This window comes from Paenarthrobacter sp. AR 02 (assembly GCF_021538675.1).
Classification (GTDB): domain Bacteria; phylum Actinomycetota; class Actinomycetes; order Actinomycetales; family Micrococcaceae; genus Arthrobacter.
The window spans coordinates 164,890-263,537 of sequence record NZ_JAJUKH010000004.1 but is presented as its reverse complement, the minus strand read 5'-3'; the positions used below and the strand labels follow the sequence as shown (position 1 = coordinate 263,537).

The 98,648-nt window shown below is 62.4% G+C and carries 100 protein-coding genes and 1 tRNA gene (1 of these 101 running past the window's edge); 61 read left to right on the top strand and 40 right to left on the bottom strand.

Features of this window, described 5'->3' with window-relative positions; translation table 11 throughout:
* Positions 1–182 precede the first annotated feature (182 nt).
* The 3 genes from LRQ04_RS11930 to LRQ04_RS11920 all read right to left on the bottom strand — a co-directional run bounded on the left by LRQ04_RS11930 (position 183) and on the right by LRQ04_RS11920 (position 2,839).
* Entirely contained in the window at positions 183–1,016 is an 834-nt protein-coding gene (locus tag LRQ04_RS11930) for an alpha/beta fold hydrolase (protein ID WP_235520372.1), read from the bottom strand.
* Between the two features lie 62 nt (positions 1,017–1,078).
* Entirely contained in the window at positions 1,079–1,933 is an 855-nt protein-coding gene (locus tag LRQ04_RS11925; RefSeq protein ID WP_235520371.1) for an alpha/beta fold hydrolase, read from the bottom strand.
* A 9-nt stretch (positions 1,934–1,942) separates the two neighbouring features.
* A complete protein-coding gene (locus LRQ04_RS11920; protein ID WP_235520370.1) occupies positions 1,943–2,839 on the bottom strand; it encodes an alpha/beta fold hydrolase in 897 nt (298 codons plus the stop codon).
* A gap of 75 nt (positions 2,840–2,914) precedes the next feature.
* Between LRQ04_RS11920 and lysS the strand changes: the two genes are divergently transcribed.
* The 26 genes from lysS to LRQ04_RS11795 all read left to right on the top strand — a co-directional run bounded on the left by lysS (position 2,915) and on the right by LRQ04_RS11795 (position 26,962).
* Positions 2,915–4,444: a lysine--tRNA ligase gene (gene lysS / locus LRQ04_RS11915; protein ID WP_235520369.1), complete on the top strand. Its 1,530-nt coding sequence runs from the start codon at positions 2,915–2,917 to the stop codon at positions 4,442–4,444.
* A 2-nt stretch (positions 4,445–4,446) separates the two neighbouring features.
* The gene (locus tag LRQ04_RS11910) at positions 4,447–4,620 is read left to right on the top strand and encodes a hypothetical protein (protein WP_235520368.1); all 174 of its coding nucleotides are present in this window, start codon (positions 4,447–4,449) and stop codon (positions 4,618–4,620) included.
* Between the two features lie 129 nt (positions 4,621–4,749).
* Positions 4,750–5,076 (top strand): Lsr2 family protein, encoded by a 327-nt coding sequence (locus LRQ04_RS11905; protein WP_211711044.1) that lies wholly within the window; start codon positions 4,750–4,752, stop codon positions 5,074–5,076.
* A gap of 370 nt (positions 5,077–5,446) precedes the next feature.
* On the top strand, positions 5,447–7,939 hold the full coding sequence (locus LRQ04_RS11900; protein ID WP_235520367.1) for an ATP-dependent Clp protease ATP-binding subunit: 2,493 nt from the start codon (positions 5,447–5,449) through the stop codon (positions 7,937–7,939).
* Positions 7,940–8,086: 147 nt separating this feature from the next.
* A complete protein-coding gene (locus LRQ04_RS11895) occupies positions 8,087–9,307 on the top strand; it encodes a glycosyltransferase (protein WP_235520366.1) in 1,221 nt (406 codons plus the stop codon).
* Between the two features lie 103 nt (positions 9,308–9,410).
* Positions 9,411–9,731, top strand: a complete 321-nt coding sequence (locus LRQ04_RS11890; protein ID WP_235520380.1) for a hypothetical protein — start codon at positions 9,411–9,413, stop codon at positions 9,729–9,731.
* The gene (gene aepX, locus LRQ04_RS11885; RefSeq protein ID WP_235520379.1) at positions 9,668–10,543 is read left to right on the top strand and encodes a phosphoenolpyruvate mutase; all 876 of its coding nucleotides are present in this window, start codon (positions 9,668–9,670) and stop codon (positions 10,541–10,543) included. The genes LRQ04_RS11890 and aepX overlap by 64 nt, the downstream gene beginning before the upstream one ends.
* A 53-nt stretch (positions 10,544–10,596) precedes the next feature.
* Positions 10,597–11,907: an LLM class flavin-dependent oxidoreductase gene (locus LRQ04_RS11880; protein WP_235520365.1), complete on the top strand. Its 1,311-nt coding sequence runs from the start codon at positions 10,597–10,599 to the stop codon at positions 11,905–11,907.
* Between the two features lie 75 nt (positions 11,908–11,982).
* Complete coding sequence (locus LRQ04_RS11875; RefSeq protein WP_235520364.1) at positions 11,983–13,128, top strand: hypothetical protein; 1,146 nt, start codon at positions 11,983–11,985, stop codon at positions 13,126–13,128.
* Positions 13,115–14,347, top strand: coding sequence for an aconitase/3-isopropylmalate dehydratase large subunit family protein (locus LRQ04_RS11870; RefSeq protein ID WP_235520363.1), 1,233 nt, complete (start codon positions 13,115–13,117; stop codon positions 14,345–14,347). Before LRQ04_RS11875 ends, LRQ04_RS11870 begins: the two co-directional genes overlap by 14 nt.
* Positions 14,344–14,850 carry a hypothetical protein gene (locus LRQ04_RS11865; protein WP_235520362.1) on the top strand — a complete coding sequence of 169 codons (507 nt, stop codon included), beginning with the start codon at positions 14,344–14,346 and terminating at the stop codon, positions 14,848–14,850. The genes LRQ04_RS11870 and LRQ04_RS11865 overlap by 4 nt, the downstream gene beginning before the upstream one ends.
* Positions 14,847–15,656: a trans-aconitate 2-methyltransferase gene (locus LRQ04_RS11860; protein WP_235520361.1), complete on the top strand. Its 810-nt coding sequence runs from the start codon at positions 14,847–14,849 to the stop codon at positions 15,654–15,656. The genes LRQ04_RS11865 and LRQ04_RS11860 overlap by 4 nt, the downstream gene beginning before the upstream one ends.
* Before the next feature lies 1 nt (position 15,657).
* Positions 15,658–16,122: a GNAT family N-acetyltransferase gene (locus tag LRQ04_RS20755; RefSeq protein ID WP_374198933.1), complete on the top strand. Its 465-nt coding sequence runs from the start codon at positions 15,658–15,660 to the stop codon at positions 16,120–16,122.
* A complete protein-coding gene (locus LRQ04_RS11855; RefSeq protein ID WP_235520360.1) occupies positions 16,119–17,282 on the top strand; it encodes an acetyl-CoA carboxylase biotin carboxylase subunit family protein in 1,164 nt (387 codons plus the stop codon). The genes LRQ04_RS20755 and LRQ04_RS11855 overlap by 4 nt, the downstream gene beginning before the upstream one ends.
* 13 nt (positions 17,283–17,295) lie before the next feature.
* The gene (locus LRQ04_RS11850) at positions 17,296–18,387 is read left to right on the top strand and encodes an acetyl-CoA carboxylase biotin carboxylase subunit family protein (protein ID WP_235520359.1); all 1,092 of its coding nucleotides are present in this window, start codon (positions 17,296–17,298) and stop codon (positions 18,385–18,387) included.
* A complete protein-coding gene (locus LRQ04_RS11845; protein WP_235520358.1) occupies positions 18,384–19,649 on the top strand; it encodes an MFS transporter in 1,266 nt (421 codons plus the stop codon). Before LRQ04_RS11850 ends, LRQ04_RS11845 begins: the two co-directional genes overlap by 4 nt.
* A 1,020-nt stretch (positions 19,650–20,669) precedes the next feature.
* Positions 20,670–21,020, top strand: coding sequence for a nuclear transport factor 2 family protein (locus tag LRQ04_RS11840; protein WP_235520357.1), 351 nt, complete (start codon positions 20,670–20,672; stop codon positions 21,018–21,020).
* Between the two features lie 148 nt (positions 21,021–21,168).
* Positions 21,169–21,678 (top strand): amino-acid N-acetyltransferase, encoded by a 510-nt coding sequence (locus LRQ04_RS11835; RefSeq protein WP_235520356.1) that lies wholly within the window; start codon positions 21,169–21,171, stop codon positions 21,676–21,678.
* A gap of 161 nt (positions 21,679–21,839) precedes the next feature.
* A complete protein-coding gene (locus LRQ04_RS11830; RefSeq protein ID WP_235520355.1) occupies positions 21,840–23,288 on the top strand; it encodes an FAD-binding oxidoreductase in 1,449 nt (482 codons plus the stop codon).
* Between the two features lie 25 nt (positions 23,289–23,313).
* Positions 23,314–23,490, top strand: coding sequence for a hypothetical protein (locus LRQ04_RS11825; protein ID WP_235520354.1), 177 nt, complete (start codon positions 23,314–23,316; stop codon positions 23,488–23,490).
* Positions 23,491–23,638: 148 nt separating this feature from the next.
* Positions 23,639–24,640, top strand: coding sequence for a dihydroxyacetone kinase subunit DhaK (dhaK, locus tag LRQ04_RS11820; RefSeq protein WP_235520353.1), 1,002 nt, complete (start codon positions 23,639–23,641; stop codon positions 24,638–24,640).
* A 2-nt stretch (positions 24,641–24,642) separates the two neighbouring features.
* Positions 24,643–25,296, top strand: a complete 654-nt coding sequence (dhaL, locus tag LRQ04_RS11815; RefSeq protein ID WP_235520352.1) for a dihydroxyacetone kinase subunit DhaL — start codon at positions 24,643–24,645, stop codon at positions 25,294–25,296.
* Positions 25,293–25,982 carry a dihydroxyacetone kinase phosphoryl donor subunit DhaM gene (dhaM, locus tag LRQ04_RS11810; protein WP_235520351.1) on the top strand — a complete coding sequence of 230 codons (690 nt, stop codon included), beginning with the start codon at positions 25,293–25,295 and terminating at the stop codon, positions 25,980–25,982. Before dhaL ends, dhaM begins: the two co-directional genes overlap by 4 nt.
* A gap of 89 nt (positions 25,983–26,071) precedes the next feature.
* The gene (locus tag LRQ04_RS11805) at positions 26,072–26,248 is read left to right on the top strand and encodes a CsbD family protein (protein WP_235520350.1); all 177 of its coding nucleotides are present in this window, start codon (positions 26,072–26,074) and stop codon (positions 26,246–26,248) included.
* An 87-nt stretch (positions 26,249–26,335) separates the two neighbouring features.
* Entirely contained in the window at positions 26,336–26,596 is a 261-nt protein-coding gene (locus LRQ04_RS11800) for a DUF4235 domain-containing protein (RefSeq protein WP_235520349.1), read from the top strand.
* Positions 26,597–26,599: 3 nt separating this feature from the next.
* A complete protein-coding gene (locus LRQ04_RS11795; protein ID WP_235520348.1) occupies positions 26,600–26,962 on the top strand; it encodes a VOC family protein in 363 nt (120 codons plus the stop codon).
* An 18-nt stretch (positions 26,963–26,980) separates the two neighbouring features.
* Here the strand turns inward: LRQ04_RS11795 and LRQ04_RS11790 are convergent, their stop codons facing one another.
* Complete coding sequence (locus LRQ04_RS11790; protein WP_235520347.1) at positions 26,981–27,493, bottom strand: glyoxalase/bleomycin resistance/extradiol dioxygenase family protein; 513 nt, start codon at positions 27,491–27,493, stop codon at positions 26,981–26,983.
* An 85-nt stretch (positions 27,494–27,578) separates the two neighbouring features.
* Here LRQ04_RS11790 and LRQ04_RS11785 point away from each other — a divergent pair, with 85 nt between their 5' ends.
* Positions 27,579–28,373 carry a helix-turn-helix domain-containing protein gene (locus LRQ04_RS11785; RefSeq protein ID WP_235520346.1) on the top strand — a complete coding sequence of 265 codons (795 nt, stop codon included), beginning with the start codon at positions 27,579–27,581 and terminating at the stop codon, positions 28,371–28,373.
* On the opposite strand, the gene LRQ04_RS11780 is transcribed toward LRQ04_RS11785, so the two are convergent.
* From LRQ04_RS11780 to LRQ04_RS11770, 3 genes are all read right to left on the bottom strand, one after another.
* Positions 28,327–29,718 carry a cation:dicarboxylate symporter family transporter gene (locus tag LRQ04_RS11780; RefSeq protein ID WP_235520345.1) on the bottom strand — a complete coding sequence of 464 codons (1,392 nt, stop codon included), beginning with the start codon at positions 29,716–29,718 and terminating at the stop codon, positions 28,327–28,329. The two genes, LRQ04_RS11785 and LRQ04_RS11780, sit on opposite strands and share 47 nt — an antisense overlap.
* Positions 29,719–30,125: 407 nt before the next feature.
* Positions 30,126–30,608 (bottom strand): hypothetical protein, encoded by a 483-nt coding sequence (locus tag LRQ04_RS11775; RefSeq protein WP_235520344.1) that lies wholly within the window; start codon positions 30,606–30,608, stop codon positions 30,126–30,128.
* Positions 30,609–30,631: 23 nt separating this feature from the next.
* A complete protein-coding gene (locus LRQ04_RS11770) occupies positions 30,632–31,582 on the bottom strand; it encodes an A/G-specific adenine glycosylase (protein WP_235520343.1) in 951 nt (316 codons plus the stop codon).
* 136 nt (positions 31,583–31,718) lie between these two features.
* Here LRQ04_RS11770 and LRQ04_RS11765 point away from each other — a divergent pair, with 136 nt between their 5' ends.
* Positions 31,719–32,426, top strand: a complete 708-nt coding sequence (locus tag LRQ04_RS11765) for a hypothetical protein (protein ID WP_235520342.1) — start codon at positions 31,719–31,721, stop codon at positions 32,424–32,426.
* 41 nt (positions 32,427–32,467) lie between these two features.
* On the opposite strand, the gene disA is transcribed toward LRQ04_RS11765, so the two are convergent.
* The 5 genes from disA to LRQ04_RS11740 form a co-directional block, all read right to left on the bottom strand.
* Positions 32,468–33,544 (bottom strand): DNA integrity scanning diadenylate cyclase DisA, encoded by a 1,077-nt coding sequence (gene disA / locus LRQ04_RS11760; protein WP_235520341.1) that lies wholly within the window; start codon positions 33,542–33,544, stop codon positions 32,468–32,470.
* A 282-nt stretch (positions 33,545–33,826) separates the two neighbouring features.
* Entirely contained in the window at positions 33,827–34,450 is a 624-nt protein-coding gene (locus tag LRQ04_RS11755; RefSeq protein WP_235520340.1) for a Pr6Pr family membrane protein, read from the bottom strand.
* Complete coding sequence (locus LRQ04_RS11750) at positions 34,447–35,691, bottom strand: glycosyl hydrolase (RefSeq protein ID WP_235520339.1); 1,245 nt, start codon at positions 35,689–35,691, stop codon at positions 34,447–34,449. Before LRQ04_RS11750 ends, LRQ04_RS11755 begins: the two co-directional genes overlap by 4 nt.
* Before the next feature lie 83 nt (positions 35,692–35,774).
* Positions 35,775–37,157, bottom strand: a complete 1,383-nt coding sequence (gene radA / locus LRQ04_RS11745) for a DNA repair protein RadA (RefSeq protein WP_235520338.1) — start codon at positions 37,155–37,157, stop codon at positions 35,775–35,777.
* A gap of 48 nt (positions 37,158–37,205) precedes the next feature.
* Positions 37,206–38,333: an aromatic acid exporter family protein gene (locus LRQ04_RS11740; protein WP_235520337.1), complete on the bottom strand. Its 1,128-nt coding sequence runs from the start codon at positions 38,331–38,333 to the stop codon at positions 37,206–37,208.
* A 236-nt stretch (positions 38,334–38,569) separates the two neighbouring features.
* On the opposite strand from LRQ04_RS11740, the gene pstS reads away from it, so the two are divergent.
* The 4 genes from pstS to pstB all read left to right on the top strand — a co-directional run bounded on the left by pstS (position 38,570) and on the right by pstB (position 42,709).
* Positions 38,570–39,691 carry a phosphate ABC transporter substrate-binding protein PstS gene (pstS, locus tag LRQ04_RS11735; protein WP_235520336.1) on the top strand — a complete coding sequence of 374 codons (1,122 nt, stop codon included), beginning with the start codon at positions 38,570–38,572 and terminating at the stop codon, positions 39,689–39,691.
* Between the two features lie 138 nt (positions 39,692–39,829).
* Positions 39,830–40,762 carry a phosphate ABC transporter permease subunit PstC gene (pstC, locus tag LRQ04_RS11730; RefSeq protein ID WP_235520335.1) on the top strand — a complete coding sequence of 311 codons (933 nt, stop codon included), beginning with the start codon at positions 39,830–39,832 and terminating at the stop codon, positions 40,760–40,762.
* Positions 40,763–41,866: a phosphate ABC transporter permease PstA gene (gene pstA, locus LRQ04_RS11725; RefSeq protein WP_235520334.1), complete on the top strand. Its 1,104-nt coding sequence runs from the start codon at positions 40,763–40,765 to the stop codon at positions 41,864–41,866.
* 63 nt (positions 41,867–41,929) lie between these two features.
* Complete coding sequence (gene pstB / locus LRQ04_RS11720; protein WP_235520333.1) at positions 41,930–42,709, top strand: phosphate ABC transporter ATP-binding protein PstB; 780 nt, start codon at positions 41,930–41,932, stop codon at positions 42,707–42,709.
* A 95-nt stretch (positions 42,710–42,804) separates the two neighbouring features.
* Here pstB and LRQ04_RS11715 read toward each other — a convergent pair whose 3' ends face one another.
* The 3 genes from LRQ04_RS11715 to LRQ04_RS11705 form a co-directional block, all read right to left on the bottom strand.
* Positions 42,805–43,827, bottom strand: coding sequence for an inorganic phosphate transporter (locus LRQ04_RS11715; RefSeq protein WP_235520332.1), 1,023 nt, complete (start codon positions 43,825–43,827; stop codon positions 42,805–42,807).
* A 1-nt stretch (position 43,828) separates the two neighbouring features.
* Positions 43,829–44,446, bottom strand: coding sequence for a DUF47 domain-containing protein (locus LRQ04_RS11710; protein WP_235520331.1), 618 nt, complete (start codon positions 44,444–44,446; stop codon positions 43,829–43,831).
* 175 nt (positions 44,447–44,621) lie between these two features.
* Positions 44,622–44,906: a hypothetical protein gene (locus tag LRQ04_RS11705; RefSeq protein WP_235520330.1), complete on the bottom strand. Its 285-nt coding sequence runs from the start codon at positions 44,904–44,906 to the stop codon at positions 44,622–44,624.
* Between LRQ04_RS11705 and LRQ04_RS11700 the strand changes: the two genes are divergently transcribed.
* The gene (locus LRQ04_RS11700; protein ID WP_235520329.1) at positions 44,905–45,375 is read left to right on the top strand and encodes a hypothetical protein; all 471 of its coding nucleotides are present in this window, start codon (positions 44,905–44,907) and stop codon (positions 45,373–45,375) included. The genes LRQ04_RS11705 and LRQ04_RS11700 overlap by 2 nt on opposite strands.
* A 232-nt stretch (positions 45,376–45,607) precedes the next feature.
* Here LRQ04_RS11700 and LRQ04_RS11695 read toward each other — a convergent pair whose 3' ends face one another.
* Positions 45,608–46,267: a hypothetical protein gene (locus tag LRQ04_RS11695; protein ID WP_235520328.1), complete on the bottom strand. Its 660-nt coding sequence runs from the start codon at positions 46,265–46,267 to the stop codon at positions 45,608–45,610.
* A 134-nt stretch (positions 46,268–46,401) separates the two neighbouring features.
* Between LRQ04_RS11695 and LRQ04_RS11690 the strand changes: the two genes are divergently transcribed.
* A tRNA-Lys gene (locus LRQ04_RS11690) sits at positions 46,402–46,474 on the top strand.
* A 95-nt stretch (positions 46,475–46,569) separates the two neighbouring features.
* Here the strand turns inward: LRQ04_RS11690 and LRQ04_RS11685 are convergent.
* Together LRQ04_RS11685 and LRQ04_RS11680 are read right to left on the bottom strand one after the other, a co-directional pair.
* Positions 46,570–47,190 (bottom strand): class I SAM-dependent methyltransferase, encoded by a 621-nt coding sequence (locus LRQ04_RS11685; RefSeq protein ID WP_235520327.1) that lies wholly within the window; start codon positions 47,188–47,190, stop codon positions 46,570–46,572.
* A gap of 59 nt (positions 47,191–47,249) precedes the next feature.
* Positions 47,250–47,624 (bottom strand): hypothetical protein, encoded by a 375-nt coding sequence (locus LRQ04_RS11680; protein WP_235520326.1) that lies wholly within the window; start codon positions 47,622–47,624, stop codon positions 47,250–47,252.
* 169 nt (positions 47,625–47,793) lie between these two features.
* On the opposite strand from LRQ04_RS11680, the gene LRQ04_RS11675 reads away from it, so the two are divergent.
* A complete protein-coding gene (locus tag LRQ04_RS11675; RefSeq protein ID WP_235520325.1) occupies positions 47,794–48,894 on the top strand; it encodes a D-TA family PLP-dependent enzyme in 1,101 nt (366 codons plus the stop codon).
* Here LRQ04_RS11675 and LRQ04_RS11670 read toward each other — a convergent pair.
* A complete protein-coding gene (locus LRQ04_RS11670) occupies positions 48,891–49,412 on the bottom strand; it encodes a flavin reductase family protein (RefSeq protein WP_235520324.1) in 522 nt (173 codons plus the stop codon). The two genes, LRQ04_RS11675 and LRQ04_RS11670, sit on opposite strands and share 4 nt — an antisense overlap.
* 198 nt (positions 49,413–49,610) lie before the next feature.
* Here LRQ04_RS11670 and LRQ04_RS11665 point away from each other — a divergent pair, with 198 nt between their 5' ends.
* The 8 genes from LRQ04_RS11665 (at position 49,611) to LRQ04_RS11630 (ending at position 55,828) form a co-directional block, all read left to right on the top strand.
* Complete coding sequence (locus LRQ04_RS11665; protein WP_235520323.1) at positions 49,611–49,913, top strand: urease subunit gamma; 303 nt, start codon at positions 49,611–49,613, stop codon at positions 49,911–49,913.
* A 9-nt stretch (positions 49,914–49,922) separates the two neighbouring features.
* Positions 49,923–50,291: an urease subunit beta gene (locus tag LRQ04_RS11660; RefSeq protein WP_235520322.1), complete on the top strand. Its 369-nt coding sequence runs from the start codon at positions 49,923–49,925 to the stop codon at positions 50,289–50,291.
* Entirely contained in the window at positions 50,288–52,018 is a 1,731-nt protein-coding gene (gene ureC, locus LRQ04_RS11655; RefSeq protein WP_235520321.1) for an urease subunit alpha, read from the top strand. Before LRQ04_RS11660 ends, ureC begins: the two co-directional genes overlap by 4 nt.
* A gap of 7 nt (positions 52,019–52,025) precedes the next feature.
* The gene (gene ureE / locus LRQ04_RS11650; RefSeq protein WP_235520320.1) at positions 52,026–52,502 is read left to right on the top strand and encodes an urease accessory protein UreE; all 477 of its coding nucleotides are present in this window, start codon (positions 52,026–52,028) and stop codon (positions 52,500–52,502) included.
* Positions 52,483–53,163 (top strand): urease accessory protein UreF, encoded by a 681-nt coding sequence (locus LRQ04_RS11645; protein WP_235520319.1) that lies wholly within the window; start codon positions 52,483–52,485, stop codon positions 53,161–53,163. Before ureE ends, LRQ04_RS11645 begins: the two co-directional genes overlap by 20 nt.
* A 21-nt stretch (positions 53,164–53,184) precedes the next feature.
* A complete protein-coding gene (gene ureG / locus LRQ04_RS11640; RefSeq protein ID WP_235520318.1) occupies positions 53,185–53,802 on the top strand; it encodes an urease accessory protein UreG in 618 nt (205 codons plus the stop codon).
* A 134-nt stretch (positions 53,803–53,936) separates the two neighbouring features.
* The gene (locus LRQ04_RS11635) at positions 53,937–54,785 is read left to right on the top strand and encodes an urease accessory protein UreD (RefSeq protein WP_235520378.1); all 849 of its coding nucleotides are present in this window, start codon (positions 53,937–53,939) and stop codon (positions 54,783–54,785) included.
* On the top strand, positions 54,785–55,828 hold the full coding sequence (locus LRQ04_RS11630) for a HoxN/HupN/NixA family nickel/cobalt transporter (RefSeq protein ID WP_235520317.1): 1,044 nt from the start codon (positions 54,785–54,787) through the stop codon (positions 55,826–55,828). Before LRQ04_RS11635 ends, LRQ04_RS11630 begins: the two co-directional genes overlap by 1 nt.
* Here the strand turns inward: LRQ04_RS11630 and LRQ04_RS11625 are convergent.
* The gene (locus tag LRQ04_RS11625; RefSeq protein ID WP_235520316.1) at positions 55,825–56,802 is read right to left on the bottom strand and encodes a serine hydrolase; all 978 of its coding nucleotides are present in this window, start codon (positions 56,800–56,802) and stop codon (positions 55,825–55,827) included. The two genes, LRQ04_RS11630 and LRQ04_RS11625, sit on opposite strands and share 4 nt — an antisense overlap.
* Before the next feature lie 119 nt (positions 56,803–56,921).
* Between LRQ04_RS11625 and LRQ04_RS11620 the strand changes: the two genes are divergently transcribed.
* The 4 genes from LRQ04_RS11620 to LRQ04_RS11605 all read left to right on the top strand — a co-directional run bounded on the left by LRQ04_RS11620 (position 56,922) and on the right by LRQ04_RS11605 (position 59,038).
* Positions 56,922–57,431 (top strand): RNA polymerase sigma factor, encoded by a 510-nt coding sequence (locus LRQ04_RS11620; protein ID WP_235520315.1) that lies wholly within the window; start codon positions 56,922–56,924, stop codon positions 57,429–57,431.
* A 59-nt stretch (positions 57,432–57,490) separates the two neighbouring features.
* Positions 57,491–58,465, top strand: a complete 975-nt coding sequence (locus tag LRQ04_RS11615; protein ID WP_235520314.1) for a hypothetical protein — start codon at positions 57,491–57,493, stop codon at positions 58,463–58,465.
* Positions 58,466–58,613: 148 nt separating this feature from the next.
* Complete coding sequence (locus LRQ04_RS11610) at positions 58,614–58,811, top strand: hypothetical protein (RefSeq protein ID WP_235520313.1); 198 nt, start codon at positions 58,614–58,616, stop codon at positions 58,809–58,811.
* A complete protein-coding gene (locus LRQ04_RS11605) occupies positions 58,808–59,038 on the top strand; it encodes a hypothetical protein (RefSeq protein WP_235520312.1) in 231 nt (76 codons plus the stop codon). The genes LRQ04_RS11610 and LRQ04_RS11605 overlap by 4 nt, the downstream gene beginning before the upstream one ends.
* Positions 59,039–59,110: 72 nt before the next feature.
* Here LRQ04_RS11605 and LRQ04_RS11600 read toward each other — a convergent pair whose 3' ends face one another.
* From LRQ04_RS11600 to LRQ04_RS11580, 5 genes are read right to left on the bottom strand one after another with little or no spacing between them, the layout of a single operon-like run.
* Positions 59,111–60,154, bottom strand: a complete 1,044-nt coding sequence (locus LRQ04_RS11600; protein WP_235520311.1) for a beta-propeller fold lactonase family protein — start codon at positions 60,152–60,154, stop codon at positions 59,111–59,113.
* A 2-nt stretch (positions 60,155–60,156) separates the two neighbouring features.
* Positions 60,157–60,987, bottom strand: a complete 831-nt coding sequence (locus tag LRQ04_RS11595; RefSeq protein ID WP_235520310.1) for an aldo/keto reductase — start codon at positions 60,985–60,987, stop codon at positions 60,157–60,159.
* A gap of 15 nt (positions 60,988–61,002) precedes the next feature.
* Positions 61,003–62,034 (bottom strand): NAD-dependent epimerase/dehydratase family protein, encoded by a 1,032-nt coding sequence (locus tag LRQ04_RS11590; protein WP_235520309.1) that lies wholly within the window; start codon positions 62,032–62,034, stop codon positions 61,003–61,005.
* Positions 62,031–63,002 carry an aldo/keto reductase gene (locus tag LRQ04_RS11585; RefSeq protein WP_235520308.1) on the bottom strand — a complete coding sequence of 324 codons (972 nt, stop codon included), beginning with the start codon at positions 63,000–63,002 and terminating at the stop codon, positions 62,031–62,033. The genes LRQ04_RS11590 and LRQ04_RS11585 overlap by 4 nt, the downstream gene beginning before the upstream one ends.
* Positions 63,003–63,033: 31 nt before the next feature.
* The gene (locus tag LRQ04_RS11580; RefSeq protein ID WP_235520307.1) at positions 63,034–63,855 is read right to left on the bottom strand and encodes an aldo/keto reductase; all 822 of its coding nucleotides are present in this window, start codon (positions 63,853–63,855) and stop codon (positions 63,034–63,036) included.
* Positions 63,856–64,040: 185 nt separating this feature from the next.
* Between LRQ04_RS11580 and LRQ04_RS11575 the strand changes: the two genes are divergently transcribed.
* Positions 64,041–64,919, top strand: coding sequence for a helix-turn-helix transcriptional regulator (locus tag LRQ04_RS11575; RefSeq protein WP_235520306.1), 879 nt, complete (start codon positions 64,041–64,043; stop codon positions 64,917–64,919).
* Between the two features lie 50 nt (positions 64,920–64,969).
* On the opposite strand, the gene LRQ04_RS11570 is transcribed toward LRQ04_RS11575, so the two are convergent.
* Together LRQ04_RS11570 and LRQ04_RS11565 are read right to left on the bottom strand one after the other, a co-directional pair.
* On the bottom strand, positions 64,970–65,179 hold the full coding sequence (locus LRQ04_RS11570; RefSeq protein ID WP_211710990.1) for a dodecin: 210 nt from the start codon (positions 65,177–65,179) through the stop codon (positions 64,970–64,972).
* A gap of 112 nt (positions 65,180–65,291) precedes the next feature.
* On the bottom strand, positions 65,292–66,098 hold the full coding sequence (locus LRQ04_RS11565; protein WP_235520305.1) for an SDR family oxidoreductase: 807 nt from the start codon (positions 66,096–66,098) through the stop codon (positions 65,292–65,294).
* A 158-nt stretch (positions 66,099–66,256) separates the two neighbouring features.
* Between LRQ04_RS11565 and LRQ04_RS11560 the strand changes: the two genes are divergently transcribed.
* Complete coding sequence (locus LRQ04_RS11560; protein ID WP_235520304.1) at positions 66,257–66,688, top strand: universal stress protein; 432 nt, start codon at positions 66,257–66,259, stop codon at positions 66,686–66,688.
* A 66-nt stretch (positions 66,689–66,754) separates the two neighbouring features.
* Here LRQ04_RS11560 and LRQ04_RS11555 read toward each other — a convergent pair whose 3' ends face one another.
* From LRQ04_RS11555 to LRQ04_RS11530, 6 genes are read right to left on the bottom strand one after another with little or no spacing between them, the layout of a single operon-like run.
* On the bottom strand, positions 66,755–68,431 hold the full coding sequence (locus tag LRQ04_RS11555) for a thiamine pyrophosphate-binding protein (RefSeq protein ID WP_235520303.1): 1,677 nt from the start codon (positions 68,429–68,431) through the stop codon (positions 66,755–66,757).
* Positions 68,428–69,204 (bottom strand): cyclase family protein, encoded by a 777-nt coding sequence (locus tag LRQ04_RS11550; RefSeq protein ID WP_235520302.1) that lies wholly within the window; start codon positions 69,202–69,204, stop codon positions 68,428–68,430. Before LRQ04_RS11550 ends, LRQ04_RS11555 begins: the two co-directional genes overlap by 4 nt.
* A 7-nt stretch (positions 69,205–69,211) precedes the next feature.
* Positions 69,212–70,816 carry an NAD(P)/FAD-dependent oxidoreductase gene (locus LRQ04_RS11545; RefSeq protein WP_235520301.1) on the bottom strand — a complete coding sequence of 535 codons (1,605 nt, stop codon included), beginning with the start codon at positions 70,814–70,816 and terminating at the stop codon, positions 69,212–69,214.
* Positions 70,817–70,841: 25 nt separating this feature from the next.
* On the bottom strand, positions 70,842–72,569 hold the full coding sequence (locus LRQ04_RS11540; RefSeq protein ID WP_235520300.1) for a flavin reductase: 1,728 nt from the start codon (positions 72,567–72,569) through the stop codon (positions 70,842–70,844).
* 27 nt (positions 72,570–72,596) lie between these two features.
* Positions 72,597–73,835, bottom strand: a complete 1,239-nt coding sequence (locus LRQ04_RS11535; RefSeq protein WP_235520299.1) for a styrene monooxygenase/indole monooxygenase family protein — start codon at positions 73,833–73,835, stop codon at positions 72,597–72,599.
* A gap of 36 nt (positions 73,836–73,871) precedes the next feature.
* A complete protein-coding gene (locus tag LRQ04_RS11530; protein WP_235520298.1) occupies positions 73,872–74,660 on the bottom strand; it encodes an SDR family oxidoreductase in 789 nt (262 codons plus the stop codon).
* 353 nt (positions 74,661–75,013) lie between these two features.
* Here LRQ04_RS11530 and LRQ04_RS11525 point away from each other — a divergent pair, with 353 nt between their 5' ends.
* Positions 75,014–75,937, top strand: coding sequence for an AraC family transcriptional regulator (locus LRQ04_RS11525; RefSeq protein WP_235520297.1), 924 nt, complete (start codon positions 75,014–75,016; stop codon positions 75,935–75,937).
* A 65-nt stretch (positions 75,938–76,002) separates the two neighbouring features.
* Here the strand turns inward: LRQ04_RS11525 and LRQ04_RS11520 are convergent, their stop codons facing one another.
* The 3 genes from LRQ04_RS11520 to LRQ04_RS11510 all read right to left on the bottom strand — a co-directional run bounded on the left by LRQ04_RS11520 (position 76,003) and on the right by LRQ04_RS11510 (position 78,863).
* Complete coding sequence (locus tag LRQ04_RS11520; RefSeq protein ID WP_235520296.1) at positions 76,003–76,995, bottom strand: Fic family protein; 993 nt, start codon at positions 76,993–76,995, stop codon at positions 76,003–76,005.
* A gap of 291 nt (positions 76,996–77,286) precedes the next feature.
* Positions 77,287–77,988, bottom strand: a complete 702-nt coding sequence (locus tag LRQ04_RS11515; protein ID WP_235520295.1) for a FadR/GntR family transcriptional regulator — start codon at positions 77,986–77,988, stop codon at positions 77,287–77,289.
* A gap of 77 nt (positions 77,989–78,065) precedes the next feature.
* Complete coding sequence (locus LRQ04_RS11510; protein WP_235520294.1) at positions 78,066–78,863, bottom strand: alpha/beta fold hydrolase; 798 nt, start codon at positions 78,861–78,863, stop codon at positions 78,066–78,068.
* Positions 78,864–78,994: 131 nt separating this feature from the next.
* On the opposite strand from LRQ04_RS11510, the gene LRQ04_RS11505 reads away from it, so the two are divergent.
* From LRQ04_RS11505 to LRQ04_RS11485, 5 genes are all read left to right on the top strand, one after another.
* Positions 78,995–80,476 carry a four-carbon acid sugar kinase family protein gene (locus tag LRQ04_RS11505; RefSeq protein WP_235520293.1) on the top strand — a complete coding sequence of 494 codons (1,482 nt, stop codon included), beginning with the start codon at positions 78,995–78,997 and terminating at the stop codon, positions 80,474–80,476.
* A gap of 28 nt (positions 80,477–80,504) precedes the next feature.
* Positions 80,505–81,407: an NAD(P)-dependent oxidoreductase gene (locus tag LRQ04_RS11500; protein ID WP_235520292.1), complete on the top strand. Its 903-nt coding sequence runs from the start codon at positions 80,505–80,507 to the stop codon at positions 81,405–81,407.
* A 103-nt stretch (positions 81,408–81,510) separates the two neighbouring features.
* Complete coding sequence (locus tag LRQ04_RS11495) at positions 81,511–82,977, top strand: GntP family transporter (protein WP_235520291.1); 1,467 nt, start codon at positions 81,511–81,513, stop codon at positions 82,975–82,977.
* On the top strand, positions 82,977–83,852 hold the full coding sequence (locus LRQ04_RS11490; protein WP_235520290.1) for a class II fructose-bisphosphate aldolase: 876 nt from the start codon (positions 82,977–82,979) through the stop codon (positions 83,850–83,852). The genes LRQ04_RS11495 and LRQ04_RS11490 overlap by 1 nt, the downstream gene beginning before the upstream one ends.
* A 39-nt stretch (positions 83,853–83,891) precedes the next feature.
* Complete coding sequence (locus tag LRQ04_RS11485) at positions 83,892–84,284, top strand: DUF1304 domain-containing protein (RefSeq protein WP_235520289.1); 393 nt, start codon at positions 83,892–83,894, stop codon at positions 84,282–84,284.
* A 70-nt stretch (positions 84,285–84,354) separates the two neighbouring features.
* On the opposite strand, the gene LRQ04_RS11480 is transcribed toward LRQ04_RS11485, so the two are convergent.
* Positions 84,355–84,774 carry a VOC family protein gene (locus LRQ04_RS11480; RefSeq protein ID WP_235520288.1) on the bottom strand — a complete coding sequence of 140 codons (420 nt, stop codon included), beginning with the start codon at positions 84,772–84,774 and terminating at the stop codon, positions 84,355–84,357.
* 2 nt (positions 84,775–84,776) lie between these two features.
* The gene (locus LRQ04_RS11475; protein ID WP_235520287.1) at positions 84,777–85,826 is read right to left on the bottom strand and encodes an Lrp/AsnC family transcriptional regulator; all 1,050 of its coding nucleotides are present in this window, start codon (positions 85,824–85,826) and stop codon (positions 84,777–84,779) included.
* A 112-nt stretch (positions 85,827–85,938) separates the two neighbouring features.
* Between LRQ04_RS11475 and LRQ04_RS11470 the strand changes: the two genes are divergently transcribed.
* From LRQ04_RS11470 to LRQ04_RS11455, 4 genes are all read left to right on the top strand, one after another.
* Complete coding sequence (locus LRQ04_RS11470; protein WP_235520286.1) at positions 85,939–87,354, top strand: MFS transporter; 1,416 nt, start codon at positions 85,939–85,941, stop codon at positions 87,352–87,354.
* Entirely contained in the window at positions 87,351–88,559 is a 1,209-nt protein-coding gene (locus LRQ04_RS11465) for an amidohydrolase (RefSeq protein ID WP_235520285.1), read from the top strand. Before LRQ04_RS11470 ends, LRQ04_RS11465 begins: the two co-directional genes overlap by 4 nt.
* An 83-nt stretch (positions 88,560–88,642) precedes the next feature.
* Entirely contained in the window at positions 88,643–90,004 is a 1,362-nt protein-coding gene (locus LRQ04_RS11460; protein WP_235520284.1) for an acyltransferase, read from the top strand.
* Complete coding sequence (locus tag LRQ04_RS11455) at positions 90,001–90,357, top strand: GNAT family N-acetyltransferase (protein WP_235520283.1); 357 nt, start codon at positions 90,001–90,003, stop codon at positions 90,355–90,357. Before LRQ04_RS11460 ends, LRQ04_RS11455 begins: the two co-directional genes overlap by 4 nt.
* A gap of 4 nt (positions 90,358–90,361) precedes the next feature.
* Here the strand turns inward: LRQ04_RS11455 and LRQ04_RS11450 are convergent, their stop codons facing one another.
* Both LRQ04_RS11450 and LRQ04_RS11445 read right to left on the bottom strand, forming a co-directional pair.
* Positions 90,362–90,961, bottom strand: coding sequence for a hypothetical protein (locus LRQ04_RS11450; RefSeq protein ID WP_235520282.1), 600 nt, complete (start codon positions 90,959–90,961; stop codon positions 90,362–90,364).
* A 64-nt stretch (positions 90,962–91,025) separates the two neighbouring features.
* Positions 91,026–91,577, bottom strand: coding sequence for a hypothetical protein (locus tag LRQ04_RS11445; RefSeq protein WP_235520281.1), 552 nt, complete (start codon positions 91,575–91,577; stop codon positions 91,026–91,028).
* 181 nt (positions 91,578–91,758) lie between these two features.
* On the opposite strand from LRQ04_RS11445, the gene LRQ04_RS11440 reads away from it, so the two are divergent.
* Both LRQ04_RS11440 and LRQ04_RS11435 read left to right on the top strand, forming a co-directional pair.
* A complete protein-coding gene (locus LRQ04_RS11440) occupies positions 91,759–93,396 on the top strand; it encodes a sigma-70 family RNA polymerase sigma factor (RefSeq protein WP_235520280.1) in 1,638 nt (545 codons plus the stop codon).
* A gap of 253 nt (positions 93,397–93,649) precedes the next feature.
* Positions 93,650–98,648 carry the 5' portion of a DUF11 domain-containing protein gene (locus tag LRQ04_RS11435; protein ID WP_235520279.1) on the top strand. 3,086 nt of this gene lie beyond the right edge of the window, so the window shows 4,999 of its 8,085 coding nt (coding positions 1–4,999); its start codon is at positions 93,650–93,652; its stop codon lies off the right edge, out of view.

Here is a 98,648-nt window from a genome sequence, read left to right as displayed (position 1 = left end):
CTAAGACCCACAGCGCCGATGGTACTGCACCCGGGAGGGTGTGGGAGAGTAGGACACCGCCGGACAACCATTAAGGTCGAGACCCCCCAACCCACACGGGTCGGGGGGTCTCCCACATTTAACAACCAAACACCCCAGCACCAGCCGCGAAGGTTGTCCGAGCCGGCAGCAGGGGGTGAGGGTTAGCCGGAGAAGAACTCCGACAACTCCGAGATCAGCTTGTCCGGCGCCTTATTAGGGCCATCGTGCCCGAAGCCGGCGAGTATGGTGTAACTCGACCCTGACAAGACGTCGTGGATTTGGCCGCAGGCAACACCGAAGTAGGCAGGGCTCTTTTCGCCCACTACGATCAGCGTTTCCAAGGGGAGTTCCAGGAACGGCTCAGCGGGCATGTCCGCAGCGATGACGGCTTTGATTTCCCGCACGCCGCTGGTCATGAGCTCGCGCATCTGTTTGCCCATCGGCGTGCCTGCAGTCAGCTTGTTGGCCAGGGTCAGCATGGACAGGGGCATGCGCCCGAGGGCGCCTTCCGTTTCCACTCCCTTGATCAGTACGGCGAGGGCGCGATCGTAGTCCCCGGCCGCCGCTGCGCGTTCATATTCCGGTGCCCATTCGGCCTTGACGCTGTGGTTGACGGACACAGCCGGGTCATAGACAGCCAACCGTTCCACCGGAAGCGTCCGCGCCGCGTGGAGTGCTACGGCTCCACCGAAGCTGTGTCCAAAGACGTCCGTGCTGGAGGTGTGTTTCATGACCGCCTCCAGGTCCCGGATGTCGGCTTCCAATGTGTAGTCATCGGCTTGCGGTGACGAGTCACCGCGTCCGCGACGGTTGAACGTGTGCACGGGCCTGCCCAGGGCTTCGCTCAATTTCTGGGCAAACCGGGTGTAATCGGAAGCGGTAACCATGGAAGCCGGAACAACTACCACGCCGGATCCTGCCGAAGTCAGCTCACCACCGGTGGTGAGTACTTCGAGGTGTCCGCCGTCTGGGGTCATGATGATGTCGCGCGTCATGACTCGAGCCTAACCGAGCCACCTGAAAGCAGGCACTACGCCTGTCCGTATGTGGAAAACCGTCAGCGCGTGAAGTACGCGGAGATATCCGAGACAAGTTCCTTGACCGCTGCCGGAACAGAGCCGTGGAATCCTGTCGGCGAAACTTCCAAAGTGCTGCCCGGCACCGCCCTGTTCAAGCGTGACGCGGCGACCTTGTAGAACTTCGGACTCTTCTTTCCCACCATGAAGTGAGTCGTGGATGGCAACACGGAGAAGTCCCGGGGTGTGTCGGCGGCTTCGAACGCTGCCTTCAGTTCGCCGACGCCTGATGGCATGAGGTCACGGAACAGCTGGTTGACTTTGGTGTGCGAGACGATGGCCATCAACCCCGCCAGGACTGGCTCAGGGACCTTCGCAAGGGCGGTTCCCTGGTTCATTCCACGCTTCATCCGGGCCAGCGCCCGGCCTACCTCGCCTTTGTCGACGGCATCAGCGAATCCGTCCAGCCAGTCTGTGTCCATGCTCCCGTCGATGTTCACGGCGGCGTCGTAGACCGCCAGTTTGTCCGGTTCGTGACGGGTGCCGGCGAAAGCCTGGGCAGCGTTGAGGGCAACGGATCCGCCCAGGCTGTGGCCCAGGATATTGCGCGCGCCAGTGGCGTCCATGATGGTGCGGACATCGGCAATTTCGGTGGCCATGGAGTAGTCCTGGGGTTGCTCTGTCGACTTGCCCCGGCCGCGTCGGTCGTAGACGTCCACGGCCCAGCCAGGACCTAGTCCTTTGGCCAGGGCGATCGAAAAGGGCCGGTAGATCAGGGCTGTGAGGAACGCTCCGCCGATAACAATCACCCGGCGTTCACCGGGCGCGTCTTCCGCGCCGTACGTGTACAAGGCGAGTTCGCCGCCGTCGTGCGTCCTGATGCTCTGTTCCCTCACCGAAACATCCTAGGGCGCGACAGTGCGCTGGCCGACACTATGGGTTGCCGCCAGGAACCGGGCGACGCGGGCGGCGAGCCGACGGCCCGGACGCAGGGGACCTTCATGAAATTGCAGCGGGACTATGGCGAACTCGATGGCCGGCACGGCGCCACTGAGCATGCGCCCGGTCTCGGCGAAGTACGCGGGGCTCCAGCCGCCGCTGAGCATGAGTGTTGGGGTGGAGAGCTTCATGAAGTCATGAAGGTGCGCATCGGCGTCCAGTACCGCGCGCATCTCGGTAACAGCAGTGGGTAGCAGGGAACGCATTTCCAGCCCCAACCGGGTTCGTGCGGACAATACGCTGAGCGTCCGCAGCGCCCCCATGGGCAGGTACGAGATGGGCCCGGCCGTTCCAAGGCCCTGCACCAGGTGCGCCCAGGCATGATCCAGCTGCCCGGCCGTTACTGCTTCCTCGAGCTCCGGCCGCCATCTGCTGCTGAGATTGCCGGACAGGGATACCGCGGCGTCGTAGGTCACCAGGCGGTGGATCCCGAAGCGTCGGGCAGCTTGCAGTGCCACGAATCCGCCATAGCTGTGCGCCACGACATCGTCGGAACCACTCTTCTCCATGACCGCCTGGAGGTCCGCGATCTCCGTCTCCACCGAATAGTCCGGTGGCTGTGGAGCGGAATGCCCGCGGCCACGGCGGTTGTAAACGTGGACAGGGCGCCCGAGCATCACGCTAAGAGTCCGCGCGAACGGCCAGTAAAGGGAATCGGTCACCAAAGTGCCATGGATAAGTACGACGCCGGCCGGTTCAGCAGGTGCCTTCGACCCCGGAATCGCCGCAGCCGACGCTGGCCGGAAGGTGTGCACCTCAAGCTGCCCACCGCCGTCGTTCGTTTCAACCGTCCATGTCTCCACAGCCTGAGTCTATGCGTTGGGCGGATCCCAGGGCCCGGAAGTGAAGAGCCGTAATCAACGGTAAACTTAAGGACTGTGACTTCCGCAAACACCCCAGCCCCGAACACCTCCGCAGAACCCGTCGATGCCAGCGAGCAAATGCGCATCCGCATGGAGAAGCGCGCCAAGCTGATCGAGCGCGGCACGGAGGCCTATCCGGTGGGTGTTGAGCGAACCCACTCCCTCAGCGAAATCCGCGAAAAATATGCGCACCTCCAGGCCGACGAGACCACGGGCGACACCGTGGGCGTCACCGGTCGTGTCGTGTTCATCCGCAACACCGGCAAGTTGTGCTTCGCCACGATCCAGGAAGGCGGCGTGGACGGCAAGGGCGTCCGGCTGCAGGCGATGCTCAGCCTGGCCAACGTCGGCGAGGAAGCGCTTGCCGACTGGAAGGCCCTGGTTGACCTGGGCGACCACGTCTTCATCAAGGGTGAGGTTATTTCCTCACGCCGCGGCGAACTTTCTGTGATGGCAGATTCCTGGTCGATGGCCTCAAAGGCGCTGCGACCGCTCCCGGTCCTGCACGCGGAACTCAACGAGGAAACCCGGGTTCGCCAACGCTACGTGGACCTCATGGTGCGCGATGAAGCCCGTGAAATGGTCTACAAGAGGGCTGCCATCACCCGCTCGGTCCGGGACACGCTGGACCGTCACGGCTATGTGGAGGTGGAGACCCCCATCCTGCAGCTGGTCCATGGTGGCGCCACAGCCCGTCCGTTCGAAACGCACATGAACGCGTTCGACCAGAAGATGACCCTGCGCATTGCCACCGAGCTGTTCCTGAAGCGGGCTGTCGTTGGCGGCATTGACCGCGTCTACGACATGGGGCGCGTCTTCCGCAACGAAGGCGTGGACTCCACCCACAGCCCCGAATTCACCACGCTTGAATGCTACGAAGCCTGGGCAGACCAGTTCGTCATGGCCGAGCGCATGAAGGAAATCATCCTCAACGTCGCCGACGTCGTTGGCACGCGCACCATCCAGACCGACGCCGGCGAGATCAACCTCGACGGCGAATGGGCTTGGATTTCGGTGTACCCGGGTATCTCCGAAGCAGTGGGCGTTGAGATTACGCCGGACACCACTGTGGATGAGCTGCTTGCCATCGCAGCAAAGCACGAGGTCAAGGTGGACCCCAAGTGGGACGCCGAGAAGATCGTGGTTGAGTTGTTCGGCGAGATCGTTGAACCCACCTTGCTGAACCCCACGTTCGTGTACGACTACCCGCCCTCCGCGCAGCCGCTGGCCCGTCCGCACCGCGAAGACGGCCGGCTCATCGAGGCCTGGGACCTGATCATTGGCGGCATGGAACGCGGAACGGCATTCTCGGAACTCATTGACCCTGTCATCCAGCGTGAGCGGCTGACGGAGCAGTCACGGCGTTCGGCTGCGGGCGATGACGAAGCGATGCAACTGGACGAGGACTTCCTCCGCGCGCTCGAATACGGCGCCCCGCCGATGGGTGGCATCGGACTCGGCATTGACCGCCTGGTGATGCTGTTCACCGGTGCCGGCATCCGCGAGACCATCCTGTTCCCCCTGTTGAAGCCTGAAGGACACTGATCATGGAGTACATCGCAGTCCTGGCGCCGTCGGTTGTTGTTGGATTGATCTTTTGGTTTGCCATGAAGTCAATCTTCAATGCGGACAAATCGGAGCGTCAGGCGGAAGCCCGCGCCCAGGCGGAAGCGAATTCGAAGAATATTGGCCCGGCATCCGAAGGCCCTGCCACTAAATAGCCCCCTAAATGGGTTCCCATCATGGATGAATCCATTTGTGCTTTGACGTGCGTGCTTGCGGTGAACGATAATCAACAAAGGAATCCGGGGAATTTCTGATTATCCAACCCTCCAAAAGAGAGGCAACTCATGGCACAGAAAGTAAAAATCATCCTCGTCGATGACCTGGATGAAGGGGCCGCGGACGAAACTGTCCGCTTCGGCCTTGATGGGGTCAGTTACGAGATGGACTTGTCCACCGCAAACGCTGCTTCGCTTCGGAAGGCCCTGGAACCATACGTGGCCAAGGCCAGGAAGACGTCGTCCGGCCGCGCCACCCGCGGGCGTGCAACAGCGGCACGCAGCCAGGATTCCGCACAGATCAGGCAGTGGGCCCGTGATAACGGTTACACGGTGAACAGTCGCGGACGTATTCAGGCTGAAATTCAGGAAGCTTACCAAAAGGCCAATTCCTGATTCATCGCTTCAACGCCCCGGCAGCTACTGCCGGGGCATTGATGTTTTAAGAGGCAGTATGTGCAAGTGCCGGGTGGTCCGAACCATGGAATATTCTGTGAATCACGCGCCGGCCGAGTGACCGGGGATTTGAGCGGCTAATCCGCCTGGCAACGCGGTGCCTGATACTGCTAATGAATACCGTGCGGCCCTGGTGACAGGCAGGATCGGGAAGCGGTTTGGCAGCATCCCACCGCAGGACGCCCCAGGTCAAGGGGAAGTGCCTGTTTTATTCCGCAACCCCGTCATGTTTCCCCTGTGGCGAACACGCCCCAAAAGTGTTGCTCCGGCACGTAGCATCAAAGTACGTCGTAGCTAGGAGTGTGGCGAAATGTTTGAGAGATTTACGGACCGTGCCCGTCGCGTGGTCGTCCTTGCCCAAGAAGAGGCAAGGATGCTCAACCACAATTACATCGGTACCGAGCACATCCTCTTGGGTCTGATCCACGAGGGTGAAGGCGTCGCAGCCAAAGCGCTCGAGTCCCTGAGCATTTCGCTCGATGGTGTTCGCGAGCAGGTGCAGGAGATCATCGGTCAGGGCCAGCAGGCCCCATCCGGTCACATCCCCTTCACGCCGCGTGCCAAGAAGGTGCTTGAGCTCTCGCTCCGCGAAGCACTGCAGCTCGGCCACAACTACATCGGTACTGAGCACATCCTGCTCGGCCTCATTCGCGAAGGCGAAGGCGTGGCCGCACAGGTGCTGGTGAAGCTCGGCGCAGACCTCAACAGGGTCCGCCAGCAGGTCATCCAGCTGCTCTCCGGCTACCAGGGCAAGGAAACCGCCGGCAGCGGTTCCGGCCAGGGCCAGCCGGAAGGTACCCCCGCCGGTTCGGTGGTGCTTGACCAGTTCGGACGCAACCTGACCCAGGCTGCCCGCGAGAACAAGCTCGATCCCGTGATCGGCCGCGAGCAGGAGATGGAACGCGTCATGCAGGTCCTCTCCCGCCGTACCAAGAACAACCCGGTCCTGATCGGTGAGCCCGGCGTTGGTAAGACCGCCGTCGTCGAAGGCCTCGCCCAGGCGATCGTCCGAGGCGATGTCCCCGAAACCATCAAGGACAAGCAGCTGTACACGCTTGACCTCGGTTCGCTGGTTGCCGGTTCCCGCTACCGCGGTGACTTCGAAGAGCGCCTGAAGAAGGTCCTCAAGGAAATCCGCACCCGCGGCGACATCATCCTCTTCATTGACGAGATCCACACCCTCGTCGGAGCAGGTGCTGCTGAAGGCGCCATCGATGCTGCGTCCATCCTCAAGCCCATGCTTGCCCGTGGTGAACTCCAGACCATCGGTGCCACCACGCTGGACGAGTACCGCAAGCACATCGAGAAGGACGCTGCCCTCGAGCGTCGTTTCCAGCCGATCCAGGTCAAGGAACCTTCCGTTGCGCACGCGATCGAGATCCTCAAGGGCCTCCGCGACCGGTACGAGGCACACCACCGCGTAACGATCACCGACGGCGCCCTGGCGTCCGCCGCGCAGCTGGCCGAACGCTACATCTCGGACCGCTTCCTGCCGGACAAGGCGATTGACCTTATCGATGAAGCCGGCGCCCGCCTGCGCATCCGCCGCATGACCGCTCCGCCGGAGCTCAAGGCCATGGACGAGCGCATTGCAGACGTGAAGATGGAGAAGGAATCCGCCATCGACGCCCAGGACTTCGAGGGTGCTGCCTCGCTGCGTGACAAGGAGCAGAAGCTCATTGCCGAACGCGCGGAGAAGGAGCGCAACTGGAAGTCCGGTGGCATGGATGACATTTCCGAGGTTGACGAGGACCTGATCGCCGAAGTTCTTGCGAACTCCACCGGCATCCCGGTCTTCAAGCTCACCGAGGAAGAGTCCTCGCGCCTGCTCAAGATGGAAGACGAGCTTCACAAGCGCGTTGTGGGCCAGGACGAGGCCATCAAGGCCCTGTCGCAGGCTATCCGCCGTACCCGCGCAGGCCTGAAGGACCCCAAGCGTCCCGGTGGCTCGTTCATCTTCGCTGGCCCCACGGGCGTCGGAAAGACCGAGCTCGCCAAGGCACTTGCCGAGTTCCTGTTCGGTGAAGAAGACGCGCTCATCACGCTGGACATGTCCGAGTACTCCGAGAAGCACACGGTTTCGCGTCTCTTCGGTGCTCCTCCGGGCTACGTCGGCTACGAAGAGGGTGGCCAGCTGACCGAGAAGGTCCGCAGGCGTCCGTTCTCCGTGGTCCTGTTCGATGAAGTTGAGAAGGCCCACGCGGACCTGTTCAACTCGCTCCTGCAGATTCTGGAAGACGGCCGTTTGACCGACTCCCAGGGCCGCGTGGTGGACTTCAAGAACACCGTAATCATCATGACCACCAACCTTGGTACCCGCGACATCTCCAAGAGCGTGGCCACGGGCTTCCAGTCCGGCACGGACACCCAGACCGGCTACAACCGGATGCGCGCCCGGGTTACGGAAGAGCTGAAGCAGCACTTCCGCCCCGAGTTCCTCAACCGTGTTGACGACGTCGTGGTGTTCCCGCAGCTGACGCAGGACGAGATCATCGAGATCGTGGACCTGTTCGTGACCCGCCTGGAGCGTCGCCTCAAGGACAAGGACATGGGCATCGAGCTCACGCCCGCCGCCAAGGTTCTCCTGGCCACGCGTGGTTACGATCCCGCGATGGGTGCCCGGCCGCTGCGCCGCACCATCCAGCGCGAGATCGAGGACCAGCTGTCCGAGAAGATCCTGTTCGGCGACATCCACCCCGGCGACATCGTTGTGGTTGACGTCGAGGGCGAAGGCGACGACGCGAAGTTCACGTTTGAAGGCAACGCCAAGCCGCGCATTCCGGAGATCGCTCCGACCGCGTAAGGCAGAGGCAACGACGCAAAGGACCCCGTCCATTCCGAAAGGAGTGGGCGGGGTTCTGTTGTCCGCCGTCCTCCGGGTTTTTGCACACATGTTGGCCCTAAGGTGGTTTCAGGCTCATTCGATGGAAAAGACTCCAGGGGGACAAACATGCGCGTACTCATGGTGGCGCCAGGCACGCGAGGAGACGTGGTTCCGATGGCCGGCCTCGGGCATCGCCTGCAGGGCGTAGGCTACGAGGTCGCCATAGCCGCCAACCCGGCCTACGCGCCTTTGGTGGTGGAATCAGGGTGCGAGTTCACGCCACTGCCGGGAAACCTTGCTGAGCTGATCAAGCATCCCGCGCCTGGTGCCAAGGCATCAGCCGGAAATGTGGTCTCCTTCTGGAAGAAGCTCGGCGAGTACATGGACAATGCGGCGACAGGGACGTTGGCTGCAGCGGAGGCCGGCGCGGACGTGATCCTGGCCAATTCGGTGGCGCCGTACGCCTACGACGTCGCTGAGGCCCTCGGCATTCCGGCGATCGGTGCCCATCTGCAGCCCACTGAGCCAAGCGCGGCCTACCCTCCTGTCCTGATGAACTCGGCCCGGAGCCTCGGCCCCGTGGGAAACAGGATCATAGGGGAGCGTGCTTCTGCTGGGCCAGCTCCATATGACGGTCCCAGCGCCCGCTTGCGCAGGGAACTGGGCCTGCGCAAGGAAAGCCGTGCGGCCGGGGAGCGTCGCCGAAGGAAAGCTCACGCAACAGTGCTTTACGGCATCAGCCCATCGGTACTGCCCAGGCCGGACGATTGGCACCCAGGCTTGGTGATGGCAGGGTACTGGTGGCCGGCTGAAAACCCTGGCTGGCAACCAGCCGCAGACCTCGTGGACTTCCTGGCAGATGGCCCGCCTCCCGTTTTCGTGGGATTCGGCAGCAGCGCCGACATCGATCCTGGCTTTATCCTGGACGCTACCCGTCGCGCCGGCACAAGGGCCGTCGTCCAAGGCGTTGAGGGTTACCTGGGGGATGACGCAATCGGCGTCGGGAGTGTTCCACATGAGTGGCTTTTTCCCCGTATGTCAGTTGTGGTTCACCATGCGGGCGCTGGAACCACCGCTGCCGGTCTGCGGGCTGGCGTTCCGACGGTGGCTGTTCCTGTATACACGGACCAACCGTTGTGGGCGTCCAAAGTTGCATCGCTTGGAGCCGGGCCGGAGCCGGTGCCCTATAAGAAGCTGACTCCGGAGCGCCTGGGCGAGGCAATACGCGAAGCCAGCAGCACGCCGTCGTACGCCCGCCGCGCCAAGAGCGTAGCCACCGCACTGGCGACGGAAGACGGCACCGCCCCGGTGATCGAAGCCCTGCGGAGGCGCGAGCTCGGACGATAGTCGGGCCGATGGCGTGAGAGCCCGCTCCTGCGTAATGAATACCCGACGGCGGCTCTTTCCTCAGCGTGCCATTCGTCAGTGACAGTCCGAACAATTCCCCTGATTGAAAGATGACGCCCGGGCGGCTTCTCCGCGCCGTAAGTACTGGCACGTCGGCGGCCACTCGGCCTCATACCTGCTGACAGCAAGCCAAAATGATATGACAGAAATCGACACGCAGTTGACTAAAAAAGCGGTAGTTAGCTTTGATTTGACTAACAAGTGGAGTATCGTCAGCGAGGGAACAAACATCGTCCACTCACCTGGAGCGATGACGATGGGAATCCACCGCAACGACGCGTATCTGATTGGGGACAAAAAATTTCAAGTCAATCCTCGGGCGCAAAGCGCCTACGTGAAAATCTCCGTCTTGCCCGACCTCTGAGGATACTGGAGGCCCACAGCCCCCTGGCTGCACTCCTGGCGGAGGAGGCGGCGGACCGCGGCTCCGAGTTTGATGGATTCTGGTCAAGTTCCCTGAGTGATTCAACGCTTCAGGGCATGCCAGACATGGAGATTCTGAGTGTCAGTGAGCGTATCGATACGGTTAGGCCGATTCTGGCTGTGACGGACAAGCCGCTCATTATGGACGGCGATACCGGAGGGCACAATCATCACTTTGCCCACATCGTACGCAAGATGGAGCGGGCTGGAGTCGCCGCCGTAATCGTTGAAGATAAAACAGGTGTGAAGCGCAACTCCCTGCTAGGTACACATGTTCCTCAGCAACTCGCCGACCCGGAAGAGTTCGGAGCGAAGATCCGGCAGGGTAAGAGGGCCCAGCGAGACTCGGCTTTTATGATTATCGCGAGGCTGGAGGGCCTGGTGTTGGACTCCCCAATGCGGGACGTCTTGGAGAGGGCCGACAGCTACGTAGAGGCGGGCGCAGACGCTATTATGATCCACAGCAGGGCCGCGGACTCGGGCCAAGTTGTTGCGTTCGCGAAGGATTTCCGGGGGAAACATCCCGATGTGCCCCTCGTTTGTGTCCCCACTACGTATGGAGACACGCCACTTTCCGAACTCGAAGCGGCCGGCTTTTCTGTCGTCATCTACGCGAATCACATGCTCCGTGCGTCAGCCAAGGCCATGAAGGAGGTTGCCAAGGCAATCCTTGAGGACGGGACGACAACTCGCGCGGAGACGCATTGCCTGGATTTGCAGCTCGTGTTGAACAATGCCGATGTCAATGGGTAATTCACGGGGAAGCGAATCCTGGGGTTTTGGGCTCAGGTTGGGAGGTGCTCGCGTTGTCTAACCGTGATCGTCCTATGATTATCGGCGCTTACCTCGCGTATGGTACTGGCCACCACGCTGCTTCCTGGCGTCATCCAGATACCCCCGTGGATGGGGCGCTGGATATCCGCCATTACGCTGCCATGGCACAGTGCGCGGAACGTGGACTATTGGACTTCATCTTTCTTTCAGACACTCCATCGGTTTTCAATGACGACAAAGAAGGGTTCGGTGGACGCGTTGTCGGGCTCGAACCCATTACATTACTGTCAGCTCTGGCCATGGTTACGACTGATATAGGGCTCGTCGCGACCGCTTCGACTACCTATAACAGCCCATACAACGTTGCGCGCCAGTTCGCTTCTTTGGACCACATCAGTCAAGGGCGCGCCGGATGGAACGTGGTGACCACTTCAAAAAGCCAAGCTGCTGGAAACTTTGGACTTTCGGCACATCCCGCACATGACATCCGATATGACATTGCTGATGAATTTGTAGAAATTGCCAAGCAGCTTTGGCAGACGTGGCCGGATGAAGCGTTAATACGTAACAAAGATTCCGGAAAATTCTACGATCCACTGAAGCGCAAGTTTACGAGCTTCAAAGGTGAGCATCTTTCCCTGCACGGAGAGCTGAATGTTGCCGAGTCACCTCAACGATTCCCATTAATCATCCAGTCCGGAACGTCTGATCGTGGTATCGACCTGGCTGCGAGGACCGCGGAAGTCATCTTTACCGCCCAGACACAGATATCCAGTTCTATTGATTTTTCAAGGCGAGTCAAACAAAAGCTTTCGCACTACGGCCGTCCAGCGGATGCAATTCGTATACTTCCGGGCATTTCACCGTACGCTGCTCGAACAAAACGCGAGGCCAAAAGCAAATACGACGCGCTCCAGCAGCTGATACACCCCAAGCTGGGACTCAGTATGCTCGCTGACCTCCTGGGAGGATTTGACCTCACTGGTTATGATCTCGACGGGCCACTACCCGAGCTCCCTGACTCCAACGGGAACAAGAGCCGAAGGCGGTTGATCGAGAAAATGGCCCGGCAAGAATCCCTAAGCATTCGTCAGTTGTATCAACGGCTGACTGCCTCGCGGGGTCACGTGGCAGTTGTGGGGACTTATGAAGAAGTGGCAGAAGTCCTGATTGAGTGGTTCGAATCGGGTGCCTGCGACGGGTTCAACCTCATGCCACCTACTTATCCGAATGATCTCAATTCGTTTGTCGAAGAAGTCATTCCAATTTTGCAAGAACGCGGGGTGTATAAGTCCGCATACGGTTCTGGCCCCTTGCGGTCAAAGCTATTTCAGGCCCAATAGCGAAAACCCGATGAAGGCATCCCTGCGTAATCAAGTCCGAGTCTACGTTAATTCAGCACAAGCATAGGATCCAACATGAATCAGAACATCATCCTTGAGGACACCACCCTGCGCGATGGCGAGCAGGCTCCTGGGGTTGCCTTCGACCGGGCAACGACACTTGCCATCTTCAACGCCCTGCTCGACACCGGAGTGAAGTGGCTGGAAGCCGGCATCCCTGCCATGGGGGGAAGCGACGTTCTTGCGATGCAGGAGATGTTGGAACGCAAGGACGAAGTCCACCTGATTGGTTGGAACCGAGGCGTACGCGAGGACGTCGAACGCACAATTTCTCTAGGGTTCGATCACGTGCACATCGGACTCCCGACGTCTCCCATCCACCTCAAGCACAGCGTGGGCAAGGACCGTACCTGGCTGCTCAAGACAGCGAGTGACATGGTCAAGCTGGCCAAGGACAGGGGCTGCTTTGTCTCCATTAGTGCAGAAGATATCGGGCGGACTCCGATCGAATACCTGCAGGAGTATGCGGTACATGTCCAGGAGGCGGGAGCGGATCGGCTTCGTTTATCAGACACCGTTGGAATTCTTGATAGTGCCCAGTATGCCGCCAGGGTTGCCGCCGTGTCCGCCGTCAGTCCAATAGACACCCAAACCCACTGTCACAATGATTTTGGCTTAGGGGTTGCTAACACCATCGCGGGACTAGATGCAGGTGCTCGCTATTTCCACACGACAGTCAATGCCATTGGGGAGCGGGCGGGCATGCCGGAGATGGCGCAAATGGTAATGGCCCTAAAGCAGTTCAGGAACGTTGACCTCGGAATCGACACGACTAAGCTGACATATCTTGCCGAAACCGTTGCCGATGGTTGTAGGCAGAGCCTCCTTCCATGGCAGCCCGTTGTGGGCAGCAACGTCTTCTCTCACGAGTCTGGAATCCATGCCAAGGGCATGCTCAACGATGTCAACACCTTCGAACCCATAATGCCGGAAACCGTCGGTGGAACGAGGCGGTATGTCTTGGGCAAGCACTCCGGGCGCACCATGATCATCGATGCTTTGCAGCAGCGTGGAATAGATGCTGATCCCGCAGTTCTTCCCGACGTTTTGGCAGCGCTCCGTGAAGCGTCCAACAACGTTGGTGGCGAAGTCTCGGCGTCGGACTTGGAGACCATTTACACGGGCATAGTCAACGGAAAACTCTCCTATGAGCACGCCTGAGCCGTTGGTTGAACGCATTATCGACCAGCATTCTGATGATGCAGTAACACCAGGTGCCCTGGTCAGCGTTCGTGTGGATCGCATTTACGTTCAGGACGGTAACTCGCCAACCCTCGCCAGGTTGTTTCACAAGCATGGTATTTCCAGCATCAGGGAGCCTGAGAAGGTTGCATTCGTTTTCGATCATTCGGTCTTGGCGCCTAATGCTGCTATTGCCGATCGAATGAAGGAGGCAGCAGGGTTCGCCAAGGAACTCGGAGTGCAGGTCATGCGACGTGGTGACGGCATTAGCCATGTCATAGCTCAGGAGGAAGGGTGGTTTCAACCCGGAACCATAGTTCTGGGCTCGGATTCGCATACCTGTGCTGGAGGCGCCAACCAGTCCCTTGCCCTCGGGATGGGTGTTACCGATATAGCGGCCGCAATGATTAGTGGCGAAACATGGCTAAAGGTACCTGAAACTGTATGGCTGAATGTGGTGGGAACGCCGCATCCTCTCGTCAGGCCGAAAGACGTTGTTCTCCATATTCTGGGGACGCTTGGCCAGGCTCCCTTCCTCTACAAGTCAGTGGAATGGATAGGTCCTTGGGCCGCGGCTCTGACGGAAGATGGCGCTGCGAGTGTCGCCAGCATGGGCGTCGAAATGGGAGCGAAATGCGTGTTCCTGCCTCCGCGGCGGGGTCGTAGTAGTAGTGTCCTGTCCCCGGTCTTTGCCCCGGACGAGGCGAATACCATCACCGTAGACATCACGGGACTGGATCCAGTCGTAGCGCTGCCTCACTCGCCCTCACAAGTTGCCTCCCTGAGCGACGTAGCCGGGCTATCCCTCGACTACGTCTTCATCGGCAGCTGCACCAACAGTCGTCTGGAAGACATCGAGGAAGCCGCGCGGATGCTGGACGGAAAAGCCGTGCATCCGGATGTGCACATGGTCGTGACGCCGGGGTCGCAGCGGATCATGGAAGATGCTCTTCGGCTGGGCCTTATTGGCATTCTTACCCGTGCCGGCGCCTTGGTTACACCTGCCGGATGCGGTCCCTGCGTGGGTGCGCAGGGACCAGTTCCGGCCAGTGGGGATCGGGTGCTCTCTACCATGAACAGGAACTTTAAGGGCCGAATGGGAAACGGTCAGGCTGAGATATTTCTATCCTCACCCTTGGTCGCCGCATCGTCAGCTCTTTTGGGACGTTTTCCGAGTATCGAGGAACTGAAGGCATGACAGAGATAAGAGGAAAAGCAAGATTTGTCAGAGGGCAGATTTCCACGGATGACATAATTCCTGCCAGGTATAAGCATATGTATACGGATCCTGCCGACATGGCTCCTCATGTCTTTGAGAACCGTTTCCCAGAGCTTGCATCATCCTTTGAGGAAGGCGACGTCCTCATCGGAACCGACGTCTTTGGGATCGGAAGCTCCCGTGAACAGGCTGTCAGTTCCCTGATGGCACTCGGTATCCGAGCAATTGTCTCACCTCGGTTCGGAAGAATATTCTTCAGGAATTGCTGGAATCTTGGAATTCCTGCAATTGAAGTTGATACAAGCCGTTTCATTGAAGGCAGGCCCGTCCGCCTGGATTTGACAGGTGGCTACGCAATTATCGACGAAAATCAGGGGATATCGTTTCCCCCTCCACCGCAACGCATGATAAGGATCTTGGAGAACGGTGGATTATTGAACACGGTGCTGAATGAGGCCGCCCACTCAAGAAATGGCATATGAAAATCGTGCTTGCGAATTCTGTGACGACGACAGTAGGGGCTAAGAAACCAATGGAACGTGTAAGCAAGTTTGATGGCTTGGCGGAGGACTACGAGCGGCACCGTCCCCGTTATCCGCAGCAGCTTCTCGAGTCGATATCAAGGACTCTTGTCTCAAACCATCCCGTGGTGGTGGACATTGGTGCCGGTACCGGGATCGTGCTTGATGGACTGCTGCCAGTTCTGCCGGCACCCCGTCTTGTCGTCGGAGTGGACCCATCGCAAGACATGGTGGCGTTGGGTGCCTATAAGCATCCAGGGGCAACTTGGATTGTTGGTACTGCAGAAGATGTGCTGGAGGACAGCTCGGATGTTGATCTCATCGTGGCAGGTCAGTCCCTGCAATGGATGGACCGTCCCCGCGTGCTTCGGGCTGCGAACAGGGCCTTGTCCGCCGATGGAATCCTTGCGGTGCTGCAGAACAACAGGAACCATGAATCCAGCGGGTTTTTGTCTGCTTACGAGGACCTGCTTGAAGACCTGAGTCCCGGCTACCGGCGAGATTACAGATCGTTCGACTTTTCGGCAGAGATCCGAGCCGCTTTCCATGCCCAGCCAAGCTACGAAACATGGATTTGGTCTCAGAACCTGGGTTCTGAAGATTTCATCGGAATGTCTCGGTCCTCGACTCAGGCCCAACGGGCGATTGCCGCCAACGGTAGCGAGTTCCTGAAGAGATTGAATGCTCTAGTGACCGAGCATTCGGAGGGTGACATCCTCCGGATTGAATATCTCTCAGAGCTATACATGATCCGGAAAGATTCCTAATGTGATCACAGCCGGGTTGGAAATCCGCTCTGCGAAGCAACGCGATGCAGAACAGCTGTGGAAGTTGATTGTATCTACATTTTCGGTCTATGAGGACCAATTTGTGCCGTCCGTTCTTAGCAAAGGGAAGGGAGACCTAGTAGCTCGGTGCAACTTATGGTCGATCGGACTCGTAGGCGGCGAAATCGTAGCTGCTGTGCAACACGAGGTTGAACAGGATATCTACACTTTCAGCTATTTGGCTGTGAGGTCAGATATGAGACGCCTGGGCTATGGGACGCAGTTATACCGATATGTCGAGGATTGTTCGCGTTCCAAAGGCAGACAGATCATCTTAGTGGCGGTTCGACGCGCTATTGAGTCGAACGTGAAATTTGTTGAAAGTCTCGGCTTCCACTTCATTGGACCTTTTGGTTCGAGTGGAGGGCACGATATCTACGGAAATGAAATTGGTTCAGCCGCATGAATAAGGTGCTTTTGATTGGATATCGTCCAGGTCTGGAGAGGGCTATACGACGGTTAGGTTATGATCCGGTTATAGTCCTTCAAAAAATGAAGCCCGGGCTCGAAGGGCTGGATATAATTTTGGTTCGAAGCATAGAATCCCCGGAGGAAGTTCTGGGCGCAGTCCTTCGGCGGCACCCGGTTGGGGATTTTGCAGCGGCAGTAACAGGTCATGAGCAGGGGGTCTTCACCACCCTGGTGGCAAGGTTGGCTCTGAATCTTCCGGGCGACAAGGATCTTGGCCGGTCCTTGGTCTTCCGGGACAAGCACCTCCAAAAAATGCATCTTGGGGACAGCGTCGCGCACGCTGAAAGTGTGCCGATTGAGCTGACGGACACCTACCATTGTCTTTCTCGGCAGCTAGGGCAGCGATTTTTCGTAAAGCCCAGTTCGGGCTTTGGTTCCGACGGTGTAAAACTGGTCGAATCTGCCAGTGATTTTGAGGCTGCCTTGCCGGGAATTGCCTCAAGTTTTCAATATCTGGCTGAGAGTCGTGTAGTTGGTCCTGAGTTCCACGTTGATGGTGTGTGGTGGGATGATTCAGTCCTGTGGTTGAGTTTGGCCCGATATCTTGACTCGCCATACAAATGCAATGACGACGGCATCATGGCTGATCATATAGTTACAGAAGTGATGAATAGTGCGCTCTTTACTCATGCGGAGGAGCTCGTCGGCAATGCACTCAGCGCTCTTCAAGCACCAAACGGTGTTTTTCATCTTGAAGCCTTCATATCCGAGTGCGGTTTAGTTCTAGGTGAAATCGCAATCCGTCCACCGGGCGGCCATGTGCCGGAGATTATCAACTTGACTTATGGGGTTGATCTTTTTGAGGCCCATGTCCAGGCTGCGCTGGAACAAAGGCCATCCATAAATGCGCGCGTCGTTGATCCAAGTCCGGTATTTGGGTTTGTTTATCTGCGTCGCTTTCCTGGGTCGCAGCTGAGTATTGATTTCTATCGTCAAAATTTCCAGAATATTTGCCAAATCGAGCTGGCGGATTCTCCGACTGGGGGAGGAGCTTACAACCGTGATGGCTTCGCAATCGTTCAGGCCGCATCGGAATCGCATCTGCAGGCTGCGATGCTTGAGTTGGTTGAGGTAAACGGGGCCGATCGTGGCTGAGACTCGCCGTGCCTTGGTGCTCAGCCCTGCAAAGCCGTCGGTCTTGAGGGTATGTAAGGATGTTCCGGGCCTCGACCTCGTATTTCAAGATGTCACGAGTCCCGCAGAGCTGCGGAGTTTTGAGTCGGCTGCAGATGCTTTCGAGCGGCATGGCTGCTCGCATGTTATTGCAACGTCGGAAAGTAACATGCTCTTGGCCGGGCGGCTCAGGGAGCACTATTCCCTTCCCGGCCTCAAGCTTGGGCAGAGCTTGGCAGTAACGGACAAGCGGGAGATGCATCACGTCTTTTCCCCAGTTGTGCCCATGGCTCCGCGTTGGACATCAGACATGGAGCTGGAAGGCGGCACCGCATTTTCTGGCTTTTCTGAATTTATAGTCAAACCCGCATTGGGTTCGTCAAGCAGGGGTGTGGAGCGGCACTCCATGGAGCGGCTGCTTGAAGTAATAAGCGGTGCTTCTGATGACCAGGTAGTAGAGGCGGCTTTGGATGTTGAAACAGAGCTTCATTGCGATGGTGTCTTGATTGGCGGGGAGTTGGCTGCCGCGGCAGTGTCCAAGTATGACCGGCCGGTTTTGGAAGCGAGAGGTAACACCCGGGCCAGCATCCATCTCCCCGAGGAGCACGAAATGAGCCGGCGGGCTCGTCTGCTTGTTGCGGATATCCTCACGGCGGCCCCAAACCTCGATGGCGTATTTCATATCGAGTTGCTGGTAGTTGACGGGGCTATGTTCCTCGGCGAAATCGCCATGCGGCCAGCAGGCGGGGGTGTTGCAGAAGCGCTGCGTCGCCATAAGGGGTTGGATCTTTGGGATGCCTTCATCAGAGCTCAACTTGGCATGCCGCTTCCGACGCCATCGCTATCGCGGGTAAGCCCTGCCACTCCTTGGGCCGGAGTGCTCGGCGTTGTTCCGTCGGCAAACCTATCCAGAGCTGAGCAGCGGGCGTTCCTGTTGCGACAACCAGAGGTTGTGTCCCTGGAAGAACTGGATTCAGGAGAGTCTCGGCCTAAAGAGTCGTGTTCATTCTCCTGGCATGCATTTTTCCAGACCTCCACCGAGTCGCAGGCGTACTCCCTCACAGAAAGGATCTCGAAGGCCATATGAACAAAAATGTGGTGTCGCCCGAGGCACTGGCGAACTCGGAGAGTGCGGCAGGTTCCTCCCGAGGATTCCTTGCTTTTTCGTTACTGTCAGCACTGGCTGAAGGCGCTCAGCAAGTGATTATCCTCTGGACTGCCTTTCAGATCGGCGGTAGTGGCCTTCTGGTCGGGTGGGCAGTCTTCGCCGGCTATGCGCCCGCGGCTGCAGTAGGCCTGGCCGTGAGAAAGCATGCAGATAAGGGAGATGCCCGATCGCTTGCCGGATGGAGCAATTGGTTTTTGGCGCTTGGTTCCCTTGTTGTGGGCGTTCAGCAATTGTTGGCTGGAGATCCGCTTATTTCCGTGATCATGATCCTGGCCAGCCAGGCCCTGCTGTCGCTTGTCAAGCTCGTGAACAAAGCTGTTGTGGGCAGGCTTCTTAGAACCTGCTTACAGCCTGAGGCCGCCAAGAAGACGTTGCAACTTTCTTCATCCGCCAGCCTGGCAGGACAGGTCGTGGGCGCCGGGGGTGCTGGTCTTTTGCTGAGCACTGGCTTGGGACCCGCAGGGCTCTTGATATGTGGGGCGTTTTATGCCGCGAGTGCATTCGTATTGCGTCTTGCAGTGCGGAACGACTCTGCGCGGGCACGCCGGAAAAATGCAGAGGATGAGGAAACGCCAGGGACGCGCCGATCGCCCAAGGTCCGATCCCGTCTTAGTCCTGCGTTGGTCTCCGTGCTCCTCTTTTCTGTTCCAAGCAGTGGATCGCTGCAGGCGTTGACAACGCTTCTGCCTTCATTGAGCGAGGCGACGGCTCCGTCAGCGCCCGCCTTCTACGCCGTGATGAACGTAACGAGCATGGCCGGAGGATTCGTAGCTGGGTTGATCCTTTCGTCAAGACTTTCCACTCCATTGATGGTCCTCCGGTGGGCGATGCCTGCCAGCGCAATTTTGTTGGTATGCCTCAACTTGCTCGGGGCGGAATTCGCGGTCGCCTTCCTGGCCGGGGTCCTGACCCTCGTGCTCACTCTGCACGTAATCGTGATGCAGGTCCTTACAAACCAAACTCCCCCTGCCGAGGAGGTAGGTTCATTCGCGATGACGCGAAATGTGGTTGCCTCGTTGTCCAAGGCGCTCTTTGCGCTTGCTGCGGGGGCCATTTCGTCTTTCGCCGGTTTGGAGGCGGCGGTATGGGCGCTGGCTGGGGTCTGCGCCGTCTTCTGGTTGATTTGGTGGCGGCAGGAATCGTCGCGGAGGGAGGGGGTCTTTGGTGAGATTGGACGCTGACGATGGAAGAGCGAATTTCCTGGAAGCTCTGGTGAAGCGCATATCCGCGCATCGCAGCGAGCTTCCTGACTCGCCAGTCGGCCATGAGCTCGCGGACATTCTGGGACACAGCCAGGCTGCCTTGGAGAGGCTGGGCAATGGTGGGCGGATATTGCTTACACTGCCTCATGCCAGCCCAAATGTCTTCTTTCCCAGGGCAAGAGTCGGTTGGCATGCGGCCGAACTGCAAGGTACAGAATCCGACGCCATTCACCTTCGCGTGGTGCTCACGCACACAAACTTTTCTGATCTCGGATGGCGACCCTACGCGTGGTGGATCCTGGATCAAGAGGCCAATTTGCGCCGCGTGAGTATGTTTACGAGGAACAAGAAACAGAGTCATGCCACCATAGCGAGCCAGAATGGTTACTCGACATTTCCTGACATGCTAACTGGTCATGACCGCAGGGCGGCGCGAATGGCGGCCCTCGCCACTGATCGAGCTTGGTGTTACATCAACCTCATGGCCAGCATCGAACGGTCCTGCGGGTTCTCAGCTACCTCGAGGACAATCTATGTCCGGTTGGAGTGGTTGGTTGAGGCCGCTTTGGAAGTCGCCGGCGACTTGACCAGCACGGGTGTGTGGATGCGCGCCCTTCTCGAATTGGCCGACGGGGCACGGGTGATAGGGGCCGGGGGGCGACTTCGGGCGGCTACGAGTGGTGAGACACCATTCGTCTACAGCAACGCGATAAACCTGGCGGTCTTGGCGGCTCTGCCCTCCGCGGAAGTACTTGGCGGCAAGAAGATGGAGTCCTACTGGCCAGAGGTCCAAGCTCGAATCGGACAGGCCGCAAGGAACAGCAAAAGCCCGGCGCCCCTACTCAAGCGTTTGCTTGTTCCCGAACAAGCGCGGGAGGAAGGCGCCCCTCCGTCGCCGCGATTGAGAAGGCAACTCTCAGAGGCGGGCATCCAGTACTCACAAGGCATGGCCTTGTCGCTGCACGGGTCCCTGAACCAAACGATATGAAAGGGGCGGCGGTGGCAAGTATCGATGAATTGGTTCGCAATTATTATCTGCGCGTGGATGAGGATCCCGCCACTGTGCACGAACTATTTTGTCAGGACGCCGCCTATCACCGGCCTGGTTACGGGGCGCTTGTCGGACGTGAGCGCCTGCGCCAGTTTTATGGCCAAGAGCGGGTAATAGCTTCCGGAAACCACCGGCTCAAAGAGGTCCTGATTGCCGATCAGTCAGCAGCTGCGCGCGGTGATTTTGAAGGCAAGGGGCATTCCGGTGAGGACTTGCGGGTCTCGTTTGCAGATTTCTTTACCTTCAAGGAGGGATTGATTCAGGACCGCACGACATATTTTTTCATGCCGAAGGTATAGATTCCTTCGGCTTGGAAAAAGTTCTAACGCTTCGGCAGGTTTATCCACCCACAGCACAGTGACCACCGGAACGAACGTGTTATGGGAACAGCACTAACTGGCAAGTGCGGAGGCTCAGTTAAGGTTGCGGCCTCGCTAGTATGGGGGAGTGGATTCGACCTTCAGCCTTCGCCCTGCCCGCACCAGTGACGTGGCGGCGATCAAGAGGCTGGTGGCTCCTTTGGCTGAGGAACGGATCCTCATGGCCAAGGAGACCGTGGCGTACTACGAGAGCCTGCAGGAATTCCGGATTGCCGAATCCAGTACCGGCGAGGTCATTGGCTGCGGCGCCTTGCACGTGATGTGGGAGGACCTGGCCGAGATCCGCACGCTGGCCGCGGCGGACTCCTGGCGGGGCCGCGGCGTGGGCCATGTCCTGGTGGAGAACCTGCTGGAAGAGGCAAAGGCGCTGGGCGTGAGCCGGGTGTTCTGCCTGACGTTCGAGGTGGACTTCTTCAAGCGCCACGGCTTTGAAGTCATGGCGGACCAGTCGGCCGTTGATCCGCAGGTGTATTCGGAACTTCTGCGCTCGCATGACGAAGGCGTGGCCGAGTTCCTGGACCTTGCCCGCGTAAAGCCCAACACCCTGGGCAATACGCGCATGATTAAGCAGCTTTAGCCTGCGCCCAGACCCGCTCTTAAAACCCAGCTCCGACGCGTGGCTGGGCCCTGCCCGATTATGGGTGATTTAAACCTCTTCTCTTATCTAAAGTTGATGGATAAACTGATAACGGCTTGCTGGGGAAGCTTCCGCCACATCGGTCAATTTGAGAGAAGATCATGCAGTCCCACGCCTCCACTCCAGATGTTTCACAACTCCAACTCAGCGTGCGCGGTCCCGTGTTCACGCCAGCCGATCCAGGCTTCGCCGCCGAAGTAGCGGCCTTCAATTTGTCCACTCAGCACCAGCCGGATGTTGCCTTCGGCGCCCTCGACGCAGAGGACGTTTCGGCAGCGATCCGCTGGGCCGGAGAACGCGGAATGCCCGTCTCCGTCCAATCCACCGGCCACGGAGCCACCAACGCCATTGAGGGCGGCCTGCTCATCAGCACCCGTCGAATGCTGGAGCTCAGTATCGATCCCGTCGAACGGACGGCCCGCGTTGGCGCCGGCGTCCGCTGGAAGGCCGTCGTGGAACTGGCATCCACATTCGGGCTCATGGGGCTCTGCGGTTCCACCACCGACGTCGGAGTGGTGGGTTACACGTTGGGCGGTGGCTTGCCGATCATGGGTCGAAAGTACGGGTTCGCATCGGACCATGTGATCGCCTTCGAGATCGTCACTGCTGACGGCACGCACCGACGGGTAACCAAGGACGAGAATTCGGAGCTTTTCCATCTCCTGCGCGGAGGCAAGGGAAACCTTGGCATTGTCACGGCCATGGAATTCCACTTGTTCCCGGGCACTGACCTCTTCGCCGGTGGGCTGTACTTCGACGGTGAGCATGCCCCGGCGGTCCTCCAGCAGTTCAGTGAATGGGTTCCGTCGCTGCCCCAGGAGGCGTCGGCGTCGTTGGCTTTCCTGCGCCTCCCGGACATGGAGATGATTCCCGAACCTTTGCGGGGCAAGTTCGTCGTGCATCTGCGTTACGCGTACCAGGGCGACGCGGCCGTGGCAACGCAATTGCTTGAGCCCATGCGACGGAGTGCGCCTTTCATGATGGATGGGACCGGCCCCCTGGACTCCACCCAGCTGGACAGTATCCACCAGGATCCGGACCAACCCGTGCCCGTGCGCGAGCGTGGCTTCCTGCTGGACCGTTTGGACAGCGGAGCAAAGAGCGCGATCCTGCGCCACTTCGGACCAGGCGTGGAGAGCCCGGTGCTGATGGCGGAGGTGCGGCTGCTCGGCGGCGCCTTGGCCAAGAGCGCCGACGGCGAGGACACGGTTGGGGCGCGCGACGCCGCGTTCAGCTTCTTCATGGCGGGCATGGCTGTCCCTCCTCTGGTGGAGCTGCTTCCCGTAGTGTTCGACGCCGTTCGCGACGACCTGCGCGATGCCTCCAGCGGCGGGACTTTTGTTAACCTCCACGGCCACTTCGTCGACGCCGAGGACAGGGAGCGGCCCTGGGGTCCCACTGTCCGCGAACGGCTCCGGAAGGCGAAAGCCGAGCTTGACCCGAAGAACATGTTCAGCTTCGGGCACGTCGTGGGTCTTCCGGTCATCGACCAGACGGTGCTTCTCGAAGACGTTGTGACCGCCGGTGGCGACGCCGTGCTGAACAGCTAGGCAGCTGACGGCAATGGACCATCGGGTGATTTTTCCTGATTTCTCTGCTTTCCAGATCGACATTCCGTATGGATCGTTGCCAAACGGGGAGTCGTGGGCGGGGGAGCGGTATCCGGATCCGGACCTCTACTCGGCCTTCTGGCCGGAAGTACGTCCCCGGGACGAGTCCGCGTTGACTCCGGCGCCGGGTGCCGAAGACTGACCCGTGAACAGAAGCGCAGGTGGAGGGGCGGTCGAAGGGCTGCCCCTTCCATCATTTAACTGTCATCCCTTCGCTTTGGGACCTACCGTGGGCCCGCCCGCCGGTAGTAGGGTCAGAGCACCAGCCACAGCACGCCCAGGAGCATCCAATGAAAAAGCTCATCAATGATCCACGCGCCGTGGTGGACGAGTCCGTCGAAGGTTTTGGCATGGCCCATGCCGACATCGTGGACGTCCATCCCGACCCCAAATTCGTTGTCCGGAAGGCAGCGCCGGTAGCGGGCAAAGTTGCCCTGGTTTCCGGCGGAGGCAGCGGGCACGAACCCCTTCACGCAGGCTTCGTCGGACTCGGAATGCTCGACGCCGCTGTGCCCGGCGCGGTCTTCACCTCTCCCACACCCGACCAGATCATTCCAGCGACTGTCGCCGTGGACTCAGGTGCCGGCGTCGTCCATATCGTGAAGAACTACACCGGTGACGTGCTGAACTTCGAAACCGCCGCGGAAATGGCCCAGGCTGAAGGCGTTCGCGTCCGCTCGGTGCTGGTGAACGACGACGTCGCCGTGGAAGACTCGCTGTACACGGCAGGACGCCGCGGAGTGGGTGGAACCGTCCTGGTGGAAAAGATTGCCGGAGCGTCCGCCCAGCGTGGGGATGACCTTGACGCTGTCACAGCGATTGCCGAACGTGTTGTGGCCAACGTGCGGACCATGGGCGTTGCTCTGTCCGGCTGCACTGTGCCGCACGCGGGTACACCGAGCTTTGAGTTGGCCGATGACGAAATTGAAATCGGAATCGGCATCCACGGCGAACCGGGCAGGCACAGGATCCCCATGGAAAGCGCCGACGCCATTACGGACCGGCTGCTGGAGCCCGTCCTGGAGGATTTGGGGATCGCTTCAGGTGACCAGGTCCTGCTGTTCGTCAACGGCATGGGCGGAACCCCGCAAAGTGAGTTGTATATCGTGTACCGCCGGGCTGCGCAGGTCCTCGCCGAACGCGGCGCCACTGTGGAGCGCTCGCTGGTGGGAAACTACGTGACTTCCCTTGAGATGCAGGGGTGTTCGGTATCCGTGCTTCGCCTGGACGACGAGATGACCAGGCTCTGGGACGCGCCCGTCCACACTGCAGCCCTGCGGTGGGGTGCCTGAGCATGGGATTGGGCGTCGACTGGGCCGTGGAATGGCTGAAACTCTCCGCCGACTCCATGGCCCGGCACCGCGCGGAACTGATCGAACTGGATCGCGCAATCGGCGACTCTGATCACGGCGAAAACATGGACCGGGGTTTCCAGGCGGTTGTTGCCAAACTGGAGGAAGCCCCACCGGAGACGCCGGGTGCGGCACTCAAGGTGGCGGCGATGAGCCTCATGTCAAAGGTGGGTGGTGCGGCCGGACCGCTCTATGGAACGGCGTACCTGCGCGCGGCCACCTCGCTGGGCGATCTGGCGGACGTGGACGCCGAAGCCCTGGCCGCGGCGCTCGCCGCAGCACGGGACGGCGTAGTGGCCCGCGGCAAGGCGGAACCCGGCGACAAAACCATGATCGACGCCTGGACTCCAGCTGTCGAAGCCGCACAAAAGGCAGCGGCCGCAGGCAAAGACCCAAGGGAGGTCCTGGACGCCGCCGCTGAAGCCGCCCAAGCCGGAGCCGAATCCACGGACGAACTGGTGGCCAGGAAGGGTCGGGCCAGTTACCTGGGGGAACGCAGCGTCGGTCACCGCGACCCCGGTGCCGCATCAACAGCGCTGCTCCTGCGGGCAGCCGCAACAGCTGCCGGCAACGGCACAGGAACCGGGGACGCATGACGGTGGGAATCGTGGTGGTTTCGCACAGCAGCAAAATCGCTGAAGGTGCAGTGGAACTCGCCGCCCAGATGGCGCCCGACGTCGAACTCGTCGCCGCCGGGGGAACCGACGACGACCGGATCGGTACCAGCCTGGAGAAGGTGCTGGCCGCCGTCGAGCAGTCGCTGGTTGATTCCGGTGGTGACGGGGTTGTGGTGCTCACGGACCTGGGCTCGGCCGTGATGACGGCTGAGTCTGCGGTGGAATTCGCCAGCGCTCCCGACGCTGTGCGGCTGGCCGACGGGCCCTTGGTCGAGGGACTGGTTGCTGCCGCCGTCGCCGCCCAGGGAGGGGCCGGCGTCGAGGATGTGCTCAAAGCGGCTGAAGCCGTAACTTTCAGTGGAAGTTCAGTGGCTGCACCCCAGGCTGCCGATGCAGGCACTGCTGAACCTGACGCGAGCGGGACTTTTACCCTGATCAACCCCCTGGGAATGCATGCGCGTCCGGCGGCGAAGATCGCCGGCGGCCTGTCCGGAATGGACGTGGACGTGACCGTCAACGGAGTGGATGGCATGTCCATCATGGCGTTGATGGCGCTCGCAGCGGGGCAGGGATCCGAGCTGCATGTGGAAGCCCGTGGGAAGGATGCCGAGAGGGCTGTGGACTACGTGCGGAAGCTGGTTGAAGAGGGGTTTGGCGAGCTCTAACTAAACGGTTTTTCGACCAAGATATTGCTAAGTATGCTGATTAGTGATGTTGTAGAGGTACAAGGTTCCTACGAAGAAAGAGGTGCGACATGGGTGCTGACGACAAGATCGAGAACACCGGCGAGAAGCTGGGCGGCAAGGCCAAGGAAGCTGCCGGCAAGCTGACGGACGACAAAGGCCTCGAGGCTGAGGGCAAGGGCGACCAGGTCAAAGCCGACCTCAAGGGCGCAGGCGAGAAGCTGAAGGACGCCTTCAAGAAGGACTAGGAATGTGGACAGGGCCGCTGCGGTTGCAGCGGCCCTGTCTTGCTGTGGGAGGCCTCGCTTCGAGGCACTATTTGATGGAGGATCTTCGTGAACATACTGGTAAAACTGTTCGGCATTGCTGTTAGCCTCGGCGCAGGTGCCATCGCGAACAAGACTTTGGAAGGCCTCTGGGAGAAGAAGACCGGCAAGCCCGCTCCGAAGGACGGAACGGACCTGAACGACTCCCTGCCGGGCGTCCTGGTTTTCGCCGTGGTCTCCGCCGGTGTTGGCGCAGTTGTTCACGTACTTACCCAACGGGGCACCAAGAGCGCCCTGGCCCGCATGAAGAAAACAGCAGACGAGATCTAGAACATGGCTATTGCCAAGCACCCCAGCGTTGTCATCGACTGCCCCGACGCGGCAGCGCTCGCAGCTTTCTACGCCGAATTGCTCGGATGGCACGTTTCCAACGAGAACGGCGACTGGTACGACGTGCGCCCGGAGGACGGCAGCAACTGCATCTCCTTCCAGCAGGTTGATGTGTACCAGGCGCCCGTCTGGCCGGGCCAGACAATCCCGCAGCAGATGCACTTTGACGTCGTGGTGGACAACCTGGACAAGGCTGAAGAAGAAGTCCTTGCCATCGGCGCCAGCAAGGCCGACCACCAGCCAGGCGAGACGTTCAGGGTGTTCCTTGATCCTGCCGGCCATCCCTTCTGCCTCTGCCTCAGCTAGGCCTTCTCTGTTTGGGGCCTAGCCGTGCTGCGCCGCCCACTCTTCGACGCGTCGGTTGCTTTCCTCCTCTGAGAGGTCCTCGACGCGGGTCATGATGGACCACCGGACCCCGAACGGATCCCGGATGCTGGCATAGCGGTCACCGGAAACGAAGGTGCTCAACGGCTCCCTGATGGTGGCGCCGGCTTGTTCCGCTTTGCGGACCAGAGCGTCTGCATCGGAGCAGTAGAGGCCCAAGGAATAGCAGTCGTCCTCGCCCTCGGGCGACGGGACCAAGTGGTATTCGGGGTTGGGCTCGCCGAGTTGCAGGTGGCCGTTCCCGAAGTCGAGTTCCGCGTGGACCACCACCCCGCCCATCTCGGTTTCGCCCACTACCCTGGTGCCGAACACGTCCCGGTAGAACGCGATCGCTTCCTTGGCGTTGGACACCGCAAGGAACGGCGTGAGGCTGGTCAACCCTTTCGGGACGCCGTGCGTGGTGTGCTCGCCGTTCGCGGCGGTGGCGGCTTCTGTGCTTGTAGTATCTGTCATGGATATGACGCTACGTGCCTGGTAGGGGCCAGCGCTTGGAGATTCGCGACGGGTTCGCGAGGGGTTGGGTTCCGGGAAGGCTCCAATGACGGATTCGTTCAAAGGCATCCTCTATCCCGCCCGGCTGCCCACCTTCCACCGCCTTCCTGCACCGGAGTCGGTGGCGCACCTTGTCCAGTGGTTCTGGATCCCTGAGTGGGACATCGAACCTGGCCGATCGTCCCGGCAACACCTGATCGCCTACCCTGCCTCCAACCTTGTGGTCCAAGGTGGTGGGGTCGAATTCTCCGGCCCCACCACCCGCGCCGCTTACCGTGACCTGAGCGGCAAGGGATGGGCGGTGGGAGCCCTGCTCCGACCGGCCGCAGTTCCGCTGTTCAGCGATGCTCCGGAGACCCTCCGCGACACAGGTCTCGCGCTGGACCTGCATGACCTCCACACCGCCGTTTCAGCGGCCATGGAAACGCACGACGGCGGCACCCGCCGCGGGCGGGCAGTGGAAGCCTTTGGTGCGTGGCTGGTTTCCCTGGATGTGACGTTGTCCGAAGAGGCGCTGCTCGCGAACCGGATGATGGACCTCATTGCGACCGACCCTGAGGTTGTCAGGATCGAAGATGCGGCATCCCTCCTTGCGGTGTCCCCGCGAACGTTGCAACGGATCGCGAAAAAATACATCGGGTTGAGTCCCTCCGCCCTTATCCGTCGCCGAAGGCTACAGGACGCGGCCGAGCGCACCCGGTCCGATCCATCAGCGGACCTTGCGGTGATCGCCGTCGAACTTGGCTATGCGGACCATGCGCACCTGACCAACGACTTCCGGAAGTTCCTGGGCTTCACGCCGAGTTCGTACCGGCGGTCAGCCGGGGCTGCGGACTGCTGAGCGTTGGCACAGTCGGTTCGGTGACTGTGTCCCCTTCCTCTGGGGTCGTGGTCTCCCCGCGGAAAGCTGCCAGCATTGCCTCGCGATCGAATTGCCCCTCCCATTTGGAGACCACAAAAGTGGCGACGCAGTTGCCAAGCAGGTTGACCACAACCCGCATGGAGTCCATGAGCCGGTCGGCCCCCAGCAGGAGTGCCACGCCTGCAACCGGGAAGATTCCCAGGGCTCCAGCGGTGGCCGAGAGGGCCAGGAAGGCTGATCCCGGGACTCCGGCCATGCCCTTGGAGGTCAGCATGAGAATGCCCAGTGCGGCCAGTTGCTGACCCAGATCCAGGTTGTGCCCGAAGGCCTGTGCGAGGAATAGGAGGGAGATCGACAGGTAGAGTGCCGCGCCGTCGAGGTTGAAAGAGTATCCGGTGGGAACCACCAGTCCCGTGGTTGCCCGGGAGCAGCCGGCGTTGGTCAGCTTGGTCATGATGCGAGGGAGGACGGATTCGGTGGACGCCGTGCCCAACGCCAGCATGAACTCTTCGCGCGAGTATTTGATGAACTGCCACAGGGGAACACGAGGGTAGGCCCAGGCCACCACAAACAACAAGCCGATGAAGATCAGGGCAGAGCCGTAGCATGCTGCCACCAGAAGGGCGTAGGTGCTCAGGGAGCTGAGCCCGTATTGGCCGATGATGAAGGCCATGGCGCCAAACGCACCCACTGGAGCCACCCGCATGACCCAGGCCATGATCCTGAAGAAGATTTCCAACGTGGTTTCCATGATGTCAATGACCGGCTTGCATTTCTCCCGCCCCACCACCACGATTGCTGCTCCAAAGAAGACGGCGAAGCACAGCACCTGCAAGAGTGAGTTTGAGGCAAATGCCCCCACCACGCTTGTGGGGATGATGCCCAGCAGGAACTGTCCGGCATCCTTGGGTGGGGCCGTGGTGGTTTTGGCGTTCACGGCATCCTCGGACAAGGACGCGGGGTCAATGTTCAGGCCGGCGCCCGGCTGCACGACGTTGGCCACTACCAGCCCAAAAGCAAGCGCGAAGAGTGTAGCGGCGGTGAAGTAGACCAGGGCCTTCACGCCCACCCGACCGACGGCTCTTACGTCTCCCACGGCTGAGATCCCAGTGACGATGACCAGGAAAATCAGCGGCGCGATGATCATCTTGATGAGTTGGATGAAGCCATCGCCCAGCGGGCGAAGCGCGGACCCGATGTTGGGCCACAGGTACCCGATGACGATTCCCGCTACCACCGCCATCAGGATTTGGAAGAACAAGGATTTGTATAAGGGCTTCTTCGCAGCTGGAGTTGAGGCTGTTTCAGGTGCATGGATCTTCAAGGAGTGCGCCTATCTGTGCATGGGGCCGTGCAGGGTCACGGCCGGGATCACACAAGACGCTATGAGTGCCTTGTTTCCGGATTGCTAATTCCAGAGACGCTCTGTGTTTAATATCGGAATCAAGTTTTCACGATGCGAAATTGACCGGGGATAAGGGTCGGCAGCCCTCCGCGGCAACCTCCGCAGGCTTCGGGACCGGCTTATGCGCTGCGTCGAGGAAGACCCTGTAGGACACCACTCCCTCCCCGGCTGGAGGTGTGCGGTACCCGGCATCCTTCCGGTGGGCCGCGAAGGACACTGTGACGCAGGTGCCGGCAGGGGCAGGCCCGGCGGCGACTCGGGCGGAATGACACGGGAATACCGCTGGCTAAATCAAATCGCTAGAGGAACGGTGCCGTTCGATACTGCTACCCCTGCCGCAATCCCGCCGCATCAAGGACCACCGCCGCCGAAATAACCCGCCCGCACTGTTCGCCGAACGGGTAGTCGCCCCTGGGAGTGAATGTCAGGGTACGCACTGGCAAGGCGGCACCGGAAATCGATGTGCCGCTCACCGTCGCCTTCAGGGGCGCTTCGGATAACGCCGGCAACTCCATGAAGCCCTGCAGGGTCCCGTCAGGGGAGGACGTCGCTGAGCAGACACCCTCCGGCGAGCAGCCCTGGTCGACGGCAGCTGAGCCCGGCTGCAGAACCAGATCCTTCTCCGTGCAGCTACCGTCCTGGCAGGCCTTCAGCCGAAGAGAACCGACGTCGCCTGCATAGGATGCGGCCACGGTCAGGGACACCCCGGTTGCCCGCGCAATGGCCGGGCACGCCACAGGCTCCGGATAACACGCGGCCAGCAATCCCGCAGTACACGCAAGCGTCAAGGCCAACCCAATTCTGCCCATGCTTCAGGGTAGGACCCGATGCCCTACGCCGGTAGCCGCAAACCGCCGTCGTGCATCTCCGCGAGACCATCGGTCAGCAAGCCGTCCAAGGCGCGTTCCAACTGTTCGGGTGCCGAGTTGAGGCGGTGCAACGCCGCGAGTGGAATGCCGACGCCGGAGGGCGCGAAGCCGAGGTCGGCGGGCGCCTGTTCGAACATCTCCCGCGGGACAGGTGTGGCAGCTTCACGGAGCACCGCCATCACGGCTCCGCGGACCTGACGGTCGGTGCCGTGCCAGGATTGGCCCTTGGGCGTGTACGACGGCGGCGGCTCACCGGCGGCGAGCCACGCGCAGCTTGCGCGGACGGGACAGTCGGCGCACTTGGGGCTGCGGGCTGTGCAGACCATGGCGCCGAGCTCCATGACCGAAGCGTTCCAGCGCACGGACAGTTCCGGATCGAGGGGGAGCAGCGACTCGGCCAGGCGCATCTCCGCGGCGGTCAGCGTTGGTGCCGGAAGGGCGCTCCCGGCAAAGAGCCGTGCGTGGACGCGGCGGATGTTGGTATCCACCACGGTCTCTCGGCGGCCAAAGGCAAAGGCTGCGACGGCGGCGGCTGTGTAACTGCCGACGCCGGGAAGCCCCAGGAGCTCGTCGTAGTTGTCGGGCACCGAACCGCTGTGCTGATCCCGGATGGCGACGGCGGCCGCGTGCAGCCGCAATGCACGGCGCGGATAACCGAGGCGGCCCCAATGGCGCACGGCTTCTCCGGACGGCTCGTTGGCGAGGTGGGCCGGTGTGGGCCAGCGTTCCATCCAGTCGAACCACACCGGAAGGACGCGGACCACGGGGGTCTGTTGGAGCATGACTTCGCTGACCAGGATTCCCCACGCGCTGCAGTCGGGTTCGCGCCACGGGAGGTCCCTGGCGGTGTCCTCGAACCACTGGGCCAGGGCGTTGTGGAGCGAGGCCAGCTGGAGGGTGTCGGGAAGTGTCATACTGCCCACAACTCTAGTGGATTCCGGCCCGGGGCGACCCCGGCGCAGTCGCATGGCCGACGTCACACAGCCTCGGATTGGGCGCCAGCGGCGTGGAGGTTAGGAACCGTGGCCGCTGCGAGCCTAGCCTAGAACCATGTCCACCAAGGGTAAGCAGCAGTCCTCCGCGCGCTCATCAGCGCCGGCGAAAGGTGCTGCCCGCGGTTCGTCACCACAAAGTACCTCCGCAAACCGTCGCCGGCCGAGCCCTGCCGTTTACCGCCGTCGTCGGCAGGTTGTTTTTGGCGCCCTGCTCCTGGTGATCGTGCTGCTGGTGGCCGGCATTGTTGCGATCACCGGATCCCTTTCCGGAAAGTCCGAACCGCAAGCCGTCGTTTCGCCTGACGCCACGCAGGCGCCGACGCAGGGGACAGTGCCGTCGGGAACGCCGTCGCCCTCGGCATCCGCTACGCCCGTGTGCGACTTCAACCTCATGACCGTGGCCGCGAAAACCGATAAACCTGCCTATGGTGCCGAGGAAATGCCGCTCCTGACCATGACCATCACCAACGGCGGCGCCGCTCCGTGCGAGGTCAACGTCGGAACGTCGCAGATGGAGTACCTGGTGATGAGCGGAGCGGACCGCATCTTCTCCTCCAAGGACTGCCAGACAGGCGGCGTGGACCTCATCAAGACCATCCAGCCCGGCAAGAGTGAAATCGCCAACTTCCCGTGGCAGCGCAACCGGACGCTGGAAGGCTGCGCGGCGATCAACGCCAAACCCGGTGCCGGTGGCGCTTACTACACCTTCGAGGCGAGGCTCGGAAACAAGTCGAGCCCCAAGGCCACTTTCCAGCTGAACTAGGCGGTTCCACGCCAGGCAACGCCCGACGGCGGCAGTCGCCTTTAGAGGAAACGGTCCAGCAGGCTGGCTTCGGCCATGCGGCTCAAGCCCTCGCGGACCGTGCGGGCGCGCTGGTCGCCGATGCCGTCCACAGTCATCAGGTCGTCGATGGTTGCAGCCATAAGGTTCTGCAGGCCACCGAAATAGTCCACCAGGCGGTCGGCCACAGCCTTGGGCACGGACTTGAGCCCGGACAGCAGGCGGTATCCGCGGGGCTGGACCACCGCATCCAACTGCTCCACTCCGCCGGCGAAACCGATGATGTGGGCGATGCGGCTGAGGTCGATCAGCTCCGTGGGCCCAAGGTTGAGGAGGGCCTGGACGGCTTCTTCGATCTGCTCCGGGGTGGCGTCAGGATCCGAGTAGTCGCGGATAATTACTTCGCTGCCAGGGCCGCGGCCTACCGTGAGCTCCTCCACCTGGAGGGACAACAAGCGGCCGTCCTCGCCGAGTTCCAGGACGTACTGGGCGATTTCTTCGGAGATGCGGCGGACCATTTCCTGCCGCTGAAGCGTCACGGCAACGTCCCTGACGGTCACCAGGGCCTCGATTTCGAGGGCCGAAAGCGAGCTGGTGACCTGGTCCAGCCTGGCGCTGTAGCGTTCCAGCGTGGCCAGGGCCTGGTTGGCGCGGGCCAGGACCTTCTCGGAACCTTCCAGCACGTGGCGCAATCCGTTTACGTACAGGGCGATGATCTGCATGGACTGGCTGACGGAAATGACGGGGACACCGGTTTGGATGGCCACGCGTTCGGCGGTGCGATGCCTGGTGCCGGATTCCTGGGTTTCGATGCTGGAATCCGGAACAAGCTGCACGGCGGCCCGGACGATGTTGCTGGCATCCTTGTCGCAGATGATGGCGCCGTCCATCTTGGCGAGCTCGCGCAAACGTGTGGGGGAGAAGTCGATGCCGATATCGAATCCGCCGGAACAGATGGAGTCGATGGTCCTGTCCGATCCGAGCACAATCAAGGCGCCGGTACGTCCACGAAGGATGCGCTCAAGGCCATCACGTAACGGAGTTCCGGGTGCAACTCTGGCCAGGGTCGCCTTGAGCGACTCTTCCGGGCTCCGGGCCATGGGGTTTCCCTTCGAAGGTGCAAGCCTCGGCTTACAAACAAGCTGAATCCGGCATCAGGGGACACGCGAAGAAATGCCCCTTTGACGACTAGCACCATGATAGGGCTTCCGGGCACCATTAACCGCACCAGCAAGCCCCAAAGTGGGTCATTTCGTTATGTTCGGGCAGCCGCGGAAGAGGCCACTTCCGGCTCTGCGGTGGGGCCCACTTTGGGAAAGCAGCCCGTTGACGTGGGCGGATATAACAAGTTGGTGTAGTTAATTACGCGCGGGCCCATCCACTCAGTAATCCACTTGCCGCTTCATCTTGTTGCCCAGCCACATCATCGCCAGGCTCACCACGAGGAAACCCACGGAAATGGCCAGCCCGAAGATCACGACGCCACCCCAACCACCGGCCCGGGCAGGATCAATGAACCAGTACGGGTACCAATTGACCAAAGCTCCCCGGATCAGGCTGTAGGCCAGGTACCCACTGGGGTACAGCAGCCAATACCAGATGTGCTTCGGCCGGAGGGTGGTCCTCGGCGGCTGGAACAGCCAGTCCAACACCATCACCACGGGCATCAGGTAGTGCACCACGAAATTAACCCAGGGCAGCAGGGAACCGAGATCCTCCCCGGCCAGAAGAGCACCGAACACCAGGCCTACCACGGCCATGGCGATCGTGGCCGTGCCGCGCGTGACGTCGTCAGCCTCGCTGGGCCGCTTCCGGACCAGGACCCTGTAACCGCTGATCAGCAGCACAAGTGCTGCGAAGATGTTGGACAGGTTGGTGAAGTAGGAGAAGAAATTCCAGACGTCGTACCCCAAGCCCACATGAACCGTCAGCTGCGCACCAACAGCCACCAAGGTCAAAAGGCCAAAGAAGAAGCGTCCCCCAATAAGCACATTCCGTTTTGTCATGGACCAGTCCTTGCCGTGGGCTGGCAGGGCTGGTCCGGGCCGTACTGGAACCATTCCGGCAACGCAGCTGTGAAGGCTTCCCGCACGGCCGGCGTGTTGGTAACAGTCCAGTCAACGCGGCCCTTGACCTCGATTTCCTGCTTGTCCCATTCGAACCAGTTGATCATCTTCAGCAAGGGGAACTGCTGATGGGTTGCAGGGCTGAAGACCTGGTTCCACCAGGCCTCCTTGATGGCCAGTTCCTGTTCCCCTCCGGCCGACGGAGCGAAGAGCGCCGCCGTTTCAGGGATGGCTACCGGCTTGCCGTGCTGGACGCCGTAGACGTTGTAGAAATCGGGCAGCAGCGTGTCGTCACCGTTGGCGCCGGAATAGGTTCCCGTGAGCTGCTGCGTGAATTTGTTGGGCTCGGGGAGTTCGTTCTCACCCCACGGATATTTGTTGCCCCAGTGGTACAGCGACATGCCCACCCAGTCCACGGCCTCATCACCCGGGTAATAGGGCGAATACGCGTCATCGTTCATTGTCAGTGCGCCGTCGCCGTTGGTGTCCAAGGCAGCGAATTCCGGGGTCCCCGGCTTGGCCTCGAACTGGCCACCGGCGAAGGGGTAACCGCCGCCGTAGTTGGGTGCCCACATCATGGCTGAACCGGGCGCGTCCCTATGTACTGCCTTGGCCAGAGTCTGAAACGCGGCCACGTATTTTTGGGGCTGCTGCGACCACGCGTACCAGGAGCCGTTCATCTCGTGCGCGAACCGGACGATGACCGGGACGCCCTCCTTGTTGAACCGCGCCAAGTCCTTGGCCAAGGCCGTGGCTGTGTCATCGGTGACGGCGTTCAAGCCCTGGGCAGGCTCAAGTGTCAGGAGCATCATGCGGCCATCTGCATGGATCTGCTCAACGGCCTTCTGGAGGTCTTCTTCATCCTTGGGTGTCAACGGAAAGCCGGTAAACGAAACACTGACGGCGGGTTTGTGGCCCAGGTCTTTGGCGAATGTCGCCAAGGACTTGGAATGGTAATCCAGATTGACGCCAAACAACGTCCCGTTCGCCGGGGCCAGTTCGCTTCGCGGAGTGACTTCGCAGGCCGCGGCCGACGGCGTTGCAGCTGCCTCCCGCTGGGACAGTGAGTTGGCGAAGTTAACCCCGGCTATACCGAGTACCGCCAGGCCAATCACCGCCGGCAACGTGAACGCCCTCAACAGCTCGGCGCGGTTCTCCTTGCGGGACGCGCTGTCTTCCACTGGTTGCTCCCCCAAAAACAAACACCGAGCCTTCCTGAGCTGCGCTTTCGTCCTATCCTAGGGATCCGCGGTCCGCAGCTCAATCATGATGCCTGAGTAATCAGCAACTCCAACGCCTCTGCCAAGTGGCCCACCTCGCGCACAGAGAAGCCCTCGGGAATCACACCTGCCCCCGCCGGGCTTGCCGGAACGATCGCGTGGGTGAATCCGAGACGGTGTGCCTCCTGGATGCGCTGGTTGATTCCGGGAACAGGACGGACCTCGCCGGCCAGCCCGACTTCGCCGAAAGCGATGAGTCTCTGGGGGAGTGCCTTCCGCGACTTCGCCGAGGCAACAGCCAACGCCACCGCCAGGTCAGTGGCCGGTTCCGTCAGCTTCACCCCGCCCACGGTGGCAACGTAGGAGTCATCCTTGTGCAGCATGCACCCGGCCCGCTGTTGAAGGACCGCCAGCAGCATGGCCACCCGTGAGCTCTCCAGCCCACTCGTTGCGCGCCGGGGCTGGGAATTGGGGCTCTCCGCAAGGAGCGATTGCACCTCGGCGAGCAAGGGGCGCCGGCCCTCCATGGTCACCGTGATGCACGTGCCGGACACCGGTTCACGCGTGCGCGACACGAAAAGCCCGCTTGGGTCCGCCAGGCCTTCAATGCCGGACTCGTTGAGGTCGAAGCAGCCGACATCGTCCGTGGCACCATAGCGGTTTTTGACCGCCCGCAGCAGGCGAAGGCGGGAGTGGCGCTCGCCTTCGAACTGGCACACCACATCCACCAGGTGCTCCAGCAGGCGCGGCCCGGCGATGGTGCCTTCCTTGGTCACGTGGCCCACCAAAAGGGTTGTCATGTTTCGTCGTTTGGCAGCGGCGATGATCGAGGCAGCTACCTCACGTACCTGTGACACACCGCCCGCGCTGCCCTCCACGTCTGCACTGCTGAGCGTCTGGACGGAGTCGACAATGAGCAGCTTCGGCTCAAGCTTTTCCACTTGGCCAAGGGCCTGTCCCAGATCCGTCTCAGCTGAGAGGTAGAGGGTGTGCGCGACGGCGTCAATCCGTTCGGCGCGCAGCTTCACCTGAGCGGCAGACTCCTCACCGGTGACGTACAGGACGTCCTGGCCCGTGCGCGCGAACTTTGCCGCGACATCCAGCAGCAGCGTGGACTTTCCGACGCCGGGTTCCCCGGCCAGGAGGATGACGGCGCCTGGCACGAGCCCTCCACCGAGTACGCGGTCGAGTTCGTCCACCCCTGTGGGCAGGAACGCGGCGGTTGTTCCATCTACCTCAGCGATACGGCGGGCCGGTTCCAGGACGGTGGCGGCCGCCGTCGTACGTGCCACTGTGGCGCCGTATTCCTCAACGGTTCCCCATGCCTGGCATTCGCCGCAGCGGCCCACCCACTTGATGGCCGTCCAGCCGCATTCGGCGCACTTGTAGGCGGGGGTCTTTGATGCGCGGGAAGTCTTTGAAGCCATGGGTCCAAGCGTAGTGGCGGGGGCCGACACTATTGGGCCCAGGAGGAGCTACAGCGGTGGGAGGACCGTCCGTGCCTCTTCCGGTTCCATCCCGCTGGCCTCCAGCAGGTCCACCATGAGAGGGCGGAACAGCATGACCACGGTCTCGCCCTCAAGCCGTTGGACGTCGAGCATCTTCGGGTGGAGCCGGGCGGCGATGTCACTGAGGTCGTTCCGGGCGCGCCGCAGATGGACCCGCCGGGTACCCTCGCTTTGTTCGGCGAGCCCGATGGTCATCTCGTCTATTGCGGCCGCGGTTTCCTGCAGGACCTCGGAGATGCTGTCGATCGCTTCGTCGGAGAGTGCCGCGTGGTTGATGGCACTGGTCAGGCGTCGCGCGAACACGCGGCTGTTGCGCAAGGCCAGATCGATGTACTCCAACGAATGTTCAAGGCTTGCCAGTTCATCGCGATGCCTCCGGTGCGCAGGAGCAAGTGTGGCTACCTCACCCGAAGCACGCAGGGTCTGCCGCATTCGGTCCACCAACGGCTGGCAATTGCGGCCGCGGATCAGGGCGTGCCAGGCCATGGTGGAATCGCTCTCGATCATGGCCTTGGCGCACTCCCGCAACACTTCGGCGAGCTCGTGCAGGATCTGTTGGACGTCCTTGCGCGGCTCCCTGCGCGGATCCTTGGGCACCAGGATGGTCACCAGCAGCGCACACACGCCACCCACCACAGCATCAATGCTTCGCGTGAACGGCCCGCCGGCCGGAGCCGGAAGCAGCACCACCAACAACGACTGCAGCCCCAGTTGGGTGGTGAAGATGGTGCCGCTGTCCAGGAACCTGGCCAACAGGATGGAGAAAAGAAGAACGACGGCGGCCTGCCAGATCCCAGCGCCCAGCCAGTGGAGCAGCAAGTCGCCAACAACGATCCCGAGGGTGCAGCCAAGGCCCACCTCGATCACCCGGCGCAGGCGGGGGTCCCGGGAGAAGCCCAAGGCAATCAGGGACGACGTGGCAGCAAACAGGGGACCCTGGTGGCCCAGCACGTATTCGGCAAAGGCGTAGGCACCAACGGCGCACACTGTCATTTGGATGGCCGGTGTCAACGAATTCCGGCTGCGAACCAAGCCGGTCCGGACCCTGGCGCGCAGAAACCTCTTGCTTGCAGAAAATCCCTTCGCGGCAGCCATGTGCTCCAGTCTATTTGTCCTGGCATCCGCAACGACGGCAACCCGGGCGACGCTCAAGGTGGCGCGCGCCACATCACGCAATGGTCCGCCGTCGTTCATCTCCTGTTCACCTTCCACCACAGGTCCCGTTACCTGCGCTCCTTACCTTCAGTAAAGGAACAAAAAGGTCCACAGCTCGCGCACGCCGAAATCTCCGTTCGGCCCGCATCGAAGATCCCTGGAAGGGGCACATCCAAGTGAAGGCAACTCACTTCGGCCGCAACGCGGCAATCGCGGTCATCGCAGCCGGCGCTCTCGCGCTCACTGCTTGCGGTTCAGACAACGCAACGGGAACTCCGGCCGGCACCCAGTCGGCAGCCTCCGGAACCAAGGTCACCGGCACCCTGACCGGCATTGGCGCCTCCTCCACCGGCGCAGCAATGGATGCCTGGAAGGCCGGCTTCGCCACCGCAAACCAGGGCGCCACCGTGCAGTACTCCCCGGATGGCTCCGGCGCAGGCCGCAAGGCGATCATCGACGGCTCGGCACAGTTCGCCGGCTCGGACGCCTACCTGAAGGACGACGAGCTTGCTGCCTCCAAGGCCAAGTGCGGCCCCGAGGGTGCCATCAACCTCCCCGTCTACATCTCCCCGATCGCCGTCGCCTTCAACATTCCCAACGTAAAGGAACTGAAGCTCGACGCCGCTACGGTCGCCAAACTCTTCCGCGGCGAAATCGCCAACTGGAACGACCCCGCAATCGCCGCCCTCAACGCAGGCGTTACGCTCCCGGACCTCAAGGTCACCCCGGTCAACCGCTCTGACGACTCCGGCACCACCAGCAACTTCACCGACTACCTGGCAGCTGCAGCTCCCGAGGTCTGGACCGACAAGGCTGCCGGCGTCTGGCCCGCATCCCTGAAGGGCGAAAACGCCAAGGGCACCTCCGGCGTCGTCAAGACCGTCACCGACACCCCCGGTGCCGTGACCTACGCTGACGACTCCGCTGTTTCCGGCAAGCTCGGTACCGCTTCCATCAAGGTTGGCGAAGAGTTCGTCAAGATCTCCGCGGACGCTGCCGCCAAGGCTGTCGAAGCCGGCAAGCCCGTTGACGGCCGCGCCGCCAACGACGTCGCCATCAAGCTGGACCGCAAGACCACCGCAGCGGGCGCCTACCCCGTAGTCCTCGTTTCGTACCACGTTGTCTGCACCACCTACGAGACCAAGGCTGTTGCCGACCTGGTCAAGGCCTTCGAAACCTACGTCGTTTCCGACGAAGGACAGAAGACCGCAGCTGACGCCGCAAAGTCCGCACCGCTCTCCAAGACGCTGCAGGACAAGGCCAAGGCCGCTATCGAAACCATCAAGGCCAAGGCCTAAGGTTTCCCGGCGGGTTTGCTGAACCCGGCTGAACACTGAAGTTCCCTGTCCCGCACTCCGGTGGCCACCGCGGCACCGGACCGGGGCAGGGAACTTAGCCATGTAAGACCAGTTCACTCCAGACTGAAGGATCGTGAAGTGACCACCAACTCCCTGACAACCTCCCAAGGCGCAGGACGCGCCGGGGACAAGGTTTTCTCCGGGGCCGCCATGGCCGCAGGGTGCCTGATTCTCGCGGTTCTCTTCGGAGTCGCGTTGTTCCTTGTGGTGCAGGCGATCCCTGCGTTGACCGCACCTCCCGAGAGCATCCAGGGCGGCCACGGCTTCTTCGCCTACATCGCCCCGATCGTGGTGGGAACGCTCATCGCCGCCGTGATCGCCCTCGTCATCGCCACTCCGGTAGCGATCGGCGTGGCCCTGTTCATCTCGCACTACGCCCCACGCCGGCTCGCTTCCGGCCTCGGCTACGTGGTGGACCTCCTCGCAGCCATCCCCTCCGTTGTCTACGGTGCATGGGGTGCGGCCTTCCTGGCCAAGGAAATCTCTCCGGCGTATGACTGGCTGGCCAACAACCTCGGCTGGATCCCGATCTTCGCGGGTCCGGCATCCGCAACCGGCAAGACCATCCTGACCGCAGGCATCGTACTGTCCGTCATGGTCCTTCCCATCATCACCTCCCTGTCCCGCGAAATCTTCCTGCAGACCCCCAAGCTGCACGAAGAAGCAGCGCTTGCACTGGGAGCAACCCGCTGGGAAATGATCAAGATGGCCGTGCTGCCCTTCGGTCGCCCGGGCATCGTCAGCGCGATCATGCTGGGCCTCGGCCGCGCACTGGGAGAGACCATGGCCGTTGCCCTGGTGCTGTCCTCCGGCGTCCTGACCGCCAGCCTTATCCAGTCCGGCAACCAGACCATCGCCGCCGAGATCGCCCTGAACTTCCCCGAAGCCAGCGGCCTGAAGGTCAATACGCTGATCGCTGCCGGCCTGGTGCTGTTCGTCATCACGCTGGGCGTGAACATGATCGCCCGCTGGATCATCACCCGGCACAAAGAATTCTCGGGAGCCAATTAAATGACCGCCACAGCAGTCCGTAAACGCTCCGCGCTCACCAAGGGCCAACTGCCCAAGTCCGCGCCCTACATTGTGCTGGCCGTCGCACTCGTCGTGGGTGCGGCCATCCTGGCGCTGATCGGTTTCAACGCCTTCGGCTGGGGCCTGGTCTCCGCGATCCTGTTCGCAGTGGGCCTCGTTTCCTGGAGCGGAGCCGTTGAAGGTGCCCGTAAAGCCAAGGACCGGCTCGCCACCTGCCTGGTTGTCGGTGCTTTCCTGATCGCGCTCCTGCCACTGATTTCGGTGATCTGGACCGTGCTGGTCAACGGCATTCCAGGCCTCATCACCCCCAACTTCCTGGGCACCTCCATGAACGGTGTCACCGGCGCCTTCGACAACAAAGCAGCGGAAGACGGTGCGCCCGTCCTCGGCGGTATCTACCACGCCCTGCTTGGCACCATCCAGATCACGCTTCTTGCCACGGTCATTTCCGTGCCTGTGGGCCTGCTGACCTCCATCTACCTGGTGGAATACGGCAACGACCGTCCGCTGGCCCGCGCCATCACGTTCTTCGTGGATGTCATGACAGGCATCCCGTCGATCGTGGCCGGCCTCTTCGCGGCAGCGTTCTTCTTCGCCATCGTCGGCCCCGGCACCAAGACCGGTGCGGTAGCCGCCGTCGCGCTTTCCGTGCTGATGATCCCGGTGGTGGTCCGTTCCAGCGAGGAAATGCTGAAGATCGTCCCGAACGAACTTCGCGAGGCTTCCTATGCGCTGGGCGTCCGTAAATGGCGCACCATCACCAAGGTGGTCATTCCGACGGCGATCTCCGGCATTGCGTCGGGCGTCACCTTGGCGATCGCCCGCGTGATCGGCGAGACCGCGCCGATCCTGGTGACCGCAGGCTTTGCCACCACCATCAACAACAACGTGTTTGGCGGCTGGATGGCCTCGCTGCCCACGTTCATTTACACGCAGATCCTCAACCCGACGTCGCCGTCCAACCCTGGTCCCTCGGACCAGCGTGCATGGGGCGCCGCGCTGGTGCTGATCATCCTGGTGATGCTCCTGAACCTCGGAGCCCGCCTCATCGCCCGTATCTTCGCTCCGAAAACAGGACGCTAGCCGGGCCTGGCCCTTCAGGCCACGTTTACACTTCCAGAACCCCCCAAGGAACAAAGGAACACCATGTCTAAGCGCATCGACGTCAAAGACCTGAATGTCTACTACGGCAATTTCCTGGCCGTTGAGGACGTCAACATCAACATCGAAGCCAAGTCCGTCACGGCCTTCATCGGCCCGTCCGGCTGCGGCAAGTCCACTTTCCTCCGCACGCTGAACCGCATGCACGAGGTCCTTCCCGGCGCACGCGTCGAGGGCGAGGTCCTGCTGGACGGGGACAACCTGTACGGCCCCGGTGTTGACCCGGTCACCGTCCGCACCCAGGTGGGCATGGTTTTCCAGCGGCCCAACCCGTTCCCCACCATGTCCATCCGCGACAACGTGCTGGCCGGCGTGAAGCTGAACAACAAGAAGATCTCCAAGGGCGCAGCAGATGCGCTGGTGGAGAAGTCCCTGGTGGGCGCCAACCTGTGGAACGAGGTCAAGGACCGCCTGGACAAGCCCGGTTCCGGCCTCTCCGGCGGCCAGCAGCAGCGCCTCTGCATCGCCCGTGCCATCGCCGTTGAACCCCAGGTGATCCTCATGGACGAGCCCTGCTCCGCGCTGGACCCCATCTCCACACTGGCCGTTGAGGACCTCATCAACGAGCTCAAGGACCAGTACACCGTGGTGATCGTGACCCACAACATGCAGCAGGCCGCCCGCGTTTCGGACAAGACCGCGTTCTTCAACATCGCCGGCACCGGCAAGCCCGGCAAGCTGATCGAGTTCGCTGACACCACCAGCATCTTCAACAACCCGGCCCAGAAGGCCACGGAAGACTACGTCTCCGGGCGCTTCGGATAAGCGGGAGGTAGGGTTCCGGCTTCTATGGGGGGAGCCGGCACATGACGACGGCGGCCGTCGCCTTGGGGGTACGGCCGCCGTCGTTTTTTCTTGCCCTAGTTGGGCAGTTTAGCGAGGGGGGAGAACGCCAACTCGAGAATGAAGGCGACGACGGCGGTCACCACCGGGGTTGCCACCCACAGCAGGAGGATCCTCCGCACCAGCCGGCGGTTGACGGTGTGGAAGCGCTGGTTGATCCCCGAACCGAGGACGGACGCCGTCAAAGTGTGGGTGGTGGAGAGCGGCAGCTGGAAGCCGATCGCACCGATGAAGAGCATGACGGACGTGAGGGTCTGGGCCACGAATCCACGCAGGGGATCTATCCGGATGAGCTTATGGCCCAGGGTGTGCGAGATCCTCCAGCCGCCCAACATCGTTCCCGCAGTGAGCATGACGGCCGTGAGCAGCAGGATCCACAGCGGCACGTCGTCCCCGCCTGACAACCCCGCGGCCACCATTGCCAGGAGAATGACCGCGGCCGTGCGCTGCCCGTCCTGGAGCCCGTGGCCGAAGGCGACAGCTGCGGTGGAGACGGCTTGTGCGCGCCGGAAACGCCTGTTCACCACATTGGGTTGCGTATAGCGGGCAGCCCAGGTGACCGGCCACACCAGCAGGTAGGCCGCCCCGAAGGCTACCAACGGGGATAGCACCAAGGGCAGGACCACTTGGGTCAACACGACGCCGTCCACCCCGCCGATCGAGCTTTCGCCCACCAGGATGCTTGCGCTGCCGGCGCCAATCAGGCCGCCCACCAGCGAGTTCGTTGAGGACAGGGGAACGCCCTTCCACCACGCGTAGATTCCCCACAAGATAGAGGCTGCCAGCGCTGAAGCGAGCATGGTCAGGCCGCCGGCGCCTGCAGGCAACGTGATCCACGATTGCGTGAAGGCGAGGACGAAGGTGCCGCTCAGCATGGCGCCCACAAAGTTGAAGATTGCCGCCAAAAGCACGGCGATGGATGGCGTGAGGGCGCGGGTCCGGGTGGACAGGGCCACCGCGTTGGAGACATCGCGGAAACCGTTGAGGAACGCGAACCCTGAGGCGAGCCCCACCACAAGGACAAGGAAGACGATGGTCACGTCAGGATTCCTTGACGATGATGCTGCCTACCTGGGTGGCGACCTTCCGCATGTCCTTGGTTACTTCCACCAGCTGGTTGGCGATGTCCCGGTGCCGTGCGTACTGCGCCGATTTCATGTCCTTGAGCATCTCGGCAACCCAGATCCGGTGGGTCCGTTCCGCGCGCTTGGCCAGGCGGAGGATCTCGATCCAGTAGTCCTCCAGCTCATCCAGGTCCTCGAGCTTCCGCATGGCGTCCACGGTGAGCTCGGCCTGGCGGCTGATGATTTCCAATTGGTCTGCGGCGCGCTTGGGCAGCCGGTCCAGCTTGTAGAGGGATACCAGGTCGCCCGCGGCGTCGAGCTTTTCCATTGCCTCGTTGAGGTGGCGGGAAAGGGTGTACATGTCCTCGCGGGGGAGTGGATTCACGAAGCTGGTGCGCATGTGTGTCAGGAGGGCGAAGTGCAGGTCCAGGGATTTGGACTCGTGCTCGTGCAGTTCTTCAGCGAGGCGCTGGTGCTCGCTGGCCTGGGCTCCGAGGATCTCTGAGAGCGTCCCGGTGGCGGCCACGATGACACCGGCCATCTGCGCGAGCAGTGCGAGTCCGGCGGGTTCCTGGGGGAAAAGGCGCAGCTTCATGTCGCTTCCGGGCTGGGGACGGATAGGGCGGCGGACGGCTTGACTTGACGCAGCCCGTTTCGTCCCCAACTTTACCGGTCCGGCGCGCCTGCATGGTGAGCGCCCCGGCCCCGAAGTGCAGAGCTCCCCATCGCCGCACCCTTTCATCCATGCAAGACTTGGCGCGTCAATGAATTTATCCACTCAATGGGGGAACCGTGCGCATCAACAACACTGTGAAGATCACCAGCCTCGTGGCGGCGGGGCTGCTCGCCTTGACCGCCTGTGGGGCTACTGCCACCAGCACGACGTCGGGTGGTTCCGAACCGTCGTCGTCCTCCTCTTCGGCGGCTTCAGCGTCGCCGTCTTCCTCGGCCTCCGCCTCGGCGGGTTCCGACGGGGCTGCAGCGTCCTCGGGCTCGTACAAGGCGGCCGCTTGGGCGCTTCCGATCACGGACAAGGGCGACAAGCTTGGCAGCATGAAGGGCGACAGCTTCAGCGTCGACATCTACCAGGTGGCCACGGACGTAGCGTCCAAGGACAGCATGTTCCTGGACAAGGAAACCAAGGAAAACCTGCTCAAGAAGGGTGCGCCGATCGTCTACGTGAACTACGTGGTCACCAACACATCATCCGCTGACATCCCCTTGAGCCACTCGCTGGTCACTCCCAGTGCCAAGTACTCGGACTGGAAGTACCTCGGTGGCATGCCGTCCGACTCCAGCAGCGATGGCTTCAAGAAGTACGGACTGAGCAGCTCAGGCATGAAGCTCAAGGAAAAGGACCCGTTCGTGTTGAAACCGGGCGAATCCTTCAATATCGCGGAGAACTTCGGCTACACGCCCGGCAAGGAGGCTGAGATCTCGGCCACCATGACTCCTGCGGCGGCGGACGGAAAGCTGGATCACGACAAGAAGGAACAGGCCAAAACCACGGTCACCCTGAAGTAGCTTGGCGCGTTTGCCCGGGTCCGGCCCAGCGCTGGCCCGGGCTTTCTGCATCCGGGCATAAAAATGGTGCCGAACCGGATACGCCTCTCGGCGGTAGGCCGCTCGAAGCGGCTATATGTTGAAGCCCGGGGGTTTCGCGGTTCGACACCAGTTTTAGTTTTCACCGTTGGGCGGGCTAAGTCAACATTGACAGTCCGAGCCCGACGTGGGTACGTTTCGCCACTGCTGCTGCCTAGTCGAGCTCACCCAGGCGCCATGCATTGGCCGCATGCTCAAGGTCCTCGGCCGTTTTGACGAGCTGGTGCGAATTGCGCGTGAGCTTGCTGGCGTGGCCTTCGTTGCTGTGCTCTGCGCCGTCGGCGAGGGTCGCCTGGCCGAGCGCCACCACGCGGCAGAAAGCGGCGGAACGTTCCAGCGCGACGTCGAACTCGCCGTCGAACGCGCCGGACAAAATGGCGTCAGCCATGGTCTTCATTTCGTCTGCGCCAGGCGGCTCCGCGGCGCCCGCTACGACGTTGGAAACCTGCGCGGTGTCGCGTCCGGCCCGGAAGTAGACGGAGATCCGCTCCGGGTTTTGGATGGTGGCGGCGCGAAGGGCGTAGAGCCGCCACAGCGCGCCGGGGAGGCTTCGCGCCGGGCTCTCGGCCCACATCTCTGCGATAGCCTCGAGGCCCTGCTCGTCCGCGAGCTTAACCAAGCGGCGGGTTACTTTGGGGTCGTCGCTGTCGCGTCCGCGCTTGACCAGCGCCTGGGCAGCGAGATGCGCAGCCTCGGAAACCCGCGCGGGGTCGGCGCCACCAGCGAACGGTTCAAAATCGATGGGCGCGAAGGGCTTCGGCTTGTGATGCCGGTTTGCTCCGCCGTACGCTCGCGGTTCTGGCTGTTCGCTCATGAGTTCACCGTACTCCTGTGCTCTGGCGGGGTCGAGTAACGGTTGCCTGGACGCACGACGGCGCCCGTCACCTTGAGTTCCTCGTCTGCCTTGACGTTGGGGTACAGTATTCATGGCTGTTTCTACAGCTGGAGGGGCCTTTAGCTCAGTTGGTAGAGCATCGGACTTTTAATCCGTGGGTCGTGGGTTCGATCCCCACAGGGCCCACCCTCCAAGACAGGCCGGAGACGTAGAGTCTCCGGCCTGTTTGTTTGCCTTAAGAGCCCTCGGTATTTCGTCAATCCCGTCGGACAACGGTGTGCTCAGGGAACCAGTGCGGGACCGGGTGTGCGGGTGGCGATGATCGACGCGTGGGGGCGCGCGTCTGGGTCTTTCCTGAAGTTTGAGCTGGTTACCAGGAATCCGGCTCTGTCGAGGCACTTCCCCATCTCCGCGACGGGCCAGAAGTAGGCGGGCATCACCGCGTGCGGGAACTCTTCGACAGTTTCGCCTTCGAAGAAGGCCATCAAGAGACTGCCTCCGGGTGCAAGGCAGCGGGCGAACTCCGCCAACACGGTGGGGATGTCGTCCGGGCTCGTGTGGATCAGGGAGTACCAGGCAAGGATGCCCGCCAAAGACTGGTCCGGGACCTGAAGTTGTTCCAGCGACCCCACACGGAATGCGGTGTTTGGATAGTGCTGCCTGGCGGATTCGATAAATTCCGGGACGATGTCCACACCCTCCGCGTCAACCCTAAGGGCATGAAGGAAGTGGGTCCATTGCCCGGGCCCGCACCCAGCGTCGATCACTTTGCCGTCGAGCCCGTGAGCCCAGGCCGCAATCAACGCCTGATCAGCGGGATGGGTGTTGTCGATGGTCCCGAAAAGCTCGGTGTACTCCTTGGCGCGTGCACCATAGGCTGCTCTGACGGTTCCGCGTGACATGGGCACAGCCTATCGAGGCCCTCACCTGCGCAAACGTAGTGTGCCGCGAGGGCAGGCAATTAGGCGATCTGCTGCGTTCCGTCGTGGAACATGGGAAATGCGGAGATGGGTGTGACCGTGGCGGTCGGGCCGGGCTCCGGTTCCTGCGCCGTGGCTGCCCCGACAGGTTCGTCAACGGTCACGATCTCCATGGATTCCATGTCCAGCAGCCGTCGGCTCCCGGTCTCATCCTGAAGCCAGAAGAGCTCGGTTCCGGCCACCGTCTTGACCACGGTTCCCCGGTGGTAGAGGCGGCCGTTGTGCCAGGCCTCGATGTACTCGCCTGCGTTAAGTGCGTGGCCTTCTTCGGCAGCTCCAGGCATTGCGCCGAAGGCCTGGGCCAGGCTGGCCTGCGTCTTCAACGCCTGGAAAAGGTCCCTGTTCGCGATAGTCATGTGCGCTCCCTTCAACTGTCGCCGTCCGTATGCCCCCAGCCTTACGCATCTTTGTTGCAGGCGCGTTGCAAGGGGATGAGCGATGTGTGACGGGCCCACCGAACCGTGCCGGCCGCCGTCGAACCTGCCGGGCAGGCAGTCCGCGCTGCGGGCCGTTAGTGTTTTAGGCATGAACGTGATCCCCGCCGAAGTGGTTACCCCTGCCATCCTGATCGACGTCGATGTCCTTGACCGGAACATAGAGCGTATGGCGTCGAGCATGCTCAGCCGGGGGCTGCGGCTTCGCCCGCACGTGAAGACGCACAAGACCCTGGAGATCGCTCGGAAGCAGTTGGCCGCCGGGGCTGAGGGGATCACGGTCGCCACCATCGGCGAGGCCGAGGTCTTCGCGGCGGACGGGGTGAAGGACATCTTCATCGCCTACCCGCTCTGGGTGGACGCGCCACGCGCTGAACGCCTGAGGGCGCTCGCGGCCTCATGCCGGATCGCTGTGGGCGTGGATTCTGCGGAAAGCGCGACGGCGATGGGTCGCCAGATGGGCGCGGACGCGGGGCGGATTGAGGTGCTGGTTGAAATCGACAGTGGGCATCACCGCAGCGGCGTGCTCCCTGACGAAGCAGCGGACGTAGCCCGGGCCGCTGCTGGAGCGGGCCTGACGGTGGCGGGCGTGTTCACGTTCCCTGGCCACAGCTACAAACCGGGAATGCCCACCGGGGCCGCGAGCAACGAAAACGATGCACTGGGCCGGGCCGCGACGGCGTTGACCGAGGCGGGCTTCGAGGTGACCACCATCAGCGGGGGATCAACGCCGACGGCGCTCATCGCCGGGGAAACGGTGGCGACGGAGCTCCGCCCCGGCGTCTACGTGTTCGGCGACGCGCAGCAACTGGAACTGGAACGCTGCAAATGGGAGGAAATCGCCCTGACGGTAGCCGCCACCGTCGTCAGTCGGCACGAAGCCACGGGTGGAAACGTGCGACGCGTTGTGGTGGATGCCGGCAGCAAAATCCTGGGCAGCGACCGCCCGGACTGGGCCACCGGGTACGCTCGGCTGCCTGAATATCCGGAAGCGAAGGTCACCGCACTTTCGGAGCATCACGCCACGGTTGTGTGGCCGGATTCTGCCGAACTCCCTGCGCTGGGTACCAGGCTTCGGGTCATCCCAAACCATGTGTGCCTTGCCATGAACCTGGTGGATGAGGTCACCGTGGTCCGCAATGGAACGGTGGTGGACACCTGGAGTGTGGCAGCCCGCGGGCGAAACAACTAGGCCACAGCCGGAATACCCTGGACCAGCGTGTGGAATTCGCGGTTGTGGTAGACCAACGGAGCGGAACTGGAAGCATTGGACCTGATATCCAGGACCTCCGCGGCCAGGAGCACGGAACTGCCCAGGGCTGCCCGGTGGACGATTTCGCAGCGCAGCGCCCATTGGGCCTCCCTGAGCAGGGGCTCACCCGTGGGCAGCACCTCCCAGTCCATGCTTTCGGTGAAACGTGGAGCTGCCGGGTCGGCAAAAGTCCGGACGAGGTCCAACTGGTCGGCGCTTACCAGGTGAACCACGATCGTCTGGGCTGCCGCAATGACGGAAGCGGATCGCCCGCTGGTGACAGAGAACGCCAGGGTCGGCGGATCGACCGCAACCGATGCCACCGATGATGCAGTGAGGCCTACCGCGCCGTCGGGTCCGGTAGCCGTAACTATTGCAACGCCTGCCGGATGGCCTCGGAACGCACTCTTGAAGAGCTCGCTGACTCGCGGGGATGGCACGGGTAGGGAACCGCTCATTCAAACACCTCTGGGGAACTGGCCGGGATGCGCTGGATTTTGTGCGCGCACCGGAACTGATGCTAGGACCTCAACTTAAGTTGAGGTCAATTCCTGTAGATTCGACCAGCGGGTGAGACCATTTGGTAACCTAACCGAAACCTGCGCTCCCTAGGCTGGTTTCAACTTCATAGCCCATGCCCAGTTCCAGGAGAGCCGATGCATCTTTTGCCCCGTGAGCAAGAGAAACTCATGATCGTAGTGGCCGCCGACCTCGCCCGGCGCCGCCAAGGACGCGGGCTCAAGCTCAACTATCCCGAAGCTGTGGCGATCATCAGCTACGAGCTCATCGAAGGCGCCCGGGACGGCAAGACCGTAGCTGAGCTCATGAGCTACGGCACTACCCTTCTCCGCCGCGAAGACGTGATGGAAGGCGTGCCGGAAATGATCCATGACGTCCAGATCGAGGCCACCTTCCCTGACGGCACCAAGCTCGTCACCGTGCACAATCCCATCCGATAGGCGGCCCTCATGATCCCCGGTGAATACAGGCTCCAGCCAGGCTCCATTGCGTGCAACAGCGGCCGCGAGGCAATCGCCGTCGAAGTCGTAAACCGTGGCGACAGGCCCGTCCAGATTGGTTCGCATTACCACTTTGCAGAGGCGAACCGCGCCCTGGAATTCGACCGCAAAGCCGCCTACGGCCGCCGCCTGGACATTCCAGCAGGCACGGCGGCGCGCTTCGAACCGGGCGACAGGAAGACTGTCCAGCTGATCGAGATCGCCGGGTCCCGCGAAGTCTTCGGCCTCAGCAACGCAGTCAACGGAAAGCTCGACGGGGGAACCGGGGTTGCCGGGGCAGCCCGCCCGGGCGTCGCAGCGGAAAGGGACCACCAGTGAGCTTCGAAATTCCCCGCCGTCAGTACGCCGAGCTTTACGGCCCGACGACGGGCGACGCCATTCGGTTGGCTGACACGGAGTTGTTCCTCGAAATCGAAAAGGATTACACCCTCTACGGCGAAGAAGTGGTCTTTGGGGGCGGCAAGGTAATCCGTGACGGCATGGGCCAGAACGGACAATTGACCCGCTCCGAAGACATTCCGGACACCGTCATCACCAACGTGATCGTCCTGGACTACACCGGCATCTACAAGGCGGACGTAGCCCTCAAGGACGGGCACATCTTCAAGATCGGCAAAGCCGGCAACCCCCAGATCACCGACGGCGTGGACATCGTCATTGGGGCCAGCACGGAGATCATCGCCGGAGAGAGGAAGATCCTCACTGCCGGCGGCATCGACACGCACATCCACTTCATTTCCCCGGAGCAAGTTCCCACGGCCCTGTGCAACGGCATCACGACGATGGTGGGCGGGGGCACCGGCCCGGCCGAAGGGACCAAGGCCACCACCATCACGCCCGGCGCCTGGCACATCTCGCGGATGCTCCAGGCCGTGGAAGGGCTTCCTGTTAACGTCGGCCTGTTCGGCAAGGGCCACGCGTCCGCCGTCGAGCCCCTCGCGGAGCAGATCCGCGCTGGCGCAGTCGGCCTCAAAGTCCATGAGGACTGGGGTGCCACGACCTCGTCGATCGACATGTCCCTGCGTGTTGCCGATGAGTATGACATCCAGGTGGCCATCCACACCGACACCCTCAACGAGTGCGGCTTCGTGGAAGACACCATCGCGGCAATCGACGGCCGCGTCATCCACACCTTCCATACCGAAGGCGCCGGGGGAGGGCATGCGCCGGACATCATCAAGATTGCCGGATTGCCCAACGTGCTGCCGGCCTCCACGAACCCCACGCTGCCGTACACCAAGAACACCATCGAAGAGCACCTGGACATGCTCATGGTCTGCCACCACCTCAACCCGGACATCCCCGAAGACGTGGCCTTCGCAGACTCCCGTATCCGCGCCGAAACCATTGCCGCTGAAGACGTCCTGCATGATCTGGGCATCTTCGCAATCACGTCCTCCGACTCTCAGGCCATGGGTCGTGTGGGCGAAGTGGTCACCCGCACCTGGCAGGTGGCCGATGCCATGAAACGCCAGCGTGGCGTGCTCAAGGACCCCAGCGGAACCACTCACGGATCCGCCGAGTCGGACAATTTCCGGCTCAAGCGCTACGTCGCCAAATACACGATCAACCCCGCCATCGCCCAGGGCATGGCGGACGTGATCGGATCGGTGGAAGAGGGAAAGTTCGCGGACCTGGTGCTGTGGGACCCGGCCTTCTTCGGCGTCAAACCAGAGCTGGTCATCAAGGGTGGGCAGATCGCCTATGCACTCATGGGCGACTCCAATGGTTCCATTCCGACCCCGCAGCCCCGCACCATGCGGCCCATGTTCGCTACCTACGGCAAAGCACTCCAGCAAACGTCCATCACCTTCCTCTCCAAGGCAGCCATCGAGGCCGGGGTGCCGGACGAGCTCGGCCTCGAACGCATCATCAAACCCGTTTCCGGAATCCGCAACCTCACCAAAGCGGACCTGAAGCACAACGGCGAAACCCCGGACATCGCCGTCGACCCCGAAACGTACCAAGTGACGGTCGACGGCGAAGAAGTCACCTCCCAGCCGTCCGACGTGCTGCCCATGGCGCAGCGCTACTTCCTCTTCTAGGACATCCGTGATCATCGAAAGAATCCTCGGCAACCTGCACGAATTATCGGGCAACGCCTACGCCGGCCACCACAAAGAAAAGGTGGTGCTCCCCAGCAGCCTGCTGGTCAAGCGCATCCAGCGCGTCACCACCGATCACGGCAAGGAACTCGGAATCCGCCTCCCCTCCGGAAGCGGCGATCTCCGCGACGGCGACATCCTGGCCATCGAAGACTCCAACCTGATTGTCATCTCCGTGCTGCCCACCGACGTTCTGGTGATCGCGCCCCGGAGCATCCATGAGATGGGAGTGGTGGCACATTCACTCGGCAACCGGCATCTGCAGGCGCAGTTCTTTGATGCGTCGTCCGAGTACGGGGCCGAAGTCATGGTGTGCCAGTATGACCACACCGTCGAAGACTATGTGAAGAGCGTCGGCGTCCCCTACGACAGGCAAGAGCGGGTCATGCCGGTGCCGTTCCGCCATGCTGAGCACTCGCACTAGCTATCAGCTGGCTCTTCAACAGCTGACTGACTCGGCGCTGCCCACGGGGGCGTTTGCCCATTCTTTGGGGTTTGAGGGCTACATTGAGCGCGGCCTTGTGGGTGATGAGGGCTCATTTGGCGTTTGGTTGCGGGCCTTTGTGGGGCAGCAGTTGAGTTATTCCGATGGGTTGGCTATCCGATTCCTTTACGAAGGGGTGGATGTTGGATTGTTGGACCGCGTGTTGTCCGGGCAGTTGCTGGCCCGGGAGGTGCGGGAGGCTTCCCTGAAAATGGGCGGCCGCCTGCTGGAGATCGGCGGTGAGGTGTTCCCATCCACGGAGTTGGAGGCCTACAGGGAGTTGGTCCGCGGCGGCCGCGCATCGGGGCACCAGCCGTTGGCCTTTGGGGTGATTGCCCGGTCGCTGGGGGTACCCTTCGAGGAGGCGCTGTCAGCCTACCTCTTTGCCACTGTCACGTCCCTGACACAGAACGCGGTGCGCGCCATACCGCTCGGGCAGAACGCCGGGCAGCGGGTACTTCGGGACGCGCACGACGCCGTCGCTACCGCCATCAACGTTGTAGCACAGCTGTGCTGGGACGACTTTGGGGCCGTAAGCCCCGGACTTGAAATTTCACAAATGCGGCACGAACGGCAACGTGCCCGCATGTTCATGAGCTAACTGATGCAAAGGACAGAAGACATGACAGAACCCATCAGGATCGGTGTAGGCGGACCCGTCGGAGCAGGCAAAACCCAACTGGTCGAACGCATCACCCGGCACATGAGCGGCGACATCTCCATGGCCGCCATCACCAACGACATCTACACCATCGAAGACGCCAAAATCCTCGCCGCCAACGGCATCCTCCCCGAAGACCGGATCATCGGCGTCGAGACCGGCGGATGCCCGCACACCGCCATCCGCGAAGACACCTCCATGAACACCGCGGCCATCGAAGAACTGAAGGCACGCCACCCCGACCTGCAGGTCATCTTCGTAGAGTCCGGCGGCGACAACCTGTCCGCCACCTTCAGCCCCGAACTCGTGGACTTCTCCATCTACATCATCGACGTCGCCCAGGGCGAGAAGATCCCCCGCAAGGCCGGCCAGGGCATGATCAAGTCCGACCTCTTCATCATCAACAAGACCGACCTGGCGCCGCACGTGGGGGCGGACCTGGCCATCATGGAACGGGACTCCAAGGAGTTCCGCGGCAACAAACCGTTCTGCTTCACCAACCTCAAGACCGACGAAGGCCTGGAAGAGGTCCTCAACTGGATCCGCCGCGACGTCCTGATGCTTGATCTGGCGCAGTGAAAGCGACCGTCACCGCTTCGACGGGGATAAGGGGCCGTGCCCGCTTCGCGGTGCCCACCACGCCGCGGCCCCTTATCCCCGCCTCCGCTGACCAAGGGCAGGGAGCGGAACCAGGGCCCGGCGCTGGGGTCGCTTTGGGCGAGGGGGCTGTGCGGGGACGGTTGGAGCTTGGGGTTTGTGTGCGCGGGGGGCGGTCCGTTGCTGCGCGGCAGTTCCATGAGGGTGCTTTGCGGGTGCTTCGGGCGCATTACCTGGATCAGAGTGGGCAGGTTTGTTATGTCATGGTCAATCCGGGTGGGGCGTATCTGGGGGCGGATTTGTTCCTTGTCGACGTGGAGGTGGAAGACGGGGCCGACCTTCTGCTGACCACGCAGTCGGCCACGAAGATTTACCGGACTCCGGGGTCCTTTGCCGAGCAGCGGATGAACATCAGGCTGGGGGAGGACGCTCGGTTGGAGCTGGTGCCCGACCAGTTGATCGCCTACCGGGAGGCGAGCTACCGGCAGAATTCGCGCATCAGTCTCCACCCGTCGTCGAGCCTTGTCATGGCGGAGGTCATCACGCCGGGATGGTCGCCGGACGGTGCTGCCTTCAAGTATGAAGAGGTGCGGTTGCGCAACGAGATCTGGATCGAGGACGACGCCGGGCCGGCATTGTTGGCGCTGGACAACCTTCTAATCCGCCCACCTGTAAACGACGTCAGTGGGATGGGGTTCATGGAGGGTTTCAGTCATCTGGGCTCGTTGGTAGTGGTGGACCCACGGGTGGGCCAGGAACTTGCTGACGAACTGAGCCACTTGGCTAGTGACTTTGACGCCTATACGGGTGTTTCCTTGACGCAGACCCTTGCCGGGAGCACCGGGCTTGTGCTGCGATCGTTGTCGAACGGCACTGGGGAACTCAACAATTTACTGGGTGCCTGCACCAGCGTTCTGCGGGAACGTTGGTTCGGCCAGGCGCCTTTGAACCTGAGGAAGTACTGATGACCGCGCTGACTGAGTTCGCCACCATGTACCGGGAGCGCGAGAACCTTTCCCTGCGGACCCGATTGCTGTTCACCTTCGGTGCCGTAGCCGCGTTGCATGCCGCCGCCGTCGTTCTTCTGCTCGCCGGCGCCGCCGGTGGTGCCCAACCGTTGGCGCTGGGTCTGGTGGTCACCGCCTACGTGGCGGGCATTAAGCACAGTTACGACTGGGACCACATCGCCGCGATCGACAATTCCACCCGGAAGTTCGTCGCCCAGCATAAGGACCCCGTGAGCGTGGGTTTCGCGTTCAGCCTGGGCCATAGCTCGGTGGTGGTGCTGGCCGGATTGCTGGTGGTGGCGGGAGCCACGCTGGTGGGGCAGTTCATGGAGGACGGCACCACAGGCAACAAGGTCCTGGGCTTGATCGGGAGCGGCGTCTCGGGGCTGTTCCTGCTGGCGATGGGCCTCTTCAACGGCTCGGCCTTCGTGCGCGCCACCAAGCTGTACAGGGACGTGCAAGCCGGAGGCGAGGTCCGCCACGAAGACCTCGAAGCGAAAGGCTTCGTCGCCAGGCTCCTGGCCAAACCACTGTCCAAGGTGGAGCGGCCGCGGAACATTTACGTGATCGGCTTCCTGTTCGGGCTGGGCTTCGATACCGCCACCACCATCGGGCTGCTGGTGATAACCACGACGGCGTCACTCGCCGGAGTATCGCCGCTCGCCTTGATGGCGCTGCCGCTTGCGTTCACCGCAGCCATGACCCTGTGCGATTCCGCCAACGGCGTGGCCATGATGAAGATGTACAAATCCGCGATCAACAATCCGCAGCGCAAGCTGGGCTTCAACGCGCTGATAACAGGTATCTCGGCTGTGTCGGCCCTGTTCATCTCAGTAATCACGCTGGGCGGGTTCGCGAATGCCGCGTTTGGGCTGGAGGACCCACTGACCTCCTGGCTCGGCGAAGTGGACCTCGGGGACGCTGGCCTGATCCTCGTGGCATTGTTCGCGTTGGTGTGGGCTGTGTCCGCGTGGCGGGGACGGGTTGCCCGCAAGGGTTAGGAAGCCGCCACCGCGTTGAACAACGCTGTGGTGTCCACGCCAAGGTCCGGGGTGTCCAGGACGTTCGTCAGGAACACCGCGCAGCGATCCTGCTCAGGGAACATCCACCACTCCGTTCCGGACCAACCGGGGTGGCCGTAGATCCCCCGTGCGATCAACTCGGACTCGTTGGCCGGCAATTGGAATCCCAGACCGGTGTGGCGAAGAGGTTTGGGCCGGGTGGTGATGTGTGAAAGCTCCGTGGTTCGAGGCCGGCGCATGGCTGCCAGGGTGGCTGGTTGGACGGCCTCGCCGGAATCCCTGAGCAACTCCGTGCCGAGGTTGAGCAGGTCCGTGGCTGTTCCAAAGAGCCCCGCTCCCGGGTGCCTTTGCTGGAACATGGCCTCGGCGTTCAGTCCCTCCGCCTCGGTTCCGTGCACCGTATGTGGGTTGCAGTCCGTGCTGAAAGTGAGGCCGCTTGCGCCGGTGTCGGCTGCCAGGGACAGGACCTGCTCCTCAAACGGACGCCCATCAGCCCACTCGGCCATGGCTGCTGCACCCTCGAAAGCGATGTTGCAGTACTGGACCAAGGATCCCGCGTAAAAGGTTTGCCCCGCCGAGGTGAGGGCGTCGCGGAGGGGGACACCGTCGTCGAGCTCCGGGTCGGTGATCCCGGACCGGTGACTGAGCAGGTGCTCCAGCGTTACGGTGTCGGTGCGGCCGGCGCCGAAACCCGGAACCGCCGTCGAGAGCGCATTGCCCAGCGATAGCTTTCCCAACTCGACCTGGCGCATGACGGCCAGGGCACTGATGGGCTTTGAGACGGAGAACAGCGCGAAGTGGTCCTCGACGGTCGCTTGCCGGCCGCCGTCGGACCCGAATGCTACGACGTCCTCAATACCGTTGCTGGACGCGATCCCCAGAACCGCAAGCGGCACGCGGCCGAGGTCTACCTGCTGACGCGCCCACTCAACTGACGCTCCTGTTTTCACCATGACTCGAAACTATCGCAGGGATCACAGCAAAAACTTTTTCGCCGCGTGTAACCGTGGCGGCCCGGCCGGAAACTAACCAAGTATCCTGCAGGTCCGGGTTCTATATTCAGGGGGAAATCGTGCTTTCCGAGCGCGAATTGGCATTCATCGCCATTCACAAAGACAGCTATCCGTCCGTCTACAAGTTCGTTTGCCGACGCGTTGAATCGTCGCATGTGGCGGAGGAGATAGCAGCGGATGTATTCCGCGTCGTGTGGCAAAAATGGGTGGACGACTCACGCCCGGACCTCGCCTACTTGTTGACCGTTGCCCGCAACCTGGTGGGCAACGCGTACCGCAGCCGCGACAGGCGGCAGGCGCTGCAGGAGAAATTGCGCACGACGGCGGTCCAGCGGTTTGGCGACAACTCGGAAAACGTCGCCGTTCAGGAAGCGATGGACCGCCTTCGCGAGAAGGACCGTGACATATTGCAGCTGGCCTACTGGGACGACCTGGGGATCGTCGACATCGCCGCTGTGCTGCAATGCAGTGAATCAGCAGCGAAAGTCCGTCTCCACCGGGCACGCGCGGCCTTCCGGAAGCAGATGCCTGCAGGGGCCGACCCGACTACAGAGAAGATGGGGGTCTGAAGACAATGGATCCGATCAAGAACCAAATTTCAGCTGTTGACCCGCTCACTATCGATCCAGTGACGGAACCGAACGGCGAAGAAGCCCTGCACAAGATCCTGTCGGGATCCACTGTGTACAGCGACAACAGCCCACTGGCCGGGGTCACGTCCCTGGAAAACCGACGGCGGCGGAAGGCCCAGATCGCCGGCGGGCTCCTGCTCGGCGCAGCCGCCGTCACCGCAGGGGTGCTTGTCGCCGCGAACTTCGGGACCGTGACTTCAACCCCGGCGCCCGCGAACACGGTGACGTCGACGGAGGCGACCCCCACGCCCAGCCCATCCGCAACGCCAACTCCTACGGCGACGCCGTCCGCAACGCCCACGGCAAGCCCGACTCCCACAACCACCCAGGCGCCGACACCCACCGTGCCTGCTGCGCCCACGACCGCTCCGGTGGTCCCGCCGGTGCAGGTTCCCACGAGCCAGACCTTCACCTTCCCGGACGGGCACCTGTCCTTCACGTACCCGGTGGGCTGGAGTGTCCGGGCGGAACAGGGACCGTACGATCCGCCCGGGACCGCGGAAGCCTCACGCATTGTGACTGTTTTCGATGCCGCTGGGGCCGAGGTAGCGCGCGTGTTCAACGGAAACTACGCGGATGGGACAGGCGGCTGGGTGAAGCGAACCGTCTACGACCGCGCCACAGTACCTGGAGTGGTTTCCACAACCTCAGCCAGTGATCCCGTGCAGTTCGGTTTCTTTGCCCATCAGGCGGCCATGATGGTTCACCCGGGAGAAACGCCTTCGACCGCGGAGCTGGATCAGACGCCCACATACGTCATGGATGTCCGCCTGGCCTCAGAGATGCAATCCGGGGAAACGGGCTCAGGTATCAATCAGGTCCGTGTGCCCAACGGAATCATGAGTGCCTACGCGATCTTCGACCCCGCCAAGCAGCCGGCCTTCGCCACTCCAGAGGCAGCCAAAGCCTGGATGAAGACCACGCAATACGCGCAGCTGAAGGCACTTTTTCTTAGCCTGAGCTACAAGTAGGCGGGCCCCATGGCGGTTCCTGTGCAAAAGCACTGTGCCGCAGGAGAACGTTATTCATTTGTCCATAACGATCATCGCTTGAGTTTCATAGGGTTGAGGAGATCTGCTTCACAAAATCCCCCGAACTACCCAAGGATGAGTTTCAACGATGAAGAGCATCGCCCTCCTGCGCGAACGAGCCACCCGCGTCATGCCTACTGGTTCCCACTGCCCGGCGTCGGGCCTGTGGAGCCCGGACTCCGACCCGGAAGCAGTCCAGGTTTTCGCAGAAGGCAGTGTTCTCCCGTCCTACCAGGGCACGCCCACGGTTTGGCGGCGGCGATCCACGGCTGAAGTCCCGGCATGACCAGCACCATCCTGAACAGGCCCGCCGAATACCGCCACGTCCCGTCGGCGGAATGGTCTGAGCTCAGCGCCGGTGATCCCGTGTGGATTTACGATGTCGCGTGGGGCGCAGGGGTCGGTCGGGTGGACGACGTTTCCAAGCACCAGGAGTTGCTCTGGGTCGTCCTCGAACCGACGGGCCGCAAGCTCATCTGCGGGACGGACGACGTCGAGGTCTGGTCCGCCTGAAAACTCGCCGAGATGGCACATGATGACAATGTCTGAGCGGATGATTGTCATCAAGTGCCATCTCGGTGTCAGTTAACCCGCCGGGACAAGGACGCTGGGAGAACCCGTCTCCACCCGGCCCACCGGGCCACCCGGCAGTCCCGTTTCCGGGTGGAGCCTGAAGCTCACGACGTCGTCGGAACCTTCGTTCGCGACGTACAGCCAGCCTTCGCGGACCAAGTGGTGGCGCGGCCATTCGCCACCACACGGCGCGTCCGCCAGGGGTTCGATTTCGGTGCCATCCTCGGAGACCGCAAGTACGCAGATGCGGTTGGTTCCGCGGACACCAACGTAGGCGAAGCGGCCGTCCGGAGACAGGGCGATTTCAGCTCCCGCGTCGCCCTCCTGCGCACCGTTGGTGCTTGCCGGAACCATCGCAGTCAGCTCGTACGTGCCATCGGGCTGCATTCGGAGTGCGGCCACTTCCACCGAGTATTCCGTATCCACGAACACTGTGCCGCTGTGGTGGCGGGCCATGTGCCGGGGGCCGGATCCTTCCGGCAGGACCACCTGGTGGTCGATCACCAGTCCCTCGCCCGCCGCGTACTTCCAGATGCGCACCAGGTCATGTCCCAGGTCCGTGGTCATGACCCGGCCATCGGGAAGCATCAGGCTCGAATGGGCGCGGCTGGGCCGGCCCGGCTCCGGAGCCACTGCGGTGTGGGGATCGACGGCGGCTTCCGCGCTGGTGCGCGAGGTGATGGCGCCGTCGTCGTCCAGTTCGTACAGGATGACCTGGCCGTCGCCCCAGCAGGTGGCCACGATGAAACGGCCTTGGGGATCCGCAGCGACGTGGCACGTGGCCTCGCCCGCGGGCCACGGTTTCCCGAAAGCCTCCAGCTCAGCGGCACCCGTCCTGCGATAGGCCTGCACAGTCTTGCCCTCCTCCGCCACGGCGTAGAGCACCGGGAGCGTGGGGTGCAGCGCAAGGAACGACGGCGAGTTTGCCTCGATGGCCAGACCGACCGAGGTTAGTTGGCCGTTGTCGTCGGCGGAAAGGGCTGTGATGCCCTTCCCGTTTCCGTTCCTGTCGGCAGTGTAGGAGCCGGTCCAGATGAGTGTTTCTGCTGTTTCCATGGTCAGTGCCCCTGAACGTCCGAGTCGACGCCCGCGTCCGGGCCGGCGTCGAGTGTTTGCAGTTTGCTGAGGTCATCCTGGTCCAGCTCGAAGTCGAACACCTCCAGGTTCTCCTTCATCCGTTCCGGGTTGGCGGTCTTGGGAATGGCAACCAGGCCCTGCTGCACGTGCCAGCGGAGCACGATCTGGCCCGGAGTCTTTCCATGTTTGTCGCCCACCGCGGCCAGGACGGGAGCGTTCAACAGCTCGCTGCTGGCCCCCAACGGGCTGTAGGACTCGGTGATGATGCCGTGGCGTTCGTTGAAAGCCCGCGCGGCGGGCCGGGGGATGGAGGGACTGACCTGGATCTGGTTGACGGCGGGAATCACGTCCGTTTCCCGGAAAAGGCGGTCCAGGTGCGCGGGCTTGAAGTTGGAAACGCCGATGGAGCGTGCTTTGCCGGACGCCCGGAGTTCCTCGAAGGTCTTCCACGTGGAGACGAATTCGTCGCGGCGGGGGAGCGGCCAGTGAATGAGGAGCAGGTCCACGTAGTCCAACCCGAGGCGTTCCAACGAGCCGTCCAGACCAGCAACGGCCTTGCCGGAACCTTGGAATTCCCCGTCCAGTTTGGTGGTGATGAAGAGGTCCCCGCGGTCCACCCCGCAGGCCCGGATGCCGTTTCCCACGCCCTTCTCGTTGCCATACTTCACGGCGGTGTCGATATGGCGATAGCCGCGGGATACAGCCTCTGTAACGGCATCCGCCACCTGTGCGTCATTCAGGGGCCACGTGCCCAGTCCCAGTTGGGGAATCCTGTTGCCGTCGTTGAGCTCGATGAGCGGGGCAAATGTCATGGCCGTCTGTTCCTTTCATAGAGCCTCATGGAGCCGATCGCTGAGCTCCATGTAGTCCTCGTTCACCACTTGAAGCTCAGGATGCTGATCATGCCACGCCACGATCTCCCTTGCACCGTCCGCGAAGGGAATTGTTGCCCGGTAGTCCGGAACCAGGGCCTTGATCTTGGAGTTGTCGAAAACCACGGAGTGGGAGCGGTCGCCCAGCAGGTTCGGGCCGAGCTCCGGGCTGTGGGCGGCTATGGTTTCGGAGGATACGTGGAAAAGCTCGGGCTCCGGAACCCCGGCCGCTCGTGCAAACAAGCGGTAGATCTGGTTCCACGGCAGATACTCGTCCGAGGTAATGGTGTAGCTTTCACCAACAGCCTGTGGCCGTCCAAGGAGTCCCACGAAGGCCTTGGCGAAATCGCGGCTGTGGGTCACAGTCCACAGCGAGGTGCCATCACCATGCACCATGACCGGCATGCCCGCGCGCATGCGGTGGATATCCGTCCAGCCACCCACCATGGCAATTTTGGTCCGGTCGTAGGTATGCGATGGCCGAACCACCGTCAGCGGGAAGTCCTGCTCGCGGTACGCCTCGAACAGGACTTCCTCGCACGCGATCTTGTCCCGCGAGTACTGCCAGAACGGGTTCTTCAAGGGCGTCGATTCCCTGATGGGCAGTGTGGTGGGCGGCTTCTGGTACGCCGAAGCGGAACTGATGAACACGTACTGCCCCGTCCGGCCGCGGAACATCTCCACGCCGGCAAGCGCCTGATCCGGGGTGTAGGAGATAAAGTCCGCAACGGCGTCGAACTCCCTTCCCTGAAGTACCTCACGCACAGCCTGGGGATCGCGGATGTCGGCATGCAGCACCTCAGCGCCATCAGGGACCCGCCGGCCGGCTGACCGTCCCCTGTTGAGGATGGTCAGCCGGTGGCCCAGTGCGACGGCGCGTTCAGCCGCTGACGCACTGATGACCCCGGTCCCACCGATGAACAGGATGTTCCGTGGTGCGACCGTATCCGCAGTTTGGCCGAGACTGTTTATGAAGGGGCTGCTCACCAGGCGTAGTCCTCAGGGGCGGGACGGTGGCCCGGGAAGATGTCATCGAGCCGCTTGAGCGCGTCCTCGTTCAGCGTTACATCCAGTGCCCGGATGGCGGCGTCCAACTGTTCCTGCGTGCGGGGCCCCACGATCGGTGCCGTCACGGCGGGCTGGTGGAGCAACCAGGCCAGTGCTACGTCGCCAGGGGCGTGGCCGAGCTCGTCCGCGAAATCCTCGTACTGGCGGATCTGGTCCTCATGCTTCTTGAGGGTTTCAAGCGCACGGCCCTCTGTGCGGCGCACACCCTGCTCTTCCTTCTTCAGCACACCGCCCAGCAAGCCACCCTGCAACGGTGACCAGGGGATCAGGCCAAGGCCATATTGCTGCGCGGCCGGGATGACTTCCAGCTCCAGTTCGCGCTTGAACAGGTTGTAGATGGACTGCTCGCTGACCAGTCCGGTGTAGTTCCGCCGGCGCGCGGCCTCTTGGGCCTGCGCGATGTGCCAGCCCGCGAAGTTGCTGCTGCCCGAGTAGAGGATCTTGCCCTGCTGGACTCCGACTTCGATCGCCTGCCAGATCTCGTCCCAGGGCGTATCGCGGTCGATGTGGTGGAACTGGTAGATGTCGATGTAATCCGTCTGAAGCCGTTTCAGGCTTGCGTCCAGCGCCCGGCGAATGTTCAGCGCGGACAGCTTGGACTCGTTGGGGCGGTCTGTCATGGTGCCGTACAACTTGGTGGCCAGGACGGTCCGTTCGCGGCGCTCGCCGCCCTTCGCCAACCAGCGGCCAATGATTTCCTCGGTCCAGCCGCGGTGCTCGGCTCCGCCGTAGACGTTGGCGGTGTCAAAGAAGTTGATGCCGGAATCCAGTGCGGAATCCATGATCGAGTGGGCGGTCGCTTCGTCGGTTTGCGGACCGAAGTTCATGGTGCCCAGGCAGAGACGTGAAACTTTCAGGCCGGAGCGGCCCAAGTGGGTGTACTGCATAGCTGCGGGGTCCTTTTGTCTGGTTGAGTGGCTACATCTGGGTGAAAGCGGCGACGGCGGGATCGGAGCCGATGCGGGCGCCCGCCTCCAGTGCGGTGATTGCTGCCAATTCCGATTCGGTCAGGGTGAGGTCTGCCGCGCCGAAGTTCTCGCGCATGCGGGTGGAGTCAGCGGACTTCGGGATCACGATGGTCCCTTGGGCCAGGTGCCAGGCCAGGATCACCTGGGCAGGAGTGGTGTCGTGCGCCGCCGCCACCAACGCCACCTGCTCGGCGTTCAGGTCCTTGCCCTGTCCCAGCGGACTGTAAGCCTCGACGGCGATGGTCAGATCGCGGCACTTGTTCGCCAGATCACCCTGCTGATACGTGGGGTGGAGTTCGATTTGGTTGACGGCAGGCACCACCTCTGTTTCCCGGAGGAGGGTGTCCAGATGGTCGGAGAGGAAGTTCGAGACGCCTATCGCCCGGATCTGCTTGTCCTGATATAGCTTCTCCATCTCCTTCCATGCCTGCGTGTAAAGCCCCTGTGACGGGACGGGCCAGTGGATCAGGTAGAGGTCTATGACCTCCAGGCCCAGTGCGTCCCTGCTGCGCTGGAACGCGTCGTAAGCCTCGCCCTGCTCGCCGTTGCGGAGCTTGGTGGTGATGAACAGTTCCTCGCGGGGAATCCCCGAGGCCGCGACGGCCGCGCCGACTCCGGCCTCGTTGCGGTACGCGGCCGCGGTGTCGATGTGGCGGTAGCCGGCCTCCAATGCATCTTCCACCACCTTCTGCGTTTCATCCGCAGGCACTTGGAATACACCAAATCCCAGCTGTGGGATGGTGACGCCGTTGTTCAATGTCAGCTCTGGCATGACGGTCTCCTTCGACTGGATGGTTTGGGTGGTGACAGTCCAGAAAGCGCTTTCGGGGCTCGATACTGAGCCTATGCAGTTTTGGGGGCTGAGTCAGCAATCCTGCCTGATCCTGTTTTTCCTAGGTCTGGTAGTCCTACCCAAAATGGTGGTCTTTCAAGCACCCGGAACGGCAGAATGGACGGATGGGTCAAAGCGCGGAGTTCGGTAAATTTCTCAAAGTCATGCGTGCCCGCCTCTCGCCGGACGACGCCGGAACGGACGAGTCGGGCGGTTCCCGCCGCGTCCCCGGGCTCCGCCGCGAGGAGGTCGCCAGGCTCTCGGGCGTCAGCACCGACTACTACACGCGGCTGGAACAGGGCCGCAACATCCACCCCTCCAAGGCGGTCCTGGAGTCCGTCGCACGGGCCCTCCGCCTTGATGCGGGGGAGCAGGCACACATGATGGACCTGCTGGAACACTGTGCCAGTTCCTCCGGCAACCCCGGCCCCGTGCAAAAGGTGCGTCCGGCGCTGCGGCAACTCCTGGACGCCGTTGGCGATGTTCCTGCAATGCTGCTGGGCAGGCGGGCGGACGTCCTGGCAGCCAACCGGATGGCGCACCTGCTCTTCACCGATTTCTCCGCGCTGCCCGCACCCGAACGCAATCTAACTCGGTGGATCATCCTGGATCCAGCAGCGGGGAGCCTTTTCAGGGACTGGAAAACGGTAGCCGCCGAAGCTGTTGGCGCGCTACGGATGGATGTTGGCAGGCATCCCAACGATCCCCAAACCAACCAGCTGGTGGGTGAACTTGCCGTGCATAGCGAACACTTCCGCCAATGGTGGGCTGGTCACCGCGTGGCCACAAGGTCCGCGGGCACCGTCCGGTTGCACCACCCCGTGGTGGGGGACCTGGAACTGAACTTTGAAACCCTCAGTCTCCCGGACGACCCCGACCAGCTGCTGAGGGTGTATTCGGCGAAGGCGGGTTCGCCGTCGTCGGACGCTTTGACGTTGCTCAATTTCGGCGACATGGGCACCGAAGCCCCTGTGCCCGAAACCTCCCGCCCAGATGGCAGTTAATGACAATCCGGAGCCCCGGAACTGTCATTAACTGCCATCTCGCGGGCTAATCAGCGCTCCAGGCGGAAACCAAGCTTGATGGTGACCTGCCAGTCGGCCACTGCGCCGTCCTCGAGGTGACCGCGGATCTCCTTGACCTCAAACCAGTCCAGGTTGCGCAGGGTCTGGGACGCGGTGGCGATGCCGTTCTTGATCGCGTCGTCAACGCCTTCGCTGGAAGTTCCTACAATTTCGGAAACGCTATATGTGTGGCCAGCCATGGTGCTCCTCATCAACGTCTTGCGAATATATGGAAGGAAAATCTGGCCCGCCAAGCAGGCCGTCCAAGCAGACTAGCTCACTGTCCACCGGGCGGCCAGAGCCTGACGGGGCTTAGCTTTCGCGCCAGTCGTTGCTGGTAATGTGCGATCCTGCCTGTGGTCCCATCTGCAGCATTCCGCCGTCCACAGGCCACGATGCGCCATTGACGTAACTGGCCGCCGGGGAAGCCAGGAACGCGATGACTGCGGCGATCTCCCTGGCATCTCCTGGCCGTCCCAGCGGTACTCCGGGCCGTTCCTCCTGCTCCGGGTCCTGGTCGGTTTGCCCCGTCATGGGGGTCGCAATTTCGCCCGGTGCCACGTTGTTCGCTGTAATCCCATGCTCGGCCAGCTCCAAGGCCATGGTTTTGATCAGCCCACCCAGACCATGCTTGGAGGCGTCATAGGCGGAGGCCCCCACCCGGGGTTGGAACTCGTGCACGCTGGTCACCGCGATGATCCGTCCGCCGCGACCAGCCTTGACCATGTGTTTCGCCGCAGTCTGCATGGCAACGAACGCGCCGTTGAGGTTGGTGTCCAGGGTGGACATCCAGGTGTCATAGTCGAGCTCCAGGAACTTGGTGCCGTCGCCGGTGCCAGAGTTGTTGACGAAGACGTCGACGCCGCCGAGTTCATCGGCCAGCTTCCCGATGGCGGCTGCCGTTCCGCGGATGTCCGTGGTGTCCAACTGTTGGACGACTGCTTTGCGGCCCAGTGCGCGGACTTCCTCCGCGGTTTCGTCGGCCCCCTGCTGGTCCGAATGCCAGGTAATCCCTACATTCATGCCGGCCTGGGCCAAAGCCACCGCGGTAGCCCGTCCGATGCCTGAATCCGATCCCGTGACGATGGCGGTCTGCGGGGAAAATGGTGCGTCGCTCATGGTCCTGCCCTTCGGTCGTGTGATCGTTCCGATGACCTATCCCTACCCGGACCAGCCGCGCCGTAAACACCGTATGCCTGTACTTGCCCCGGCGGATACCGATGGAGTGTAGATTTCTTGCAGCAGTACCCAGTAAATCCCCTGAACCAGGAGTACTTATGTCAGAAGTAATTGTGGTCGGCGTCGACAACAGCGAAACGGCCAAGCGGGCGGCAGCGGCAGCAGCGAAGCTCGCCACCGCGCTCGGCGCCGAACTGCACGTGATCAGCGGTTTCTCCGATGACCGCATTGAGGAATTCGGCAGCGGCAGCGACCGCATCACTGTCTCTTCCGCGGACTCGGCAGAATACGTTGCCCGCAAGGTCTCCGAAGAGTTGGACATTCCCGCCGGTAACGTCAAGTACTTCGCTGCCCGCGGCACTCCGGCCAACGCCCTGATCAACTACGCCGAAACCAACAACGCCTCGTTGATCGTGGTCGGAAACAAGCGCATGAAGGGCTTGGGACGCGTCCTGGGCAGCATCGCAAACAGCGTTGCCCACGGCGCGCCGTGCGATGTCTACATCGTGAACACGGACGTGGACGCCTAAGCCCGAATTGATGTGACAGAGGCCGTTGTGGATGCCCACAACGGCCTCTGCTGCTACACCCCGACGCTAGTGCCCCTGGAACGCCTCCGCCAGCCACCACGAGCCGCCGTCTGAGGCGATCTTTGCGTCGACGACCAGTGGCCGGTCCTGGGTTCCGGCTTCGTAGGCCGCGATCCATGGGCGCACAGCGTCCAGGTCCGCTTCGGTCCTGACGGTGACTCCGTGAGCCCCGAAGCCGCGTGCAATCGCGGCAATGTCGGTGTCCGGGAACACCACGCTGGACAGGTCCTCCGGCGAATGGTTCGACGCGAAGTGGTGCACTTCGGCCCCATAGGCGGCGTCGTTATAGACGATGCACACCATCGGCAGCTTCATCCGGACTGCTGTCTCCAGCTCGCTGATGCCCATCAGGAAACCGCCATCGCCGGCCCCCAGGACAGGCAGCCGGTGCGGTTGGGCAACAGCCGCGCCGATCGCCGTGTACAGCCCCAGCCCGATGGCTTGGAACGCCTGCGTGAAGCAGAAACCAAACTCGTCCGGCACCGCCAGGTACTGGCTGGGATAACCCATGAAGTTTCCGGAGTCCACGGCCACTACCCGCTCTGTTGGGAGCATGGAATCGAGTTCGCGGGTCAGCACGCGCGGATCAATGGACGTGGCGGTGGAGAGGTCTTCGGTGGCGACATCGCGCCACCGCGCACCCTGTTTGATGGCCAAGGCGTTGGCTTCGGTGCGGTATTTTTCGGCCGGCTCGGGCTGTGCTTGCTTGAGCGCCGCCAGGGCGTCGGAGGCAGTGAGCGCGGAATCGCCCAGTACTCCCAGCGTGATGGGCCGGTTGGCGCCCAGCGCAGCATCTTCGACGTCGACCTGCACCACTTTCGCATCGGCAGAAATCAGCCTCCCATGGCGCATGGTCCACATGTTCAGCGCGCAACCCCAGCCCACGATCAGATCCGCGCCGCTGATCAGCTCTGCTGTCAGCGGCGAAGAGAACCCACCCGAAATTCCCAGGTTGTGCGGGTCGCCGTTGAACAGGCCGTTGGCTACCGCCGACGTCGCCACCAACGCGCCGGCATGCCGGGCCAACTCCAGGATTTCCTCCCGGGCGCCGCGCCCACCACGTCCGGCAACAAAGACCGGGCGTTCCGCCGCGGCGATCAGCCCCGCCAGTTGTTCAACTCCGGCGGCGTCCGGCCGCACCTTCAGCGGTTGAGGTACGACGACGGCACCCACCTCGTCCGCGGTGGCTCCACTTTGGATGTCCAGCGGCAAGCTCAGGACCACTGTGCGGCGTTCATTCACCGCCGTGCGGAAAGCCCGGACGGTGTCACTCACGGCGGTCGCGGGGGAGTGGATCCGTTCCGCGACTGCCCCGACGCTGCGGGCCAGGGCATCCTGGTCGATCTTGAAGTTCGATCGGATCGCCGCGGCCTGGGTATCTGCCGTGAGCACGATCATGGGGGTGCGGCTCTTGGCCGCCTCGCCAACGCCAGTGATGGCGTTCGTGAGGCCACAGCCCTGATGCGTCGTCACCACGCCAACCTTGCCCGACATTCGCGTGTAGGCGTCCGCCATGGTTGCCGCGCCGCCCTCGTGCCGGGCTGCAGTGAACGGGACTCCGGCCTCCATGAGCGTGATGGTCACATCGAAATTGCCGCTGCCCACTACTCCAAAGACATGCCCGACGCCGAGCTTCGCCAGCGTCCGCCCAACGAGCGTGGAAACCCTCACCTGCTCACTCATGCGCGCTCCACCAAGGCGTACACGCGGCTCGGGCTGCCTGTGCCGCCGACGATCGGCAGCGGGGCAACAACCATGGTGGCCCCCGTGACCGGCAAGCGATCCACGTTGCGAAGGGACGTTACCCCGTACTTGTCTGCTCCGAGGAGGAACGAGTGGACCGGGAACATCGGATCCAGTGCACCCGCCTGACCTGCGTCGATGCCCACCGTCTCCACCCCGAATCCACTGAGTGAGGCATTGCCGGCCAGCCACTTGGCACCTGCCGCAGAGACCCCCGGAGTGTGCGGTCCGGCGTCGTCCGCGTTGACGAAAGCAGCAGCGTCGGCGCCCCGGGCCGACCATCCCGTGCGGAAGACGATCCAGCAGTTCTCCGGGAACGCGCCATGCTCTTCCTTCCACTGCTCGAAGTGTTCAGGTTCCAGCAGGAAATCGGGGTTGGCAGCGACCTCCGCTGTCTTGTCGATCACCGCGATGGGCCCAACCAGGCGGTGGGGTTCGATCTGGTCCACGGATTTACCGTCCTTGCCGGTGATCCAGTGCACGGGAGCATCCAGGTGCGTCCCCGCATGCTCGCCAACGGTGACGTCGTTCCATGCCCAGGCCGGACCGGCGTCGTCGAAATTACTCACTGGCGAGACGGACAGCCCAACCGTATTCGCGAACGGTTGCGGCAGGTTCAGGATGGGGGTTTCGGAGCTGAGCGGGGTGGTGAGGTCGATGATTTCCACCGAGCCATTCGAAAGGGCTGCAGTGAGCCCGGCCAGAACAGACATTGTTCTCCTATCGCTTGCGTGGTTTCAGTGCTTTTTTGATCAATTTTTGTGCCACCAAGTGCCCTGAGCCGCCCGACAGTCCCGGCCCGGGGTGGGTGGACGCTCCAATATGCCAGAGTCCCTTGACGGTAGTTTGGTGTCCTGCCGCCGCGGGGAAGGGCCGCCACAAAAGGTTCTGGAACAGCTCGGCCGATCCGCCATAGGGGTCGCCCTTGACTGCGTTGGGATTGGCGGCGGACAAGTCCGTGGGCGCGAGGATGTCCGAGGCGAGGACGGTGTCACGGGTCCCGGGCGCGAACGGTTCCAGCCGGTCAAGAACACGGTCCAGGTAGGCCTGCTTCAGCTCGTCCGTCCAGCCATCGGCCGTTGCGAGTTGCCCGGCTGCGTCACCCACGGGACTGAATGGCACTTCCTGAAGTTGCAGCCACAGCGTCGCCTTGCCTTCCGGTGCCCGCGACGGATCCAACACGCATTGCTGGCCCACCACCACCGTAGGTTCAGCGGGCAGCAGTCCGGCTTCGGCTTGGGCGCAAGCGATTCCCGTGCTGTCCGAGCCATTGCTGAGATGCACCAAGGGAACCTTGTTCAGGCGCGCGTCCAGCCATTCAACAGGCTTGTCCAGGGCGAGGTGGATCTGCATGGCACCCCGGCCGTTCTGGTATTTCCCAGCCGCCGCGGCAGCAGCGGCGGGTGGCCGGCGGAGGAGCTGCGTATACAGCGCCTGCGGTGAAACATTCGCCAAGACAGTGTCGGCTGCAACCACGCCATGCGAGGTCCGAACGCCCTTCACCGACCCTGCCCCGACAAGGATCTCTTCTGCCTCAGTACCCAGCATGATCTGCACACCGTTGTCCTTCAGGAGTGATTCGAAGGCGGCCACGAACCGGGAGGCACCGCCCTTGACCACCGGAAGTCCGAAGCTGTGCATGCTCATGGCCATCACCGGCAACATGACCCCGCCTGTCGCCTGGTCCGGGCCGAGCCCTGCATGCAGGAGCCATGGCGACCACAGCCGGTCGGTTTCCCAGCCATCAAAACGGCTGCGGACGTAGTTCCGTCCGCTCATCACCGAGTCCCTGATGAAGGCTTCAGTCCCTGCCAGCCGGCCCCGCCGCAAGGCCCCGAACGCGATCTTCGCGACCTCTTTGAAGGAACGCAGCTCTGCGCCGAAGGCCCCGAAGACCGTGCCGGCGTTGCTTCCCAGATCATCCAGCATGGCCAAGTACGCAGCCTGATCCGAGGCGACCTTGAACGTCGCAGCCGTTTCCGCCGGGTCCCGCTGCGCGATGACCACGCGATGGGCTCCGGTGGCCGGGTCGACAGCCACGCTGGCCGTCACCTCGCCGGTGGTGTTGCAGTACCCCAGGCCCCTGGCATGCAGTTCCTTGCCCAAGTGTGCGTAAGCTCCGCCTGAGACGAACAGCGGATGCCAGGACGAGAATGTGTCGTGGATGAAGCCCGGAAGGGTGCGCTCCGCGGAGTGGATGAAGCCGCCCAGCCGGTCCGAGCGTTCGATGAGGCACACGCGCTTCCCGTCCAGGGCAAGTTCGGCCGCGGCGACCAGGGAGTTGATGCCCGAACCAATGATGGCGACGTCAACGGGATCGTTCATGCGGGACCGCTCCTTTCGGGAGTTATCAGAAATCCGGGTGGTTGGCAGTTGCGTGGTACTTGCCGGCATGGAACACCAGGGGAGCACCGCCGTCGTGGTTGTAACTCTCCACTTCGCCAACGTAAATGACGTGGTCGCCGGCATCGTGCCGCGACACTGTCCGGCACTGGAACGTGGCTACGGCGCCGTCCAGGAGCGGCACGCCGGCGATGCCCTCGGTGGTTTCCGTCCCCGCGAACTTGTCCGTGGCGGGCGTTGCGAACTGGCGGGACAGGACGTGCTGGTCGCTGGCGAGGATGTTGATGGCGAAGTGCGTGGCATCCTCAAAGTCCTCCAGGCTGGGCGCCCGCTTGCTGGGGCACCACAGCACCAGAGGGGGCTCCATGGAGACTGACGTGAAGGAGTTCGCGGTCATGCCTACCTTCCTGCCGTCGGCGGCAACAGTGGTCACCACGGTAACGCCCGTGGCGTACTGGCCCAAGGCGCCCCGGAAATCGCGGAGGTCGAAGGCGGAGGTATCGTCCTCCTTCCGGGCTTGCATGAAGTCTGCGGCGGCCGTGGGGTCGAACCACCAAGGGTAGGAGGTGCGGGGATCGTCGAAGCCGGCCACAATGCTTGCCGCCAGCGCCGGGTGCTCGGCGGCCTCGGCCAGGAGTGTCTTCTGGTGATCCCTGCGTGGCTTGAGGAGATCGTTGGTCCACTCCACCGCCCACTGGCCCCATCCGCGCCAGAACTCATCGAAAGTGCGCTCCATCCATGCGCGGTCAAAGGGCTGCTGGCCCCGGCGGACGATCGAATCAAGGTAGTACTTGGCCGCCAGCGTGGCATTGTTGGAGCCTTGCCCGGTAAGGGGATCGTTGAGCACCACGGCGTCGCCCAGGCCGAACACCAGGTTCCCGTTCCCGAGTTCCCCGACGGCGGACCGCACGGTCGGCGTGATGCGCCCCAGGAGCGTGGCCCCGCCATCGGTCAGTTGGGCGTCGGTAAAGTTTTCGGCTTCATGCGGGAAATGCTCGCGCAGGATCTGCAGGGAGCGTTCCAGCTGCTCTTCAGGGCTTCCGACGTCGGTCCAGCGGTCCATGGGGCCGCCCACCACGCCTTCGAAAACCATCATGCGGCAGGGGCCGGAGACGGTCAGGCCCGGGAACGTAAAGAACTCGCCGACGCCGGGTGCCATGGACATGCGGATGGCGTCGCCGTGGGTGTCCATGCTGTCGGAAGACGTGACGTAGTTCAGGGCCAGGACCCGCTGCGGGCGATCGAAGGGCGACTTTGCCTTGTCCCGAGGAAAGATTTGGCCGATTTCGCCCTTGCCCGTGCTCACAATGACCAGCTCGTAGTCCCGGGCGAGTTCTTCCAGCATGCGCGGGGTGACTTTCTCGATCCGGAAGTCACCGCCGTTGGCAACAAACGTCTCGATCCACAAGGCGCTCTTGATCCGCTGGTCGATGGAACGGGCAGGCCCATCCAGGGGTGCCTCCCATTCAATGGCTTGTTCGGCCCCGACGTGTAGCCGGATCGAGCTGATGCCCGGGACGGCCCCCGACTCATAAAATTCCGTGAGCGCCGTGCCCATCTGCGCTTCGGCGTCGAGGGCCGTGGAGAACATGCACTGGCTGGACATGACCTTGCCCGTGCGGATCTGCGCGGCCGAGCGGTCGGACAGCAGCGTCACCTCATAGCCGGCCCGTTGCAGGCCAAGGGCCAGTTGGGCGCCGGATTCGCCGGCCCCGACGATTGCTATTTTTCGCATGGTTGAATCCTTGCTGGCAGGGGTGTGCTACAAAACTTTGGCGGTGGCGAGTTCGGCTAGGTAGCCGGCTGCCTTGTCGGGGTACATGAACCACTCCTGGAATTCCGGTGGATGGTTGAAGCCGTTCGCGAACCGGTGGGCGATGGCGGGTTCCTGGTTGGCCGCGCCCAGAAGCTCCAGGACGTGCGGCGGTGGCGGGGCCAGGAGCGCATTGGTCCAGTGTGCAACGTGCTGGGCGTAATCCCAATAGCGCTCGAACGTGGCCTGCATGAACCCGGCGTCGAACGGACCGCTGTGCTGGACGATGCTGTCCAGGTACGACGCCGCGCACTTGCTGGCGTTGTTGGACCCCTGGCCCGTGATGGGATCGTTGAGAACCACGACGTCGGCCAGGCCCAGTACCTGCCGACCGCTCGGGAGCGTGGCGATCGGGTGCCGGACCGTGGGCGCGAACCGGCCTTGGAGGATGCCGTTGGGATCGGTGAGTTCCGCATCCGTGGCGCGCTCGGCTTCCCACGGCAGGAAAGTCTGCAGGATGTTCTTGGAGTTCGCCAGGTGCTCCTCAGGCGTCACGCCTTTCCACGTGTCCATCGGGCCGCCGGGGACGCCCTCGAAAACCATGATTTCGCAAGGGCCGGTGGTGGTGAGTGCAGGGAAAACGAAGTACTCCCCAACGCCGGGGATGAGGTTGAAGGACACTGCCGAGTAGTCTTCCCGGGGTGTCAGGCCCTTCACATAGGTCAAGGCCAGCGCCCGCTGCGGTGCGTCATAGGTGCTGCGTTCGGCGTCGCGGGTGAAGAGCTGCGCGATCTCGCCCTTGCCGGCGGCCACGATCACCAGGTCCGAGTTCAGCGTGTACCTTTCCAGCTCGTCAACCCCCGCATCTTCGAAAACCAGCTCGCCGCCGCGCGCCACGAACTCTTCCATGAAGCGCGGGAACTTCACCCGTTGGTCGATCGACTTGGCGTGATTGTCCAGGCGGGAGGCCCAGCTGATGGCCTTCTCGCCAGGCACCTCGGGGTGGGGGATGGTGAATGAGATCCCGTCCACGGTGGGTGCGTCCGGCCAGAAATCCAGCCCCAGCGCCCGCTCATTTTCCAAGGCGTCATGGAAGATGCACTGGCTGGAAGCGACTTTGCCGTCCCGGATTTCGTCTGGTGTGCGGTTGGAAATCGTGGTGACCTGGAAACCGGCATCCAGCAGGCCGATGCCCAGCTGCAGTCCGGACTGGCCGGCGCCGACGATGGTGATGTGACGTTGCGTCATGGTGGTGTCCTCTTCTGTTGGTTCGGATCGCTGTTGTCAGTTGGCTGCGAGCAGCGGGATGGTCTCTTCGGTGCGTTCGGGCCCCAAAGCGGAGTAGCCGCCGTCGACCGCCCAATCGGCTCCCGTCACGAAACTGGCCTGGTCGCTTGCCAGGAAGGCGACGACGTCGCCCACCTCGTGCGGGCGGCCGACCCGCCCCAGTGCGTGGAACGGGGCCGCGACGGAGTCCGTCTTTTCCAGGCTGCCGTTGCTCAGGGAGTCCATGATGTTGCTCCAGACCCAGCCCGGGCTGACGGAGTTCACCCTGATGCCGTCGGCCGCGAAGTCCACGGCCATGCTGCGGGTGATCTGGACCAGGGCTGCCTTGCTGGCCGGGTACAGCCAGCGGCCGGTCTGGGCTACGGAGCTGGAGATGGAGGTGAAGTTAATGATGGCTCCGTGCCCGGATTTTGCCAGGTGAGGCCGGGCCGTGTTGGCCGCCATTACCGCGCTCACCAGGTTGACGTTGAGGGCTTCGAGCCAGTCGGCCCTGCCAGAGGATGCGCCGTCGTCCTTGTAGGTGCAGGCGAGGTTCACCAGGATGCCCAGGCCTCCATGCTCCCGGGCAGTGTTCTGCACGAGTTCCGTGACCGCGGCATCGTCTGTGATGTCTGTGTGGGAGTAGTGGATACCTTCGCCAAGCTCCTCGGCGAGCAGTTCGCCGTCGGGCGCTATGTCCGCAACCACCACGGTGGCGCCGGCATCCCGCAGTGCGGTAACCACTCCCTGGCCTACCTTGGTGACGCCGCCGGTGACGATTGCCGTCCTGCCCTTCAGTGCTGACATGGCTTGACCCTTTCCTTGATGGATTGTTGCGGAATTATGACGTGCGTCATATTTGTTCTGGATGCGACTCTAGGTAGCGCGTGCCCGCGTGAATATCCGTTAGGCGCAGGCATCATCCGGATTACGCAGGCTCGTCCTCTTCCTCCTGCCAGCCCACCTGCCTTTCGAGCGTTGTTTCGGTGCTGTGAGCTGGGTCATACTTGTCCTGAAAGCGACTCTAGACAGCCGCTGCACTCCGGAATATCCACATGGCGCGGGGATCATCCGAAAGGCGAAAGCTGCGAAAAACCCTGTGAAGTAGGTGGCTGATGGTGAGGATTCTTCCCCGGGACGTTCTGCGGGGACGACCGACAATGGCCACCAAGGACGTGGACGAAGCCCACGCGAAGATTGCCGAACTTTTCTGCAGCCATGAGTTGGCGCCGCGGACCAGGACATCCGCCGTGGACATGAAGTTGCGGTCCCTTCACCGGGCCGACGTCGGCATCGAGTTCCTGGATTACGGCGCCGATGTCCGCATTGACCCTGAGGGCTTGCAGGATTTCCACCTTGTGCAGATTCCGTTGGCGGGCCATGCGACCATGCAGGTGGGGTCCACCACTGTGGAGTCCAGTCCCACTATGGCCAGCGTCCCTCCGATCGATAAGCCGTTTTCCATGAGCTGGGACGGTGGCAGCCCGCACCTGATCGTCTATGTGCGCCGCCCGGCCTTGGAGCGCGTCGCCGGGCAGTTGTACGGCGATGGGGCCGTGGACCTGGGGTACGGTATGGACCTTAGCGGTGGGGCGGGTCGCGCCTTCCTGAGGGCCGTCGTCGAACTTCACGACGATATGATCAGCCGGCCAGCTAGTGCCGCTCCTGTGTTTGTCCAGGGGCTCCTGACGGACAGCATGGTGTCGCGTCTGCTGATGGCCATGGAACGCCCAGGTGACGACGTCCGCGATCCCGAAGCCGAGAGCAGGCTGGTGCGTGAGTGCCGTGAGCTACTGGAGCGCCATGCCTTCGAAGAACTCACCGTCCCGGACATTGCGGAATGCCTGGGCGTGTCCGTCCGGACCCTGCAGACCGCGCTCAGGGCGGAGACCGGCGCAACGCCCTCGGAGCTGCTGCGCAGCATCCGGCTGGACCGGGCGCGGGAGATGCTGCTCGAAGCCGACCCCCGCGAGCAGAGCGTCACGGCGGTCGCGGAGTTGTGCGGATTCACGCACCAGGGCCGTTTCTCGGCCTTGTATCTGAAGACTTTCGGCGAGCTGCCGTCGGAGAGCCTGCGCCGCTGAGTTGCGGACGCGGAGGCTACTAAGGTGCGTTCGCGTGCACAATAGTGCAACTACGGGCACGCAGATCATTCGGAGTCGCGCAGAATGCGGGGCAGGAATCCCAGCCGATCCAATTCCCGAACCAGGAGAGGTGTCAGTTCACTGGGGGCGAGGCGAAGCCGGTAGGACCTCTTTCCTTCCGCCACTGGTTCAATGACTCCGCGGTCCAAGAGTTTTCGTATGTTTTGGCTCCGGGTCGAGGCTGAACCCGTGAACGCTGCACTAAGGTCTGCGGCCTTTACTTCAACTTTTCGGGCGATGATGATTAATGCGAGCGCTTCCTCGCTTGTGAATCGTGACGAAGCAAGGCCTCTTTGGATGGCGGGAACCAAGAGACCTTCGGCTACGAAATCCTTGTCGCCGAGCTTCACCAACCTGCTCAGGTCCGTCAGCAGTCCTTCCAGGACATATGTCGACCAGCGAATCAAAGAATCGGGTTCGAGGGAGTCGGCATCTTCAAGTCGTTCGTAGTAGAGGTCGCGGTTCTCTCCAAACACGGCTGTTGGGTTGAGTGCCCGGTACCCAGCAGCGTCGGAGAACCCCTGTCGCCGCATGGCCGCGTACGTCAGGAGCCTCCCGACGCGCCCGTTGCCATTTCCGAATGGGTGAATCCAAACAAACCGATGGTGGGCGAGTGCGATCTTGAGGAGTTCGTAGTTCTGATCTACATCTGCATTGATGAAGTCGAGGAGGACCGTCATATCGCCGTGGATGCTGCCCGGCGATGGTGGTCGGTGCGACGAGCCGCTGATGGTCACATCGGCGAGTCTGTAAGCGCCAGGCGTGCGGTCCCCTTCGCGTTCCAGGCCGGAAACGGAAATGCGGTGAAGCTCCCGGACAAACCCATGCGTCAGTACTGTTCCCCGGTGTATGGCAGAGTCGACGAAAGCCGTTGCTTCATGGAGCTGGACGATCTCTTGGACCTCGTCGTCCGGTGTGACGTCAGTCCGATTCGCGTACTGAACACCTGCAACAGCGTCGACAATTGAAGTGCGGTTGCCTTCGATACGTGCGCTCATGATGCTCGACAGCAATTGAAACAGCGCGCGCAGCTGCGCGAATACCTCCGGAGGGGTGGTTCCTTCCCCTAAATCTGCCCGTACCCGTTCAAGTTGGATGATGGCTTTAGCCAACGGAGAGCTAAAGGGAAACTCGGGAAACTCAAGCGGTCTCACGCGCAGAACTTTCGGCAGGTGTTGCAACAATTAAGAGCATGGTGCGATTCTGCCCTAAAAATAAAGGATTCTGCGACTTCGCACCTATGCAGGATTTAAATCCGATCCGTCCAACAATTAAGCCGACCCCGCATGCTACGCCTCCAGTACGTACGTCTTCAGGTCGTCCAGGGTCTGCTGCATGTGGGCGTCCATGGCGAGCCGGGCTTCATGCGGATCCCGGGAGGACAGGGCGGCCGCGATCTTCCGGTGGTGCCCAATTGCGTGTTCCTGGATTTCCGGGAAGGCCGAGGTCTCGGTGCGTCGGGCTTCAAGGACACGGTGCAGGGGTTCGAACAGGACGGCCACAAACACGTTGCCGGAAGCATGGAGGATCACGTCATGGAAGGCGAGGTCGGCTTCCACAAATCCGCCGAGGTCGTTGACTTCGTGTGCGGATTGCATCTTTTCCACGTGCTCCCTGAGGGCCGCGAGTTCATCGTCCGAAATCCGTTCGGCGGCCAGCTCGCAAGCGCCGGTCTCGAGCATCCGACGAAGCTCGATCAGCTGGATGGCAGCCGCGGCGTCCTTGGTTCCTTCGGAAGCTGCGCGCAAGACAGCTTCGAGTGAGGCCCACTGATTCAGGGGATTCACGAACGTGCCACGGCCTCGCTCCACGCTGAGGATCCGCTGCGCTTCAAGGGTCTTCATGGCTTCACGCACGGTCATGCGGCTCACCTCATGCTTGGCGCTGAGTTCCAGCTCGCCCGGGACTACCGTTCCGGGCGGGAACTCGCCCGCCACAATGCGGTCCAGCAACTCATCAGCTACGACGCCGACCAGCGACTTGCGTGCCATGTTTCCCCGTTTCCTGTCCTTCGCTCCGCCCGGCTCCCTGTGGGTTTTCCCGCGGGACCGGATGGATGTCAGACATCTTACGCTGGCGGCTGCCAGCTCGTATTCCAAAACTCCTGTAACGCTTGGGCGCACTCATCCGGCCGTTCCCAGTGCACGTTGTGACCCGCATCGGCAATGGCCTTCAGCTGCCGGTTGCGGCCTGCGGCCACGAACTCACGCATCTGGTCGATGGACCGTACCCGGTCCCCGGTTCCGGCGATGACCAGCAAGGGCGCCTGGACGCGCCCGGGTACAGAGCGTTCGACGCCGGTCATGGCCGCTATCGCGCTGGCGGTCAGAACCGGGAAGGGTACGTCGAAGCCTTTGCCCAGCCTTGCCATCTCTTGGTCGGTCAGTGGCCCGTACCAGGCTTTCATGAGCTTCGCCTTGGTGGCCGCGTCGAAGAATCCTTGTTCCAACTGGGACACCAGCATGGCCCTGAATCCCTCATTTGGCGGCGCTGGCACCATTCCCACCAACGCAACAGTCGCCACCAGCTCCGGATAGTTGGCCGCAACCGTCAGGGCGACGCTTCCGCCCATGGAGTGCCCTACCAAATGCACCGGCTTGCCGCCGTGTTTCTTGATGGCCGCCGCAACGGATTTCGCGGCCGAGTCCAGTGTCCAGTCGAAGCCGGACAACTTCTCACCCGGGTGGTACCCGGGGAGATCCAGAATCCACGCCGACCGGCCGCCGTCGAGCAGTTTCTCCACCAGCGGTTCCCAGTACGACGAACTGGATGCCCAGCCGTGGATCAGTACTGCCGGCACGTGATCGCCGGCATCGGCAGGCGTGCGAACGTCCACGAAGGGGAGCGGAACCGCGCTGTCAGCCATGGCCCCAGCCTAGTGACGCACGGCATCTTGCGCAGGGAAGAGCTGTGTGTCACACTGGCATTCAAATGTTAGATGTCTGACATCTTACATTCACCAAACAGCAACAGAGATTTCCCACGATGGAGTGCACAGTGACTTTTGAAGCCAACGTTCTGGCCGCTTTCCCGGCGGAAGTCCAGATCCCTGCCCAGCTGGTTGCCGACGCAGTTGCCGCGTCCGCTGCTGCCGCACCGAAGGTCCTGGTGGTCCTCGACGACGACCCCACCGGCACGCAGTCCGTCGCAGACCTCGCGGTCCTTACCCGCTGGGATGTCCAGGACTTCACGTGGGCCTTCACCCACATCAGTGAATACAACACCAAGCCCGCGGTCTACGTCCTCACCAACACCCGCAGCTTGGATCCCGCCGAAGCCGCAGCCCGTAACGAAGAGATCGTGTGCAACGCATTGGCCGCGGCCGGACCGGCCGGTGTGAAGCTCGGCTTCGTCAGCCGCAGCGACTCCACCCTCCGCGGCCATTACCCGTTGGAGCCCGACGTCATCGCCGCTACCGTGGCCGCTGAAACCGGTGAAGCAACCGACGGTGTCGTGATCGTTCCGGCTTTCCCCGACGCCGGCCGGGTCACCATCGGCGGTGTGCACTACATGCGCGGCGATGCCGGATCGCTCACCCCGGTGGCGGAGACGGAATTCGCCAAGGACGCAAGCTTCGGCTTCGCCAACTCGGAGATGGCCAAGTATGTGGAGGAGAAGTCGCAGGGCCGTTACGCTGCAGAAAGAGTGATCGTCCTGGACCTGAACACCATCCGCGCCGGTGCCTCTGCCCAGGACCCCGCCATTTCCGCGAAGGCCATCGCCGACGCCTTGGAGTCTGCCACCAACTCCACCCCGATCGTGGCCGACATCGTCACCGAGAACGACTTCCGTGCCTTGGCCTTGGGCCTGGAAGAAGCAGAACGACGCGGCAAGAAGCTCCTCTACCGCGTTGGTCCGCCGTTCGTCCGTGGCCGGATTGGCCAGGAGATCCGCACGGCCCTCACCGCCGAGGAAGCCTACGCCGGCAACACTCCCTCTACTGCAGGCGGCTTGATCGTTGTGGGCTCCCATGTGGGCGTCACCACCCGCCAACTGAACAACCTCACCGCAGAGCACAGCTCGGCGCGGACCATCGAAATCGATGTAGAGCGGCTGCTCGGTGCGGAGGCCGATGCCTACATCGGAACCGTCGTGTCCGACGTCGTCAGCGCTCTTCGCGAAAGCGACGTGATCGTCCACACCAGCCGCCTCCTCATCAAGACCGACGACGCCGCGGCGAGCCTGAAGATCGCCCGCACCGTCTCCGCCGCCGTCGTGGCCGTGGTGAACCGCACGCTCAAAACGTTCCCGCCTCGATTCGTTATTGCCAAGGGCGGCATCACGTCCTCGGACGTCGCGGCGCACGGCCTGGAAATCCGCCACGCGATTGTCCGCGGACCGATGCTGCCGGGCATCGTCTCGCTCTGGGAGCCGGTGGATGGTCCCGCGAAGGGCATCCCGTACATCGTCTTTGCCGGCAACGTCGGCGACGACCAATCCCTGACCCAGGTCACCCGCAAGCTCAGCGCCACCTTCTAAAAGCATCCGAAATTCAATGGAGAACACCATGACCAGCAGCAACTACACCGTCACCGTCTTGGGCCTTGGCGCCATGGGCCTGCCTATGGCAACCCGGCTCGCATCCGAGCTGACCGTTCACGGCTTCGACATCGCTGAGCCCCGCCTTGAACTCGCAGCGGCAGCCGGAATCAAGACCTTCGCCTCGGCCCGTGAAGCTTCCCAGGACGCCGACGCGTTGTTGTTGGCGGTCCGTAACGGCGAACAGCTCAACGATGTCCTCTTTGGCGAGAACGGCGTTGCCTCGGTACTGAAGCCGGGCGCCGTCGTGATCCTTGGCAGCACGGTTGGCACGGAAGCCATCCCGTCCACCGTTGCCAAGCTCGCTGAATACGGCGTGGCCCTGGTGGATGCTCCCCTGTCCGGCGGCCCGAAGCGTGCCGGTGAAGGCGACCTGCTGATCGTTGTGGGCGCCGAGCCTGAAGCGCTCGAGAAGGCCCGCCCGGCCCTGGAACTCCTGGCCTCCACGCTGAGCATCGTGGGCGACAAGCCCGGCGACGGACAGGCACTCAAGACCGTCAACCAGCTCCTCTGCGGCGTGCACATCGCCGCCGCGGCTGAAGCCATGGCCCTTGCTGACGCACTGGGACTGGACCAGGCAAAGACCCTGGCCGCCCTTGAAGCCGGCGCTGCCGGTTCCTTCATGCTCTCCAACCGCGGCCCACGCATCCTCGAGGCCTACACGGAGGATGGCGCCGAGGTCCTCAGCCGCCTGGACATTTTCGTCAAGGACATGGGCATCGTGGGCAAGGCAACACGGGCCGCCGGCCTTGCCGCACCCGTAGCCGCCGCCGCTGAACAGCTCTATCTGCTCGGCCAGGCCCAGGGCCTCGCTGCCGCCGACGACTCCGCCGTCATCAAGGTTGTTGCGCCCACGAAGCGCACCGCCTAACCACCCCCATCACAGAACCCGCGACGACGGCGGTCCCCCCTCCGCCGTCGTCGCACCTCCAATCGGCCTTCTTAGGGCTGGTATGTCAAAGGAGACACCCCCAATGAACCCCCTCGTCAACTCGCTGATGGTTCGGGCGGCCGATGCCCCCGCCATCAAACCCGCTGTGGAGCTGGGAACACCCCTCCTGCTGACCATCGCGGCAGCAGGCATCGCACTGCTCCTGGTGCTGATCATCCGCTTCAAGATCCAGGCCTTCGTCGCCCTCCTTGCGGTGAGCATCCTGGTAGCTGTTGCCGCGCAGATTCCGTTGAAGGACATCTTCACCGTGGTCACCAACGGTGTGGGCAGCACCATGGGCAAGGTCGCATTGCTGATTGCCTTGGGCGCCATCCTTGGCCGGATGATCGAAGTCTCTGGCGGCGTGCAGTCTCTGGCAACCCACTTCACTGAGAAGCTCGGGGCCAAACGCGTTGCGGTGGCGTTGACCGCCGTCGGCTTCCTGGTTGCCATCCCGGTCTTCTTCGAAGTGGGCGTGATCGTCCTGGTGCCCATTGTTTACGCCTTCGCGAAGATCGCCAAGGTCCACCCCATCAAGTTCGGCCTCCCGATGGCCGGCATCATGCTCTCCATCCACGTAGCCGTCCCACCGCACCCGGGCATCGTTGCGGGCGCGGGTGTCTTCGGAGCCGATATCGGCCTCATCACCATGATTTCCTTGATCATCTGCGTGCCGCTCGGATTCCTGTCCTACTGGGTTGCCAGCATCATGAACCGCAAGGACTACGAGCTCCTTCCCGGCGTCAAAGCCCAGGTTGAAGAATTCGGCTCCGATTCACTGGTTCGCGTTGGCCACGACGGCCCCGGCGCCCGCGCGATCGCTCCGCCGCGTCCCGGACTGATCATGTTCCTGATCGCCGCTCCGATTGTGCAGATCCTCCTCGGTACCGTTGGCACCCTCACCATCGCCAAGGACAACTACTGGTACGGGGTGGCCTCGTTCATCGGCAACCCGTTCTTCGCGCTCCTTGTGGCCGTGGCCCTTTCCTTCTTCCTGCTGGCTGTTCGCCGCAACTGGTCGCTCAAGGAAACCGGTGAGATCTTCGAAGGCGCGCTGCCTCCCATCGCCTCCATCCTCATGGTGGTTGCAGCCGGTGGCGTGTTCGGTGAAGTACTCCGCACCTCTGGTATCGGTGCCGCGCTGTCCCACACCTTGGACAGCCTCGGCCTGCCGGTGATTGTGCTCGGCTTCATCATCTCCCTGGCGCTTCGCGCCGCCCAGGGTTCGGCAACCGTAGCTATTGTGACCACCACCGGCCTGCTCACGTCCGCCGTCATGGAAGGCGGCTACACGCCCGCCCAGATCGCAGTGATCGTGATCGCCATCGGCTTCGGCGCACTGGGCCTGTCACACGTGACCGACGCAGGCTTCTGGACAGTCATCCGCTACTACGGCCTCACAGTGTCCGACGGCCTGAAGACCTGGACCGTCCTCACCACCATCCTTGGCTTGGCCGGCTTTGTCCTCACCTACGTGGCCTGGATCCTGGTGGGAGGCCTGGGCCACTGATGCGCGCTTCCCTGGACTCAATGGTCGCCTCTGCACTGGCCTCCCGCTCCGCAGTTCCGGCCTTCACCTGCTACGACTTCACGACCGCCCTGGCTGTGGTTTCGGCTGCCGAGGAAGCGCGGCTGGGCGTCATCCTGCTGGTTGCGCCCAAGACGGCTTCCACTCCCAACGGACTCCGCCTGATCAAAGCCCTCCGCGGCCTGGCTGACTCGGCGAGTGTTCCCGTGTCCGTCCAGCTGGACCACGCTTCGGATCTCAAGGTCATCCGCGATTCCGTGACCGCCGGTGCGGACGCCGTCCTGGCCGATGGTTCGTCGTTGCCGTTCGAGGACAACATTGCCCTGGTCCGCAAAGTCCGTGCCGCGCTGGACGCTTCCGGACGCACCGACGTCGTGATCGAAGCGGAACTGGGCGGGCTGGCCGGCGATGAGGACAGGGCATTTGGCGCTTCATCCGAAGCGCACGACGCCGGTACTTCCGTTGCGGGATTGACTGACCCGGCGCAGGTGGCGGACTTCGTTGAGCGCACCGGCGCCCAGTTGCTGGCCATCGCGGTGGGAAATGTGCACGGCAAGTACAAGGGCGAGCCCAATATTCGTTGGGATGTACTGCAGGACGTTGCCTCGAAGACCGGCGTCCCGTTGGTACTGCACGGCGCTTCGGGCATCCCGGCGGACGAGCTCGCCAAAGCTCCCTCGCTGCGGGTCGGCAAGGTGAACTTCAACACTGAACTACGCACCGGCATCCTGTCTACGCTTGAGGCGGAAACCGCGGCATACCGGGCAGATGGCGAGAATCTCCAGGGTTTGTTGGCGCGTTGGAACGGCACTGCGGGCGCATTCGCGGGCGCCACGCTGGAGCTGCTGAGCGCCTGACGGCCCGGTCCCAACAACACGGGAGGCTAGGATCAGACCATGATTCTGGCCTCCCTGATTTTCGCCCTGATTGCGGCTTTGCTTCACGTATTTATCTTCACCATGGAGTCCATCACCTGGACCAAGCCATCCACGTGGAAACGCTTCAGTCTCACCTCGCAGGCCGACGCCGAGACCACCAAGCCGCTCGCCTACAACCAGGGGTTCTACAACCTCTTCCTGGCCATAGGCGCGTTGATCGGCATCATCGCAGTCTGGGCCGGGGCTCCACAGGTAGGTTGGACCCTCGTGTTCAGCAGCTGTGGGTCGATGCTCCTGGCAGCGCTGGTCCTCGCGGCCAGCGGGAAAAAGTACCTCCGCGCAGCCACCACCCAAGGCATTACGCCGCTGCTCGCCGTCGTGCTTGGTGTGCTGGCCCTGACGCTGGGCTAGAACACGTTGGTGGCCCGCTGTTCCGTTGTTGGGCAACGACGGAACAGCGGTGCCGCGACGTGGTTCGAAATTAGTGTTCCGGGGGACCGGCCTGGGCTGCCGCGTCATCCATCCACAGGACTTCCCAGTGGTGGCCGTCCAGGTCGCGGAATGCCCGGCTGTACATGAATCCGAGATCCTGGGCGTCATAAGTCTCTGATCCGCCGGCCTCGAGGGCCTTGTTCGCCAAAGCATCTACCTCTTCGCGGCTCTCGGCTGAAATGGCGACAATGGCCGCCGTCGAATTCCTGGTGTCCGCGATGGGCTGCTTGGTGAACTCGCTGAACTTGGCGTGCGTCAGGAGCATGGCATAGATGGTGTCGCTGAAGACAACGCAGGCAGCAGTGTCATCTGTGAAGTTGGGGTTGATGGAATAGCCAAGTGCTGTGTAGAAGGACTTGGAAGCCTCGAGGTCGCTGACAGGCAAATTCACGAAAATAGAGGTAGTCATGGCTATGATCCTGCCGGTGTTTCGGTAGGCCGTCCAGACCCTTCTCTCCAGAGCGGCAAGGGCACAACCCTGAGGCTTCGCCCGGATTCATCGAGGACATGGCCAAGGCGCTTGTATGTTCGGACCACCGCTTGCCGGGAGATCACCGTGCTGCCCGGTGCCCGCTCGGCCAATTCGCGCTCAAATGCCTGTGCCTCCACGTAGTCACGGACCCACAACGTGACCACCAGGTTGTGCGAACCGAGCACCTGGGCACTGAGCCTGCAGTTCGTCCGTGAAGCGAAGTAGCGGCCGACGTCTTCCACGTACTGTGCCGGAACATTGAGCATGAGCGTCACTTCCCGCAAGCCCCGGTTCGCCGCAGTGGACGCATCGCACCTCAGCGTGATGTAGCCGGACGCGAGGAAGCGTTCCACCCGGCGTCGGGCAGTTTGCGGCGAGACGCTGCAGGCTTCTCCCAGTTCAGCCCATGAGGCACGTCCGTCGTTGGCCAGTTCCTCAAGCAACGAGGCGTCCAGTTGATCCGGCGAGTAACTTGCCGGTGCTGTCTTGGCTTCAGCTGAGACCAGCCGCGCGCGTGCGGGTTCACGTGTTCCGCTGCGCCATTCCGAGGCCTGCCGGTAAAGCTTGGTGACGAAGACGACCTCCCGGTGGGTGAGGCCAGGCAGCACAGGAAAGGCTCCGGTCACGATGTCCATGAGTTCCTCGTGGCTCGACGCAAAGCAATCCATGAAGACATCATGGGAGCCTGTGACCATGGAAACGGTGCCGAACGCCGGCACCTCACACAGCCTCTGTATCAGGGCTTCGCTTTCGCCGGGCAGAGACGAGAGCTGGATGAAAGCGGACCATCCGGCACTGAGGTAGCGCTGTCCCGGAGACGGCGTGATCCATGCCAGTCCTTGTTCGGCCAGCGCGTTCCAACGCCTCGCCACAGTAGGGCCGGACAGGCCCAGGGCATCCGCAATCCGGCTCCATTCCGCCCGCGGATTGATCTGGAGAGCATTCACGATTTCGAGGTCCAGCTCGGAAACTATGGCCGATTCGTTCAATACGCACTTCCTCGTGTGGGTTTCAAACAATTTGAACGTCAGCATAACTGACAGCCATAGCGTTGTGACTCGCATCACCACCGGCGAATCCGCCCAGGACTCTAGGAAGCTCATGGCAAGCAAGACAGCACCACCGGCAGCGGCCACTACGCGCAAAACCATCGCAGGCATGATCCTGGCGATGGCTCTCATTGAATCGCTCAGCGGTGTCACCCAGGGGTATCTGAACCCCATCCTGCCCGCACTGGGACCGGTCTTCGAGATTGACGATCCCACCATCAACGGCATCTTCCTCATCTCAAATGTGAGCTTCGCCGTCCTCACGCCCATCATTTCAAGGCTCGGCGACAGCTACGGCTACCGACTCATACTCCGCTGGTCCACAGGTGTAGTGACGGTCGGTGTTTTGCAGATGGCGTTGTGGCCGACGCTATGGACGGTGACCTTAGGTGTAGTGATGTTGACCTGCGTGGTGGGCTTCATCCCGCTCATGATGGGTGTCCTTCGAGTCACCAGCCCCGCCCACATACGCACTGGCGTCAGTGTCATGATCGGCATGCTCATGATCATGGTGGGAGCCGGCGGACTGCTGGCCGGAATCGTTGGTGTCACCAACCCAACACTCGGATTCTGGGTGGCGGTGCCATTCGCGGTCATCGCCTTTGTTTGCTCGTTCCTGCTGCCCGACGCCGGAGTCCCGACCCGTGAGGGAATGGCCCTTGCGCCGTTGCTGGCTTGCGCAATGGGGCTGATCGGCTTCGTGGTGGCGCTCTCCATGGCGCCTGAATGGGGTTGGCTGGACGCCCGCACCCTTGGGGCTGGCTTGCTGGGGCTTATCCTGCTGGCCTTCTGGGTCAAGCGAGACTACGGCAGTGCCGCCGGTCGGCGGTTCATGGACCTCCGAATGCTGGCCACGCCGCGGATCCGCGCCATTTCCGTGGCAACGTTCTTCTTCGGCTTCGCTTCTATCAGCTACTTCGGCACCAACGGCATCTTCCTGCACTCCAACCCGGACAAAACAGGGTACGGGTTCGCTCTCAGTCCGCTGATGATCGCGATTGTCCTTGCCCTGGCATCCGTACTTTCCTTGGTCGCGTCCCTTTTGACGGCACGGGCGCTGCGGAAGTTCGGAGAGCGGCCCACGTTGGTCTTTGCCGGCGTTCTGCTGGCTGGAGGGTTCCTGGTCATGATGTTCGCGCACGACTCGTTCGCCGGATACTGCGTCGGCTTTGCCATGTTCAACCTCAGCCTGGGCATGTACCAAGCGGGCACCCGCTCGCTGTCCGTGGAAGGAGTGCCCTTGGAAGAAACGTCAACAGCCGCCGGACTCAACGAGTTGGCGTTGTCAGTCGGCATCGCCGTGGGCGCAGCAGTGGTCAAGCTGTTGTCGTCCGCCTCTGTGGCCAACGGACGGATCACCGAAACCGGTTTGCTGACCATCTGGGGAGCCCTCGCCGTGGCGGCACTGATCGCCGCAGCGGCCAGTGCCCGGTACCCGAAGCGACAGGCCGCCGAGGTGACGGCATGACCGCCGGGCTGGACAGCGAAACTGCACGGTCCGCCGTCGTGCCCGCCTCCCCGGCCGACGTCCAGGCTGTAGTGGAGCGCGAAGTCCAGCGATGGAAACCGGACATTCTGGACCTTAGCCACGCCATCCACGCCGACCCGGAACTGGGTGGCCAGGAATTCCGTGCGGTCAAACGGGTCAAGCGGGTGCTCCGAAAGGCCGGGTTCACCTTCGACGAACAACAGCCGGAACAGCCCACCGCGTTCAGCGCGCGCTTAGGATGCGGTCAACTGGTGGTAGCACTCTGCGTTGAATACGATGCGTTGCCCGATATTGGGCACGCCTGTGGTCACAACGTCAACGCGGCCAGCGCGGTGGGCGCAGCGTTGGCTCTGGCCGCTGTGGCCAAAGAGCTGGACATCACTGTCAAGGTCCTGGGAACTCCGGCGGAAGAGACCACCGGGGGAAAGGTGGACCTGATCGAGGCGGGCTTCCTCGACGACGTCTCACTGGCCATGATGGTCCACGCCGGCGCAGCGGATGTGGTGGGCGGCTCGTCATTGGCCATGTCCATGTGGGACGTCGTCTTCGAAGGCCGCCCGGCGCACGCCGCAGCAGCGCCGTCCGAGGGCGTCAACGCGTTGGACGCGCTGGTGGTGGCGCAATTGGCCATTGCCTTGGCCCGGCAGCAGCTGCCCGTTGGCTCGATCGTGTCGCTGATCGTCACCGAGGGTGGCAGCGCCGTCAACGTCATTCCGGAGCGCTCCCGGGCAAGTGTGGAAATGCGGGCACCCGGTATTGGGCAATTGCGCCTCATCCAGGACAAGGTCCGGCGCTGCCTCGAAGCCGGTGCGCACGCGAGCGGCTGCACCCTGCAACTGAACTCCCAAGGCAACGACTACGCAGAACTGCGGCAGGATCCGTTCCTGTCCGGGGCGTACCAGGAAGCAATGAAGGCCACGGGAAGGGACGTAGTGTTCAACACCGACCCTGTAGCTTCCACAGACATGGGCAACGTCTCCCAAAGGGTGCCATCCATTCACCCCATAGTGGGCTACGACGTCCGGGGCGCTGTGCACCACACGGCCGAGTTCGCAGCATTCGGCGCCTCTGCGGGCGCCGACAAGGCGGTCCTTGATGGATCGTTCGGCATGGCCGCTGCGGCGTGCGCTGCGGCCATGGACGCGGAGCAGCGGAAGCGCCTGCTGCACCAGACGCCCGGGTAAGGCTCAAGCGGCACGCCTGCTGGCCCCCTGTCCTAAGCGGGCGGACAATGGAGGCAGCGCGCGGTGCGCTTGTAGGGAGAGCCATGGATAGAGCCAGGCAAACACACCCTGCCACCGGCCTGGATGAGGCTGTGCGGCGGGATCCGGCGATCGACCTTGTCCGTTTCACCTGCCTGCTCTTGGTTGTTGCCGCGCACTGCATGATGGTCAGTCCTGTCCTGCACAAAGACGGCACGGTTGAGACGCATAACGTCCTCATGGACCAAAGCTGGTTCACGCCAGTGCTCTGGCTCCTCATGATTGTTCCGTTGTTCTTCGTGATGGGCGGGGTGACCGGGCTTCAGTCGTGGCGCCGGCTTGCGGCCCGCGGGGGAACGGGCTTCGACTTCGCGCAGCTCCGGCTCCTGCGCCTGGTGCGCCCCGCCATGGCCTTGCTTGCACTGATGTGGGGCGGTCTATGGGTGGCGTTGCTCATGGGGGTACATCCCCAGGTCATTCAGCTCATGACCGCTGGTGCCGCGATGCCTCTGTGGTTCCTTGCGGCATTCCTGACCGCGCAACTGAGCATTCCGCTGATGGCCCGGTTGCATCAAAAGTCGCCGTTCGTTGTTTTCGGTGTCCTGGTGGCAGCGATTATCACTGTGGATTCCCTCCGCGGAGCCATTCCCGTGCTCGCGTTCACCAACATGATTTTCGTTTGGTGCGCCGTCCAGCAATTGGGTTTCCTGATGGCCGACGGCTTCTTTGAGCGACGCAGCCGCACGTGGCTCGTGGGCGCAGTCGTGACCAGCAACCTCCTGCTGGGTCTCGTCACCGGCGTGGCTGTTTATCCGGGAAACATGGTGGTGAACATCAACCCACCCAACCTCTGTTTGCTTCTCTTGGGCATCTCCCAAACAGCAACGCTCCAGCTGCTCCAGCCGGCCGTGCGGTGGGTTGCCAGTGCCCGATGGGTCCGGACGGTAATGGCGCTCGCCGGCCGCAGGTCCATGACCATCTACTTGTGGCATCTTCCGCTGCTGGTGGGATTCTCGGGCCTGCTGTTGCTGACGGACCTGCCGATACCCGACGCCAGCACTTCCGACTGGTGGTGGGCGCGGATTCCCGTCTTCGCCGCGGTCGTCACGTTGCTCGTCCCGGTCGTGTGGCTTTTCGGTCGGCTTGAGGAACGTCCGACGGCGGCCAGCCACGCGCGCGGTCCCTCGCGCGTCGCTGTGGTGACGGCCGCCGTCGTGGTTTTCGTGCCGGTCGCTGATGCCGCTTTCAACGGCCTGACGCTTGCCCTCCTGGGTGGGGGAGCGGCCTGTTTCGCGCTCTCTGTCCTGCTGCTCGGCAGGGTTCCGACGCCGCAGCAGACCGATCCGGAAGCAAACGTTACGGAAAGGAGTGAGGCCCAGGCGCCCACGTTGCCAGCGCCTGATTTAAGTGCCAATCTCGAACCATGACCGAGTACACGGATTCACTGGCAGAGTCGTTCCGCGCCGGCGTCACTACGGTGCGCAACGACAAATTTCACCGCTATGAGCTTCACGTAGACGGCGAGTTGGCGGTGATCTCCCAGTTCCTCGACCGGCCCGGCCACATCGATTTCATTCACACGGAAACCAAGCCCGGCTTCAATGGCCAAGGCTTGGCCAAGGTGCTGGCCCACTTTGCCTTGGACGACGTAGTGGCGTCCGGCAAACGCATCATTCCGCACTGCCCCTATATCGCGGCCTACCTGAAGAAGCACGAAGGTTACGAACAGGATGTCGATTGGCCTGCAGAGCCGCCCACCGGCGAGCCCGACAACGAGTAGCGGGTTAGCCGGCCGCCCTGATGTAACCGCTTGAACTGAGCTTCACACGGGCACAGCATTGGTCGGTGACTTCGGCGTTGCTTCCGGTGCTCGTGGCCCTGACGGAAAGGCGGCTCACAAGTTCCCCTCCGCTGCGGGCCTCACGCTCGGAGACTTTGTGGCTGAACGAGATGGAGCTCATGCCGCCCGCGGGGAGGTCGCCCATGTCGAAAGGTGACGTGATGGCGGCGAAGATGACGGCGCCTACCTCAGTTGTGGCCTCGAGGGGGCGTGCCGGAAGCAGGCTGGTATCCAGCAGCGTCTCTACGTCATCGTTAAGGATGTTCGCGGTGAAAGTTACCACTTGGCCCGCGCACGCCTCCAGGACATCCGGCGTGTAGACCAAGGTCAGACTTGCGAGGGTGTCGGGAGTTGCAGCCTGCGGCGGCGGGGCGTCGGCGCTGGCGGCAAAGTCAGACGCCAGGTTCCCGAGCCGTGACAGCCAAAGCGAAACAGTGGCGATCGGAAGCCCCAGTAGCTCGGCCATTTCCTCAGGACAATACCCATCACCCAGGGCCACCATGAATTGGTCATAGATGGTCCGGCGTGCAATCGTCTCCGGCACGCGGAATTCCCCCTGCTTACTGCTTTTTGAATGCCTCCTGCCCTAGCCACGGTATAGCTCGGAGCTAGGCCCCGGCAAGGTGGGCCTGGGGTTGGTATCCGGAGGTCCGGGCGGGGGCTTGGTATCCTGTGGGCCCAAAAGGCCAGTCCTTTCGCGTCCCGCTGAGGGAGACGATGGCATCGTGCTCATCGAGCACTGCGAGGCCGCGGCACGTACCGCGCACCTGCATGGCACTGATGATGCTGCCGCCGTGAACGTGATCGGATTCCGTCACCAAATAGGAAAAACTGCGCATGACTGACTGGCCCGGGGCCAGGAGTCCGATGCGAAGGTCCCGTTCCACCGGCTCCGACGTGTATGCCAGCATCTCCATCCCCTCATTTGTGAAGGACCTTGGCACCAGTGTGATATCCCGGACGTGACTTGTGGAGTCGTTGGTGATCCAAGCCGTAAAGATGACGGTATCGCCGGGTATGGCCACTGGCCGGTCCGCTCCGTAGACGAGGGCGACATGCCCCGCGTTCTTCTTCCGGGCCAACGGCCCTGAACGATTGGTGGGCAAAGACCGGACAATCTCGTTCTGTTGTTCGAGCAGGTTCTTGTGGGTGGCACGCATTAATTTCAGGAAAGGGCGTGGGCGCCTGACGACCATGGATCCTCGCTTGGCTTCTGGGGATGGGAAGTTCTCGCCTAACAAGTAATGCGAGGGCCCGGATCGTGATGCGAAAAACCAAGTTCACTACAGGGCAGCGGTCGCGGATTCAAGTCACACAGCTTGTGATGGCACACTATTGTTTATGGATCAAGTATTAGCGGGTGGGGCCGGAGGGGCGTCCCTGACTTCCGCAGAGGCCTCAGGCAGTGATCCCCAGATCATCTCGTTGGTTCGGCAAGGCGTCACGGAGGCCTTCGATGTGCTCTATCAACGGCACCTGAAAGTTGCCCAGTACGTTGCCCGTGCACAGACTGACAACCCAAGTGACGCCGATGACGTTGTTGCCGAGTCATTCGCCGCCATCTTCCAGCTGTTGAAGGAAGGCAAGGGCCCAAAGGAGTTCTTCCGTTCGTACCTCCTGACCGTGGTGCGGCGCACTGCCCACGACAGGAATCGCAAGGCCCGCCGGATGCCAACCGCGGCGGATGACGCCATTCTCGATTCTCCGGTGCTGGATGATGACCCCGTCATCGGCGATCTCGAGTCCACCATCATGGCCAAGGCGTTCAAATCGCTGCCTGAGCGCTGGCAGGCCGTGCTGTGGCACTTGGATATCGAGGGGTTGAAACCCTCGCAGGCCGCGCCCTTCGTCGGGCTCACGCCAAATGGCGTTTCGTCCTTGGCTATCCGGGCCAGGGAGGGCCTTCGGCAGGCCTACTTGCAGCACCACATCAGCCAGACAGTCGACCGGGCCTGTGACGAGTACGCCAGCCAGCTGGGTAAGTATGCCCGGAGCGCGCTGAAGCGCACTTCGCAGGAAAAGGTCGCGGCACACCTGGATAGTTGTGCCAAGTGCACCGCCCTGCTGATTGAACTCAACGATGTCCAAGGCGGCATGCGTGCCATCCTGTTCCCTCTGTTCACTGGGCTGGCCTTCACACCTGGTGCCATTGCCGCTATCGGAGCCGGAGCAATGTCCGGGAGTGCATCTTCGGGTGCCGGCAGCACCGCAGTGCCGGGCAATGCTTCCACGGCGGGACTCCGTGGGATCAGCAAAGCATGGCAGCTGACGGCGTCGATTGTCTTGGGAGCAGTCGCGCTGGCCGGACTCCTTGTCTGGTTGTTGCAGATGAATACCGGTTCACAATCGACAGTTGAAAACCAGGCAGTTGCCACTGTTCCTCCAGTACAGGAGTCGGCAGCTCCGCTTGAGTCGGCAAGGCCGTCTGTTGAGCCCAGCGCCGCAGCGGAGGACCCAGAACCGGTTCCCGAATCGGACCTGCCTGTGGCAGCAGCGCCGGAACCACCCGCCGTCGTGGTTCCCTCGGCGGCGACACCCTCGCGGGGTGCCGTTGTGGTGGGCTCCGGTACGGTGTTTTCGACGACGGCGCCTGCAGCATCCGCTCCGGCGGCGGCTCCGAGCCAAACGGTTGATGCGACGTTCAGTGCCGTTGTTGGTTCCACCCCAGCAGACAGGGAGCTTCGGGTGGCCTTCTCCCTCCAAGGCGACGGAACTCCGACGTCGGCCGAGGCTGTCTTTGCGTTGCCGGATCAGTCGACGTTCGTGGCCGGCAGTACATTGGCTCCGGCGGGATGGACATGCGCCGCCACCGATACCACGATGCGTCGGATTCGATGCACCGCTGACTCCCTTGACCGCGGGAATCTCGCGTTCAAGCTGGGTGTATCCATGCCTGCGAAGGCCAACAGTGGAACACTGAACTACCTTTTCGGCGGGCAGAATATCGTCACCAAGGCGTTTGCGAACCAGTACGGATAAGCGTCCCTGGCCGAGCATCTAAGCGGTTCAAAAATCTTTCAAAAAATTCTTTTGTTTTTCGCGTCACGAACTGACGGCAACCTCCACTAGGCGTTTGGGTCACCGCGTATCGGGGTCCCCGCTGAACAGCCTGGGCTTTCAGCGACACGAATCGTCTGTTGCGCGTACTGGACTACTGGTGAGTAGCCAAACGGGACGTCGAAGCCCTCCTAGGGCCGGCGCCCCGTGTGACCGAAAGAAAACAAGAGAACCCATGAAACACACACGTCCACAGAAACTGCTGGCGGCTGTCGTCGCTACAGCAGTGATGTCATTGGGGGTAGGTGGCGCTTTGGCCCCGCCCTCCTTGGCGACTGTCCCGGGGTCGCCGGGAATTACCCAACCAGGAACTCCGGTCTACACGGAGGACTTCTCCAACCAAGACGCCACCGGCGGCGCCATCAGCCTCCTCAATTACACGGGCGGGGCGAAGGCGGCCAATGAAACGTACACGGCTGACACCCCGTACACGCCAGCTGGCGGGCAGTGCGACGGGTGGATCCTGAATTCATCCACCCCACTGCCCACGTCGGACGCCGGCTGTGTCAATAACCAGCCTGATGGCTGGGCACAGATTCGTGACATGGCCGTCAAACTGGGCCTTGCGCAGGGAATGACAGCAGCAGAGGCCGCCAAAAACCAGGTCCTGTCTGAGTACACCAACGCAAGCAACGGCAGGATCACGGCTGGAACAGAATTCCGCACGAAGTCCAACACGATCCCGGCCATTGCCGGCCACTACTACGCTGTTTCGGCCTACTTTGCGCAGGTCAACTGTCACGCCGCCCATGCCAAGGAGACATTCAGCCTCCTCGTCAACGGCACACCACTTGTCCTGGGTACCGGGCTGGATCCCTGTGGAACCAACACCACCAACGGTGGAGTCACCGAAATCACCAAACTGCAGTCCGGGGCCTACCAGGTCCCGCAAGGCACGACTCCTTCGCTGGGCCTGGAAGTGCGCAACGAAGCCACCAGTGGCTCGGGCAACGACGTCGCTTTCGACCTTCCCCAGATCGTGGACGTTACCCCGCAACTGGACAAGTCGTTCTCTCCCGCGCTCATTGGGCCCGGTGGAACCTCCACGTTGACGCTCACGGTCACAAACACCGATGACGTCAAGGCAAAGACCGACTGGTCCATCACGGATACCCTTCCTGCCGGGCTGAAAATCGCAAACGCGCCGAACATTGGCGGCACTTGTGTCCAAGCCGCGGGAACCAACCCGTTTATTCGGACCGCCGTTGCAGGCAGTGACGTCCTCACCGTAACCGGTGGCGACCTGGCTGACGCCATGGCTTCGTGCACCATCACTGTGGACGTCACGGCTGCGGCCGAGGGCACCTACGTCAATGGTCCGGCCAACATCGTCACCAACCTGAACCCTCCGGCAGATGCCACCCTGGTGGTCAAGGCCCCGCGCCTGCAACTGAGCAAGGCGCTGGACGCCACCCGCCTGATGGATTCGGACCAGTTCACCACTGAAATCCGTACCGGATCCGCGACGGGACCTGTTGTCAGCAACACTGCCAATGCGACGACGTCGGGTACGGGATCCACTGTTACTGCGGGTACGGGTGTTACCGGAAAATACGTCGCTGACGCAGGTGCAACGTACTACCTGACGGAGTCCGGAACCAACCTGTCCGGCTACAGCAAGGTGATCAGCTGTGTTGACGCCAACGGACTCCAGGCAGGCTTGCCCACCGGCGCCGTCGTAAATGGCGCTTACTCCCTGGTGCCGGTTGCTGGCGCCGACATCAGTTGTGTTCTCACTAATACGGCCGTACCGGCACCGGAACTGGCATTGACCAAGTCCGCTGACGCTTCGGCTATCAACTCACCGGCGGTTGTTGGTGACAAGATCACCTATACCTTCACATCGAAGAACACGGGCAACGTACCGCTGACGGGTGTCACCATCAACGACCCCCTGGCTGGACTGTCCCCGCTCGCCTACACGTGGCCGGGAACTCCTGGCACCTTGCTGCCGGGTGAAACCGTGACCGCAATGGCTACATATGCCATCACGCAGGCCGACATCGATGCCGGACACGTGGCCAACCTTGCCACCACCACGGGTAATCCTCCGACAGGTCCTCCTGTTACCCCGCCGCCTGCAGGTACCGATACCCCGCTGACCCCGGCTCCGGCCATGGAGTTCAGCAAGTCCGCTGACGCTTCGGCCATCCAGTCGCCGTCGGTTGTGGGTGACAAGATCACCTACACCTTTGCCGCGAAGAACAGCGGCAATGTGTCCCTGAGCAACGTTTCCATCAACGACCCGTTGGCTGGCTTGTCTGCTTTGACGTACACCTGGCCTGGTGTCGCAGGAACCCTCCTGCCCGGACAGACCGTCACAGCTACCGCAACGTACGCCATCACGCAGGCCGACATCAATGCCGGCCATGTCGCCAACACGGCGACTACCACTGGTACTCCGCCCACGGGCCCCGCGGTAACCCCGCCCCCGGCTGGTACGGACACCCCGCTGACTCCGGCTCCGGCCATGGAGTTCAGCAAGACTGCTGACGCTTCGGCTATCCAGTCGCCGTCGGTTGTTGGTGACAAGATCACCTACACCTTCACCTCGAAGAACACCGGCAACGTTCCGCTGACCAACGTCTCCATCAACGATCCGTTGGCTGGGCTGTCGGCTCTGACCTACACCTGGCCCGGCACTCCCGGCGAGTTGCTTCCCGGCCAGACCGTAACGGCCACGGCAACGTACGCCATCACGCAGGCCGACATTACGGCCGGCCACGTCGCAAACTCTGCAACGACCACGGGCACGCCGCCCACTGGCCCTCCGGTGACTCCTCCTCCTGGAACCACCGATACGCCGCTGACGTCGACTCCGGCCATGCAGTTCAGCAAGTCCGCTGATGCTTCGGCTATCCAGGATCCGTCTGTTGTTGGCGACGTGATCACCTACACCTTCACCTCGAAGAACAGCGGCAATGTCCCGTTGACCAACGTGTCCATCAACGACCCCTTGGTTGGGCTTTCGCCGCTGGTTTACACCTGGCCCGGAACCCCGGGCGAGCTGCTTCCCGGCCAAACCGTGACCGCTACGGCAACGTACGCCATCACCCAGGCTGACATCGACGCCGGTCACGTCGCCAATGCGGCAACCACAACCGGCACACCGCCATCAGGACCGTCCGTAACGCCTCCTCCGGGAACCACGGATACCCCGTTGACCCCGGCTCCGGCCATGAAGTTCAGCAAGTCCGCTGACGCGTCCGCAATCCAGAACCCGTCTGTTGTGGGTGACAAGGTCACCTACACGTTCACGTCCACGAACACGGGCAACGTGAAGCTCACCGGCGTCGTCATTGATGACCCGCTGGCGGGTCTGTCGGCTTTGACCTACACCTGGCCGGGTGCTGCGGGCGAACTGCTTCCGGGCCAGTCGGTGACGGCTACGGCAACGTATGCCATCACACAGGCTGATATCGACGCCGGTCACGTAGCGAACGTTTCTACGACCACTGGTACTCCGCCCACCGGTCCCGCGGTAACCCCGCCCCCGGCTGGTACGGACACTCCGTTGACGGCCGGTCCGGCCATGGAGTTGACCAAGTCTGCTGATGCTTCGGCTATCCAGTCGCCGTCGGTTGTAGGTGACAAGATCACTTACACCTTCACCTCGAAGAACACGGGTAACGTGAAGCTCACCGGTGTGGTCATCAACGATCCCTTGGCGGGTCTGTCGGCATTGACCTACACCTGGCCAGGTGCTGCGGGCGAACTGCTTCCGGGCCAATCGGTGACGGCTACGGCAACGTACGCCATCACGCAGGCTGATATCGACGCCGGTCACGTAGCAAACGTTGCTACCACCACTGGTACTCCGCCCACCGGTCCCGCGGTAACCCCGCCTCCGGCCGGTACGGACACTCCGTTGACTCCTGGCCCTGCCTTGACGTTCACCAAGTCCGCCGACGCTTCGGCAATCCAGGATCCTTCGCAGGTTGGTGACGTCATTACGTACACCTTCACCTCGAAGAACACGGGCAATGTGAAGCTCACCGGTGTGGTCATCAACGACCCGCTTCCGGGCCTCTCGGCATTGACCTACACCTGGCCGGGTGCTGCGGGCGAACTGCTTCCGGGCCAGACGGTGACGGCTACGGCAACATACGCGGTTACACAGGCTGATATCGACGCAGGTCACGTGGCCAACAGTGCTACGACAACCGGAACGCCTCCCACTGGCCCTCCGGTGACGCCTCCTCCGGGAACGACGGATACCCCGTTGATTCCGGCTCCGGCGATGAAGTTCACTAAGTCCGCTGATGCTTCGGCTATCCAGTCGCCGTCGGTTGTGGGTGACCAGATCACCTACACGTTTACGTCCAAGAACATAGGCAACGTCAAGCTCACCGGTGTGGTGATTGATGATCCACTGGCTGGCCTGTCTGCACTGACGTACAGCTGGCCCGGAACTCCAGGGGAGCTGCTGCCCGGCGAGACTGTGACGGCTACGGCAACGTACGCAGTGACACAGGCTGATATCGACGCCGGTCACGTCGCCAATGGCGCGACCACCACAGGCACTCCGCCGGTTGGTCCGCCTGTCACGCCTCCTCCGGGAACCACGGATACTCCGTTGACCCCGGCTCCGGCCATGGAGTTCAGCAAGACTGCTGACGCTTCAGCCATCCAGGATCCGTCTGTTGTGGGTGACCAGATCACCTACACGTTCACCTCGAAGAACACGGGCAATGTGAAGCTCACCGGTGTGGTCATCAATGACCCGCTTCCGGGCCTTTCGGCATTGACCTACAGCTGGCCGGGCACGCCCGGCGAGTTGCTTCCGGGCCAGACGGTCAGCGCTGCGGCAACGTACGCGATCACGCAGGCTGACATCGATGCAGGCCATGTTGCCAACACCGCAACCACCACGGGAACCCCGCCCACAGGGCCCGCAGTGACGCCTCCTCCGGCTGGCACGGATACTCCGTTGACCCCGGCTCCGGCCATGGAGTTCAGCAAGACCGCTGATGCCTCGGCTGTCCAGGATCCTTCCAAGGTTGGTGACGTCATTACGTACACCTTCACCTCGAAGAACTCCGGCAATGTGAAGCTCACCGGTGTCGTCATCAACGACCCGCTTCCGGGCCTCTCGGCATTGACCTACACCTGGCCGGGTACCCCCGGCGAGTTGCTGCCCGGTCAGACGGTGACGGCTACGGCAACGTACAGCA

Coding starts and splice junctions, on each gene's coding strand:
- LRQ04_RS11930 (WP_235520372.1), bottom strand. CDS start 1,016: ATGACGCGCGACATCATCATGACCCCAGACGGCGGACACCTCGAAGTA.
- LRQ04_RS11910 (WP_235520368.1), top strand. CDS start 4,447: ATGGAGTACATCGCAGTCCTGGCGCCGTCGGTTGTTGTTGGATTGATC.
- LRQ04_RS11905 (WP_211711044.1), top strand. CDS start 4,750: ATGGCACAGAAAGTAAAAATCATCCTCGTCGATGACCTGGATGAAGGG.
- LRQ04_RS11900 (WP_235520367.1), top strand. CDS start 5,447: ATGTTTGAGAGATTTACGGACCGTGCCCGTCGCGTGGTCGTCCTTGCC.
- LRQ04_RS11895 (WP_235520366.1), top strand. CDS start 8,087: ATGCGCGTACTCATGGTGGCGCCAGGCACGCGAGGAGACGTGGTTCCG.
- LRQ04_RS11875 (WP_235520364.1), top strand. CDS start 11,983: ATGAATCAGAACATCATCCTTGAGGACACCACCCTGCGCGATGGCGAG.
- LRQ04_RS11870 (WP_235520363.1), top strand. CDS start 13,115: ATGAGCACGCCTGAGCCGTTGGTTGAACGCATTATCGACCAGCATTCT.
- LRQ04_RS11865 (WP_235520362.1), top strand. CDS start 14,344: ATGACAGAGATAAGAGGAAAAGCAAGATTTGTCAGAGGGCAGATTTCC.
- LRQ04_RS11860 (WP_235520361.1), top strand. CDS start 14,847: ATGAAAATCGTGCTTGCGAATTCTGTGACGACGACAGTAGGGGCTAAG.
- LRQ04_RS11855 (WP_235520360.1), top strand. CDS start 16,119: ATGAATAAGGTGCTTTTGATTGGATATCGTCCAGGTCTGGAGAGGGCT.
- LRQ04_RS11845 (WP_235520358.1), top strand. CDS start 18,384: ATGAACAAAAATGTGGTGTCGCCCGAGGCACTGGCGAACTCGGAGAGT.
- LRQ04_RS11830 (WP_235520355.1), top strand. CDS start 21,840: ATGCAGTCCCACGCCTCCACTCCAGATGTTTCACAACTCCAACTCAGC.
- dhaK (WP_235520353.1), top strand. CDS start 23,639: ATGAAAAAGCTCATCAATGATCCACGCGCCGTGGTGGACGAGTCCGTC.
- dhaL (WP_235520352.1), top strand. CDS start 24,643: ATGGGATTGGGCGTCGACTGGGCCGTGGAATGGCTGAAACTCTCCGCC.
- dhaM (WP_235520351.1), top strand. CDS start 25,293: ATGACGGTGGGAATCGTGGTGGTTTCGCACAGCAGCAAAATCGCTGAA.
- LRQ04_RS11805 (WP_235520350.1), top strand. CDS start 26,072: ATGGGTGCTGACGACAAGATCGAGAACACCGGCGAGAAGCTGGGCGGC.
- LRQ04_RS11795 (WP_235520348.1), top strand. CDS start 26,600: ATGGCTATTGCCAAGCACCCCAGCGTTGTCATCGACTGCCCCGACGCG.
- LRQ04_RS11790 (WP_235520347.1), bottom strand. CDS start 27,493: ATGACAGATACTACAAGCACAGAAGCCGCCACCGCCGCGAACGGCGAG.
- LRQ04_RS11785 (WP_235520346.1), top strand. CDS start 27,579: ATGACGGATTCGTTCAAAGGCATCCTCTATCCCGCCCGGCTGCCCACC.
- LRQ04_RS11775 (WP_235520344.1), bottom strand. CDS start 30,608: ATGGGCAGAATTGGGTTGGCCTTGACGCTTGCGTGTACTGCGGGATTG.
- LRQ04_RS11770 (WP_235520343.1), bottom strand. CDS start 31,582: ATGACACTTCCCGACACCCTCCAGCTGGCCTCGCTCCACAACGCCCTG.
- LRQ04_RS11765 (WP_235520342.1), top strand. CDS start 31,719: ATGTCCACCAAGGGTAAGCAGCAGTCCTCCGCGCGCTCATCAGCGCCG.
- disA (WP_235520341.1), bottom strand. CDS start 33,544: ATGGCCCGGAGCCCGGAAGAGTCGCTCAAGGCGACCCTGGCCAGAGTT.
- LRQ04_RS11755 (WP_235520340.1), bottom strand. CDS start 34,450: ATGACAAAACGGAATGTGCTTATTGGGGGACGCTTCTTCTTTGGCCTT.
- radA (WP_235520338.1), bottom strand. CDS start 37,157: ATGGCTTCAAAGACTTCCCGCGCATCAAAGACCCCCGCCTACAAGTGC.
- LRQ04_RS11740 (WP_235520337.1), bottom strand. CDS start 38,333: ATGGCTGCCGCGAAGGGATTTTCTGCAAGCAAGAGGTTTCTGCGCGCC.
- pstA (WP_235520334.1), top strand. CDS start 40,763: ATGACCGCCACAGCAGTCCGTAAACGCTCCGCGCTCACCAAGGGCCAA.
- pstB (WP_235520333.1), top strand. CDS start 41,930: ATGTCTAAGCGCATCGACGTCAAAGACCTGAATGTCTACTACGGCAAT.
- LRQ04_RS11710 (WP_235520331.1), bottom strand. CDS start 44,446: ATGAAGCTGCGCCTTTTCCCCCAGGAACCCGCCGGACTCGCACTGCTC.
- LRQ04_RS11700 (WP_235520329.1), top strand. CDS start 44,905: ATGAAGGGCGACAGCTTCAGCGTCGACATCTACCAGGTGGCCACGGAC.
- LRQ04_RS11705 (WP_235520330.1), bottom strand. CDS start 44,906: ATGCTGCCAAGCTTGTCGCCCTTGTCCGTGATCGGAAGCGCCCAAGCG.
- LRQ04_RS11695 (WP_235520328.1), bottom strand. CDS start 46,267: ATGAGCGAACAGCCAGAACCGCGAGCGTACGGCGGAGCAAACCGGCAT.
- LRQ04_RS11685 (WP_235520327.1), bottom strand. CDS start 47,190: ATGTCACGCGGAACCGTCAGAGCAGCCTATGGTGCACGCGCCAAGGAG.
- LRQ04_RS11680 (WP_235520326.1), bottom strand. CDS start 47,624: ATGACTATCGCGAACAGGGACCTTTTCCAGGCGTTGAAGACGCAGGCC.
- LRQ04_RS11675 (WP_235520325.1), top strand. CDS start 47,794: ATGAACGTGATCCCCGCCGAAGTGGTTACCCCTGCCATCCTGATCGAC.
- LRQ04_RS11670 (WP_235520324.1), bottom strand. CDS start 49,412: ATGAGCGGTTCCCTACCCGTGCCATCCCCGCGAGTCAGCGAGCTCTTC.
- LRQ04_RS11665 (WP_235520323.1), top strand. CDS start 49,611: ATGCATCTTTTGCCCCGTGAGCAAGAGAAACTCATGATCGTAGTGGCC.
- LRQ04_RS11660 (WP_235520322.1), top strand. CDS start 49,923: ATGATCCCCGGTGAATACAGGCTCCAGCCAGGCTCCATTGCGTGCAAC.
- LRQ04_RS11645 (WP_235520319.1), top strand. CDS start 52,483: ATGCTGAGCACTCGCACTAGCTATCAGCTGGCTCTTCAACAGCTGACT.
- ureG (WP_235520318.1), top strand. CDS start 53,185: ATGACAGAACCCATCAGGATCGGTGTAGGCGGACCCGTCGGAGCAGGC.
- LRQ04_RS11630 (WP_235520317.1), top strand. CDS start 54,785: ATGACCGCGCTGACTGAGTTCGCCACCATGTACCGGGAGCGCGAGAAC.
- LRQ04_RS11625 (WP_235520316.1), bottom strand. CDS start 56,802: ATGGTGAAAACAGGAGCGTCAGTTGAGTGGGCGCGTCAGCAGGTAGAC.
- LRQ04_RS11610 (WP_235520313.1), top strand. CDS start 58,614: ATGAAGAGCATCGCCCTCCTGCGCGAACGAGCCACCCGCGTCATGCCT.
- LRQ04_RS11605 (WP_235520312.1), top strand. CDS start 58,808: ATGACCAGCACCATCCTGAACAGGCCCGCCGAATACCGCCACGTCCCG.
- LRQ04_RS11600 (WP_235520311.1), bottom strand. CDS start 60,154: ATGGAAACAGCAGAAACACTCATCTGGACCGGCTCCTACACTGCCGAC.
- LRQ04_RS11595 (WP_235520310.1), bottom strand. CDS start 60,987: ATGACATTTGCCCCGCTCATCGAGCTCAACGACGGCAACAGGATTCCC.
- LRQ04_RS11585 (WP_235520308.1), bottom strand. CDS start 63,002: ATGCAGTACACCCACTTGGGCCGCTCCGGCCTGAAAGTTTCACGTCTC.
- LRQ04_RS11580 (WP_235520307.1), bottom strand. CDS start 63,855: ATGCCAGAGCTGACATTGAACAACGGCGTCACCATCCCACAGCTGGGA.
- LRQ04_RS11575 (WP_235520306.1), top strand. CDS start 64,041: ATGGGTCAAAGCGCGGAGTTCGGTAAATTTCTCAAAGTCATGCGTGCC.
- LRQ04_RS11570 (WP_211710990.1), bottom strand. CDS start 65,179: ATGGCTGGCCACACATATAGCGTTTCCGAAATTGTAGGAACTTCCAGC.
- LRQ04_RS11565 (WP_235520305.1), bottom strand. CDS start 66,098: ATGAGCGACGCACCATTTTCCCCGCAGACCGCCATCGTCACGGGATCG.
- LRQ04_RS11560 (WP_235520304.1), top strand. CDS start 66,257: ATGTCAGAAGTAATTGTGGTCGGCGTCGACAACAGCGAAACGGCCAAG.
- LRQ04_RS11555 (WP_235520303.1), bottom strand. CDS start 68,431: ATGAGTGAGCAGGTGAGGGTTTCCACGCTCGTTGGGCGGACGCTGGCG.
- LRQ04_RS11550 (WP_235520302.1), bottom strand. CDS start 69,204: ATGTCTGTTCTGGCCGGGCTCACTGCAGCCCTTTCGAATGGCTCGGTG.
- LRQ04_RS11545 (WP_235520301.1), bottom strand. CDS start 70,816: ATGAACGATCCCGTTGACGTCGCCATCATTGGTTCGGGCATCAACTCC.
- LRQ04_RS11540 (WP_235520300.1), bottom strand. CDS start 72,569: ATGCGAAAAATAGCAATCGTCGGGGCCGGCGAATCCGGCGCCCAACTG.
- LRQ04_RS11535 (WP_235520299.1), bottom strand. CDS start 73,835: ATGACGCAACGTCACATCACCATCGTCGGCGCCGGCCAGTCCGGACTG.
- LRQ04_RS11530 (WP_235520298.1), bottom strand. CDS start 74,660: ATGTCAGCACTGAAGGGCAGGACGGCAATCGTCACCGGCGGCGTCACC.
- LRQ04_RS11525 (WP_235520297.1), top strand. CDS start 75,014: ATGGCCACCAAGGACGTGGACGAAGCCCACGCGAAGATTGCCGAACTT.
- LRQ04_RS11520 (WP_235520296.1), bottom strand. CDS start 76,995: ATGAGCGCACGTATCGAAGGCAACCGCACTTCAATTGTCGACGCTGTT.
- LRQ04_RS11515 (WP_235520295.1), bottom strand. CDS start 77,988: ATGGCACGCAAGTCGCTGGTCGGCGTCGTAGCTGATGAGTTGCTGGAC.
- LRQ04_RS11510 (WP_235520294.1), bottom strand. CDS start 78,863: ATGGCTGACAGCGCGGTTCCGCTCCCCTTCGTGGACGTTCGCACGCCT.
- LRQ04_RS11500 (WP_235520292.1), top strand. CDS start 80,505: ATGACCAGCAGCAACTACACCGTCACCGTCTTGGGCCTTGGCGCCATG.
- LRQ04_RS11495 (WP_235520291.1), top strand. CDS start 81,511: ATGAACCCCCTCGTCAACTCGCTGATGGTTCGGGCGGCCGATGCCCCC.
- LRQ04_RS11490 (WP_235520290.1), top strand. CDS start 82,977: ATGCGCGCTTCCCTGGACTCAATGGTCGCCTCTGCACTGGCCTCCCGC.
- LRQ04_RS11485 (WP_235520289.1), top strand. CDS start 83,892: ATGATTCTGGCCTCCCTGATTTTCGCCCTGATTGCGGCTTTGCTTCAC.
- LRQ04_RS11480 (WP_235520288.1), bottom strand. CDS start 84,774: ATGACTACCTCTATTTTCGTGAATTTGCCTGTCAGCGACCTCGAGGCT.
- LRQ04_RS11470 (WP_235520286.1), top strand. CDS start 85,939: ATGGCAAGCAAGACAGCACCACCGGCAGCGGCCACTACGCGCAAAACC.
- LRQ04_RS11465 (WP_235520285.1), top strand. CDS start 87,351: ATGACCGCCGGGCTGGACAGCGAAACTGCACGGTCCGCCGTCGTGCCC.
- LRQ04_RS11460 (WP_235520284.1), top strand. CDS start 88,643: ATGGATAGAGCCAGGCAAACACACCCTGCCACCGGCCTGGATGAGGCT.
- LRQ04_RS11455 (WP_235520283.1), top strand. CDS start 90,001: ATGACCGAGTACACGGATTCACTGGCAGAGTCGTTCCGCGCCGGCGTC.
- LRQ04_RS11445 (WP_235520281.1), bottom strand. CDS start 91,577: ATGCGTGCCACCCACAAGAACCTGCTCGAACAACAGAACGAGATTGTC.
- LRQ04_RS11440 (WP_235520280.1), top strand. CDS start 91,759: ATGGATCAAGTATTAGCGGGTGGGGCCGGAGGGGCGTCCCTGACTTCC.